The following is a 111,693-nucleotide window of genomic DNA, read 5'->3' on the forward strand; positions in this document are numbered from 1 at the left end:
TAACGCAGGGCCCTGAATCGGGCTCGCGGACAGTGCCTGGTGGGTAGTTTGACTGGGGCGGTCTCCTCCCAAAGAGTAACGGAGGAGCACGAAGGTTGGCTAATCCTGGTCGGACATCAGGAGGTTAGTGCAATGGCATAAGCCAGCTTAACTGCGAGACGGACAGGTCGAGCAGGTACGAAAGTAGGTCATAGTGATCCGGTGGTTCTGAATGGAAGGGCCATCGCTCAACGGATAAAAGGTACTCCGGGGATAACAGGCTGATACCGCCCAAGAGTTCATATCGACGGCGGTGTTTGGCACCTCGATGTCGGCTCATCACATCCTGGGGCTGAAGTCGGTCCCAAGGGTATGGCTGTTCGCCATTTAAAGTGGTACGCGAGCTGGGTTCAGAACGTCGTGAGACAGTTCGGTCCCTATCTGCCGTGGGCGTTGGATGATTGAAGGGAGTTGCTCCTAGTACGAGAGGACCGGAGTGAACGAACCTCTGGTGTTCGGGTTGTCACGCCAGTGGCACTGCCCGGTAGCTAAGTTCGGAATCGATAACCGCTGAAAGCATCTAAGCGGGAAGCGAGCCCTGAGATGAGTCATCCCTGACCCCTTGAGGGTCCTAAAGGGCCGTTGGAGACCACAACGTTGATAGGTGGGGTGTGTAAGCGCAGTGATGTGTTGAGCTAACCCATACTAATTACCCGTGAGGCTTAACCATACAACACCCAAGAAGTGTTTCGAGCCTTGTAACGAATACGAAACTACTTACATCAGCTTTCACAGATTGAAGAATTTGCCTGGCGGCCATAGCGCCGTGGAACCACCTGATCCCATGCCGAACTCAGAAGTGAAACGCGGTAGCGCCGATGGTAGTGTGGCATTCGCCATGCGAGAGTAGGACACTGCCAGGCACCCAATACAAGTAACCCCGCTCATCGAGCGGGGTTTTTTATTGCCTGAAAATTACGTCTCCTTCCCGAAAAACCCCTATTTCCATTAATCCATTCAATCACTTCGTTTTTTAATCCTTCTCTATTCAATTTTGTTGTACCAAAACCGGAGTGATCTTGCTCTCGCCTTTTGACTTGCCCTCCGATGGCTGGGCATAAAAAGTACAGAATGTGATGATTCTACCTTTCTTGTGATTCCGGCTCTGCTTTAATGCCTTCGTCCACATGGATGGACCAAGGAATCACAATAAATTAAGGAATAGAGACATGTTCAAAAGAACAGTAACGATGATACTGGCGGCGGGAACCCTGGTATTAGGTGGTTGTGCATCCCACAGTGGAGCAGAGCAGGCTACTGACAATAGCGATTTTGGTGGCAAGTCCATCTATCTGCGCGGTGAGATGAACGACTGGATGGCGACCGATGCGAGCAAGGTTGTCAAGGTAGCCGACAAACTCTACATGGCGAAAGGTACCCTCAAGAAAGAGTGGGCTCCTTACAAGTTCAAGTTTGCTGATTCAGGTTGGAGCTGCGGTACCAACTTTGGTTACAAGAGCCCGAGCGATGGCGTTGCCGTACTTGGTGGCGAGGCTGTGCCGGTCAATCCCTGTTCAAAATATGAGGATATGAAGTTCTCACCGGATGCTGACGGGGTTTATGAGTTCTATCTGAATATGACGGGTGATACGCCGACCGTTTACGTCAAGAAGCCCTGATCCATGTCTGAGTGTTAAATCTCTCAGTAAATTAATCAGTTAAGTGCCCTGGCGCAGAAACCTGCTGGCCAGGGCATTTTTTTAGGATAGAATCTGCGCCCTCATGGCATTAGGTTTACTATATGTTGTGTCATTAATTTTAGATGGCACCATTAGTTGTGTTTTCTGCTGTTGTCATGATGTTGATGCATTCACATAAGGTTGATTGAAAATGGCTAAATCCAACCCGGTGCTGGAGAGCGAAGCTGGCTCCCGCCTCATTCCTCTCCAGGAAACGTCCCTCGAGATCTGGGATAGCAAATATCGCCTCAAGAGCAAGGATGGGCATCCTATCGATGGCACTATCGACGAGACCTACCAGCGCGTTGCTCGGGCGCTGGCGGAGCAGGAGCTGGAACCGGAGGCCTGGTATGAGCCTTTCTTGTGGGCACTGCGCAATGGCGCCATTCCGGCGGGCCGCATCACCTCCAACGCCGGGGCTTTTGAGCACAAGCCTGCCACTTCGACCATCAACTGTACCGTCTCCGGCACCATCGAGGATTCGATGGACGATATCCTCGGCAAGGTGCATGAGGCGGGGCTGACCCTGAAGGCTGGCTGCGGCATCGGCTATGACTTCTCAACTCTGCGCCCACGCGGTGCTTTTGTCTCCGGTGCCGGTGCTTACACCTCAGGTCCGCTCTCGTTCATGGATATCTACGACAAGATGTGTTTCACCGTCTCGTCAGCCGGTGGCCGTCGTGGCGCCCAGATGGGCACCATGGATATCCGTCATCCTGATGTGATCGAGTTTATTCAGGCTAAGCGCGAAGATGGCCGTCTGCGCCAGTTCAACCTCTCCCTGCTGATCACCGAGGATTTCGTCAAGGCAGTGAAAGAGGATGCGCCCTGGTCGCTGATCTTCCCCTACACCGCCAAAGAGGTGGAGCAGGATGGCATTGCGCTGGACGATCCTGCTCAGGTGCTCTGGGCCGACTGGCCCAACAAGGAAGGGGTCGTGTTCAACGAGTTGGGGCAGGTCGCCTGCAAGGTCTACAAGATCATGCCCGCCCGCAAGCTGTGGAATGTCATCATGACCTCCACCTATGACTATGCAGAGCCCGGTTTCATCCTGATCGACAAGGTCAACCAGATGAACAACAACTGGTTCTGTGAAGAGATCCGCGCGACCAACCCCTGTGGCGAGCAGCCGTTGCCACCATACGGTGCCTGTCTGCTGGGCTCGGTCAATCTGACCAAGTTTGTGCGCGACCCTTTTACTGAAAATGCGGCGTTCGATTGGCAGGCGTTTCGCAAGGTGGTGGCCATCTTCACCCGCATGCTCGACAACGTGGTGGAAATCAACCAACTGCCGCTGGCCAAACAGCGCGAGGAGATCACAGCCAAGCGCCGCCACGGCATGGGTTTTCTGGGGCTTGGTTCTACCCTCACCATGCTGCAGATCAAGTACGGCTCTGCGGCATCCGTAGCCTTTACCGAGCAGGTATCCCAGGAGCTGGCGATGACCGGCTGGCAGGAGTCCCTGCGTCTGGCCAAGGAGAAGGGCCCGGCGCCCATCATGGAGCAGGAGTTTGAAGTGACCGGCAAGATGCTGCGTCTGCGCCCGGAAATGGCGGCTGATGGCATCAAGGTGGGTGACAAGGTGAAGGGCAAGGTGTTGCATGCGCGCTACAGCCGTTACATGCAGCAGGTTGCCGAAGTGGATCCTGCTCTGGTGGCCGAGCTGGCGGAAGTGGGTGGGCGTTTCACCCATCACAGCAGTATCGCGCCGACCGGTACTATCTCGCTGTCTCTGGCCAACAACGCCAGTAACGGCATCGAGCCGAGCTTTGCCCACCACTACAGTCGCAACGTTATCAAGCCGGGCAAGAAGAGCAAGGAGAGTGTTGACGTTTACTCCTTCGAGCTGCTGGCCTATCGCGAGCTGGTGAATCCGGCCGCCATGCCTTATGCCGATGACGAAGCGAGCCGTCTGCCGGACTATTTCATTACTGCCGATGACATCAGCCCGGCCCAGCATGTGGACATTCAGGCGGCGGCCCAGCGCTGGATCGATTCCTCCATCTCCAAGACCGCCAACGTGCCGACCGATTTCCCGTTCGAGCAGTTCAAGGATATCTACATGTATGCCTCGGACTCCGGTCTCAAGGGCTGCACCACCTTCCGCTTCAATCCGGAGGCCTTCCAGGGCGTGCTGGTGAAGGAGAAGGATCTGGAGAACACCCTCTATGAGTTCACTCTGGAGGATGGCTCCGTCATCTCCGTCAAGGGGAACGAAGAGATCGAATACGATGGCGAGCTGCATACGGCCGCCAACCTCTACGACGCCTTGAAAGAAGGCTATTACGGTAAATTCTGAGAACGACATTATGGTCAAGAAGATCGACAAGAAAATCGTCGCCTACAAGGTGCGTACCAAGGATGAGCCGCAAGAAGATCTCTCTACGCAGGATGACGTGGTGCATATGCACGAAACCGTGCTGCGCCCGGAGCGGCTGATGGGCACCACCTACAAGCTGAAGACGCCGGAACATGTCTCCGAGCACTCGCTGTTCATCACCATCAACGACATCATTCTCAACGAGGGCACGGTGCACGAAACTCGCCGTCCGTTCGAGATCTTCATCAACTCCAAGAGTCTGGAGCACTACCAGTGGATCGTGGCGCTGACCCGCATCATCTCTGCCGTATTCCGCAAGGGTGGGGATGTGACCTTCCTGGTGGAGGAGCTGCGCTCGGTGTTTGATCCCAAAGGTGGCTACTGGAACAAGGGCAAGTATGTGCCATCGCTGATCGCCGAAATTGGCAACGTGATCGAGAGCCATCTCACCGAGATTGGCATGCTCAAGGCGCCGGGATTGGATGAGCATCAGCAGGCGTTTCTGGCCGAGAAGCAGGCCGAGTTGAAGGCGGCTCAGGAGGCTGAAGAGCAACAGACTGGCAGTGGTTTCCCGGCCAATGCCGCGCTCTGCTACAAGTGCCACACCAAGGCGCTGGTGCTGAAGGATGGTTGCATGACCTGCCTCAACTGTGGCGACTCCAAGTGCGGCTGACAAACATGCCCAAGTAGTTGAACGATAGAAAACAGACCGGCCATAGCGTCGGTCTTTTTATTGCTGTTTTTATGCGCTATCAAATCAGGCGGCCAAGTGATTTGTTGCGCGATAGTAAAATCGGGCGTAGCGTTGAGGGTAATAAAACTGTCACGGCCGTGTGGTTTCAATGACATCTGAGATTCACACACGTGGCCCTTCAGTGCCAAGGAGGATGCTTATGGACAATACGGACCGAAAGCTGTTTATCCTGGATACCAACGTTCTGCTTCACGAACCCCTCGCTATCTACTCCTTCAAAGAGCACGACGTGCTCATCCCCATGACGGTGCTGGAAGAGCTCGATAACATCAAGGATCGCAACAAGGATGTCAGCCGCGACGCGCGGGTGGCCATTCGTGCGCTGGAAGATGTGTTCCGCGATGCAACTCCGGATCAGATCACCCAGGGCGTGCCGCTGGCTGGCGAAGCGAGCGGCAATATCTGCATCTTCAGCGATCACCATCTGCCGCAGGATGCCGAGGTGTTTACCGACAAGGAGGCCGACAACCGCATCATCAACGCGGCCCTCTATCTGCAAAAGCACGAGTTGAAGCGTCAGGTGGTGCTGGTCACCAAAGACATCAACATGCGCCTCAAAGCCAAAGGGGCCGGGCTTGCTCACGTTGAAGATTACCGTAGTGACCAGCTGATCGACGATATTCGCCTGCTGGCCAAAGGCTTTCAGGTGGTGCCCGGCAGCTTCTGGGAGCGGGTTGGCGAGTGCGAGAGCGAGACCCATGGCCGCGACACCATCCATGTGATCGATGCCAATCTGCTGGAAGGGGTTCACGTAAACCAGTATCTGGTGGATGAAGAGAATTTCTTCGCTGCCCGGGTGCTCAGCCACGATGGCAACAAGATCCGCATCAAGGATCTGGGCCGCGAGCGACTGATGTCCCGCAAGGCGTGGGGTGTCCATCCCAAGAATGTCTATCAGGGGATGGCGCTGGATGCACTGCTCGATCCGCACATCGATCTGGTGATCCTGACCGGCCCGGCCGGTTGCGGCAAAACCTTGCTGGCCATGGCTGCTGCGCTGGAGTTGGTGATTGAGAAGGGCATTTACGAGAAGGTGATCGTCACCCGGAATACTCCGGAAATTGCCGAGAGCATCGGCTTCCTGCCCGGCACCGAAGAGGAGAAGATGATGCCCTGGTTGGCGGCGGTGACCGACACACTGGAGGTGCTGCATAAGCAGGACGAGAACATGAGCGGCTCGCTCAGCTACATCATGGAGAAGGCCAACATCCAGTTCAAATCGGTCAACTTCATGCGCGGGCGCAGCATCCAGAACACCTTCGTGCTGCTGGATGAGTGCCAGAACCTGACCGCTTCCCAGATCAAGACCATCATCACCCGTTGTGGCGAAGGCACCAAGATCGTCTGCTCCGGTAACCTGGCCCAGATCGACTCTAACTACCTGAGCCCGGTGACCTCGGGTCTCACCTACATCGTCGAGCGTTTCAAGGATTTCGACGGCAGTGCCAACATCTTCCTCAACGGCGTGGTGCGCAGCCGACTGGCTTCATTCGCCGAGGAAAACCTCTGATTCAACTGAATATTTCCAGATGCAAAGGGAGGCCAATCGGCCTCCCTTTTTGATCATGGCGCAGTCTTTACTCCCAAGGGCTATTGGCCAAGGTAGCGCAGCAGCCCCGGGTGGCCGCTATTTTGCAGAATATCCGGCTTGCCTTGCAGGGCGATGCGGCCCTCGTCGACAAAGAGAACCTGATCGGCAACCAGCTGGGCATCTTCCGGATTGTGGGAGACCATCAGTACGGTAATGCCCTGTTCGCAGGCTAGCCTCGCCACTTCCGCCAGCATCTCCCGGCGCAGGGCGGGATCGAGGGCAGAGAAGGGCTCATCCAGCAGCAGCAGCGGTTTGCCGCGCACCAGCGCGCGAGCCAGCCCGACCCGCTGCTGCTGGCCACCGGAGAGCTGTTCAGGCAGGCGGCTTAGCATCTCGCCAAGACCAACCCGCGCGGCTGCATCGATCACCTGTGCCCGCTGGGCGGCACTGAGGCGTAGACCCGGGTGTAGGCCGATAGCGATGTTGTCGAACACCGACAGGTGGAGGAAGAGGTTGTGATCCTGAAACAGGGTGGTGACCGGTCGCTCGGCCGGGCCCAGTGGCAGCAGATCTTCGCCATCGAAACTGAGGCGGCCTGATTCCACCGGCACGAAGCCTGCGATCATCCCGAGCAGGGTCGACTTGCCCGCGCCGCTTGGGCCAATCAGCGCGGTGATCTCTCCCTTGGGCAGGGTCGCGCTGAAGCTGACGCGCCAGTCGGGGTAGCTGGTCGCAAGCATATCAATGTTCAGCATGTTTTCCTCCAAGACCCCGCTCCACCAGCCAGAACAGGGAGAAACAGAGTGTCAGCAACAGCAGAGCGGTGGCGGCTGCCTCGGTCAATCGATAGCTGCCAAGCTGCTGGTAGAGCAGCCAGGGCAGGGTGGTGAGCTCCTGGCTGCCAAACATGGCGATGGCGCCGAGATCCCCCAGCGAGAGGATCATCGACAGCGCCATCGCCAGTGCCAGCGGGCGGCGCAGCAGCGGCCACTCCACCAGCCGCAGGCGATGCAGGCCGCGTACCCCCAGGCTATCCGCCAGCCGGTCGTATTGGCGCACCACCAGCTGCATGGGGGCGGAGAGGGTGCGCAGCACGTAGGGTAGCGCCATCAGGGCGTTGACCAGCACCACCAGCCAGGGGCCGAGGGCGAACACATCGGCAAAGGGCATAAACAGGATAAAGAGTCCGGTGGAGAGCACCACCGCCGGGATCATCAGGATCATCGAACCGCTGGCCTCCCACAGAGCGGCAGCGCGCCGCTGGCGGGTGCGCACCTTGAGGTGACGGCTGGTGAGCAACAGGCCGCTGCCAAGCAGGGTTGCAAGGGTGCCCGCCGCCAGCGCAATCAGCAGCGACTGGCCGCTCGCCTGCCACAGCTTGCTGGAAGTGAGCGCGGTGAGCAGGCCGGGGTGAAGGCCCGCCACCACGATGGCCAGCAGCGGTGGCAGAAAGATGGCGAGCCCGATGCTGAGCGAGAGGAGATCCACCACGGCCGTGCCTGGCTGATGGCGATCCGGCCGCAGGCAGGGACGACGGGGTGTCACCCTGCTGGCTGGGGTACTCTGCAGCTTGTGCTGCAGGGCGAGCAGGGCGGCGGTCAGGATCAGCTGCACCAGCGCCAATCCGCCCGCGGTGGCGAGATCGAAGTCAAAGCGCAACGCCTGATAGACAGCCACCTCCAGGGTGGTCGATTTCGGCCCGCCCCCCAGCGCCAGTACGGTAGTGAAGCTGGTGAAGCAGAGCATAAAGATGAGGCTGGCCAGCCCCGGCAATATGCCGCGAATAAGCGGCCACTCCAGCAGCCGGAAGATATGGAATGAGCGCATGCCGAGCTGGCTGGCAAGGCGCCAGCTCGATTCGGGGATGCTCTCTATGCTCTGCAGCATCAGGCGGGCCGCCAGCGGCATGTTGAAGAAGACGTGGGCCAGCAGGATACCGAACAGGCCGTAGAGATAATTGCCGGGATCCAGCCCCAATGAGCGCAACAGTTGCGGCAGCCACCCCTGCTTGCCGTGTACCGCTACTATGCCGAAGATGGCGATGATGACCGGCAGCACCAGCGAGAGACCAAATAGCTTGATCAGCAGGGTTCGGCCAATAAAACGGCGCCGTGCCAGCGCGCGGGCCACCGGAATGGCCAGCCCGAGACTGAGCAGGGTGGAGAGCAGTGCCTGCCCCAGACTGAAGCCCAGTACATGACGTAGATAAGGATCTGCGAGCAGGGTGCGGGGTGCCAGCGAACCGGCTTGCCACAATAGGGCCGCGAGCGGCCCGAGGGATAACAGCAGGATCAACAGGGTGGCTGCACTGCCCGGTAACCACCAGAGGGGACGAGCCTGTGGTTTCAGAGAACGGCTCACTGGGTGACGGCTTGCAGCCACTCGCGGATCCACCCTTTACGATTGGTGGCCACCTCATCGCTGCTGAAGGCGAGCGGCTTGGCTACGGTGATCATCTGCTCGAATCCCTTGGGCTGCGGCGTGTCGATAACCGGATACATCCAGTTGCCGGTCGGGATTTCCTGCTGGAAGGCGGGGCTCACCATAAATTGCAGGAACTGGTCAGCCAGCTTCCCCTGTTTGGCGCTCTTCAGCTTGGCGGCCACTTCTACCTGACGGTAGTGACCCTCCTCGAAGGCGGCCGCCTGATACTGGGGCTTGTTCTCGGCAATCAGGTGATAGGCCGGAGAGGTGGTGTAGGAGAGCACCATGTCCGCCTCGCCATCGAGGAACATGCCATAGGCCTCGGACCACCCCTTGGTGACGGTGACGGTCTTCTTGGCAAGCGTGGCCCAGGCTTCAGGAGCCTTGTCACCGTAGACAGACTTCATCCACAGCATCAGCCCCTGTCCCGGGGTCGAGGTACGGGGGTCCTGATAGATAACCTTGAGATCGGGGCGCTCCACCAGCTCTTTCAGGCTCTTGGGCGGGGTCTTGAGCTTGCTCTTGTCGTAGACGAAGGCGAAGTAGCCGTAGTCGTAGGGGACAAAGGTGTCATCCTGCCAGCCACCCGGCACCTTGATGCCATCCAGCTTGGCGGGATGGGAGGCGAACAGGCCGCTCTGCTTGGCTTCACTGATGAGTGCATCATCCAGCCCCAGCACCAGATCGGCCTTGCTGTGGTTGCCCTCCAGCCGCAGCCGGTTGAGAATGGCGACCCCATCTTCGAGGGGAACCAGATTGAGGGTGCAGTCGCACACTTTCTCGAAGGCCTGTTTGATCTTGGGCCCCGGACCCCACTCGGCAGTGAAGGAGCTATAGGTGTAGACGGTGAGGGTGTCGGCGGCGAACACATTGGCCGACAGCAGGCCGGTGGTGACCAGCAGCAGGGTCTTCATGGGTGGCACTCCCTATTACTTGTTAATAACGAGGTGCCAGCGGGTGAGGGCGCAAAAAATGAGCGCCATGCCTCAAATTCCTCCGCCAGCATTATCTGGATCAGGTGCACGGGTATAATCTCAGCGGTAAACCGCACCCCGTTTGAGAAACGAACCGCATTGTATTAACGTTCTTTTGGGTAGACCAGCACAATTGTGCAATACCCATGAGATGACGCCCACCCAACAGAGGATGTTCGCGTGCTTACCAATACCAAGGAAAGGCGTGCCTTTGCGCGCATGGTCATCAATGCTCCGGTCACCGTCTATCAGCAGCAGCTGGTGCTGGAGGGGATCTGCCGGGATCTCAGTGCCAACGGCATGGGGATTGCGGTCTCTGAACACCAGCTCGACATCAATCAGCCCATCCGGATCAGTCTTGCCACCAACAACAACCTGTTGCCTCCCTTTGAAGCCCATGCCCGTATTATCCGGGTGCTGGAGGAGGAGAGCGGGTTGCTGCTGGCGGTGGAGTTTTTGCCTCAGGGTTAATCCTTGTTCTCCCTATCGGCAGAGGGAGTTAGCCTTTCTCCTGAACCGGCTGCACACTCAACTGCTTGCTATCGACCAGCGTTTTGCTGGTCGATGCTATTTGGCCCGCAGGCAAGGTGGCGGGACCGGTAGGTTCGAGCAGCAGGTAGCTCTGCCCCTGCCAGTTGAGGGTCACATCCCCCGGCTTGGCGGGCAGGTCAACGGCCAGCAGGGCATGGCCGGGGACGAATACCATGGCTTGTTTCAGCTCGGGAAAGAGCTGGGCCAGCATGGCGGCCATCAGGGTTACCTTGCTGTCGCAGTCCCCCCGGTTCTGCTCCAGCACCTGACGGGGCGGGAGAAAGCCCTTGCCCTGTCTTCCATTCAGGCTATCGAGCTGCTGATAGGGGATGCTCTGGATAAAGGTGAGCATATGGGCCACGGTCTTCTGGCGAGCTTCCGTTTCGGTACTGCCCTGCTGCTTGAGTTGATCCGCCAGCGGCGCCAGCCCGCTGCGACTCTCCAGCGCGATGCGCACATGATCCTGCTTCACCGCCAGTTGCCCGTCCGGGGTGTTGAAGTACTGGAAGTAGTGTTTAGTCAGCCAGGCCTGCTCCTCTTTGCTCCGCTTGGACTGCAGAAAGGCCATCGCCTCGCGCGCCTTGTCCTGATTGCGGCTTTTCAGATGCAGCTCCAGCGAGGGACGGGCGAGGGTGAACTGCACCTCGGGGTAGTTCTGGCGCACCTCCCGCAGCAACACCTGCAACACCTCCTCCTGCATTCTGGCCGGGCGATAGGCGATGAGAGGCGGCAACTTGCCCTGTTCGAGCCGGTAGGTGAGCTGTTGGGGTTTACCTTCGCTATCCTGCCAGCCGACGCTGATCTGGCCGAGGCTGTTGTTGAAGCTGGTTTGGCTGGCCCCCGCAGGCAGGGCAAGCAGCAGGGCACAGAGCAGAGGGATTGCCGTCGGTCTCTTCATCATCCTTTCCTGTGGCACGGGCCAGTTCCGGTGGCCCAAAGTGGGAAGCGTAGCGGACAGTAAAACAGGGAGCCGAAGCTCCCTGTTGATTCTACTCGTTTTTTTGCAACTGGCGCGTTAAATCCAGCTCGGCTGCTTCGCCTCAAAGGCGCTGATGGCGGCCTCGTGCTGCAGGGTCAGACCGATGGCATCCAAGCCGTTGAGCAGGCAGTAACGGCGGAACTCGTCGATCTCGAAACCGAAGCTGAGCTCACCTGCGCGTACCTGATTCGCTTCCAGATCTACCTCGATCTCGATGCCCGGTTTGGCGGCCACCAGCTGGAACAGGGCGTCGACCTCTTCCTCCTTCAGGCGCACAGGCACCATGCCATTGTTGATGGCGTTGCCGTAGAAAATGTCGGCAAAGCTCGGGGCTATAATGGTCTTGAAGCCGTAGTCGGCCAGCGCCCAGGGGGCGTGCTCGCGACTAGACCCGCAGCCGAAGTTCTCGCGGGCCAGCAGAATGCTGGCACCGGCGAATTGCGGCTGGTTCAGTACAAACTCGGGGTTTGGCTGCTGGCCGGCATCGTCGAGGAAGCGCCAGTCGTGGAACAGGTGCTTGCCAAAACCGATGCGGTTTACCTTCTGCAAAAACTGTTTGGGAATGATGGCGTCGGTGTCGACGTTGGCGCTGTCGAGGGGGACGACGATCCCTTTATGCTGTTTGAATCCTGTCATCGAAATGTCCTCTTACAGTGCGCGAATGTCGGCGAAGCGGCCGGTGACGGCGGCAGCGGCGGCCATGGCCGGGCTCACCAGATGGGTGCGGCCGGCGCGGCCCTGACGCCCTTCGAAGTTGCGGTTGCTGGTGGAGGCGCAGCGCTCCCCCGGTTGCAGCCGGTCGTTGTTCATGGCCAGACACATGGAGCAGCCCGGCAGGCGCCACTCAAAACCGGCCTCGATGAAGATCTTGTCCAGACCCTCGGCTTCGGCCTGCGCCTTCACCTGCTCGGAGCCCGGCACCACCAGCGCCTGCACGCCAGCGGCTACCTTGCGACCGCGAGCGATGGCGGCAGCGGCGCGCAGATCCTCAATGCGGCTGTTGGTGCACGACCCGATAAATACCTTGTCGATGGCAACGTCGGAGAGCTTCTGGCCTGGCTGCAAGTCCATGTAGGCGAGCGCCTTGCGGGCTGACTGCTGCTCCATCAGATCGTTGAAGGATTCCGGCGCCGGAATCGGCTCATGGACGGCAATCACCTGACCCGGATTGGTCCCCCAGGTGACCTGCGGGGCGATATCAGCGGCGTCCAGCACCACTTCAGCATCAAACTTGGCATCGGCATCGCTCTTGAGGCTCTGCCAGTAGGCGATGGCCTGCTCCAGCGCCTCGCCCTTGGGGGCAAACTCCTTGCCACGGATGTAGTCGATGGTGATCTGGTCGGGGGCGATCATACCGGCCTTGGCGCCCAGCTCGATGGCCATGTTACACACCGTCATCCGCCCTTCCATGGAGAGGCTCGCAATGGCCTCGCCAGCAAACTCCACCACGTAGCCGGTACCACCGGCGTGGCCGACCTTGCCGATAATGGCCAGCACCACGTCCTTGGCACTGATCCCCTCGGCCAGCTTGCCGTTGACCGAAATGCGCATGGTCTTGGCGCGGCCCTGTTTCAGGGTCTGGGTCGCCATCACATGTTCCACTTCGGAAGTGCCGATGCCGAACGCCAGCGAGCCGAAGGCGCCGTGGGTGGCGGTGTGAGAGTCACCGCAGACGATAGTGGTGCCGGGCAGGGTAATGCCGAGCTCGGGGCCCATCACATGGACGATCCCCTGATATTTGTGGTTGAGATCGTAGAGGCGAACCCCGAACTCCTTGCAGTTGTCCGCCAGCGTCTCCATCTGGATGCGGGCCATCTCGCCGGAGGCGGCGATGTCCTTGGTGGTGGTGGAGACGTTGTGATCCATGGTGGCCCAGGTCAGGTCCGGGCGGCGCAGCTGGCGATTCATGGCGCGCAGGCCGTCGAATGCCTGCGGGCTGGTCACTTCATGCACCAGATGGCGGTCGATGTAGATGAGGGGGGTCTCCCCCTCCACTTCCCGTACCACGTGGGCGTCGAATACTTTCTGATAGAGGGTTTTGGCCATTGCTTCTCTCTTCCTTGTTCTCTGTTATGTGGCTCAGATCCGGGCGGCGATCTGGCTACCCATTTCGGACGTGCTCTGCACCGGATGGCGGGCGCTGGCCTGATGCAGGTCGGCGGTGAAGTAACCCTCGGCCAGGGTCTGGGCCACGGCCTGCTCAATGGCCTGGGCGGCTGCCTCCATCCCTAAGCTGTAACGCAGCATCAGGGCGGCGGAGAGGATCTGGGCGATGGGGTTGGCAATCCCTTTGCCGGCGATATCCGGGGCCGAACCACCGGCCGGTTCGAACAGGCCGAAACCCGATTCGTTGAGGCTGGCGGAGGGGAGCAGCCCCATGGAGCCAGTGATCATGGCACACTCGTCGGAGAGAATGTCGCCAAACAGGTTGGAGCAGAGCAGCACGTCGAACTGGGAGGGATCCTTGATGAGCTGCATGGTGGCGTTATCGATGTACATATGGTTGAGGGTTACGTCCGGATAGGACTTGGCGACTTGCGTCACCACCTCGCGCCACAGAATGGAAGAGGCGAGCACATTGGCCTTGTCGATGGAGGTGACCTTGCCACGGCGCACGCGAGCCGACTCAAAGGCAATCTTGGCGATGCGCTCAATCTCGAAGCGATGGTACACCTCGGTGTCGAATGCCTTCTCGTTCGCCCCTTCTCCCTCACGCCCCTTGGGCTGGCCGAAGTAGATGCCACCGGTCAGCTCGCGCACGCAGGCGATGTCAAAACCGCGATCGGAGATATCGGCGCGCAGCGGGGAGAACTGCTCCAGACCGGTGTAGATGCGGGCCGGACGCAGGTTGCAGAACAGCTTGAAGTGGGCACGCAGGGGCAGCAGGGCGCCACGCTCAGGCTGATCGTTGGGGGGCAGATGTTCCCATTTCGGGCCGCCCACCGAGCCAAACAGCACGGCATCGGCCGCTTCACAACCTTTGATCGTGCTTTGCGGCAGCGGGGTACCGTGGTTGTCGATGGCGATGCCGCCCACGTCATGGTGATCATACTCGAAGGCGAGGCCGAACCTGGCCTGCACCTTCTCCAGCACCTTGACGGCTTCGGCCATCACTTCCGGGCCAATGCCGTCACCCGGCAATACTGCGATCCGATAACTGCTCATACACTCTCCATCCTGATATTGTCATTCCATGCCGTCTGTTTGGTTCCGAGCCCTGTTCAGACGGTTTCTGATTTGATGCTGTTATTGCGTTCCATCTGCTCGGCCACCTGATCGGCGCGCCAGATGCTGTTGATCACATGGAGCAGGGCGTGGGCCGAGGATTCGATGATGTCGGTGGCCAGCCCCATGCCGTGGAATTTGCGCCCCTTGTACTCGGCGACGATATCGACCTGACCGAGGGCATCTTCCCCTTCGCCCTTGCTCTTGAGAGCATATTTATCGATGCGGATCTCATAGCCGGTGATGCGGTTGATGCACTGGTAGACCGCATCCACCGGGCCATTGCCGGTGGCCGCTTCACAGATCAGATCCTGACCCACCTTCAGTTTGACCGAGGCGGTGGCCAGCACCGAGCTGCCACTCTGCACTCCGAGATACTCCAGCTTGAAGTGTTCCGGCTCCTCGTGGATCTGGCTGAAGAAGGCCAGTGCTTCGAGGTCGTAGTCGAACACCTGCCCCTTCTTGTCGGCAAGGGTCAGGAACTTGCCGTAGAGGTGGTCGAGGTCGTAGCTGCTCTCGGCGTAGCCCATGGACTCCATCCGGTGCTTGATAACGTGGCGGCCGGAGCGGGAGGTCATGTTGAGGTTGTTCTGGGTCAGGCCGATGCTCTCGGGAGTGATGATTTCGTAGGTATTTTTCGCCTTGAGCACCCCATCCTGATGGATGCCGGAGCTGTGGGAGAAGGCGTTGGCCCCGACGATCGCCTTGTTGGGCTGCACCGGCATATTGCACAGCTGGCTGACGAGGGTGCTGGTGCGATGAATTTCGTTGTGGCGGATATTGGTTTGCACCCCCAGCAGGTCGGCGCGGGTTTTGAGGATCATCGCCACCTCTTCCAGCGAGCAGTTGCCCGCCCGTTCGCCGATGCCGTTGATGGTGCACTCGATCTGGCGGGCCCCCATCTGCACCGCGCCGATGGAGTTGGCCACCGAGAGCCCCAGATCGTCGTGGCAGTGGACCGAGATGATCGCCTTGTCGATGTTGGGGACCCGGTTGAACAGGGTGTGGATGATGCCGGAGAACTCTGTCGGCACCGTGTAGCCCACGGTATCGGGGATATTGATGGTACGGGCCCCCGCCTTGATGGCGGCCTCCACCATGCGGCAGAGATTATCGATCGGCGTGCGGCCCGCATCCTCGCAGGAGAACTCCACGTCATCGGTGTAGCGCAGGGCGTGCTTGATGGCGCCGACCCCCATCTCCAGCACATCCTCGAAGCTCTTTTTCAGCTTGCTCTCCACGTGGATGGAGGAGGTGGAGATAAAGGTGTGGATGCGAAACGCCTCGGCGACCCGCAAGGCTTCGCCGGCGGCATCGATATCTTTTGGCAGGGCGCGAGCGAGGGCGCAGACCCGGCTGTTTTTGATGTGGCGGGCGATGGTCTGCACCGATTGAAAATCGCCGGGAGAAGAGACCGGGAGCCCACCTCCATGACGTCGACACCGAGCCGCTCCAGTGCCTGGGCGATCTGCAGCTTCTCCTTGACTGTCAAACTGGCCGCCAAGGCCTGCTCACCATCACGCAAGGTGGTGTCGAATATGATGACCCGATCTGACATGTGACTTCCCTCTTCCTAAGTTCGGTAACGTGTATCCTGCGGCGGCATAAAAAAACCCGTGCAGGGTGCACGGGTTTTTGTAAATTCCGGCTATGCCTTAGCCCGGCTACAAGGATCCCGCGCGAGTTAACGCGATTAGGGAGATTAGTAGTAGCGGGGTGGCGATACGCATGACGTTGTTATTCCTTCCAGTCGATAACGCTTTTACCAATATCGAGATTTTTATGCTGTGTCAACACGGAAGGTCAGGGGCAATCTGCTGACGTATTTAATCGGATTGTAAAGGATTGCAAATTTCCTTGTCCCATATTCGGCCCATGACCGATTATCTGGTCATTCCTGCTGTGCTCTATTCTCTGCACAACCAGATCGACTTATCAGCATTGGCTGAATTATCTGAGGTGTTAAATGGAAAAACGTAGACCTGGTCGTCCGGTCGGACGTTCTGACATTCGTGACAAGTTGCTTGCTGCCGCCCGTGAGCGTTTTCTCAATACTCCCTATAGCAAGGTGACTACACGCGAAATCGCGGAGCTTGCTGGCTCCAATCTGGCAATGATCCACTACTACTTCGGCAGTAAAGAGGGTCTTTACAAAGCGGTGCTGGGCGATGTCGCCGAGCCCCTCGACCATGCCTGGCAAGATGAACACAGCAATCACAGCCTCAACGAGCTGCTCAACACCTACTATCAGGTGATGGCGCCCAACAGCGAGCTGACCTCTGCCATCTCCAGCGCATTGTCGACCGAGAAGAGCCCGGGCCGGGATTTTGTGCTGAACCGCCTGCTGGAACGTCAGCTGCCGCAGTTCGATGCCCTGCTGGAAACCATGAAGTCTAACGGCGAGCTGGGTGACAACCTGGATCCCGACATGCTGAAGATCTCCTTCCTCAGCATGATGTGGCAGCCATTCGTGATGAAAGATCTCTACGAGCAGGTGTTTGGCCTGAAAGTGGATGAGCACTTCATGGCCCGTCTGGCGGACCACAACTGCCGTCTGATGGAGACCGGTCTGCGCGGCAGCCACTGATGTTGCCGCAATATCGAGATTAAAAAGGGCCATTCGGCCCTTTTTTCATAAATCTGTTATCCCTTGTTCAACGTAACGTCATCCCGCTTTCTTACTCTGCAAGCAGAATTCAGGGAAGGAGGGGATATGAACAAGATCCAGCAATGGGACCTGCAGGTGTGCCGGGTCTGCCTGCTGCACGGCTACAACCGGCAGCAGGCGAGGGTGAGTCGTCTCATTTCCCGCACCGGCGATGGCCCGCTTTACGCCGTGCTGGCCGCCCTGCTCTGGTGGCAGGGGGAGGCAGAGCGGGAGCTGGTGCGACTGGCGCTGCTTGCCTTCGCCATCGAACTGCCCCTCTATCTGCTGCTGAAAAATAGCCTGAAACGGCAACGGCCAGTCGGCTTGCCGGTCTTTATCACCCCCTCCGATCGTTACAGCCTCCCCTCCGGTCACACCGCCGCCGCTTTTCTGATGGCCACCATACTGGCTACCGGCTTTCCGCTCTGGGCGCCCCTGCTGTTTGGCTGGGCGGCGCTGGTAGGGGCATCCCGGTTGCTGCTCGGGGTGCACTACCTGAGTGATCTGGTAGCCGGTGCCCTGCTGGGTGGCGGTTGCGCCGTGCTGGCGCTCGGCTGGAGCCACTCATGAGGATACTGTTTGGGGTGCAAGGCACCGGCAACGGTCATATCAGTCGCAGTCGCACCCTGGCGCGGGCGCTGCGCACGGCAGGGGTCAAGGTGGATTATCTCTTCAGCGGCCGCCCCGCCGACCGCTACTTCGACATGGAGGAGTTTGGCGCCTACCGCGCCTTTCCCGGCCTCACTTTTGTCAGTCACGAGGGGCGGGTCTCGCCGTGGCGCACCCTGCAGGCCGCCTCGCCGCTCACCTTCTGGCGGGATCTGCGGGCTCTCGATTGCAGCGAATACGATCTGGTGGTGAGCGATTTTGAGCCGTTGACCGCCCACGCCGCCCGCCGCTATGGCAAGCCGAGCCTCACCGTCAGCCATCAGGCCAGTTTCAACTGGCCCATCCCGCGCTGGGGGGAGGATGGGGTCAGCCGCCAGCTGATGCGCCACTTTGCTCCTGTGGATCAGCCGCTCGGGCTGCACTGGTTTCACTTCGGCCACCCCTTGCTGCCGCCGGTGATCGACCCTATCGCCGCTGCGCCGGATAACGGCGAGATCCTGGTCTATCTGCCGTTCGAGCAGACCGAGGCGATCGCCGCCCTGTTGTCGCGCTTTGGTCAGCAACGCTTCGTCTGCTTTCACCCCGCCATTCGCACCCCCAGCCAATGGCGCAACCTGCGCTTCGAACCACCATCGCGGCACGGGTTTATCGCCGTACTGGCCGGTTGTCGCGGCGTCATCTCCAACGCGGGTTTCGAGCTGGCTTCCGAGGCGCTCACCCTCGGCAAGAAGCTGCTGGTCAAACCCCTCGGCGGCCAGTTCGAGCAGCTGAGCAATGGCAAGACGCTCGAGATGATGGGGCTGGCGACCCTGATGGATGTGCTCGATGCCAATCTGGTGCGTACCTGGCTCGACAGCGCCTCGCCCGGGGCGGTTTGCTATCCCGATGTAGCGGGGGAGCTGGCCCGCTGGCTGGCGGCGGGCGCTGACGAGAGCGTGGCCTCTCTGTCACGGCGGCTCTGGGCGCGCACTCTGTTTCCGGAGGAGGTGAGTGATCGCCTGAGCGAGCTGGATGGGGGCGACTGTTTATCCAGCTGCTGGTTATCGCAAGTGAGCGTTGTTGACTAGACTGAAAGGCGATCCCACCAAGGAGAGGACGGAGCAAATGCGCTTTACCAATGAAAACGGCGAAGTCATGAACCTGGCTGACAATCTCACCCTGCACGAGTTGCTCGATATGGGTGTCAGTATCTCGGTCAGTGAAGAGACCGATCCGGATCAGCAGATCTGGCTGGCGGAGCCGGATCAGGAGAACTGAGTCATCATCCGGCATCAAGCCCACCGCTGAGCGGTGGGCTTTTTTGTGGCTGTTTTTCCCCTCTGCGGAATGATCCGCTGGTCATTCCCTGACTTCCTTCCCTTTTGTCTCATGGTTGCTGCGGCAAGTCATTGAATGTTAATAGCCGGTTGAAATGTATGACTGTTCTGGTCAGATAAAGCCGTGGACAAGCGTTATGAAGCGGGTTAAGTTGGTTTTTCACCCTATTTTCGGGTGAATGACGGAAAAATCCTTTTTTTCTACTGTCGACGGGGCTGAATTGGGCCGATCTGCATTCAGATAACAACAAGAAACGGATCGGGCCGTGCCGGGAAGCACGGCATCGTCGGCGGGATTCGCTAAACGGAGCAAAGCCTGGAGGGCTTTATCATGGAGATGTTATCAGGCGCCCAGATGGTGGTTAGAGCGCTGGAAGATCAGGGAGTTGAGCACGTCTTCGGCTACCCTGGTGGCTCAGTGCTCGACATCTATGACGCTCTCTTCGAAAACGGCAAGATGGAGCATGTCTTGGTGCGGCACGAGCAAGCCGCGGTTCACATGGCTGACGGTTATGCCCGTTCCACCGGCAAGGTGGGGACTGTGCTGGTAACGTCAGGCCCGGGAGCGACCAACTGCATTACAGGTATTGCCACCGCCTATATGGATTCCATTCCGCTGGTGATCCTCTCCGGTCAGGTGCCGACCAGCATGATCGGTGAGGATGCGTTCCAGGAGACCGACATGATCGGTATCTCCCGCCCGGTGGTGAAGCACAGCTTCCTGTGCAAGAAGGCGAGCGATATTCCCGAGGCCATCAAGAAGGCCTACTACATTGCCGCCAGTGGCCGCCCGGGGCCGGTGGTGGTGGATCTGCCCAAAGATGTGCAGAACCCGAAAGAGAAATTCCCCTACCAGTATCCCGAGACGGTCTCCCTGCGCTCCTACAACCCGACCAAGTCTGGCCATAAAGGGCAGATCAAGCGGGCAGCCAAGCTGCTGGTGGATGCCCAGCGCCCGGTGATGTACGTAGGCGGTGGCGCCATCAACGCCAACGCGGATCATCTGGTGACCAAGCTGGCGGAGCTGCTGAACCTGCCGGTGACCACCACCCTGATGGGACTGGGGGCTTTCTCCGGCGTCCATCCGCAATTTATCGGCATGCTGGGGATGCACGGCACCTTCGAAGCCAACAAGACCATGCACAACTCGGATCTCATCTTCGCCGTGGGAGCCCGCTTCGATGACCGCGTCACCAACAACGTGGCCAAGTTCTGCCCCAATGCGACCGTTGTTCATATCGATATCGACCCCACCTCCATCTCCAAGACGGTGCAGGCCCATGTGCCCATCGTCGGCTCGGTGGAAACCGTGCTGGAGCAGATGCTGGAAGTGATCCGCGAGTGTGGCTTCGATAACGACAAGGAGGCGCTGGCGGACTGGTGGAGCCAGATCAACCAGTGGCGTTCCCGTCACTGTCTGGCCTACGAAAAATCGGCCACCCAGATCAAGCCGCAGCAGGTGATCGAGACCCTCTACAAGGTGACTCAGGGTGAGGCGTTCGTTGCCTCCGACGTGGGCCAGCACCAGATGTTTGCCGCGCTCTACTACCCGTTTGCCAAACCGCGCCAGTGGATCAACTCCGGTGGCCTCGGCACCATGGGCTTTGGTATTCCGGCCGCCATGGGGGCCCAGTTTGCCAACCCTGATGCGGTGGTCTGCTGCGTCACCGGGGATGGCTCGGTGCAGATGAACATTCAGGAGCTCTCTACCTGCATGCAGTACGGGGTGCCCATCAAGATCATCTCCATCAACAACCGTGCACTGGGCATGGTCAAGCAGTGGCAGAAGATGTTCTACGGCGGCCGTCACAGCCACTCCTACATGGAGTCCCTGCCGGACTTCGTCAAACTGGCGGAAGCCTACGGCCACGTCGGTATCGCGGTGAGCGATCCGGCGGAGCTGGAGAGCGCCATGGAGAAGGCCTTCGCCATGAAGGATCGGCTGGTGTTCATGGATATCTCGGTCGACCCGGATGAGCACGTCTATCCGATGCAGATCAAGTTTGGTGCCATGGACGAGATGTGGCTGAGCAAGACGGAGAGAACCTGATGAGACATATAATTTCCGTTCTGCTGGAGAACGAATCCGGCGCCCTGAGCCGCGTGGTGGGCCTCTTTTCCCAGCGCGGCTACAACATCGAGACCCTGACGGTGGCACCGACCGAGGATCCCACCCTGTCGCGCATGACTATCGTCACCATGGGTGACGAGCGGGTACTGGAACAGATCCAGAAGCAGCTGCACAAGCTGGTGGATGTGCTTAAGGTGTGCGACTTGAGCGAAGGGGAGCATATCGAGCGGGAGATCGCGCTGGTCAAGGCGCGTGCCGCCGGTGGGGCCCGTGACGAGCTGAAACGGCTGGCAGATATCTTCCGTGGCCAGATCGTCGACGTCACCCCCGAGCAGTACACGGTACAGCTGGTGGGCACCAGCGAGAAGCTGGATGCCTTTATCAAGACTGCGGCCCAGACCAACGAGATCATCGAAGTGGTGCGCTCCGGCGTCTGTGGTATCTCCCGGGCGGACAAGGCGTTGCGGCCCTGATGGCTGGCGGGACAGCTGATGACTCGTCAGCTGCCGCAGAGTGAAAGGAAAGAGGGCTCTGCGGAGCCCTCTTTGTTTGGTTTTGCTTTACGAGGGGAGGGGTGATGTTCGGTATTCATGATCTTGCACTGTTTATGGTTTCGGGGTTGCTGCTCAATATCATGCCGGGACCCGACTCCCTGCTGGTCATGCTGCGCAGTGGTTCGCAAGGGTGGCGTGCCGGTTCGGTCGCGACGTTGGGCATCGGCACCGGTGTCATGGTGCATGTGTTGGCGGCGGCCCTCGGTCTGTCGGCCCTGCTCAGTGCCTCGGCCGAGCTGTTTGCCCTTATCAAGCTGGCTGGCGCCATCTACCTCATCTATCTGGGGTTCTCTCTGCTGCGCCAGCAGGCTACGGGTGCAATGGAGGGAGGGGCCACCCTGCCTGCCCTCTCCTATGGCCAGATTTACCGGCAGGGAGTGCTGACCAATGTGCTCAACCCCAAGGTGGCGCTCTTTTTCCTCGCCTTCGTGCCCCAGTTCATCGCACCGGATGCCCCCGACAAGGCACTCGCTTTTATCCTGCTTGGCTGCATCTTCAATCTGGGCGGCATCATCTGGTGTCACCTGCTGGTCTTTACCACCGTCTATGCCAGCCACAGGGTACGGCTGTCACAGCGTCTCGGCCGCTGGCTCAACCGGGGCATCGGCACCCTGTTTGTCGGACTCGGGATCAAGCTCGCCAGCGACTAGCTCGCCGCTTTCTGACTTAGGGCAGGTTATCGTGCGCGGCGCTGTGGTATGGTCGGCTGTTAGCTGCGGGTCTCTCCCGCGCTCTCTTATAAACGCCAGCATTGCTGGCCGCAGCAGCGAGATCCCTTGCCCAGATGAACATCGCCCGGCTCAAGAACTTTACCGAGATCGTGAAGAACAACTTCAACATCTCGGCGACGGCGGAGAAGCTCTACACCTCCCAGCCCACCCTCAGCAAGCAGATGAAGATGCTGGAAGATGAGCTCGGGCTCGCCCTCTTTACCCGCAAGGGAAAGAATCTGGTCGGTTTGACCAGCGCAGGCGAGCAGGTGATGGAGTTGGCCAAGGGGGTGGTGGCACAGGTGGAGCAGATCAACCAGCTGTCGCTCGGGGAGCAGCTGGCCACCAGCGGGGTGCTGCGTATCGCCACCACCCACACCCAGGCGCGCTACAAGCTGCCAGCGGTGATCACCGAGTTCAGCCGTCGTTATCCCGATGTGGCTATCCAGCTTCATCAGGGGGCACCTGCCCAACTGGCCCAGATGGTGCAAAGCGGCGATGTGGATATGGCGATCGCCACCGAGTCCATGTATCTGTTCGACGAGCTGGCCGCCGTTCCCTGTTATCGCTGGGGGCGCAGTGTGGTGGTGCCCCACGGTCATCCGTTGATCGACTGCCAGCCGCTGTCGATGGCGGATCTGGCCCGCTATCCCCTCATCACCTATGTGTTCGGCTTTACCGGCCGATCCAAGATGGACAAGGCCTTCAGCCGTCACGGCCTCTCGCCGAAAACCGTGCTGACCGCCACCGACACCGACGTGATCAAGCACTACGTCCGGCTCGGCATGGGGGTCGGGGTGATTGCAAGCGTGGCCTTTGACGAGGGGGACAGGGAGGCTCTGGTGAGCCTCAACATCGACCACCTGATCGCCTCGAGCGCGACCCACATCTGCCTGCGCAAACATGCCCATTTGCGTGACTACATGTACGACTTTATCCACCTCTACGCCCCCCATATCAGCCGGGAGACGGTGCAGCTGCACCTTATCAACCAGCCGCCCGCTGCCAATATGGCGGAGTTGCCGTGGCTCTAGCCGCGGCGTGTCTGCCGCGTACAGAGCAAAAAAACGGAGACAAAAAAAGAGAGGCCTTGGCCTCTCTTCTGGTTTTATCGGTATACGGGATTAAGCGCTGCGGGTCGCCAGATTGATAAAGATCTGGGCTCCGACCAGCAGGCAGTCGTCATCGAGGTAATAGGGGTTGGCATGCAGATAGTTGCAGATCCCCTTGGCCTGACAGCCGCTGCCGAGGAAGAACATGGCCCCCTTGCTGCCACGGCAGGCGTTGACCATGTAGCTGAAATCTTCGCTGCCGGTCATCGGCTGACCCTGAGCGTTGATCCCCTCAGAGGGCAATACATCGGCGGCCGCTTGCAGCAGACGGGCGCAGGCCTCGGCGTGGTTCTCGACCGCTGGATACCCGGCATAGATCATCTTGGTCTTGAAGCCGCGCAGTTCGCTCTGGGCCACGATCTCCTTGAAGCTGTTCTTCAGGATCTGGTCGGTCTCGGCATCCATGGCACGGATGGTGCCTCGCGCCTGCACATGGTCGGCGATGGCGTTGGGGATGGTGCCGCCGTTGATCATGCCGCAGCCGAATACCGCCGGGCTGAACGGACTGGTGCGCTTGGCGACGATGTAGTCCATATCCTCGATGATCCGCACCGCTTCACGGATAGCATCCAGCCCCTTGTGGGGGGTGGATCCGTGGGCGGAGATACCGTGCACATCCAGCGTCCAGGCGGAGCCCCAGGAGGACATCACACCGTGGTTGAACTTGATGGTGCCGGTCTCCATGGCGCCGTCGTTATGGAGGGCATAGACCTCGTCCACCCCCTTCATGCAGCCCAGTTCCACCATCTTCTCGGCGCCCGGCACCCGCATGTCCTCTTCCGCCATCTGAAAGATAAAGCGGACGTTGTACTGCAGGCGATCGCGGTTGGCGGCCAGAAACTTGGCCGCGGTCAGGGCGATCGCCATATGGGAGTCGTGACCGCAGTTGTGGGCCATTCCCTCGTGGGTCGACTTGAACGCAACGTTGCTCATGTCGTGCATCTCGAGGCCATCCATGTCGGCACGGAAGGCGATGGTCGGCAGCACAGGATCAACCACCAGATCGCCGTGAAAACCGGTGAAGCCCGGGTAGTCGGTGAGACGGTAGCCAAAGCCTGTCATCAGCTCGCGGCAGTAGGCCGAGGTCTTGAACTCGACGCCGGAGGCCTCCGGAATGGTGTGCAGATGGTGGCGCACTTCCTGACTGAAGTCGCGCAGGGCCAGCAGGGCCGGTTCAATGTGAATGTTGTTCATCAGATGATCCCTTGAATGGAGAAGCCGAGTTGGGCCACCAGCGAGGCGCCGAAGAAGCAGCAGGTGGAGACGATCATGAAGATCAGGATCACTTTCCAGGACATCTTCTTCAGCTCTTCCAGCTGACCGCCCACCGAGAGACCGGCAAAAGCCAGCAGCGGTACGCAGCAGGAGAGGAAGGAGATCTTGGCGACGGCGTCAATGAAGGCCGCGCACCGGGGTCTCCGGCAGGCAGATCAGAATGCCGATGATGGTGGCATAGGCAAACGCCGGCAGGGAGGAGGGCAGATAGCGCTTGGCAATCAGCGAGGCGAACACCACCAGCGACATGGCGATGAAGCTGTCACCCATCAGCCAGAGCGGGGTGCCGGTGGTCAGGGTCTGGGTAAACATGGCCAGCAGGATCGCCAGAAAGACGAACCGCATATCCATTACGATGCTTTTCATGCTTTCTCTCCTTTGGCAGTCAGGGCATAGATTTTTTCAGCGAGCGGCAGACCCAGATAGGTGAGGGAAAGGGCGCCAAGAGCGGAGGAGAGCAGATTCGATGCGGCTGCGATGCTCAGCACCTGCTGGGCCAGCGCCTCATCGAGACCGTTGATCAGGGCTCCGGAGGCGGCACTCAGCATGGAGCCTGAGCCCACGCCGGAACCGGCGGCCAGCGCCAGCGGATGCAGGCCGGTGAGCGGGGCGATACTGCCCAGCACGCTGAACCAGAGGGTGCCGATGACGGAGCCGCACAGGTAGATGGCCAGCACACCGATGTACTCCTGGGAACCGGTGCCGAACTTGCCCTGAATTACCGCAACGGACGGCTCACGGCTGATGGAGGAGCAGGCCCCGATGGCGCGGCGGCCAAAGCCGAACTTCACCGCCAGCGGAATGGCGATCAGGATCGGCAGCAGGTTGCCAATCTCCTGCAGGAACAGCGGCACGCCGACGCTCAGGATCATCTTCAGGTTGGGGATGATCATCCCCGCGTACTGGGTACCCAGGATCAGCAGGCTGAAGCCCACCATCTTGCCGCAGAAGCCCTCTTCTTTCTCGGTGAAGAGCTGCTTCCAGCCGGGGATGCGATCCTTGACCGGTTTGGCGGAGACAATCATGCCGATGATGACGGCAAAGAGCATCGGCAGGATCGGGATGATGGCGATGCCGATCTTGATCTCCTGTTTACCTATCAGGTACTGGGCCACAAAGATCAGCATGGCGGTTGCCAATATGCTGACCGTGACCGTCTTGAGGGGGCTGGTTTGCTGCATAGTTTTTTCTCTTGTTATTCCCATGTGTGGCCATCGTCAGGATTGTCCAGACCGATGATGGGGGCATGATAGGGAGGGTCGCGGGGGAGGAATGTGACCTTCATCAAGCTGGCCATATGGCATTTTTTCATGGGGTATGCCCTTTAACCCTATGGATACCAAGGGTTAAATGCCGTTAACAGAACGTCAGCATTGGCAGGACAAGATAAGCAAACAGGAGGGAAATGGGGACACCGCCCCGCAGGGCGGTGACGCGGATCAGACGGGCGTTTTGAGCCGTGCACTGCGCAGCAGCAGGGGAAGCTGGTAGAGCACCAGAGCGCCGAGCACCAGTCCGGCACCGGCCAGTTTGGCGCCGCCGAGGGGTTCGCTGTAGAAGAGGGTGCTCAGCAGCAGGGTCCAGACCGGTTCCAGCAGCATCATCAGGGCGGCGTGGGCGGTAGTCATCTTGCTCAATGCATGGGTGAGCAGCCAGTAGCGCAATGTGGTGGCGATCAAGACGCTCGCCACAAACCATCCCCAGATGCCGTGGCTGACTCCAGCCTCGGGCCACTGTTCGGTCAGCAGTGAGAGCAGGGTGCCGAGCAGGCCGGTCATCGCCAGCTGGATGCAGGTGAGCCAGGTGGGGGCAATGGATTGGGCGAAGTGGCGATGGACGGCAAGCTGGATGCCGAGAGTGGTGGCCGCCGCCAGAAACCAGAACAGCGAGAGCGACACGCCCCAGTGGGTGCTGCTGGAGAGCAGCAGCAAACCGGCGATGGCGATGGGCAGGGTGAGCCAGTAGTGGCGGCCGGGCTTGGCCCGAAAGGCTCCCCATGCGGCCAGCGGGGCCATCAGGGTGGCGACGCTCATGATAAAGGCGCCGCTGCCCAGCGCATCGCTCTGGCTGATGGCGGTGACCCACAGCAGCAGGCTGGCACCGAGCAATGTGCCGCAACCGGCAGCGCGCACCAGCTGGGCGCGGGTCGGCGGCGGTTCACGCAGCCAGGCGAGTGGGAGCAACAGCAGCGCCGCCAGCAGGAAGCGGCTGCCGATAAAGGCGGCAGGGGGCAGTTCGCGGATCGCCTCTTTCGAGAAGAGCCAGCCGGCAGCGGCCAGCAGGGTGACCAGTACCATCAGCAGCAGGGGAGTGCGGTTCATCGGGGTCGTCATGGTGAAATGGAGGGGAGAGCATAAAGGAAAGGCGCCAGGTATTGCTACCTGGCGCCTTTCGCATCTGCCTTGAACCGCCGTCGCGGCTCGCGGCCAGCAATCAGTTCATGCCGTAACGCTTGAGCTTCTTGCGCAGGGTGCCACGGTTGATACCCATCATCACGGCAGCGCGAGTCTGGTTACCACGGGTGTACTGCATGATCACGTCCAGCATCGGCGCTTCGACTTCGGAGAGAACCATATCGTACAGATCAATCACTTCCTGACCGTTCAACTGGGCCAGGTAGTTACGCAGGGCCTGTTGCACAGAGTCACGCAGGGGGCGCTGGGTCGGCTCGGCAGCGTGATTGTGAGTAGTTGTTACCAATGCATCAGAAGTCAGGGTTTGTTCGAACATATTCGGTCGGCTCTTTAGTTATCTTGTTAACCTAATCCATCGAAATACGCTTCGAGTGCCTCAAGTTGCGCGTCTGCGCAATCCAGGGCATTGAAGTGCTTACGGAATTCTCGGCCCGTCTCTTCTTCATCCAGATACCAGCCCACATGTTTACGGGCTATGCGCGCTCCCAGATATGCACCATAAAACCGGTGCAGGTTGGTTACATGCTCGTTCATCAGGGTGCGAACCTCTTCCCTCTCGGGAGGCGGCAGCTTGGTGCCCGTCTCAAGAAAATGACGGATTTCCCGGAAAATCCAGGGTCGTCCTTGCGCAGCTCGGCCGATCATCACGGCGTCAACGCCGGTATAGTCGAGGACATACCGGGCTTTCTCCGGGCTGTTGATGTCACCATTGGCGACAACAGGAATCGATACGGCCTGCTTAATCGCCCTGATCGTGTCGTACTCCGCTTCGCCCTTGTAGAGGCAGGCACGGGTACGACCATGCACGGCAAGGGCCGCGATACCGCAATCTTCGGCGATTCGGGCGATCTCCACGCCATTGCGGTTATCCGGATCCCATCCTGTGCGGATCTTCAAGGTGACAGGCACCTCCACTGCATCCACCACGGCCCGGCAAATTGCTTTGACCTGATCGGGGGCACGCAGCAGGGCAGAACCTGCCAACTTCTTATTCACTTTTTTTGCCGGACATCCCATGTTGATGTCGACGATCTGTGCGCCCTGCTCCACGTTGTAGCGGGCAGCAAACGCCATCATCTCGGGGTCGGCCCCGGCAATCTGGACCGATCGCAATCCGCCTTCTGCAGAGTGATCCATCCTCATCCGGGTTTTCTGGGTATCCCAGACATCCGGGTTGGCCAGCAGCATCTCGGAAACGGCCATGCCAGCCCCCAATCGCAAACAAAGTTCACGGAATGGTCGGTCAGTTACACCGGCCATGGGAGCCACAATCAAGGGAGTTTCAAGCGTGTGGGGACCTATCTGCATTCCACGGTTACCATCGGCTTAGGGCGGCGTATATTACGCATTTTTTAGGCAGGAGAAAAGGTTAGTATTTGAGCGTCAGCCATTTTTTTCTGAAAAAAACGTCGCGCCAAGGCTTGCAAATTCTGGAGTTGTTGAAAAACGGCCAGATTGCCGGGAACGGAAGGCTGTACCATTCGGGTCGGATGTCGGCATAATTGTCAGTCCACTTGCAGGCCCGCTTTGCGTTATGATAGCGAGCTTAAACCGAGCAAATGCTCCAAACATTTATGAAGCAAAAGCGGATTGGGGAGCGGGGATCTATGACGTCAAGGTTCATTAAATCACTTTGGCCGTGTCTGATGGGAGCCGTGCTGGGTTCAGCGCAGGCGCAGACCATCAGTTTCGGCGAAGCCTGGACCCGGGTCATCCAGCAGGATGAGGGGCTGGCTGCCGAGCAGGCCGGGGTCGATCGGGCCAAGCAACTGCGCGAGGCGGCCAGGGACATGTATCTGCCCAAGGTGGATTTGGGGGCCAGCTATACCCACCTCGATCAACCGATGGAGCTGGACATGATGGATCTCAACCCCATCGCCAACCATCCCGAGATGATCAAAGCGCTGCAAGGCATTCTGGGCCAATTGCCAGTCCCTCTTCCTCACCTCTCACCTGATGATTTTGTCACTCCTCTCACCAAACAGAATGTGGTGACCAGCTCGGTCAAAATGCTCTGGCCGCTCTTTACTGGCGGCCGTATCGATGCGGCGCAGGATATCCGCCAAGCGCAGGTGAGCGAGGCGCAGCAATTGCTGGTGCTCAAGCAACAGTCCACGTTTGAAAGCCTTTCCCAGACCTATTTCGGTGTAGTACTGGCCGCTCAGGTAGTGCAGACCAAGCAGGAGATCGAAGAGGGGCTGGCCCACCATCTGGATCACGCCAAGAAGCTCGAAGCGCAGGGCCAGATCGCCAGGGTGGAACGTCTTTCTGCCCAGTCAGCCTATGATCGGGCCCGCATCGATACCCAGAAGTCCCGCCGTGGCCTCGAGATCGCCGAGCTGGCCCTCGGTCATATGCTCAAGCTACCCCGCGCCGAACCTGACAGTGGCCTGTTCGTCAACAAGGAGTTGCCGCGCCTCGATGGGCTGGTGAGCCAAACCCTCGATGTGCACCCCGGTCTCAAGCTGCTCAGCGCCAAGAAGGAGCAGGCCAAGGGAATGATCCGGATGGAGAAGGGCAAATATGCCCCCGAAGTGTTCCTGTTCGGCAACTACAACCTCTATGAAGATGATTCGATCGCTTCCAAGACCGCGCCTGATTGGCTGGTGGGAGTGGGTGTCAGCATGCCGCTGGTAAGCCGTGATGGCCGCTCCGAGACGGTACAGGCCGCCAAGAGCGCCGAGCTGCAGGTCAATCTGCTGCAAGCCAAGACCCGCCAGGATCTGGAGTTGCTCGTTGAGAAGACCTGGCGCGAAGCTGCGCAGGGGCTGGAGGAGTATCAGTCTCTCTCGTCTACCCAGGCGCTGGCCGAGGAGAACGTACTGCTGCGTGACAAGGCCTTCGGCCAGGGGCTCTCTACCTCTCTTGATGTGGTGGATGCCCAGAACCAGCTGGCGGGGGTCAAGACCCAGCGCGCGGCGGCGGCCTATCAATATGTGGTGTCGCTGGCCCGCCTGCTGGCGCTCTCCGGCCAGATGAACAGTTTCAATCAATATCAGCATGGTCAGGTGATCGAGGTGAACTCATGATCGCACTCCAGTCCGTTCCTTTTTCTATCTCTGTTTCGACCGCCAAGGGTCGCCCGTTTGTCGAGGTGAAGTGATGAGCCATCCCCCCATCAAAAAGAAGATGAGCCAGGGTAAACCGCTGTTGTTGCCGCTGGTGCTGGTGATCCTGGTGGTCTGGCTCGGCTGGCGCTTCTGGCTGGCCTATCAGCCGGAGCCGGTGCATTTGCAAGGGCAGATTGAGGCTCAGCAGTACTCGGTCTCCTCCAAGGTGCCGGGTCGTATCGACGAGGTGCTGGTGAAAAAAGGCGATCAGCTGACCAGGGATCAGCTGGTCTTTACTCTGGCGAGCCCCGAGATTGAAGCCAAGCTGAGTCAGGCCAAAGCCGGTGAAGCCGCTGCGGGGGCCATGGCGCAAGAGGCCGAGAAAGGGGCCCGAGCCCAGCAGATCGCTGCAGCCAAGGATCAGTGGCAAAAAGCCAAGGCTGCTGCCTTGCTGCGTGGCAAGACCTATGAGCGGGTCGCCAGCCTGCACCGCGATGGTGTGATGCCACTGCAAAAACGCGACGAGGCCTGGACAGCCTGGCAAGCCGCCAAGTACAGCGAAGGGATGGCGTGGCAGCAGTACCAGATGGCGCTGGAAGGGGCGCGGGAAGAGACCAAGATCGCCGCCCGTGAGAAGGCCAAGATGGCGGCCGGTTCCGTTGCCGAGGTAGAAGCCTATCTGGCCGATACCCGCATCACCAGTCCTCACAATGGTGAAGTGAGTCAGGTACTGCTGCGCAGCGGCGAGCTGGCGCCGCAAGGCTTCCCGGTGGTGACCCTGCTCGATATGAGCGATGCCTGGGCCCAGTTCCACGTGCGCGAGGATCTGCTGCCCCGCTTCCCGGTCGGTACCGAGTTTGATGCCCGCATCCCGGGCCTTGGCGATCAGACCGTGCGCTTCAAGGTGACCCATGTGGCCGTGATGGGGGATTTCGCCACCTGGCGTGCCACCGATACCCGTCAGGGCTTCGATATGAAGAGCTTCCAGGTGGAGGCCCGTCCGCTGCAACCGATCGACGGGTTGCGGGTCGGCATGAGCGTGCTGGTTGAACTCTGATGGGACGTGAATTTCGGCTGCTGTGGCAGGACCCGTTCAGCCGTGCCCTGATGAGTTGGGTACCGCTGCTGCTGATGGGGATCCTCTGCTGGATCTTCTCGGCAGGGCTGGCCCGCGACCTCAAGGTGGGGCTGGTGGATCTCGACCACAGCGTGCTGTCGCGCCAGCTCGCCTTCTCGCTGGATGGCTCGGCCGGGCTCAAGGTCGCGCAACAGTTCGACTCCATCGATGCCGGTGCCCACGCCCTGCGCGGCGGCGACATCTATGCGCTGGTGGTGATCCCCAACCATCTGGAGCGAGATGCCCGTCAGGGCATCCAGCCGCAGGTGACTGTGTTCAACAACGGCCAGTTCATCCTGATCGCCAAGCTGGTCAACTCGGCGCTGGCGCAGGTGGTAGGTACTCTCAATGGTCAGGTGGGCGTGCTGGAGGCGATGGCTGACGGCAAGGCGCTGCCCGGTGCACTCGGGCAGTCGGTGCCCATCAGCAGTCAGGTGACGGCGCTCTATAACCTCAACTCCAGCTACGCCCAATTTCTGTTGAGTGCCATTCTGCCCGCGGTGTGGCAGATCCTGGTGGGGCTGTTCGGCCTCAATGCGCTGGCCCGTACCGATCGGCTGGGGCTGGACTGGACTACTCGCGGTGTCTGGTTTGGTCTCTGGCGCACCCTGCTGCCCCACGCGCTGATTGGCTGGGGGTGGGGGATTGTCTGGACGCTGCTGCTGTTCAAGGGATTTGCCTACCCCATGCACGGCAGCTGGCTGGTGCTGGTGGTTGGGTTGGGGCTGGCCTCGGCCGCCTGCGTCACCATGGGAGCGTTTTTTTACGGCATCATTCGGGATCCGGCACGCGCCCTGTCGCTGGCAGGTGCTTACACGGCGCCCGGTTTCGCCTTTATGGGGGTCACTTTTCCGGTGAGCGCCATGGGGGATTTCGCCCGCTTCTGGCGCAGCCTGTTGCCGGTCTCCCACTATGTGGAGCTGCAGATTGGCCAGAGCAACTATGGTCTGTCCCTCGCATCGGCGTTGCCGCAACTGGGTGCGTTGCTGCTTTTCCTGCTCCCACTGTTGCTGGTGGTTCGTCGCTACAAGCAGCAGGCTGAGCTTGCCCGTCAATCAGCGGTTGCAGAGAAGGAGCCTGAGTGATGCTGGGATTTGTCGATCTGTTGCGCCTCGAACTGCGCACCCTGCTGGCGGATCGCGCCATCATGCTCACCCTGTTTGGCGGGGTGATCTTCTACTCGTTTCTCTATCCCCAGCCCTATCTGCATCAGTTGCCGCGGGAAGAGGCGGTGGTGGTGGTCAACGAGGATGGCAGCCAGCTCTCGCGCCAGCTGGAGTTCATGGCTGATGCCACGCCGCAGGTCAAGCTGGTGGAACGGGCCAGTTCGCTGACCGAGGCGCGTCAGTTGATGATGGCCGGGAAGGCGAGCGGGATCCTGCATATCCCCAACCACTTCTATCGGGATCTGATGCAGGGCAAGAGCGTGACCCTGAGCTATGCCGGTGATGCCTCCTACTTTCTGGTCTACGGCACCATTGCCGAGGGGCTGGCGCAGGCGGGGGGCACCCTCGCGGCGCAAGTGAAGGTGGCGCGCTTGCTGAGCCACGGCGAGGCGCTGCCACAAGCGGCCATGGGCTGGAATGCGGTGGCCCTCAACGTGGTGCCGGTGTTCAACCCCACCATGGGCTACGTCAACTACGTGGTACCGGCGGTGTTCGTGCTGATCCTGCATCAGGTGTTGCTGATGGGAGCGGGGATCCTGGGGGCGACCCAGAACCAGCGCAGTTGCCGTGGTGAGCAGGGTTACTGGCAAAGCGCGCCGGTACTGCCGCTGCTGCTGGCCAGAACTCTGGTGGTGTGCGGGCTCTTTGTATTGCCGATCTCCTACTTCCTTGGTTTCTGCTTTGATCACTACAACATTGCCCGTCATGCCACTCCGCTGGAGATGTGGCTATTCACCCTGCCGTTCCTGCTGGCGACCGGCTGGCTCGGGATTGTACTGGGTGCGCTCTTTACCCGGCGGGATCTGCCCACTCAGGTGGTGCTGATCTCCTCCCTACCGCTGGTCTTTCTGGCAGGCTTTATCTGGCCGCTGGAGCTGATCCCGGTTCCCTTAAACTGGCTGGCCCAGTGGGTACCGAGCACCGCCGCTATCGAGGGGTTTCTGCGCCTGAACCAGATGGGGGCGAGTTTTGCACAAGTGTCCGGTTACTGGTGGCAGTTGTGGGGACTGGTGCTGCTCTACGGGGTGCTGGCCTGCCTGCTGCTGCGCTGGCGTCAGCGGTCGCTGCCAGTTGTCCGCCCATCAGTCGTGCAGGGTGAAACCACCACCGGTTAAGCGGGATAGTGCAAGCGCCCGTGAGATGGCGTGTGCGGTATAGCGAAAACGGTCAGCCCTTGGGCTGACCGTTTTGTTATGTGGTGGGGTTAAGCGGTTTTACTGCTGCTTTAGCCGCGCTGGAGCGTGGGATCCCCGATGGCGTAGATCTGTCCCACCGCCGTCTCATCCGCCAGCAGGCGCAGCCCTTGGGCGGCCACATCGGCGCGGCGCACCAGTCCGTGTACCTCCTTGCCCTGACTCAGTTCGGCGCGGCCGGTGGCGTCGCCATCCTGCAGGCCCGCCGGGCGAAGAATGGTCCATGCGAGGGCGCTGGTCTGCAGCCAGCTCTCCGCCAGACTCTTGAGACGTACCTCGTGACCGAAGGCGGCGCGGGCCCGCTCCGGCAGATATTGCCAGCTGTCGCCACAGCCGAGGGAGGTGACCAGCAGCAGCCGTTTCAGGCCTGCCTGCTCCATGGCATCGATCACATGGCGGTTGCCCTGATAGTCCACCGGCGCGGCCTGACGGAAGCTGCCGAGGGTAGAGACGACCTGTGCATCTTGCCCCGCCCGGGCACATGCCTGCTGTACCGCAGCCGGATCCAGCGCATCCCCTTCGATCACTTCGACCCCCAACGCACCTAGTTCTGTGGCCATCTCGGGGCTGCGTACCAGCGCAACGACCCGGTGACTCTGGCTCAGGGCGTGATGAGTAAAGGCGCGGCCCAGCCCGCGGCTGGCTCCAAAAATGAGTGTGGTTGGCATAGCTGAGCTCCCTTGGCAAAAGGGGCTAGCCTAGTGGCTTGTTCGTCTGCTGTAAATGAGAGTTGTTTCTATTTGTGAGCTGGCAGCGAGGAGAGAGTGCGAGCCGCCAGCGACTTGCACTCTTTGAGAGGGATCAGCCGTTGTAGTTGCCGATGCTGGGGCGACGGCTGGGACCGCTCAGGTGGATATCCACCGGATTGAACGCCTTTATCGCCTCATAGCTGAAATCACCGATCGCCTGATGCAGGGTCTGGGGCGTGTGGTTGGTGATGATGATGACGCTCTTTGACAGGTTGCGACGACGGCGCAGCAGGTGGCCGAGGAAGCTGGACTGGCTCTCCGCCATCTTGGCGCGGTTGGCCGATACCTCGTCGATGATCAGCAGATCCACCTCTTCCAGCGCGCGGCGGTACTGGTTGCGCTCATCCTGATCGGGGATCACGTTGAAGAACAGCCGATCGACGATGGAGGCCCACTGCTGGAAGATCACCGATTTCTGGTGACGGGCGATCAGCTCGTGTGCCACCGCCCCCGCCAGGGTCGACTTGCCGGTGCCATAGTCGCCGTAGATCAGCATGCAGCCGCCACCGCTCTTCTCCCAGTGCTCGAAACCGCTGATAAAGTAACGGGCGGTCTCGATGGGGTATTGCAGCGCCGGGTCACCGGCATCCATCTTGTCAAATACCCAGTCAGGGTTGAGGTCGGCCTGGGCGATCAGTTTCTGGATCCGCTCCTGACGGGCCGCCTTCTGCAGCTCGCGCACCTCGGCATTGGCCTTGGCGTCGTACTCCTTGCGCAGGGTCTCGTAGTCATACTGGCCGCCGCCGGTCTCTTGTTGCAGGCGACGAATGCGCTCCAGCAGGCCACCTACATGGCGGCTCAATTCCGGGTCGTGAATGCGGTGATCCTGCTTGGCCTTGGCGATCTTCTGGCGCTTGGCTTCGATCTCTTCCAGCTCCTGGCGCAGGGGATCTTGCGGGTCAGTCATGGAATGCTCCTTCTGCTCGATCAGGGATGGGTAGACAAGGGGTTGATTCTGCCTGCAGGCGGGGGCCGCTATCAATCATTATCCGGCTCCTGCTGCGCAGCAGGTTCTTGCGTCTGCTGTTGGGCCAGTCGCTTGGCCTCTTCAATCATCTGTTGGGCCCGTTTGCTGGGGCCCGACTCTGCCGGGGCCGGGGTCACCTGCTGGTAGCCCTGCACCTCCATCGGTTTGCGACGGGTATAGCGGCGGGTCTTGAGGGCGCGAATAAACTTGAGCATCCATTGATGCTGGGAGTCGAATACCTCGGGGCGCCCCAGCCAGTAGGCGATAAACTCCCCTAGATCCTCTTCGCTATAGCTGGCATCGATCACCCCGCACAGACGGGCGAGGGCGGGCAGCTCTTCGTCCGGTCGCCATTGCAGGTGCATCTGGAAGGGGCGCTCCGGCAGCGGGCTGCGCAATTTCTGGGTCAGCAGCGGCAACTGAAAAGGGCACTGATGGTAGTGCTCACTCTCGGGCTGTGCCTCGACCTGCAGCAGGCCCGCCTCCATCAGTTCATCGAACAGCTCGGTGAGCTGACGGGCATTGACCTGAAACGAGAAGCCGCAGGGATCACCCGGATCGACCACTGCCAGCGCCCGGCCCAGCTCGGGATAGTTGAGCCTGGCCGCCTGATTTTCCAGCACCAGTCGGCGCAGCTGCAGGGTGTAGAGACTGCGGGCCGGATGGGACAATCTTGGGTGGGCAAGGGCGCTGTATTCGGCTGGGGTCATGGTCTTCTTCACGAGCTGGAGTGGGGGGCATTATCCCTTATGGCGCCCACTTGCACAATTCGGATGGCGGTCGTAGTCGCGGGGCCACCCGAGCGAATAGAGCTGGGCGGGCGGATGGGGTTCTCTTGATGCCTTCGTATGATCGAGGTCTACTTTTGACGCAGGGTTTCCGCGCTGACCGTACTTTTGAGCTAGTCTTAATACCTAAATAACCAATTGACTAATAAGAGCTTTATCAAGATGTCAAAAGCCGGGCTACGGATCCTGGTGGTGGAGGACGAGGCCGTTTTTCGCCACTCGTTAGTAAGTTACCTCGCACGGGACGGGGCAACGGTATTTCAGGCCGAAGATGGTATTGAGGGGCTATCGGCCGCTGCTCTCTACCATCCCGATGTGGTGCTCTGCGATCTCAATATGCCCAATATGGATGGCCACGAAGTGATCGCCTGCCTCTCTGCGCGCTATCCCCATATTCCGGTTATCGTCATTTCGGCCCAGAGCACCATGGAGGCGGTCGCCAGCGCCTTGCGTGCCGGTGCGCGGGACTATCTGCTCAAACCCCTTGAGGATTACGCGCTGGTCGAGCGCAGTATCGAACAGTGTCTCAACGGCAGCGCCAACCGGGCGCAGCAGCTGGAGCTGATGGATCACATCGACTATTTCAGTGCCCACGACAAGGCGGCCAGCCGCCTGCTGGCGGGGCTCAAGCCGCCGGGCTTGCAGGAGTGGGGCCCCTGGCAGGTCACGTTCAAGGGGCTGGGGCAGTTGTTTATTCCCGATACCTTCAAGGTGGAAGACAAGCTGCTGGTGCTGGTGATGGAGCTGCCGATCATGGGGACGGATGCGGCATTTTGTGGTGCACTGGTGCGATCCTTGATGAACGTCCCCTACCGCCAGTTTCAGCAGAACGAGAGCCGGTTGCTGAGCCAGCCTCACCGGTTGCTCGAATACCTCAACCATCAGTTGATGGCGTCCGGGCTTCGTCACTCTTTTGCCATGGCGGCGCTGCTGTTTGATCAGCATGATGGGTTGGTGTTTGCCAACGCAGGGCTCACCTCTCCCCACTGGTTGATGCGCTCCGGCGGCTTGCCCCTTGGCCTGATGCGCAGCAGCCACTACGCTCTGCACAAACGCAGCTGGCATGAACCGTTCGCCCTGCAGTTTCGCAGCGACAGCGGCGGCTCGCTTGATGTGCAGGTTCGTCATCACTGATGCCGTCTGACTACATGCCCAAACAAACAGGGCGCCGATGGGCGCCCTGTTTGTTGTTTACAATCCTGACCGTTTAGACGGCGGCGGAGTGCAGTTTTTTCTCTTGAGCTTGCGGCTCTTTGGCCGGGCCTTCGGCACCGTGCATCCAGTAAACCAGGCGGTTGGCCATGGTCAGCAGGATCAGGGCGCTCAGTACCGCCGCCAGGGCGATGCCACCGAAGATGGCGATCGGACCGGCTTCACCCACGAAGGAGCCGATAAAGCCCGCAGCGTAGTTGGCCAAGGCAACGAAGCCAAACCAGGCGCCCATCATCAGGGAAGCCAGACGCAGCGGAGCCAGTTTGGTCACCATGGAGAGGCCGATCGGGGAGAGGCAGAGCTCGCCCAGGGTGTGGAACAGGTAAGCACCTACCAGCCAGAACATGGAAGTCTTGACGGTGTTGTCACCACCCTGCTGCAGCACGGCACCGACCATGAACAGGAAGCCGATAGCCAGGAACAGCAGACCCATGGCGAATTTCACCGGAGAGTTCGGCTCTTTCTTGCCGAGCTTGATCCAGATGGCCGCAACGACCGGTGCCAGGGTGATAATGAAGAAGGGGTTCAGGGACTGGAACCAGGCGGTCGGCACTTCGAAGCTGCCGATCATGCGGTCGGTATACTCCTGGGTGTAGAGGTTCATCAGACCACCGGCCTGCTCGAAACCGGCCCAGAAGATGATGGTGAACAGACCCAGTACCAGAATAACTTTGATGCGATCCACTTCCTGCTTGGTCAGCGGTGCTTTCTGCTCGGTAGTACGCAGGGCGGCTGCGCGCTGGGCGGCAGTGACGCGACCGATGTCACCCAGGAAACGCTGGGCCATGGTGGCCTGGATCACCAGAGAGAGCAGCATACCGATACCGGCGCCGACGAAGGCAGCTTGCCAGCCGTAGGCGGTGGCTGCAGCACCACAGATCACGCCTGCCAGCAGGGAACCCAGGTTGATCCCCATGTAGAAGATGGTGAAAGCACCATCACGGCGGTGATCGCCCTCTTCATAGAGGTCACCCACCATGGTGGAGATGTTCGGTTTGAACAGGCCGTTACCCACGATCAGCAGCGCGAGGCCCGCGTAGAACATGGTGTTGACCATATCCGGGAACATGGCGTGGGGCAGTGCCAGAGTGAACTGACCTGCGGCCATCAGCACGGCACCGATCAGGATGGCGCGACGTTGACCCAGGAAGGTGTCAGCCAGCCAGCCGCCGATCAGCGGAGTGATATAAACCAGACCGGTATAGATACCGTAGAGTTTGAGGGCATCTGCCTGACTCCAGCCCAGACCGCCATTGGCAGTCAGGTCGGTCAGATAGAGCACCAGCACGGCACGCATGCCGTAATAGGAGAATCTCTCCCACAGTTCAGTACTAAAGAGCAAAAAAAGCCCTTTAGGGTGACCTAAAAAGGTCCCTTTTGACGGGTTATTCATTGGAACTTCCACCTGTGTCTTATATTTTTTTGAGTTTTTTATGCAAGGGCGAGAAACACGCCTCAATCCTTATAGAGCATGTGTGAATAAATTACAACATTATGATTTGCTGAGAGTTTATTTACTCTTGATTGATTTTTTGTTGCAAAAATGAAAAAGGAGCATCATTTGATGCCCCTTAAATACGTCTATAAAAAACAGATTTATCAGCGATTACAACTGCTTGACGAACTGCTTCAGCCAGCCGATGAATTCACCATTCAGCTCGTGATGGCGCACACCATATTCCACATTGGCTTTCATGTAACCGAGCTTGCTGCCGCAATCGTGGCTCTTGCCCTTCATGAAGTAGGCGTTGACCTGCTCCTGCTCCATTAACATGGCGATGGCGTCAGTCAGCTGGATCTCGTCACCGGCACCGGCCGGGGTCTTCTCCAGCAGCGGCCAGATATTGGAGGAGAGGACGTAACGACCCACCACCGCCAGATTGGAGGGGGCTTCGTCACGGGGCGGCTTCTCGACAATGGCCTGCATCGGCAGGGACATCCCTTCGGTCAGCGCTTCACCCTTGATGTCGGCAATGCCGTATTTGTCCACTTCGCTCTCGGGAACCGCTTCCACCATGATCTGGCTGATCTGGTTCTCTTCGTACATATGCACCATTTCGGCCAGATTGTCTTGCTTGGGGTTGCTGGCAACGTCGTCGATCAGCACATCCGGCAGCAGCACGGCAAACGGGTTGTCACCGATCAGCGGGCGGGCGCACAGCACCGCGTGGCCCAGACCTTTGGCCTCGCCCTGACGGACGTGCATGATGGTGACGTCTTTCGGGCAGATCTGTTGCACCTCTTCCAGCAGCTGACGCTTGACTCGCTTCTCGAGGGTCGCTTCCAATTCGAAACTCTTGTCGAAGTGGTTTTCGATGGAGTTCTTGCTCGAGTGGGTGACCAGAATGATCTCCTTGATCCCGGCGGCGATGGCTTCGCGCACTACGTACTGGATCAGCGGTTTGTCGACCACTGGCAACATCTCTTTCGGGATGGCCTTGGTGGCTGGCAGCATACGGGTACCCAGACCGGCTACCGGGAGCACGGCCTTACGAACAACAAGAGGAGTCTTTTTCATGGAAAACTATCCAGCGGGATTAAAGTGCGGCAATCATACCCCAAGAAAAATGGGGCAGCTACAGGCTGCCCCATTTGCAACTGATCCATTCGACTTTATTTGACTATTATCATGTCCCTGTTGGCTTCCAGCGTGGCCGGGCCAATGCCATTGACATCCGCCAGCTGATCGACCGAGGTGAACTTTCCCTGTTTTTCCCGATAGTCGACGATGGCTTGTGCCTTCTTGTCGCCAATCCCTTTCAGGCTGGTGAGTTCGGCAAGGGTGGCGGTATTGATATTCAGCTTGCCGGACTCCTTGGCGACCTCGGCTGTGGTTGTTTGCTTGGGTGCTGCCTTATCTGCGGCCAGCACGGGTTGGCTGAACAGGGGCAAGCAGGCTAACAGCATGATTGCAGAGAGCTTCTTCATCAGCATTTCCATTCCTCCATGATGTGGATATTGCCGAGTGGGCACTTTGAGAAATAGCGTATCGAACGGGTCTTTTTTACTGCTATTTCTAACAGGTCAAATCCTCATGCCGATGGCGAAATATTTGCTATAAGCGCTTAGCAATGAATGCCCTCATATATCCAACCTTATGATCTTGAATCTATTTTAGATACATCTTTAAGGTGGCGGGCACGCTTTCCCGCGGGCGCTACGCTCGAGACATTTCTGGCACATCACATGGCATTATTCTGTGCAACACTGCGCTGATGGCATGTTTCACTGGTCTTCAAAAGAGAACTAATTAAAAAGGCTGCTCACCTGGGGTGAGCAGCCTTTGTGATCGGTTTTTTCAGGCTAGAGCTGATTAAGCTTGTTCGTCAGCCTGGGCAGCCTGGATACCGGTCAGGGCGATGGTGTAGACGATGTCGTCAACCAGGGCGCCACGGGAGAGGTCGTTGACCGGCTTGCGCATGCCTTGCAGCATCGGGCCGATGGAGACCAGGTCAGCGGAACGCTGCACCGCTTTGTAAGTGGTGTTACCTGTGTTCAGGTCCGGGAAGACGAACACGGTGGCTTTACCTGCAACCGGTGAGTTCGGTGCCTTGGACTTGGCCACGTTCTCCATGATGGCCGCGTCGTACTGCAGCGGGCCGTCGATGATGAGGTCGGGGCGCTTGGCCTTGGCCAGCTCAGTCGCTTCACGCACTTTCTCTACATCGGCACCGGCGCCAGAGGTACCAGTGGAGTAGGAGATCATGGCGACGCGCGGCTCGATGCCGAATGCGGCGGCAGAGTCGGCGGACTGGATGGCGATCTCGGCCAGCTGCTCGGCAGTCGGATCCGGGTTGATCGCGCAGTCACCGTAGACCAGCACCTGGTCAGGCAGCAGCATGAAGAAGATGGAGGAGATCAGGGAAGAGCCCGGAGCGGTCTTGATGATCTGCATCGGCGGACGGATGGTGTTGGCAGTGGTGTGTACCGCGCCGGATACCAGACCGTCAACTTCATTGCGTTCCAGCATCATGGTACCCAGTACCACGTTGTCTTCCAGCTGCTCGCGGGCAACCACTTCGGTCATGCCCTTGTTCTTGCGCAGCTCGACCAGACGCGGCACATAGCGCTCGCGTACAACGGCCGAATCGATGATCTCGACGCGATCGGTCAGAACAACACCCTGCTGTTCGGCAACGCGACGGATCTCTTCCGGGTTACCCAGCAGTACCGGACGGGCAATGCCACGCTCGGCACAGATGGCGGCAGCCTTGATGGTGCGCGGCTCGTCGCCTTCCGGCAGCACGACACGCTTGTTGGCCTGACGGGCCAGCTCGGTCAGCTGATAACGGAATGCCGGCGGGCTCAGGCGACGGGAACGGGTAGAGCTGACGGTCAGCGACTCGATCCAGTGCTTGTCGATGTGGCCAGCGACGTAGTCCTGTACCAGCTCGATACGCTCGCGGTCATCTTCCGGAATATCGACGTTGAAGTTCTGCAGGCTGACGGCGGTCTGCCAAGTGTTGGTGCCGGTCATCATGATCGGCAGGCCGGTGGCCATGGCCTGTTGGCACAGCGCCATGACCTGCGGCTCCGGATGATAGTTACCGGTCAGCAGCAGGGCGCCCAGCTTGACGCCGTTCATGGCGGAGAGGCAGGCGGAGACGATGACGTCGGAGCGATCGCCGGAGGTAACCAGCAGGCTGCCCGGACGGAAGTGCTCGACCATGTTGTGGATGGAGCGGGCACAGAAGGTCACGGTCTGCAGGCGACGGCTGTCCAGCTCACCCTTGTGCAGGATCTTGGCGGCCAGATGCTTGGCGAGATCCTTGGCGCGCGGGGCGATCAGCTGGGTGTTCCAGGGGATGCAACCCAGGATGCGCAGCGGGCTCTTGCCGAACACTTGCAGCACTTCCAGGTTGTGGGCCGCATCGGAAGCGTGGTGATGGGCTTCGAACATCTCGGTCAGGTCAGGGCGGGTTACGCCATGCTCGTCAACCGGCGCGCCAACCTTGTTGATCACGCAGCCAACGATGCGGGGGTTGTTGACACCACCGAAGTTGGAGCAGGCCAGCTCAATGCGCTCTTTCAGCTTCTGGCTGGAGTCATGGCCCGGGTGGGTCACGAATACCATGTCAGCGTCCAGTGCCTTGGCGACGTCGTAGTTCAGCTTGTTGGCAAAGGGCTGCTTGTCGGTCGGCACCATACCTTCGACAACCAGCACTTCGGCACCACTGGATTTCACGTGCTCTTCGAAGCGGGCAACAATCTCTTCCAGCAGGATGTCGGTGTTGCTGGAGCTGATCATGTTCTCGGCGTAGGAGAGGGTGAAGGGCTCGGGCGGATTGATGTTGGCAGCAGCGCGGATAACGGCGGTTGAGCGCTCGGCACCGGTTTCACCCGGACGCGGCTGGGCAACCGGTTTGAAGAAGCTGACATTGACACCGTGACGCTCCATGGCGCGAACAACGCCCAGACTCACGGAAGTTACGCCGACACCAGTGCCGACCGGGATAAGCATAATAGTGCGTGCCACTTTATACCCCTTGTTCATTTTTTGGGATCAGGAAAAGGCCGCCCTGTGGGCGGCCTCGAGTTACTGCGTCAATTAAGCGCCGACCAGTTCCAGCGCGTCGTGGGCGATAACCCACTCTTCGTTGGTCGGGATAACCAGGGCCTTGGTAGAACCAGCCTTGGTGATCTCGCCACCCTTGCCGAAACGAGCCTTCAGGTTGGCGTCGTGATCAACGTCAAAGCCCAGCAGACCCAGCTTGTTCAGAGTGATTTCACGGATCGGGGCGGAGTTTTCACCGATACCACCGGTGAAAACAACGGCGTCCAGACGACCGTCCATGGCGGCAGCGTAGGCGCCGATGTACTTGGCCAGGCGATAGCAGTAAACGTCCATAGCACGCTTGGCTTCTTCTTTGCTGTCGTAGTTGTCTTCAACGAAACGGCAGTCGGAGGTCACTTCAGTCAGACCCAGCAGGCCGGACTCTTTGGTCAGCATGGTGTTGATATCGGCCACGCTCATGCCCAGCTTGTCGTGCAGGAAGAAGATGATGGCCGGATCCAGATCGCCGGAGCGGGTACCCATCACCAGGCCTTCCAGCGGGGTCAGACCCATGGAGGTATCAACAGATTTGCCGTTCTTGATGGCGCAGACGGAACCGCCGTTGCCCAGGTGGCAGTTGATGATGTTCAGCTCTTCAACCGGCTTGTTCAGCTGCTTGGCAGCTTCCAGGCTGATGTAGTAGTGGCTGGTGCCGTGAGCGCCGTAGCGACGGATGCCGTTCTCTTTGTAAAGCTTGTACGGCAGAGCGTACAGGAAGGCTTCTTCCGGCATGGTCTGGTGGAACGCGGTATCGAATACGGCCACGTTCTTGTCAGCCAGCGCCGGGAATACGCGGCGAGCTTCACGGATACCGATCAGGTGAGCCGGGTTGTGCAGCGGTGCGTACGGAACAGCAGCTTCGATGCCGGCAATCACATCTTCACAGATGACAACGGAAGAGGTGAAGCGCTCGCCACCGTGAACTACACGGTGACCGATGGCGATCAGGTTCTTGGACAGTTCCGGATTGAGCGGCAGGATCTTGTTGACGATGAAGTCCAGCGCTTCCTGGTGAGCGGCACCCGCGCCCAGATCGGCACTGCCTTTCTCGCCATTCAGTTTCCACTTGATGCGGGCGTCGTCGAGGTTGAAGCACTCGGCCAGGCCGGACAGCAGGTCATCACCGGTGGTTGCGTCAATGACGGCAAACTTCAGGGAAGAGCTGCCACAGTTAAGAACAAGAACCAGCTTACTCATGAATAAATCCTATCGCAGATTGGGTTGTGTAGGCGGATGCGTTGGACGCGGTGCGGCCAAAAACTTTCAACTTATCCTTATGAGGGTTGGCAATCTGTTGCTTGCCCCTTGTATAGTGATACAAGACCCGAAATCCAGACGTCCCTGACAGGTCAATAGCAAGAAGCTTTTGACGCAAAAATGGGCGTACAAAGGATAACCCGATTGTTGAAAAATAACAAAGTCATCCTCAACCTTTGTTACTTTGCATCAAATTTTGTCGAGGTTTTGCCGTTAGTACGTTCAAAAAGCGCTCGGAGGTAGTATGAGCATGAACATTTTTGGAACTAAGTTACAGCAAGGCCGCCATTATATGACGCTTTGGCCGCGCCGTCCCGAGCTCAATTCGATGTTTCCAGAAAATCGGGTGATCAAGGCGACCGAGTTCGCTCTCAAGGTGATCCCCGCGCTGGCTGTGCTGAGCGTGATGCTGCAGTTCCAGTTTGGCGAGCTGCACTACTGGCCCTCCGTCATCACCTCGGTGCTGTTTCTGCTCAGTTTGCCGCTGCAAGGTTACTATTGGCTCGGCCAGCGGGCCGACACCCGTTTGCCCCCTTCGCTGGCGAGCTGGTATCGGGAGATCAACGGCAAGATGAACGAGCAGGGGGGCCGTCGTCAGCTGGTGTCACAACCGCGCTATGAAGAGCTGGCCGATACCCTCAAGGCTGCCTTCCAGCAGCTAGATAAATCCTTTCTCTACGAATAACCCGTTTCAGATGCAAAAAAGCGCCACTGGCGCCTTTTTTGTTGCGGTCGGTGTTGCGGTTCAGGCCGCCAGCACCTTGCGGATCTCCTGGATAGAGAGCTTGTACTGACGGGGGCACTGACGCCATACAGTCAGCATCCGCTGGTATTTGTCGCGCATGGCGATGTCGCTGGAGAGCTCGTCGCACGGGCACTTGAGCTCGGGGAAGCGCTTGTCCACCTCCAGCAGGAAGCAGACGTAGTCGGCCAGCTCACGCTCCTGGCTGCGGCTGTAGCCGTTGAACTCCAGCCGACTGGCGTTGATCTCGCCCTGATCGGCGGCATCCAGATTGCCCCATGAGATGGCCAGTGCGTGGTGCAGCTCCAGGGTGTCGATCACCTCCTGGCAGGTCGCCAGATCCAGATGGCCGAAGCTCTTCTCCAGCTCGAGGATCTGCAGGCAGTAGCCGCGCTCGATGATGGTGCTGGCGCGCTGGTAGATGTCCGCTTTCTCCGGATTGAGTTTCGCCAGAATTTCGTACTGGTTGCTCAGGATCAAACGCTCAGTGTTGCTCATGTTCATGGGATATCTCGCTGGAAGATGATTCTGGGGTCACGTTAACCCATATATAAAATGAATTTTTTGATCTGGGCGGGGGAGTTGGTGAGAAAAATCCGTTGGCAAGGGGCGGCTGGCCAGATAAAAAAGGCCTGCATGGCAGGCCTTTCAATGACGCAGGGGAAGGTTATCCCTTGAGTAAATCCAGTACCACCTGATGGTGATCGCTGGTTTTGAACTTGTCGAAGTGGTGGGCAATCTTGCCCTCTTCGTCGATCAGGAAGCTCTGGCGGTGAATGCCGTCATACTCCTTGCCCATAAATTTCTTCGGGCCCCAGACGCCAAAGGCATCGGCGACGGCGTGGTCTTCATCGGCCAGCAGGGTGAAGTTGAGCTGGTCCCGCTCTTCGAACTTTTTCAGCCGTTTGGCCGGATCCGGGCTGATGCCAAGCACCACCACATTGAGGGCTGCCAGCTCGGCGTTCACATCGCGCAGGCTGCAGGCCTGGGTGGTGCAGCCGGGAGTCATCGCCTTGGGGTAGAAGTAGACCAGCACTTTTTTGCCGCGCAGGCCAGCGAGGCTGACCTGATTGCCATTCTGGTCGGGCAGGGAGAAATCGGGGGCGGGGCTGCCAGCTTGTAGTGGTTGCATGGGGTCTCCTCGGGTAAAACGCCTTCAGGCGTGTTTGCGATTGACGATAAACTCGAACGATTCGGCACCCAGTTGACGACAGAATTCGGCGAAGGCGGTTTGCGAACCTTCCACTTCACCCTCTCTGGCCAGATTGAGCTGAAAACTGATCTTCAGTAGGTTGAACGGCTGCTGCTCCAGGGTCATGGATTGCATCGCCTGAATATTCCAGCCATGTTCGCTGAAAAACTGGGTGCACTGGCTTACGATGCCCGGCTCGTCGCGGATCAACAGATCGGCACTGGCGCGGACGTCATACTGCAGGGACTGGTGGCGCTCGGTGCGTTTCATCATGGTGATGAGATCCCACTCCTGACTACGCAGGGGCAGGCTGATTTCGAGTTGCATCAAGCTGTTCCAGTCGCCCGAGAGCAGCATGATAAAGGTAAATTCATTGCCGAAGATGCCAAGGCGGCTGTCCACAATGTTGCAACCACAGCCACTGACGTGGCGGGTCACTTCATTGACGATGCCAGGCCTGTCCGTGCCGATGGCCGTTACGACCAGGTAGTGAGTCATAAATCTTCTCTCGTCCGTTATTTCGTTGCGAAAGCCGCGCTGGCAAGCCAACCCTCCGACCCTGATGACCACTCCCTGAGGGGCGCTGCCGACTTTCGTCCATTACTTTTTGTTCCGGATGGTATCACGGCTTGCCCCCTCTCTCCCTTGTTTTTCAAAGGGGTCAGCTTTACCATTACGCCCCTGAAAATCGGGAGAAAAGTCCATGTTACGCGGTAGTATTGTTGCGCTCGTTACCCCCATGCTGGCTTCAGGTGAAGTCGATTGGGCCAGTCTGGCCAAGCTGGTCGACTATCATGTCAGCGCGGGGACCAGCGCCATTGTTGCGGTGGGCACCACAGGGGAATCTGTGACCCTGAGCGAGCAGGAGCATATCGCCGTCGTTGAAAAGACCGTTGAGTATGCCGCCGGACGCATTCCCGTCATCGCCGGCTGCGGCTCCAACAATACCGCCCATGCCATTGAATTGACCAAGCGACTGGCCAAAACCGGCGTGGTGGCGGGCCTCTCGGTGACTCCTTACTACAACAAGCCCACTCAGGAAGGTCTCTATCGCCACTATTGTGCGATCGTCGAGGCTAGTGGTCTGCCCCAAATTCTTTATAATGTGCCCGGTCGCACCTGTTGCGATCTCAAACCGGAGACAGTGGCCCGTCTGGCCAAGGTTCCCGGCATTATCGGTTTGAAAGAGGCAACCGGCGATTTGAGCCGCACCCCGCAGCTGCGCGAACTGTGCGGGCCGGAGTTTGCTCTCTACAGTGGCGACGATGCCACTGGTTGTGATTTTATGCTGCAAGGTGGCGATGGCGTGATTTCGGTCACCACCAATATTGCAGCGGCCCAGATGGCCGACATGTGTCGTGCTGCGCTGGCCGGTGATGCCGGACAGGCACATGACATCAACAATCTCTTGATGCCGTTGCACAAGACTCTGTTCTGCGAACCGAGCCCTACCCCGGTGAAATGGGCCTGTGCCCAACTGGGGTTGATTGCAACAGCCACCTTGCGCCTGCCGCTGGTTGACCTCACCCCCGAGGGCGAACAGCTGATGGCGCGAGCACTGACCACAGCGGAGTTGATGGCGAGTGTTTAAATCTAATGGAAAGGGAAATAGAGCCCGTCTGGTGCTGAGCGTTGCGACTGTGGCCGTCTTGGCCGGTTGCAGCACACCCCAGGATCGCAAAATGGCCAACCGCGACTTCGGTTATGAAGATGCCCGCCTCGAGGGCCGCGCGTTCTTGATCCCCGCAGGATTGAGTGCCCCCACCTTCAACAGCCAGTACGATATCCCGCCGCTTCCCGAAAGCAGCCGTGAAGGTGCCCTCGGCGCCCAGGTTGATGTGCGCCCACCCGCTCAACTGCTGACCGTGGTACCGGGCAGTCAGGTAGTGCAGAGCGCAACCGAACCGACCGTTGCCTTCTATGCCCTGAGCACCAGCCAGAGCGTGGAGCGCGATACTTGGTCGTTCCTGATGAACTTCTTGGCCAAACACAAGGTCACCACCGAGAAGCTAGATCAGCAGGATGGCGTATTGCAGACCGGCTGGTTTGACAACACGGTCGCCCTCGATGGCTGGGGTGAAGATGACGAAGACTTCAAAATCCGTCAGCGTTACCAGTTCACCGTACGCAACGACGCCCAGCGCCACGCCGTCAACATGTCGGTCCGGGTACTGGATCACGAAGAGACCATCGACGGCGAGACCAGCAATAAGCTGACCCCTGCCGATGCCCAGCGCTATGCCGCGCGAGTGCTGAACCAGTTCTCTCTCTATTACGACAGCCAGCTGAAAGCCCGCGAGCAGTACAAGTCCAACGATGGAATGGGTCTGCAACTGGGTCTGGACAACAACGAACTGAGCGCCTGGATTGCCGAAGGCTCCTTTGACCAGGTGTGGCGTCGCCTCAACCAGGTACTGCCCGCTTACGGTTTCACCATCAAGGATACCCAGCAGTCACTGGGCTGGATCGACGTTGAATACGAAGAGCCGGGCGCCGAGTTCTGGAAGGCGAAAGGGAGCGAGCCGTTCAAACTGGAGGAGGAGAAATACCGCTTCCAGCTTGGCGAAATGGCGGGAGGCAAGACCTCCATCACCCTGTTCGACAAGGACAAGAAGCCGGTATCGTCCGGGGTTATCTCCCAGATGTATATCAGCCTGTCCGAGGCGTTCGCCAAGGGGCTGGCCGATCAGGCAGCAGCAAAAGCAGAATAAATACAGGGGCCTTGTGCCCCTGTTTTGTTATCAGAATGCCCCTGAATACGCGGGGATTCCGAGCGGTTTTCGATGATGCGACCCCCTTTGCCTGCCCGTTGCAAACAGAGCGCGCAGGTGAGGAACTCGCGATGTTTACCCCCCACAAACAGGAAGTGTTATTAGCCATGAGTCTTGCAGATCAAGTATTGGCGGTGAATGACGATTTGCCGATCCGTACCGATAAACCTGTCCATTCCGGCAAAGTGCGCAGCGTCTACTGGTTGACCCCCGAAGACAGTGCCCGGCTCATAAAAGAGAAAGGCTATGATGTGCCGGCCGATGCGCCCCTCGCCCTCATGGTGATCAGCGATCGCATCTCGGCCTTCGATTGCATCTGGCAAGGTGTGGATGGCCTGAACGGCGTGCCGGGCAAAGGGGCTGCGCTCAACGCCATCTCCAGCCACTGGTTCAAGCTGTTCAAGGAGAAAGGACTGGCCGACAGCCACATTCTGGATATTCCGCACCCTTTCGTCTGGATCGTGCAAAAAGCCCGTCCGGTGATGATCGAGGCGATTGCCCGCCAATACATCACCGGCTCCATGTGGCGTGCCTACAAGGATGGCGAGCGCGAGTTCTGCGGCATCACCCTGCCGGAAGGGCTCAAAAAGGATCAGAAACTGCCGGAGATCCTCATCACCCCTTCCACCAAGGGCGTGCTGACTGGGCTGGATGGCGTGCCGGAAGCCGATGACGTCAACGTCTCCCGTGCCGATATCGAGCGCCACTATAAAGGCTTCAACTTCAGCAAACCGGCCGACATCGACCGCTACGAAGTGCTGCTCAAAGAGGGCTTCAACGTCATCAGCGACGCGCTGGCCGGGCTGGATCAGATCTTCGTCGATACCAAGTTCGAGTTTGGTTACGTCCACGATGCCGCTGGCAACGAGAAGCTGATCTACATGGACGAAGTGGGCACCCCCGACAGCTCCCGTATCTGGGATGGCGCGGCCCTGCGCGACGGTCAGATTGTCGAGAAGTCCAAAGAGGGTTTCCGTCAGTGGCTGCTCAACCACTTCCCGGATCCGGACATCCTGCTTAATAAGAACCGCATGCCGGAACGTTTTGCCCTGGCCCGCGACAACAAGCTGCCGACCGAAGTGATGATGGATATCTCCAACACCTATGTCGGGATCGCCGAGAAGATCATCGGCCACAAGCTGGCGCGTTCTGCCAATCCCAAGCAGGAGATCATCGAGGTGCTGCGCGATCAGTACGGTCTGATCGACTAAGGGTTGCTCTCTTTTTTGTTGCCTAGAAACAAACGTTTGCTGGTGGCGGAAGATAGAAGCAAATAAACAGACGGGCCCCATTGCGGGGCCCGTTTTTATTGCTGGTCTGGCGGTTAGCGGGCGGCGATCAGCCGTTCACTCTGAACACCTGACCGGTCTGGATGCCCAACACCGACTTCTTGTAAGCCTGCGCTACCTTGGCGGCTGGCACCGGCACGAAGCCCGGGAAGAAGTCGGCGTATTTGTCCATCGACTCCGCCAGCACGGTGGGGCTCACCACGTTGATGCGAAGGCCTCTGGGTAGCTCGCAGGCGGCCGCTTTCACAAAGTGATCGATGGCGCCGTTGACGGTGCTGGCGCTCACGCCCCAGTTGATCGGCTCCTCGCTCAGAATACCGCTGATCAAAGTGATGGAACCCTTGTCAGTCAGATAGGGAATGGCGGCTCGGGTCAGGTTGATCTGGCCCATCAGCTTGCTCTCCAGTCCCACCTGCCACTGCTCGTCGGTCATCTCGGTCAGGCCGTTGAAGGCCACGCTGCCGCTGGCGACGACCAGCGCATCAAACTGGCCCACCTGGGCAAACAGCGCCTTGATGGAGGCGGGATCGCGCATATCGACCGTGGCATCACCACGGCTGTGGCCGACCCGGATCACCTGATGATCTTTGGCAAGCAGTTCACTGACCGCGGAGCCGACGGTGCCGGAGGCACCCACAATCACAATTTTCATCTGCATCACTCCTGGTTGGGATGTATCGATTCTAGCGCAACAGAAAATGCGAAAAAGCGCGTAAAATAAACCCATTGTTTCCATATTGGAGCTAATGATGGATATCGCCCATCTGGCCAGCTTTTACGAGGTGGTGCTGCGCGGCAGTTTCTCGGCCGCTGCCGATACGCTGGGGGTCAGCAAGGGGATGCTGAGTCGCCACGTCAGCGCGCTGGAGTCCTCCCTCAATGCACAACTGTTGCAGCGCACCACCCGCCGCCTCAGTCTGACCGAGGCGGGCAAGACCCTCTACCAGCAGGCGGGGGAGATCTTCGCGCTGGCACGGCAGGCAGAGCAGGATATTCAGGCGCTGACCGAAGAGGATTGTGGCCGCCTGCGTTTTACCTGCCCGGTCAGCACCGGCGATCGGATGGTGAGCGAGCTGCTGACCAGCTTTGCCGCGCTCTGCCCGGGAGTGGCGGTGGAGCTCAACTTCACCAACCAGATGGTCGACATGAGCCAGGGGGAGAACGACATCGCCCTGCGCGCCATGAACGAGGTGCCGGACAATCTGGTCGCACTTCCTCTTGGCCGACTCAAGGATGTGGTGGTGGCGAGCCCCGCACTGGTGGCGCGAGAGGGGCGTCCCACCACTCCCTATGAGCTGAGCGGGCGCAGCTGCCTGTTGCAGGGGCACAATCCGGCCTGGGAGCAGTGGCACTTTATCCGTGAGGGGGAGGAGGCCCACATTCTGGTGCAGGGCAAGGTGCGGGCCAACCACTACAGCACAGTGCTGCAACTGGCGCGCGCCGGTATGGGCTATGCCAAGTGCCCGCTGATGCTGGTGGAGTCGCTGCTGACGGCAGGGGAGCTGGTGACCGTGCTCGACGAGTGGCAGAGCGGCCTGCATCAGCTTCATGTGTTGCATGCCCAGCAGCGACGGGTGCCGCGCAAGATCCGGCTGTTCAAGCAGGTGCTGGCCCAGTGGTTTGCCGAGCGACCCCACTACCTGCTCTGAGCGGCGTTATTTTTCTGTCATCTTCGGCTGCTACCCTGCGCCCATCATCGGCATCAGGAAGATCAGCGGGAATGAAGAGTAATAGAGGGTTGACCGGTTTTGTGCTGCTCTGTGCAGTGTTGGGGGCTGGCAGTGTGCAGGCCATGGTGGACGTGAAGGTGCCGGAGAATTTCCGCATCCTCGCGGTGAGCAACGGCACCTTGCAGGATGAGCAACATGCCACTCTGGCGGATGGCGAGCAGCAACTGCTGGTGCGCTTCGAGGGGGTGATCCCCAGTCGCAGCAGCAGCGAGAATGATCGGCAGGTACGCTCCGAGCCGCAGGTGGTGCGCTATCAGGGCAGCAATCAGCATTTGCAGCTGACGGCCAGCGTACCGGGAGACGAGCGGGGGATGCAGGCATATGCCAAGGATCCGGTGGTGGCGTTGCAGGAGAATGGCCGCGCGCTTGCCATCCAGCAGGACGCGCTGGTGACCAGTGGCATGCTGCTTGGGGTGGATTGGAACGGCAAACTGGCTGAATACAACCGCAGCGGCGGCAAGGCGGCGCTGACGGCCGTCGCTGTGACTACACAACCAACGGCTACGCTCTCCGGTGGGGCGCAACCCGTTATGGCAACCAACGAGCTGGAAGGGCAGTTGCAGCAGTTGTTCCTCCAGGCCGACCCGGCCCTTCGCAAGCGCTTTATCGGTTGGGCCGTGCCACAGCTTTAAGTTTTCTGCCCGTTGCAGTAACGTGGACACTCCTTTTTCAGGCGCTCTGTTCATCGTACTCAACGAGGTTTTCATGTTTGAATTGCATTCACGCCTGCAGGCAGATACCCGGTGGCTCGGGGATCTGCCCCTCTGCCGTGTCTTGCTGGCAAAAGACAGCCAGTATCCCTGGCTTATCCTGGTACCGCGAGTAGCCAACCTGCGGGAAATTCACCATCTGGCGCCGGAGCAGCAGCAACAGCTGATGCAGGAGTCCTGCGCTGTCGCCGCCCTGATGGAGCAGGCCCTCAGCCCGGACAAGATCAACATAGGTGCGCTGGGCAATCTGGTGCCGCAACTCCATCTTCACCATGTCGCCCGTTTTGCGACGGATCGCGCCTGGCCCGGCCCCATCTGGGGGGCTCATCCGGTCGTGCCTTACGAGCCACAAGTTTTGGCGCAGCAGGCCGATACATGGCGTGCCCGGCTCGCCAAGCTGAGCGGTTTCACCCCTGTGGCTGCTGATAACGGAGTCAACTGAGAGGCGTGTCGCTATTTCAGTCTCCGGGCCGCGCCATCTGTTAGAGTTATGGTATAGATAAGCCCATTTTCGATGTTCAGGAAGGTCCCATGATAGTGACAAGATCCGATGACGATGCCGTATTGACCACAGAGGATGTGCTGCTCAGCTTGTGCAACTCGGTGACGGACGTTTTGAGTGCCGCGACCATGAGTCAGGTGCGGTTTTCCGGCATGGTGCAGCGGATCAGCAAGACCTGCCTCAAGCCGGATATCGGTTGTTTCGTGCTGTTCGATGGCGGTTTTTCCGGTCTGGTGGTGATCAACTTCTCCGCCGCCGCCGCCATGGAGCTGTACGAGAGTTACATGCTCAGCATGGGACTCTCCAAGGAGGATCTCGCCATCTCCCACACCTCTGACGAGGTGAGCAACGTGATGGGCGAGCTGATGAACCAGATCGTCGGCAGCTTCACCGTCAAGGTGGGTCGGGATCTGCAGACCCACATCACCCAGAACCAGCCGAAGATGCTGGCCCTCAACAAGCAGGTGATGCTGAGCGTCGATACCAATCTCGACAGCCCGGAGTCCCGCCGCGTCACCTTCTTCACCGCCCGCAACAACATCTTCTATTTGGAGCTGGCGATGGACAAAACCGAGTTCATCCGCATCCACAATGAGGGGATGGAGCATGAAGAGCTGGATCCCGATGCCCTGATCGCCCAGGCCAAGCAGGATGCCGCCAAGCCGACTCAGGCTGCGGCCCCGGTCGCCAACGATCACGACGATCTGCTCGACTCCCTGGGTATTTGAGGCAAACGCCGGATAGCAACAAGGCCACCTTCGGGTGGCCTTGTTGTATCGGTGCGCACAACTGTCGTTAGAAGTTGTAGAGCAGGCCGGTGTTGAACATCACGGATTCAGAATCGTAGAAGTTGATGTCGGAATCGGACTTGGCATAGCCAGCGGTAAAGGTTGCCGAGAGCGGCGCGATACCGAACAGGCGGTGCCAGAAGAAGGTACCGGTCAGGGCAAACTCGTCGGAGTCGGCGTTTTGGCCAAAGATGGGGTTGGCCTCATCATATTTGGTCTGGCCCAGATAGGCGTTGCTGACGAAAGACCACTGGGAAGCGCGCATGCCGTAGGTCAACTGCAGGCCGTTGCTCTTGTAGCTTTGGGCGCTGCCATCCAGATCGGCTTGGCGGTAGATAAAGGCTGGCTCCAGCATCTGACCGGGTGCCAGCTGCCATTTGTAGGAGAGGTCGAGGGCGTGGATCTTGCCGTTGCGATCCAGTTTGGCTGCAGTATCGGCGCCATACTGGCTGCCGCTGCGCTCCTCATCCACCTCGATGTTGCGGGTGGTCAGGCTGCCATTGAAGTTGCTACCCCAGATGCTGTCCCAGGCGAAGCGCACCCCTTTTGACTTGATATCGGTCGACTGGCGATCATGATTTGTATCGAACGGATCGCTCCACTGCTCGGTCGGCATGGCATTAAAGACCACGGAGCCAGCTACAATGCCCTTGTCGCTCATCTCCTGACGGATACCGAGCTGCTGGGTGAAGTCGAAACGGATGGCATCCTGGATCAGGTTACCGAGGAAGACCTGGGTGCGGGTATCGGCAAAGGTGTAGCGGATATCGGCGTTGAGCAGCGGGGCAACGGCGGAGCTGCTCTCGGCACTGCCCAGTCCACTCAGGCGGCGGTTTTCATCATCACCACTATAAAAATTCGATTCGTAATTGATGACACTGACCCCGCCAAGCAGGAAACCGGACCAGCCAGACTCCTTGGGTATTTCGCCCAAATCAGCATAAGCACTATTTGCGACCAGCAGGCCCAGGCCTAGCAAGGTGATGTTACGCATCAGATAACTCCTAAATTAAACGGGTATGAATTTTTCGGCCGGTGAGTATAAAGAAAAAACCTTAATGGTAACTGACTCAATATTGCCAATTATCCTAACCCACTCATTTGATTCGGCGAATCGTTAATTAATTGTGCGAGATAAGAAGAGTTCAATCTAGTGTGCTGGTATTCTGTACCGCGAATATCGGGGGAAAATAATAAGATGAAACAGATTAAATCCTGGGCGCAATATTATGTCGATCTGATGACGAAGCTGGGACTGGTGCGCTTCAGCATGTTCCTGGCGGCGGGCATTATCGTGCTGGCGGTCGCCATCCAGATGGGGGTGACCCTGTTCCTGCGCGGCAATATCGATGTGATCGACTTCGTTCGCTCGGTCTTCTTTGGCCTTCTGGTGACCCCCTGGGCGGTCTATTTTCTCTCCATCGTGGTGGATCAGCTGGAGGATTCCCGTCAGCGACTGAGCCGGATGGTGCGCAAGCTGCAAGATATGCGCGAGCGGGATCTGGAGCTCAATACCCAGCTGCAGGAGAACATCAGCCGCCTCAACGCCCAGATTGCCGAGACCAACCGGGCCGAGAGCCTGCGTCTGCAGGCCATCGAGGATCTCGAGAACGAGGTGTTCCAGCGGGAGAAAGCCCAGCTTCATCTGGGGGAGCGCACCGCGCTGCTGCGATCCTTTATCGACTGCTCCCCGGATCTGGTCTACTACCGCAACGAGGATGAGCAGTTCTCCGGCTGCAACCGAGCCATGGAAGAGCTGACCGGCAAGGTGGAGGCCGAGCTGATTGGTCTGACCCCGTTCGATGTCTACAAGCAGGAGATCGCCAACAAGGTGGTGGAGACCGACAAGCAGGTCTTTGCCAGCAACGAGCCGCTCACCTACGAGCAGTGGCTGGAGTATCCCGATGGCCGCAAGGCTTACTTCGAGCTGCGCAAGGTGCCCTTTTTCGACCGCTTCGGCAAGCGACTCGGCCTGCTCGGTTTTGGCCGCGACATCACCGAGCGCAAGCAGTATCAGGACAAACTGGAGAAGGCGAGCCGCGACAAGACCACCTTCATCTCCACCATCAGCCACGAGTTGCGCACCCCGCTCAATGGCATCGTGGGCTTAAGCCGGATGCTGATGGATACTCCCCTCGATCCCAAGCAGCATCAGCAGCTCAAGACCATTCACCTGAGTGCGGTGACCCTTGGCAATATCTTCAACGACATCATCGACTTGGACAAGCTCGATCGCCGTCGCCTCGAAATTGCGCCAACCCGTATCGACCTGCCTGCCTTCCTCGACGAGCTGGAGACCCTGTCGCGCATTCAGGCGGAGCAGAAGGGGCTCTATCTCCATTTCGATCGGGATGGCGACATGCCGCAATTCGTGATGGCTGACGGCACTCGCCTGCGTCAGGTGCTGTGGAATCTGGTGGGCAATGCGGTCAAGTTTACCGATGAGGGGGGCGTCACCGTGCGTTGTCTCTCCCATCCCGCCGATGAGCCGGGTAAGCTGGCCCTGCACTTCGAGGTGGAGGATACCGGCATCGGTATCCCGCGCGCCCAGCAGGAGAAGATCTTCGCCATGTACTATCAGGTGCAGGGCAAGAAACACGCCACCGGTACCGGCATTGGGTTGGCGGTCTCCCGTCAGCTGGTGCAGGCGATGGGCGGCCAGCTCTATGTGGACAGCGATCCGGGCGAAGGTTCCTGCTTCACCGCAGAATTGGAAGTGGCTTGCGCCGAGCCTGTGTTGCCAGAGCAGGAGGAGGAGATGCCCTCCCTCGATATCCTGCTGGTGGAGGATGTGGAGCTCAACGTGACGGTGGCCTGCGCCCTGCTGGGCAAGCTGGGTCATCAGGTGCAGGTGGCACGGGACGGCACTCAGGCGTTGGCGATGGCCAACCCGGATGATTTCGACCTCATTTTGCTCGATATCCAGCTGCCGGACATGACCGGCTTCGATGTGGCGAAAACCCTGCTGGAGCGTTATGGCGACAGCCTGCCACCCATGGTGGCGCTCACCGCCAACTCCACCGGCGATCGTCAGTATTATCGGGATCACGGCATGCAGGATGTGATCAACAAGCCGCTTGGCTCCAAAGCCGTGCGGGAGGTGATTGGTCACCTGTTTGCCGATCTGGCCGAGGATGAAGCGGACGAGCAATCGGATGCGGGCAATCAGGATGCCCTGCTGGATATCCCCTTCCTCACCGATTACGCCGATACCGTGGGTAAACCAGTGCTGCTCTCCAGCGTTGATCTGTTCGAGAAGATGATGCCGGACTACATGGCAGTGCTCGACTCCAACATGATTGCCAAGGATCAAGCTGGGGTGGTGGAAGAGGCACACAAGATAAAAGGGGCGGCAGGCTCCATTGGCCTGCGCCGATTGCAGCAGACGGCACAGCTGATCCAGAGCCCGGATCACCCCGCTTGGTGGGAAAACGTGGAAGACTGGATTGAGACTCTGCGCCGGGAATATCCGGGTGATATCGCCCGTCTGCGGCGCTGGTTGCTGTCTTGAGGCTGGAGGTTGTCTTGAGTCTGATGGAAGTTGCTGGCAAGGAGCTGCGAGATGTATAGCCGTTTGATTACCCCTGCGCGCATCCACTCTTGGGGGGATGAGGAGCTGCTGGAGGCGACCGAGCAGGATCGCGCCCGTATCGTGCAGGCCGCGCCAGTGCGCCGGTTGCAACAGAAGACCCAGGTCTTTCCGCTCGATGTGAAGGCTTCGGTGCGCAGCCGCCTCACCCACTCGCTGGAGGTGCAGGAGACCGGTCGCCAGATCAGCCGCCGCATTCTGGCTGCCTTGCCTGCCGGGATGGTCTGTGAAGGGGCTTTTATCAATCTGGTGGAGATGTCCTGCCTGCTTCATGACGTGGGCAACCCGCCGTTTGGCCACTTTGGCGAGCAGGTGATGAGCCAGTGGCTCGGCGAGATGCTCGATCCCCTCTATCAGCAGGCGCTGGCGCAGCCACCTTCGGCCCAGTGGGCTGAATTGCGTCAGGACCTGCAACTGTTTGATGGCAACGCCCAGAGCTTGCGGTTGGTGCACAGCCTGCACGAGCTCAACCTGACGCTTGGACAACTGGCGGCACTCTGCAAATACCCGCAGCAGCCGCAACCCGGGGTGAGCTATGGCCAGCATCATGGCTGGAGCAGCAAACGGGGCATCTTCTTTAGCGAGCAGCCGCTCTACCGTGCCCTCGGCCAGAGTCTGGGATTGGCCCCTGGTTGTCGTCATCCGCTGGTCTACATCATGGAGGCGGCCGATGACATCTCCTACTGCATCGCCGATCTGGAAGATGCGGTAGACCGGCGGATCCTGACTCAGGGTGAACTGCTGGCTGCGCTGCGAGCTGCTGACCAGAGTGACTACATGGGCACCTTGCTGGATGAGGCGCTGGCCTCCGGCCGGGGCTTTTTCCCCCATTTTCGCCTGCAACTGACCCGGGATCTGGTGGCGCTGGCGGCGCAGAGCTATGTCAGCGAACATCAGGCCATTTTGCAGGGATCCTATCCGCAAGCGCTGCTGCACGGTCAGGCGCCGGCGGCGCGGGTGCTCGATATCCTCAAGCAGGTGGCCCGCGAGTTGGTCTTTATGCGCCCCGAGGTGGAAGCGCTCGAGCTGGAAGGGTATGCGGCACTGCGCGGGGTGCTGACAAGTTATTCCTGTCTGTTGGCGCTGCCGGCGCGGCAATTTGCCCGCCTGCTGGCCGGGGAGGGGAGTCAGACGCTTTTCTTTGCGCGCCGCCTCTATCACCGCCTCTCGGCTCGTCACCTCAAGGCTTATCGATTGGCGATCGCCACCCCTGATCCGCGTTTTGCCTGCCAGAACGAGCAAGAGTGGTATTACCGGGTGCGGCTGCTGCTCGATTATGTCAGCGGCATGACGGATACCTATGTACTGGAAGAGTACCGGCTACTCTCGGGGATCTGATGCCCCAAGCTCCCCTTCGGGCAGCATAAAATGCCGTAAAAACGTTTAAAAAGGAGTCGCAAGAGGCTTGTTTTAAATTCGGATATTTTTTAGACTTCTGCAACCTGTTCAACTTTTATCCGGTAAGGAGACGAAAATGCAACATCTGATGCTCAATATTGCATTCTCTCGCGGCACTGCGTGCGGCGTGAAATCTCGTGCTCTTTTACCGCGTGGCGTAAACAGGTAACCCCTGTCTTTTTATCACCCGCGGTTCGTCCCGCAGGGTGATATCCACTTTCTCCGGGAGAACCGCATGTTCAACTGGAGAATGTCATGTCTATCGAACTGGTTTTACTGCGCAGTGTTGAATCCCTGGTCCAGAGAAGGATTGCCCGGGTCGAGCGTCGTCTTGTGCAGGTCAATCTGTCACCCGCCCTGCTCAGGGATATCGGGCTGGAAGGGTATCAGGGTCAGATCGCCCTCGTTCGCGAGCGAGAGTATCAAACCGGCTTCCGACTCGGGAATCGAATAACCTGATCGCGAAGGGGAGAATAAGATCCCCCTCGCTAGTGAAATGGCAGGCTTCATGCCTGCCATTTTTCCATCTTACGGTTGATTCCAGGTTCACATGTTGGTTACTCAGTATTATCCTCTCCGCCCTCTTTGTAACAGCTGTGATTGTTTTCTCGCCTTGCGTCGTCAGGATCTGCAAGATTAGAGGTGGCAGCCGTATCTGTTTTACTCATCAGGACAAGACCTTATGCCACTCTTTCGTCAGCTTTTTCTTCCCATTTTGCTGTTGCTTTCGGGCATGTTGGCTGTTGCGGCTCCCCAACCGCAAGATGAGAGCACAAGCAACGAAATCTCCGCACAAAAGGAGCTGCTGGTCGGGGTTCCCCGTGGCGGCTATCTCCCTTTCATCTATCAACTCCCCAACCAGCGTTATGCCGGTCCGCTCAAGGAGCTGGCCTCGCGCATTGCAGCCGAAATGGGCGTGTCATTGCGTTATATCCCCTACAACTCCTACGTGGATGCCCAGATTGCTCTCCAAGGCGGCCAGATTGATGCATTAATCGGGGTCGAACGTAATGCTCTTGAATTGAAGGGGATAAACCCTATTGGCAGTATCGGTTCTTATGCTCGCTCCATTTTAATGCATACCCCGGATCAGCGATTGACCCTGGATCAGGCGCGCAAGTTACGCTGGGTCTGTATTCGCGGGTTTGGCAGTTGCAATGAGTTGGATCGTTTGGGGATCTCTGATGTAACTGAGCTGGAGAGCCGTAACGAGGCGACCTATATGGTCAAGCTGGGGGCTGTCGATGCATATCTTGATTTGGAACCAATTGTTTCCCTCAAGATGGAGAGAATGCCTGCATCAATGGGGGTTGTCGCTCCTGGGTGGCTTTCTGGCAGTACGCTGACGATGGCGACCAGCTCCCGCCAGCCAGAGCTGAGCGAGAGGCTTTGGCAGGCATATCAACGGATACCTGTTGCAGACTCACGATTACGGTTGCATCAGAAAAATGAACGCGCCAACGCAGGTCTGTTGCTGGAACCAGATGAGACCAATTGGCTGAAACAGAGAAACAAGGTGATCAAGTTCGCCGTTGCCCCCGGATTTGCCGGCATCAGTGAAATCGATGACGAAGGTGAATTGCATGGCTATACGGCAGACCTGATGAAGTTATTGAGTCTGCGCTCCGGGATCCGCTTTGAGCTGGCGTCGACAAATACCTGGCAGGAGTCACTTAAACTGCTGAAACAGCACAAAGTGGACCTTATTCCCTTGATGACACCGCTCAAGGATCGTCAGTCCTTTGCCTCTTTTACCTCCTCCTATCTGAAGTTCGACAGCTATGTCGTAGCCAGACACGGTGCCCGCCCGCTGAAATCGCTGGTCGAGCTGAAAGGGCGTCTGATTGGTGGTGTGACGGGTTCTTACGAAGCCTCTCTCATTCACACGCTGGGCGCCAATATTATCGAAGTGGGCAAGGATGCCGATTTACTGACCTTGCTTGACACTGGGCGAGCTGAATATGTGCTGTTGACCATGACCAATCTGGGACAGCAGGCAATGAAGGGGTTCAATGAGAAGTATCAGGTAGTGCTGAGCTCCCCCGAATTTTCCGTACCTATCAGTATGGCCGTCGATAATGCTCAGCCCGAGTTGCTCCGCATCATGGACAAGTTGCTGCTGACCATCACGGATGAGGAGTGGCAACTGCTGGAACGACGCTGGCTCAATGTGTCGGTCAATATCGAGTCTGATTACACCCTGATTTACAAGTGGTTGGCCATAGGGGGGGGCGCCTTGCTCGTCAGCGGTTTACTGGTGATGCTCTGGGCTCGCAGTTTGCGTCGCCAGATTGCGCAGCGGAAAATCGCAGAGGACAAGCTGAACGAACAGTTGCTGTTTGTGCAGACCTTGCTCAACTCACTGCCAACCATGGTGGCGCTACGTGATAGCGAGCAGCGGATCACCTTGTGCAATCAGGCCTATCGCGATGCTTTCCTCGGTGCTGGCAGTAGCAGTGAGGAGCTGCAAAGCATGCCCGAGGCACTCAGAAACAGTGTGTTGGAAGAAGAGCGCTGGGTGTGGCAGTCCGGCCAGGATCTGGAGGGGGCCGGGAGCAACCTGCGAGCCGATGGCACGACCTGCCATGTTATCTATGCCAAACGCCCCTATAGAGATCCGGATGGCAATATGCAGGGGGTGTTGACGGTACTGACCGATGTCAGCCGGCTCAAGGAGGCGGAGGAGCGCGCCCGTCAGGCTGAAAATCGCCTTACCCAGATTACCGACAGCATGCCTGGGGTGGTCTATCAGTATTTGTGGCAAGGACCCGGCAAGGGGAGGTTTTTGTATGCTTCTCAGGGGGCCAGCGAGATCCTCGGGGCTTCCCGGCAGGATCTGTTCAATGCCGAATCGGGTGGTGAGGTGTTCGGTTTTACCGAAGAGGCGCTCCAGGATTTTGTCAGCAAGGTGGCCAATCATGCCGAGACTCTGGCTCCCCTCGATCTGGAGGTCAAGGTGGAGCGACCTGAGGGAGATCGCTACCTGCAAGTACGTGGCAACTTTGTCAGACAGGAACAGCAGGCGCTGATCCTCAATGGGGTCATTCAGGACATTACGGCTCTCAAGCAACAGGAATATGAGCTGCGCGAAGCTCGCTCCTATGCCGAGCAGGCGATGCAGGCTCGCAGCCGCTTTTTGGCAACCATGAGCCACGAGCTGCGCACTCCCATTTCAGGCATGCATGGCATGCTCGAATTGCTGCAAATGAGCGAGCTCAACGACGACCAGCGTTTTATGGTGCGCAATGTGGTCACCTCGACCAACAACCTGCTCTATCTGGTCAATGACATCCTCGATTTCTCCAAGATAGAAGCAGGTCAGTTGCAGTTGAATTACCAGAGCAGCCGGTTGCAAACGGTGATCTGCGATGCCATTCGTGGCCATGCGGCACTGGCTCATAACAAGGGGCTCAACGTGGTGCTGGAGTGGGAGCATCATGTGCCCGATTGGGCCGACATCGACGGGGTGCGTATCGGTCAGGTCATCTCCAACCTGCTCAACAATGCGGTGAAGTTTACCGAACAAGGGGGGATTACTATCCGGGTCAGCTACCTGAGCGAGCAACTGACCATCAGTGTCAGTGACACCGGTATCGGGATCGCCGAAGAGAAGCAGGCGCTGCTGTTCACGCCTTTTGAGCAGGTGGAGTCAGATATCAACCGTCGTTTTGGTGGCACCGGACTGGGGTTGGCAATCTGTGAACAGCTGGTGTGCAAAATGGGGGGGGCACTGACACTGACCAGCAAGGCAGGAGAGGGCTCCTGCTTCCGTTTTACCGTACCGCTTACCAATCCGCAGTGGGATCCCCCTGCTCTGGCTGACACTGAATGGTGGTTCTTCAGCGATGACACCAACCTCGAAGCGGCCATGGTACGGCAGGGGGCCAAGCTCAGGTACTTGGGGGCCAGTGAGCTCAGTCGCTCACTGGAAGGGTTGCTGTTGGCCGATCAACGGTGGCTTGAGCAATCACTGGGGGGTGAATGGCAAAGCTGGCTGCAGCACTCTGCGCTGAAGGGGCTCATAGCGTCACCCGATGAGGCGTTACGGGGTCGGATTGGTGAACAGAAATGGTGGCGCCTGGGTCTATCTCCTCTCTATCCGGATCTTCTGCTGGAGAGCTGCCACGAATTGCTACAGGAGCGGGTCACACCACACCTCCCAGCGCTTGCAGAGAAGCTGGGTGGCAAAGTGTTGGTAGCCGATGATCATCCAGTCAATCGTGCCTTGCTGGCACGGCAGTTGGCCATTCTTGGTATCGAGGCTCAGGTTGTAGAAGATGGCGAGAAGGCTCTGCGGGCCTGGCAGGGACAGCAATTCTCCCTGCTGTTGACTGATTGCCATATGCCGGTGATGGATGGTTATACCCTGACCAAGGCGCTGCGGGCTGCGGGAGTGACGGCTCCTATCATAGGGGTAACGGCAGATACGTCGGAAGAGGCGAGTGCTCGTATGGTAGAGGCAGGCATGAGTGACATGCTACTGAAGCCCTACCCGCTGGATATCTTGCGCCAGATGCTGGCCCACTGGCTGGCAGAGAGGACGCCAACCAGAAGCGCGGTTGCTCCAGTTGATGGGGCTACAGGCACTCAGGCTGAGCGCTGGTTGGCGCTGTTTGGTGACGAGCTGACCGCGCGAGCCATGGCGGTGGAGTATCTCGATTCCAACCGGCAGGATGGCGAGGCCATGATGGCAGCACTGATTTGTCATGATGCCAGCGCCTTGGTAGATACCGCCCACCGGATCAAGGGGGCTGCCCGAATGGTCGGGTTGGAGGAGCTTGCCAGCCAGGCTGCCATGCTGGAATCGGCTGCGCGATTGAAGCGGCTCGACGAGCTTGACGATCTTGTCAGCACTGTGCAGAGGTTGATGACGGCGATTGCACACGACATTGGATTATGGCTCGATGAAAAAAGCACAACATGAGTTGGTCATCATGGTCGTGGAAGACCATGGATTTCAGCGCAAGGCGCTGCTGCACCAGATCCGCAGCCTGGGTTACCAGAATCTGCTGGAAGCGGTTGATGGTGTCGAGGCGTTGGCGCTTAGCCAGCAACACAATGTCGATATCCTGTTTTGTGATCTGCGAATGCCCGGAATGGATGGCATGGCGCTGTTGCGCCGCCTGTCGCTGGGTGGTTTTCAGGACGGCATTATCCTCTCCAGCGCGCTTGAGGGGGATGTGGTCGAAGCCGTATTGCGCATGAGTACCGCTTATGGCTTGCAGGTGCTTGGTCGCACAGAGAAACCCTCAACGCCGCAGCAGCTCCAGCGGCTTATCCAGGCTTGGTCACCCCGGCAGGAACCCGTCAGGGAGGAAGAGGGACACAGAATAGGACTCGATGAGTTGCGTCGGGCGATCGAGCAAGATCAACTGCTGCCCTGGTATCAGCCAAAGGTGAGTTTTGCATCCGGCGAATGGGTCGGGATGGAGGCGTTGGCCCGCTGGCAACACCCCGAGTTTGGCCTGATCCCTCCCGGGCGTTTTATTTCACTGGCGGAGCACAACGGGCTTATCGATCCGTTGACCGAGGTGATCATCAGCAAATCTCTGAGTGATGGCCATTTATGGGAGGAAACCGGGTTGTCACTCAATCTGTCGATGAACCTGTCCACCACCTCGCTCATTGAAGGGGATCTCTGCAACGTATTGATTGATCAGTGCAAGCGCTGGAGTATCAATCCAGAGCTTATCACCCTGGAGGTGACCGAGAGCGCATTTGTGCAGGATCTGGGCAAGTCGCTGGAGGTGCTGACCCGGCTGAGGATGCATGGTTTTGGCCTCTCAATCGATGATTTTGGTACCGGCTACTCCTCGATGCAGCAGCTGGCACTGTTGCCGTTCACCGAACTCAAGCTGGATCGCTCCTTCGTCGATCGTTGCCATGCCGATCCGTCACGTTTGGCTATTATCGAGTCCAGTATCGAGTTGGCCCGCAAGCTGGGGCTGAAGTCGGTGGCGGAAGGGGTAGAGGATGAGGCGACCTGGCGAGTGCTGGCCCAACTCGGTTGCGACCTCTGTCAGGGATTTTTCTCTGCCCGCCCGATGCCGCGCAGTGAATTGGCTAATTGGCACCGGACTTGGCAAGATAGATTGCCTACACTGATATCTATCTGATTCTGTTGGCTGGATCCCTCCGTTTGAACAAGGATGTTCATGAAAATCTCAAGCAAGTTGCTGCTCAGCTTCGGTTTTATCAACCTGCTGATCCTGCTCTCCTCCACGCTGGTCTATTACCGGCTGACCCAGATAAATCAGGCCCAACACACCCTGCTGGAGCAGGCGCTGCCCGCTCTGCAGCGGGATGAGGCGAGCCAGAAGGCGCTGGTGGCCACCGTTTCTGCCCTGCGTGGCTATCTGATCCTCGGCAAGGATCCGGCTCAGGCTTCCCGTCTCAAGCAGGAGTGGGAGTCGGCCTGGCAGGCCATCGCCCATCAGGCGTTCAGCCCGGCGCTCGCCAAGTCTCTCGAGACCTTCAAAAGCCATCAGGAGAAGGTGTGGACCATAGCCCAGAGCGAAGAGAATCTGCCCGCTCACACCCTGATGCTGCAGGAAGCGGGGCCGCTGGCGGAGGCTGCGCTCGATCAGCTGCAATCCTTTGCCAATGAAGAGGTTGGCACTCCGCAGGATCAACTCTCCGGCGATCGCCGCATGCTGCTCAAGCAGGTGGGAGATGCCTACAACAGCCTCGCCAATTCCCTCTCCGCACTGCGGGATTTTCTTATCTCAGGCAATCCCGAATACCGCAGCAAATATCAGGATTACTACCAGTTTCACCAGCAGCGGGTGGCTGAGGTTAAGCAGCAAGCCGCGCTTTTTACCGACACCCAGCAGAGCCTCTGGCAGCTGTTTGAAGAGATGGCGACCCCTTTCTCCGAGCTGGTGGGACAGGTGATCGAGAAGCGCCAGGCACCGGATTGGGATCAGGCAAACTACCTGATGGCCACCGACATCGAGCCGATGCAGTCCAGCCTCAGTGAGCAGCTGGTCCAGCAGGTGGGGAAAACCCGTGCCGAGGTAGATCAGATTTCGGCGCAGATGACCGGAGCCGGGAGCGCCATCAACCAGACCCTGCTGTTGGCTACCGGCAGCGCCATCGTGCTTGGCATGCTGGTCGCATGGTTCTTTAGTCGCCGTCTGACTCGTGACATTGCCTGTCTGGTGACCCGGGCGGGGCTGGTTGCGGATGGCCGGCTGGCGGCCGAGCCCTTGCCAATCACAGGGCAGGATGAGTTGGGAGAGTTGACCGGTTCCATCAACCGGATGTCTGCCCAGTTACATAATCTGGTCGGGGAGTTGCAGGGCGCGGTGGGGCAGGTCGAGGTGGCCTGTCTCGATGTGGGCAGCACCACCAGAGCCATAGTGGCGGATCTGACGGAGCAGGATCAGCGGGTCGATGCGGTGGCGGCGGCTATCGTTCAGATGTCAGTGAGTGCTCGTGATGTGGCTGGCAACATTGCCGGTGTGGCGGATGGAGCCCATCAGGTGAAGCAGCAGACCCGTCAGGGAGAGGCTGCGCTGGCACGAATGAGCGATACCATGCAGCAGATTGCCGCCATGATTGGACAGGCCAACGAGGCCATGGGGCTGTTGGAGCATCAGAGTGAACAGGTGGGGCAAATCACCGAGGTGATCGCCACTATAGCCGAGCAGACCAACCTGCTGGCCCTCAACGCGGCGATCGAGGCGGCGCGGGCAGGCGAGCAGGGGCGCGGTTTTGCGGTGGTGGCCGATGAGGTACGCCAGCTGGCGACCCGCACCCATCAATCAACCGCCGAGATCAGCCAGACTATTGCGGCCATCTCCCAGCAGACTCGCCAGACGGTGAGTACCGTTAGCAGCGGTACCCGGTTGGTGGAGCAAGGGCGGGATGCTGTTGGATTGGTGACAGATACCCTGAGTGCCATGAACCAGCTGGTTCAGTCGCTGTCGGGCCAGCTGGAGGCCATTTCGGTGGCAACCGAGCAGCAGTCGCGGGTGGCCGCCGAGGTATCCGGGACGGTCGACGACATTGCCGCGCTCAGTCGGCAATCCTGTCAGCGCAGTCAGCAGGGGGAGGAGATCGTAGCCAGACTGGCTGGTGATACCGGCAAGCTGAAGGCGGTCATCGCGCGCTTTGATCTTGATGCGTGAGATGGCGGGATCATCCCGCCATTGCTATTGCCATGCACCGATCCGTCTGGCCCGTGGGTTTAGTCCAGACGTCTGAAGGTGTGGTTGTCGAAGCTGCTGGTGGTCTCCCGGTTGAGCAGGCTGACCAGCAAAATCGCCCGTTTCTCTCCATCCGGCTCCATATAGATGGCCTCGAAACCTGCCAACGGCCCCTCTTCAATCAGCACCTTGTCGCCCGAGCAGGGCAGGCTGGCGTAGCTGGCTCTCGCCTCGTCGCTGTCATCTCGGCTCATCAGCTGATAGATCAGCTTGCTGCTGATGGGGGTCCATTCACTGCCAAAGTGGATGATCCGGCTGATGCCGCGGGTCGACTTCAGGGTGACCGGTGTTACCTCTTCCAAATCAACGAAGATAAACAGATAGTTGGGGAACATGGGTTCCCGTACCGGAACTCGCTTGCCCCGGCGCAGCTTCTCGATTTCCACCATGGGGTAGTAGGATTCGATGCCTTGGGCATCGAGGTGGGCGCGGGCGCGGGCCTCTTCCTTTGGCTTGCAGTAGGCCAGATACCATTTTTTCATGTGATGTTATATTCGTGTTGCCGTGCTCGCCGATATGATAGCGGCGGCAATAAAAAAGGCCACGCATTGCGTGGCCTTTTTTGTCGAGTGAGCAATTACCAACCTTTTACCAGGCCGCCTTTGAACAGCTCCAGCCCTTTCTTGTAGACATCATCGGTCTGGAAAGCCTGTACGAACTGTTTGACCTTCTCGTCATCCTTGTTGTTGTCGCGGGCGACGATCAGGTTGACGTAGGGGGACTCTTTGTCTTCAACAAACAGACCATTTTCGGTCGGGGTCAGACCAATCTGGCCGGCAAAGGTGTTGTTGATGATGGCCAGATCCACATCTTCCAGCGAGCGAGGCAGCTGGGCTGCTTCCAGTTCAACGATCTTGAAGTTGCGCGGGTTGCTGGCGATATCGAGTACGGTCGCCTCCAGACCAGAACCATCTTTCAGGGTGATCAGGCCTTGCTTGGCCAGCAGGATCAGGGAGCGGCCAAGGTTGGTCGGATCGTTCGGTACCGCGATCTGGGCGCCATCTTTCAGCTCGCTCAGCGACTTCAGCTTCTTGGAGTAACCGGCGATCGGGTAGACGAAGGTGTTGCCGACCGGTACCAGTTTGAAGCCGCGATCACGTACCTGTGCATCCAGATAGGGTTTGTGCTGGAAGGCGTTGATGTCGATGCTGCCATCGTTCAGCGCCACGTTCGGGGTGACATAGTCGGAGAAGTTGACGATCTCGACGTTCAGACCATATTTCTCTTTTGCCACCTTGGCGGCTACTTCGACCAGCTCGGTCTCAGGGCCGGCAATGGCGCCTACTTTCAGGGTCTTGTTCTCTTCCTTTTGACCGCAGCCGGCCAGTACCAGACCAGCCAGCAGGGCTGCCGCAACGGATTTGATGCCAAATTTCATAAAACCTCCTGTCAGAAATCGACGATTAACGATGATCACATTTGTTGACCAGGCGCTCACCCGCGCTCTGGATAAGTTGAACCAGCACGACCAGTATCACGACGGTGACCAGCATGACGGTCGGATCGAAGCGCTGATAGCCGTAACGGATGCCCACATCACCGAGACCACCACCACCGATGGCACCAGCCATGGCGGAGTAGTTCACCAGCGTGACGAGGGTAATGGTGACGCTGTTGAGGATGCCGGGCAGGGCCTCGGGCAGCAGCACCTTGGTGATGATTTGCAATGGCTTGGCGCCCATCGCCTTGGCCGCCTCCAGCAGGCCGTCGGGGACTTCCATCAGGGCACCTTCCACCAGACGGGCGATGAAGGGGATGCAACCGACGGTCAGCGGCACGATGGCGGCGATGGTGCCGATACTGGTGCCGACAATCAGCCGGGTCAGCGGAATAATCGCGACCAGCAGGATGATAAAGGGCACCGAGCGACCCACGTTGACCACCATCCCCAGAGTGCGGTTGAGCAGCGGGTTGGCCAAGATCTGGCCGGCTTTGGTCACATGCAGCGCCACGCCGAGCGGCAGGCCGAGCAGGCAGCCAAACAGGGCGGAGGCAAACACCATGATAAGGGTGTCGCCCAGGGCCGTGATGAGCAGATTAATCATGGCTTCGGACATAACCCATTACCTCCAGCTGAATGTGATTGTCGATGAGGAACTGCTGGGTCGCCTCGCACTGGGCTTCATCCCCGAACAGCTCGGCCAGCAGGAAACCGAATTTGACGCCACCGGCGTACTCGATGTCCGCGCTCAGAATGCTGATGTCGATATTGAAACGGCGGCTCGCCTCGGAGATCAGCGGCGTATCGACCGTGCTGCCGGTAAAGCCAAGCTTCACCAGCGGGTAGCTGCCCGGCACCCGCTCGCTGCTCATCCGATCCTGATACTCCTGCGGTACCTCCAGATGGATGGTGGAGTGGATGAAGTCACGAGCCAGCTGGGTCTTGGCGTTGCTGAAGAACCAGGCCACTTCGCCCTGCTCGATCAGGCGACCATCGCTGATGATGGCCACTTCGTCACAAATCCCTTTCACCACGTCCATCTCGTGGGTAATGAGCAGGATGGTGAGCCCCAGCTTGACGTTGATCTCCTTCAGTAGGGTCAGGATCGAGCGGGTGGTCTGCGGGTCGAGGGCCGAGGTGGCCTCGTCGCAGAGCAGTACCTTGGGGGCCGGTGCCAGTGCGCGAGCAATGGCGACGCGCTGTTTCTGACCGCCGGAAAGCTCGGACGGATAGGCCTGGGCACGGGCTTCCAGCCCGACCAGCGCCAGCAGTTCGGCAACCCGTTGCTGGATCTTCTCTTTGCTCCAGCCTGCCAGCTCCAGCGGAAAGGCGATGTTGGCGGAGACGGTGCGGGAGGCCAGCAGGTTGAAGTGCTGGAAAATCATCCCGATTTGGCGGCGAGCCTGGGTCAGATCCCGTTCGCTCAGGGCGACCAGATCCTGGCCATCAACGATGACTTGACCCTCTGTCGGGCGTTCCAGCAGGTTGACACAACGAATGAGGGTACTCTTGCCGGCACCGGAGGCACCGATCACCCCGAAAATTTTGCCTTGGGGTACATGCAGACTAACATCACGCAGGGCGTGCACGGCGTCACTGCCTGTACCGTAGACTTTGTTGAGACCGATCAACTTAATCATGGATTCTTCCGTGCTAACAGCCTTAAAGCACAGGGCGCTACAGGCGGGGAAATTGGGCAGAGGTTCCACTGGGTTACTCTGTCATCATGGAGGATGATGCTAAGATGTCTGGATGGCCATGTCAACGCATGTTTTTACGTCTAGACGTCTAAAAAAGTGATAAGGATTTCTGTCAGGCGGATAACGATCAGGATGGTATTGTTGCTCTTCCAGATCCTGTTTCGTCCCTGCGGCAGATAACCGAATTAAAGATGGTTAATATCGGGTAAATGCTGGTTTTATTAGTGTGTCAGCCCGTTTCTGTTCACATCTGCTGTCGAGCCTGATGCTCCTCCATCGTTACACAAATTGCTGCACAAATCGTTCCCTATTCGTGACCGGATCACCTGATCGCCACTTTGTCGGCGTCAACCTTGATGCAGCGCAAGGGGGGCTCGGATAGGGATTGGGTCGGTGGCGCCGGTTTTTTATACTGATGTTGTCGACAAGCATGGAGGGCAGTGCGATGAGATTCCAACAGATCAAAGAGTTGCTGCACTATCTTGAGCAGGTTCACCACCAGCTCGGACTCTGTTACGGGCGTTTGACCAGTCAGGTGGACAGCGAACGCAGCCGGATGTTGCTGGTCTATCTGCAAGGGCGTGAGGATGCGGCCAGTGCCCATCTGCACGAATATGCTGCTCAACTGGGAGAGGCGGTCAGGGAGACCTGGCTGAACCAGAGTTTCAGCGAGGATATGTTGCCTGCCATTACCCGCTTCGAGCTGCCGGCATCAGTCCAGACTCAGGATATCGTCACTCAGGTATGCCGTTGGGAGGAGCAGCTGGTGGGCGAGCTGAGTAATCTGGCCCGGGAGTGCCCGACACCGGCCACCACCGCCTTGCTCGAGAATCTGGCTGGGCTGGAGCAGACTCGTCTGACCCGACTGGTGCACGGGGTACACCGACTCGATGACATGTAACGGGTGATGGCGGTCGAACACGCAAGATAGCGGCCAAACAAAAGGGCCCGGCAGCAGTGCCGGGCCCTTTCCATTGGATATCTGCTGATTTGCAGTGAGCGTCGGTTAGCCCTGCTGCTCGGCCGCGTAGAGGGCGGCCCCGATAATGCCCGCCTGATTGAGGCTGGCCGCCGGAATCAGCGGTGCCCGGGTCTCGATGCGATCGACGAACTTATCCAGCTTGGCTGCGCTGCCGCCCCCCAGAATGAAGAGGTCGGGGGAGAAGAGAAACTCGAGGCGCGCCAGATACTTGTTGAAACGCTTGCCCCAGCGGTTCCAGGAGAGATCTTCCCGTTTGCGCGCCGCATCGGAGCAGTAGTGCTCGGCGACCATTCCTTCCAGCATCAGATGGCCCAGCTCGGTGTTGGGCAGCAGATGGCCGTTGACGAAGATGGCGGTGCCGATGCCGGTACCGACCGTGATGAGGATGATGACCCCCTTGCGATCCTTGCCGGCACCAAAGCGCATTTCGGCCAAACCGGCGGCGTCAGCATCATTCAGCACATAGCAGGGCTTGCCGGTGACATCGGCAAACAGATGCTCGGCATCGGTTTCGATCCAGCTCTTGTCGATGTTGGCGGCACTCTTGGCAATGCCGTTGTGGATGGTGGCGGGAAAGCCGCAGCCCACCGGTCCTTTCCAGTCGAAGTGTTCGACCAGCGCCTTGAGGGTATGGGCGATGGCGGCCGGGGTGGCCGGTTGCGGTGTGGCAATGCGATGGCGCTCGCCAATCAATTCGCCGGTTTTGGTATCGACCAGACAGCCCTTGATCCCTGAGCCTCCAATATCCACTCCCAACATATGCATCTGTGTTGTCCTTGTTGTATGCCGACCAGTTTGCAGTGACCACGCTGTTATGGGCACTAAAGGTCGGCAGAGCATGAAAAAAGTGCTGCAATCCGGCAAGGGGCAGATCACTTATGCGTGATCCGACAGACCTTTTTCGATGCAGCGGATCAGCAAACGGGTCTTCTTGTTCTCTTCATCCTGACGCCGGGCAAGGGTGGCCAGCGCCCATTCGATATGTTCGGCCACCATGGGCTCGGCGGTGGTCAGCCCCAGTTGCAGGGCTGCGATCACCTCGGGGGTCGCCGGGCCATTGCCAAGGGCGACCGCCAGATTGCGGCGCCAGCGTTTGTAGCCGATGCGGCGGTTGGGCTCCCCTCGGTCTGTTTGAGAAAATCGCTCTCGCTCCAGCACCACAGCACCAGCAGGGGCGGGCGGTGCAGGCTGGTGCGGGGGCTAAAATCGGGTTCCGGGCTGGTATCGGCGTAGCGATTCCAGGGGCAGATAAGCTGGCAGTCGTCGCAGCCGTAGATGCGGTTGCCCATCAGGGGCCTGAACTCCTCGGGGATGGGGCCATCATTCTCGATGGTGAGATAGGAGATGCAGCGGCGGCCATCCACCACATAGGGAGCGACAATGGCGCCGGTCGGGCAGATGTTGATGCAGGCGACACACTTGCCGCACTGCTCCTTCTCCACTGGCTGGTCGAGCGGCAGCGGCAGGTTGAGCAACAGCTCGCCGAGAAAGAAGAAAGAGCCAGCCGATTCGTTGAGCAGCAGTGAGTGTTTGCCAACCCAGCCGAGGCCAGCTTTGGCTGCCAGTGGCCGCTCGAGGATGGGGGCGGAGTCGACGAAGGGGCGCCACTCACCCAAGGTCTCTTCAGTGCCTTGAAACAGCTCGGCGCAGCGCGCTTCGATGCGATCACCCAGCTGTTTGAGCCGGTTGCGCAGCACCTTGTGGTAGTCGCGGCCGAGGGCATAGCGGCTGATATAGCCGAGGGTCGGATCGCGCAGGGTGGCAGCAAAACCTGCCTCGAACGGCAGGTAGTTCATCCGCACCGACAACACCCGCACCGTGCCCGGCAGCAGCTCGTGGGGGCGCGTGCGCATCATGCCGTGGCGCGCCATGTAATCCATGCTGCCGTGATAGCCCGCATCCAGCCAGGCCTGCAATCTCGGCTCTTCGATACGCAGATCGGTGTCGGTGATGCCCGCCTGGTCAAATCCTAGCTCCTGTGCCCAGAGCTTGATATCGTGGGCCAGCTGGTGGAAGTCAGGTGCGCTCATGTGGCTTGGCCTGGCTGGCGTTTGCTGGCGTGGGTCGATTGATAAGAGGCGGGAGCCGTCATGGTAGAGATCATCAGGGGCGCGTTGGGCACAAAAGAGGGGGGCAGTTTACCACAGGGGCTGTGGCAGACTGAACAGATCTGCGCACTGGAGCGCAACTGGGCCGCGCGTGAGGGGCAACCTCTCTATGCCCTGATGGAGCGAGCCGGTGCAGCGCTGCGTACTTATGCCACCCTGCATTGGCCCGACAGTCGCTGCTGGTGGATTTTCGTCGGCCCCGGTAATAACGGCGGTGATGGCTATGTGCTGGCCCGCCTTGCCCGCCAGATTGGCATCGAGGTGGTGGTGATTGCCGCCAGGGCACCCGACCAGCTGAAGGGGGATGCCAGACGGGCCGCCGATGAGTGGCTGGCGGCCGGTGGCCGGGTCTGGCTGGCCGAGCAATTTGATAAGGACCAGCACTCCACCCCGGATCTGGTGGTCGATGCCCTGCTTGGCACCGGCGTCAACACCTCCCTCTCGCCACTACTGACAAAGATCGTCGCAACAATCAATGGCTTGGCTGTGCCCGTGCTGGCGGTGGATCTCCCCTCCGGCCTCAACGGCGATACCGGCCGTGCCATGGGGGCCGTGGTGCAGGCCACTCGCACCCTCACCTTTATCGGTATCAAGCAGGGGATGCTCACCGGCGACGGGGTGGATTGTGTCGGCCAGCTCGACTGTGATCCCCTTGGCGTCACGCCGGATGACACTATGCTGCCCGCCGCCTGGCGTATCGATTATCCGCAGCTGAGCACGCAGCTGACCCCGCGCCCGCGCGCTTCCCACAAGGGCTCTTATGGCAAGGTGCTGCTGGTGGGGGGCAATCGCGGCATGCAGGGGGCCATCGTGCTGGCTGCCCGCGCCTGCCTGCGGGCGGGGGCCGGGCTGGTGCGGGTATGTCAGCATCCGGAACATCCGCCGGTCAGCCTCTATCAACCCGAACTGATGAGTCTCACTACCGCTGATGACGAGGGGTGGGCGTCGGTGCGGGTCATCGGCCCCGGGCTCGGTCAGGATGAGTGGGGAAGCGCGCAAATCGCCCGTTATCTCACCGATCGGCTGCCACTGGTTTTGGACGCCGATGGATTGAATTGGCTGGCGCAATCTCCCCGCCATCAGGATAATTGGGTGCTCACGCCCCATCCCGGCGAAGCAGCGCGCCTGCTGGGATGCTCCATTGCCGAGATTGAAACCGACCGGTTTGCCGCCGTGCAGGCACTGCAGCGGCGCTATGGCGGTGTGGTGCTGCTAAAAGGGGCGGGGACACTTATTTATGACGGCGAGCGGGTCGCTCTATGTTGTGAAGGCAATCCCGGCATGGCAAGTGGCGGCATGGGCGATCTGTTATCTGGTATAATCGCAGCCCTTTTGGCCCAGGGCTGGTCTGCCACCATGGCAAGCTGGCTGGGCGCCGTGATCCACGGCGAGGCTGCAGATCAGGCCGCCGCTGACGGCGAGCGGGGCATGCTGGCGTCAGATCTGCTGCCGCTGATCCGCAAACTGGTTAATCCCGACACCATTACAAGTTAAAAAGAAGAACATGGCAAAACAGTTGATGATGACACTGCCGGACGAGGCAGCAACCGTGGCACTGGGTGGCCGTCTGGCACAGGCCTGCCAGCAGGCGACCACAGTGTTTTTGCATGGCACGCTTGGCGCCGGTAAAACCACCCTGACCCGCGGCTGGGTGCAGGGCCTTGGCCATCAGGGCAAGGTAAAAAGCCCGACTTACACCCTGGTCGAACCCTATGAGCTCGATGGCTGGCAGGTCTACCATTTTGATCTCTATCGCCTGGCTGATCCGGAAGAGCTGGAATTCATGGGCATTCGGGACTATTTTGCCGCCAACACACTCTGTCTGGTGGAGTGGTCCGAGAAGGGCGAGGGCTGGTTACCGGCTCCCGACCTGGAAATTACCCTCACTTATGTAGGCGAGCAGCGCGAGGTTCTGATAGAGGCCCGCACTGCTATTGGCGAAGCCATTCTGGAACGGTTGTCATCTACGTGCGCTTGATCCTTGTTATTGCTCTCTCTTTGATGGCATTACCCTCCTGGGCGAATCAGCTCAAGAGCGTACGAATCTGGCCATCACCGGATAATACCCGGGTGGTGCTCGATATGAGCAGCGCCCCCAACTTCAACTATTTCACCCTCACCGGCCCGGATCGGCTGGTGATCGACCTGAAAGGGGCGAGCAACGCCGCCAATCTGGCGCGGATCGAGAACAACAGCGAACTGGTGCGCAAGATCCGCCAGAGCACTCCGCTGGAGAAGGGCGGTCTGCGGTTGGTGATGGATCTCAGCTCCGCCATCAAGCCGGTGGTCTTTCCGTTGGCGCCAGCCGGGCCTTATGGCCACCGTCTGGTCATCGATCTGCCTTATGAAGAGAAGCGCTCGGCTGCAGCGGTGCAATCCACGCCTGTCGGTGGCAAGGGCAAGGGAGTGGTGATTGCCATCGACCCGGGCCACGGTGGGGAAGATCCGGGCTCCATCGGCCCGCGCCGTACCTATGAAAAACGGGTGACGCTGGCGGTCTCCCAGAAGCTGGCTGCACTGATCGACCGCGAGCCGGGGATGCGCGCCGTGATGACCCGTCGTGGCGACTACTTCGTCGACCTCAACAAGCGCTCCGAGATTGCCCGCAAGGCGAAGGCGGATCTGCTGGTCTCTATCCATGCAGACAGTTTTCATAACTCGACCCCGCGTGGTGCCTCGGTCTGGGTCTTGTCGACCAACCGTGCCAACCGCGAGATGGGCAGCTGGCTGGAGAAGCAGGAGAAGCAGGGCGAGCTGCTGGGCGGTGTCGGCAAGGTGTTGGCGGAATCCGATCCCAACCCCTATCTGGCACAGACCTTCCTCGACCTCTCCATGGACAAGTCCCGTGCCGAAGGATATGACGTCAGCCGCCAGATCCTGCGCTCCATGGGCAAGGTTGCCCGACTGCACAAGAAGGCGCCGGAGCATGCCAGTCTGGCGGTGCTGAAGGCGCCGGATATTCCCTCGGTGCTGGTGGAGACCGGGTTTATCTCCAACCATGCGGAAGAGAAGCTGCTGGCCACCGCCAGCTATCAGGACCAGCTGGCCCGCGCCATCTTCGAGGGGATCCGCAACTACTACCGCGCCCACCCGACCAAGGGGGCCATGCTGAGCGGCAAGGGGCAGGTGAGCCAACCTGCTGCTACTCGCCCTGCAACGGTAGCCCGGCAGCCGGTGAGCCAGCCCAGGCAGGCACAGTCGCAGCCGGTAGTGACCAACAAGATGCCCGCTACTACCCGCGACAGCGGTACGGCGAGCGGCTCTGGTGCCGGGGTGATCAAGCCTTACTCGGCGGCATCGCAAGAGAGCGGTGCACCGGTCAGCAGTGTGGGCGACTATGACAAATCGCGGATGCTCCGCCATGTGGTCAAACGGGGCGAGAGCCTCTCTCGCCTTGCCGAGAAGCATGGAGTGAGTCAGTCCACTCTGGTGGAGATCAACCAGCTGCGCAGCCGGGATATTCAGATTGGTCAGACTATCTATATCCCTCAGCAGGGGCAGAGCCACGCTGCTGCCCCCGTTCGCAGTGACGACAAGTCGCAGATGATCCGCCATGTGGTCAAGCGGGGCGAGAGCCTCTCCCGCCTTGCCGAGAAGCATGGGGTGAGTCAGGCTCGGCTGGTAGAGATCAACAAGCTCAAGTCACGGAATATTCAGGTAGGGCAGGTGCTCTACATTCCGCAAAACTGACGCGCGGGAGCGGGTGATGCCGCTCCCGCTGTTAGCGAATACCATCAGCAAGATTGAAATTCAGGAGTAAGTGATGCCGATCCGTATATTGCCCCCGATTCTGGCTAACCAGATTCCGGTTGGTGGAGAGGTGGTGGAGCGGCCCTCCTGGAGCCTTAAGAGACTGACCATCCGCAAGATAGAAATTCAGGAGTAAATGATGCCGATCCGTATTTTGCCACCCATTCTGGCCAACCAGATTGCAGCCGGAGAGGTGGTGGAGCGGCCCTCTTCTGTGGTGAAAGAGCTGGTGGAAAACAGCCTGGATGCGGGGGCAGATCGGGTCGAGATCGACATCGACAAGGGGGGGGCCAAGCTGATCCGCATCCGTGATAACGGCTGCGGTGTCGCCAAAGACGAGCTGGTGTTGGCGCTGTCGCGTCATGCCACCTCCAAGGTGGCCACGCTGGACGATCTGGAAGGGATCAACAGCCTCGGTTTTCGTGGCGAGGCGCTCGCCTCCATCAGCTCGGTCTCCCGTCTCACCTTCACCTCCCGCACCGCCGAGCAGTCCGAAGCCTGGCAAGCCCAGGCGGAAGGGCGCGAGATGAGCGTCACCATCAAGCCGGCGGCCCATCCGGTGGGCACCACGGTGGAGGTGGTGGATCTCTTCTTCAATACCCCCGCGCGGCGCAAGTTCATGCGCAGCGAAAAGACCGAGTTTGCCCATATCGACGAGCTGGTGCGCCGCATCGCGCTCTCCCGCTTCGATGCCACCCTGATCCTGCGCCACAACGGCAAGGTGGTGCGCCAGTACAAGGCCGCCAATACCGTGCCGGAGCAGGAGCGTCGCCTCGCCGCCGTTTGCGGCACTCCCTTCATGCACCATGCGCTGGCGGTGGAGAGCGAGCATAGCGACGTGCGGCTGTGGGGCTGGCTGGCGACTCCGGAGGGGGCAAGACCGCAAAACGATCTGCAATACACCTACGTCAACGGCCGGATGATGCGCGACAAGCTCATCAACCACGCCATTCGTCAGGCCTATGACGAGTTGTTGCCTCCCGACCGCTTCGCCGCCTATGTGCTCTATATCGAGCTGGATCCCCGTCAGGTGGATGTCAACGTCCATCCGGCCAAGCATGAGGTGCGCTTCCATCAGGCGCGACTGATCCACGACTTTATCTTTCAGGCGCTGTTTACTGCGCTGCGCCGCGAAGGAGTCAGCGTCGCTCATCAGGATGTGCCGCTGGCCGAAACCCTGGTCGAGCTGCCGGTCAGTCCGCAGATCGAATATCCCGGTCAGGCGCCACGCCCGGAGTGGTACGGTGCCGAGCACAGCTACCGGGCACCTGCACAGGTGCGGGAGGGGGGCGGTGGGGCTGGCCGAGCCAGCAATTATCAACCGCCCGAGCCGCCGAGCCGGGAGGCGATGCGCGGCATGGGCGCTCTGCTCACTACGGTGCCTATCGCAACTGAGGCTGCTCCTGCGCAGCCCACTGATCCAGTGCCGTCACCCAAACAGGGGGGATGTCGCGCCCTGACACTGGTGGATCAGGCCTACCTGTTGATCGAGCGGGATAATCAGCTGGAGCTGCTCTCGCTGGTGCGCGCCGAGCGGGTGCTGCTGCGCCACTGGCTGCTGGAGACCTGGGGCCAGGGACTGGCGGCCCAGCCACTGTTGCTGCCGGTCTCCTTCAAGCTGCCGAAGAATTTGATCGCGCTGGTGACCGAGCAGGAACGTTTGCTGAAACGGATGGGGCTGGAGTTGAAAAGCGGGGGGCGCGACACCATGATCCTGACTCGGGTGCCGGCTCTGCTGCGCCAGACCGATCTGGTGCGTCTGTTACCCGAATTGCTGCAAATTATCGAGGGCGGATCTGACAGTGATGCTGGTCAGCAGGCTGAAGTATTATGCCAATGGCTGGTGGAGCAGGGGATAAGCCGCGAGAAGATATACGATTTTTCAACTGCCAGTCGTCTGCTGACGGAACTTGTGGCCGCTCACGCTGACCAACTGACAGATATTCGCATGGTACGCCCGCTTTCGTTGGCGACCGTGCTGGAGGAGTTTGAACATGACGAGTGACTTGCCGACCGCAATTTTTCTGATGGGGCCGACGGCCTCCGGCAAGACGGATCTCGCCATTGAACTGTGCCAGGCGCTGCCCTGCGACATCATCAGCGTCGATTCGGCGCTGATCTATCGCGGCATGGATATCGGTACGGCCAAGCCGACTGCCGATGAGCTGGCGCGGGCCCCGCACCGACTGATCGACATTCTTGATCCCGCAGTGAGCTATTCTGCGGCCGATTTTTGCAAGGATGCCCTGCGGGAGATGAAAGAGATCGCCGATCGCGGCCGCATTCCGCTGCTGGTGGGCGGCACCATGCTCTATTTCAAGGCGCTGCTGGAGGGATTGTCCCCATTGCCCTCTGCCGATCCCGCCATTCGTGCCGGGATTGAGGAAGAGGCTGCCCGCCTCGGTTGGCAAGCGCTGCACGACGAGCTGGTGCGCATTGACCCGGTGGCCGGGGCGCGAATTCACCCCAATGACCCGCAGCGGCTCAGCCGGGCGCTGGAGGTCTACCGTATCAGCGGCAAGACCCTTACCGAGCTGACGCAAGTGCAGGGGGAGGGCTTGCCCTATCGGGTGCAGCAGTTTGCCATCGCCCCGAGCGATCGCGCCGTGCTGCATCAGCGTATCGAACAGCGCTTTGACAAGATGCTGCAAGGTGGCTTTGAACAGGAGGTTCGTGCGCTGATGGCGCGCGGCGATCTGCACCCGGATCTCCCCTCCATTCGCTGTGTGGGTTATCGCCAAATGTGGGACTACCTGTGCGGTGAAGTGGGGTATGATGAGATGCGTTATCGTGGCATTGTTGCCACACGCCAATTGGCAAAACGACAGATGACCTGGTTGCGCGGCTGGCCTGATGTGACCTGGTTGGAATCTGGTGAGTCTGGCAATCTCGACCGCGTGCTTGCTCGCGCTGGTGCGGCTTGACACTCCCTGTATAATCAGGTTGTTATATTGATATTCGGTGTTTAAAAACAACAAACTATAAGGAAAAGAAAAATGGCTAAGGGGCAATCTCTCCAAGACCCGTTTTTGAATGCGCTGCGCCGTGAGCGGATTCCTGTTTCTATCTATTTGGTGAACGGCATCAAACTGCAAGGTCAGATCGAGTCTTTTGACCAGTTTGTTATCCTGCTGAAAAACACCGTGAGCCAGATGGTTTACAAGCACGCCATCTCGACTGTCGTACCGGCCCGTGCCGTCAATCATCACCAGCCCACTCCGGGTGGCGCGGCTGATGAACAGGGTGATGCCGAGGCGTGATATCCCTGGGCGAGTCGACTCGCCAACTCAGATTCATCATGATTCCTGTTAAGGAGCAAGCGCTTGTTTGACCGTTATGAAGCTGGCGAACAGGCCGTTCTGGTGCATGTCAACTTCAGTGATGAGGGTGAGCGGGAGGATCTGGAAGAGCTCAAGATGTTGGTGAGCTCGGCCGGAGTCAATGCGCTGGGGGTAATTACCACCAGTCGCAGTGCGCCCAGTGCCAAATTTTTTGTCGGCAGTGGCAAGGCTGAAGAGATCGCGTCCCAAGTCCAGATGCTGGATGCTGACGTCGTCATCTTCAACCATGCCCTGACTCCCGCCCAGGAGCGCAACCTGGAGCGTCTGTTCCAGTGCCGGGTGGTGGACCGAACCGGCCTGATCCTCGATATCTTTGCCCAGCGCGCCCGAACCCACGAAGGTAAACTGCAGGTCGAACTGGCCCAGTTGCGCCATCTTTCCACTCGTCTGGTGCGAGGCTGGACCCACCTTGAGCGTCAAAAGGGCGGGATCGGTCTGCGTGGCCCGGGTGAAACCCAGCTTGAAACTGACCGACGTCTGCTGCGGGAACGCATCAAGGCGATTTTGCGTCGGCTCGACAAGGTGGCCAAGCAGCGGGAGCAGGGACGCCGTGCCCGCAACCGCAACGAAGTGCCGACGGTGTCACTGGTTGGTTATACCAACGCCGGAAAGTCCACTTTGTTCAACCAACTTACAGCTGCCAGCGTGTATGCTGCCGACCAATTGTTCGCAACTCTGGATCCCACCCTGCGTAAACTGGTGATCCGGGATGTGGGTGATGTGATTTTGGCGGATACAGTTGGATTTATTCGACACTTGCCCCATGATCTGGTCGCGGCCTTCAAGGCGACCCTGCAGGAGACCCGTGAAGCGGATCTGCTGCTGCATGTGGTGGACTGTGCCGATGAGCAGATGCAGGAGAATATCGACTCCGTGCAGCAGGTGTTGGCCGAGATTGAAGCCGATGACAGGCCCCAGCTGATGATCTGCAACAAGATCGACAAGCTGGCGGATCGTCCGGCAGGTCTGGAGCGAGATGACGAGGGGCGCCCGTTGCGCGTCTGGTTGTCGGCCCAGACTGGTGAAGGTTGTGAGCATCTGTTTACGGCGCTGACCGAATTGCTGGCTGGCTCCATGGTGCATCACACCCTGCAGTTGCCTCCTTCTGCCGCGAGATTGCGCAGTGCGCTCTATCAGCTGAAAGGGATTGAGCAGGAAGGTTTTAGCGAGGAGGGTGATTTCGTGCTGGAAGTCCGCTTGCAAGTGGCCGACTGGAACCGCCTCGTGAAACAGGAAGGTGAGAGTTTACAACGCTTTATCAGGCATTGATTCGTTGATGAAGATGACCCCTTAGGGGCTTCGCGACGTATGACGGCCCGATAGAGATGATATCCATCCGCATGTATTAATGGAGACGCTGATGGCTTGGAATGAGCCTGGTAACAACGGCAAAGACCGTGACCCTTGGGGGAATAACGGCAAGAATCAGGGACCCCCTGATCTGGATGAAATGCTGCGCAAAGTGAGTCGCCGTTTCGGTGGCTTGTTTGGTGGCGGCAAATCTGGCGGCGATGTAGGTCGCTTTGGTATCTCCATCGCGCTGGTTGTGGCTGTGGTGGTGTGGGTCGTCAGCGGCTTCTACACCATTCGCGAAGCGGAGCGTGGTGCCGTGCTGCGGTTTGGCAAGTTTTCCCATATTGTCGAGCCGGGCCTGCGCTGGAAGCCGACCTTTATCGATCAGGTGATCCCGGTGGACGTCGAGTCCGTGCGCTCCCTGCCTGCCTCCGGTTTCATGCTGACTCAGGATGAGAACGTGGTACGGGTCGAGATGGACGTGCAGTACCGTGTGGTCAATCCCGAGCAGTATCTGTTCAGCGTGACCAATGCCGACGAGAGTCTGGGTCAGGCTACCGATAGCGCCCTGCGCTACGTGGTGGGTCATACCCGGATGGATGACGTGCTGACTACCGGTCGTGAGAAGGTGCGTCAGGAGACCTGGCAGGTGATCGATGGCATCATCGAGCCCTACCAGATGGGTCTGCAGATCGTCGACGTTAACTTCCTGCCGGCGCGTCCGCCGGAAGAGGTGAAAGACGCCTTTGATGACGCCATCTCCGCTCAGGAAGATGAACAGCGCTTCATTCGTGAAGCAGAAGCCTATGCCCGTGAAGTGGAGCCCAAGGCCCGTGGCCAGGTGAAGCGTCTGGAGCAGGAAGCGGAAGCTTACAAATCCCAGATCGTGTTGAAAGCCCAGGGTGAAGTTGCTCGCTTCAACGAGCTGCTGCCCCAGTATCTGGCTGCCCCCGAGCTGACCCGTGAGCGTATCTATCTGGAAACCATGGAAGATCTCTATCAGCAGGCCAACAAGGTGGTGGTCGACATGCCGGCTGGCAACAACAGCATGATCTACCTGCCGCTCGACAAGCTGTCTGGCAAGCCGAAGGCTGCCCAGTCTGATCGTGCCACTGTCGCCCCGGTCACAGAGCAGGTCCCCGTTTCCAACGAGGGTGCCAACTCTACGCCGACAATGCCGCTGCGTAGCGGTGACCGCTTCAGCTCAGGGAGAAACTGATAGATGAAAAAGCTAGCTATTGGTGCAATCGCTGTCGCGGCCATGGTCTGCTTCTCCTCTGTCTTTATCGTTGATGAAGGTCAGAAGGGGATTGTGGTGCAGTTTGGCAAGGTGAAGCGGGTTGACTCCGGTGAACCCCGCCTCTATGAGCCGGGCCTGCATTTCAAGGTGCCGCTCATCGACCAGGTTCGCAAGATGGATGCCCGCATCCAGACCATTGACAGCCAGGCCGACCGTTTTGTTACCTCCGAGAAGAAAGACCTGATCATCGACTCCTACGTGAAGTGGAAGATTGAGGACTTCTCCAAGTACTACCTGGCAACCGGTGGTGGCAACAAGCTGCAGGCTGAAGATCTGCTCAAGCGCAAGATCAACAACGGTCTGCGTTCCGAGATCGGTAACCGCACCATTAAGGACATCGTCTCCGGTGAGCGCAGTACCGTGATGGAAGATGCCCTGAAGAAGATGGCGCGCTCCTCCGAGCTCGGTATCAAGGTGGTGGATGTGCGGATCAAGCAGATCAACCTGCCGGTGGAAGTCTCCAACTCCATCTACCAGCGGATGCGCGCCGAGCGTACCGCAGTCGCCCGTGAGCACCGCTCTCAGGGTCGCGAGAAGGCTGAAATCCTGCGTGCCGATATCGACCGCAAGGTAACCGTCATGATCGCTGACGCCGAGAGTAACGCTCGCCAGCTGCGTGGTGAAGGGGATGCGGAAGCCGCCAAGATCTATGCCGACAGCTACAAGAAAGACCCCGAGTTTTTCAGCTTCGTGCGTAGCATGGAGGCCTATCGCAAGAGCTTTGCCGGTGGCAACGACCTGATGGTGTTGAAGCCGGATAGCGAGTTCTTCCGTTACCTCAAGTCTCCTCACGGCACCAAGCAGTAATCGCCACGAGGTCACATTCAAAGGGTCTGCATCGTCAGACCCTTTTGTTTTTGGTGCCAATGCCAGCCGTCGACCCAGGGTGCTGGTTGCATTGAAGGAGGTCGGATGCTGACATCCATGCTGATGGGGTTGGGATTGCTGCTGTTGTTCGAGGGGCTTGGCCCGTTGTTGATGCCCAAGGCATGGCAGCAGATGTTACGGCTGCTGAGCGATCAGCCACCGGAGCAGTTGCGCCGTATCGGCGGCTCGCTAGTGGTTGCGGGTAGCGTGATCCTCTGGATGCTGAGTCGCTGAGTCTGGCGCAATGCACTGTCCAGCAGATAGCAGACAATAAAAAAGAGGCCAACGGCCTCTTTTTTCATGCATGTTGTTTACTCAGGCACTGCGCTGCACGGCCATGTGGGCCAGTGTCTCCAGCGCCTGTTTGTGCGGGGAGTCTGGCAGGATGGCGAGGGCTGCAATGGCCTTGTCGGCCTCTTCCCTGGCACGCATGCGGGAGTACTCCAGCGCGCCAGTGCGGTCGAGAATGCCAAGGATCTGCTCAAGATGCTCCATGCCGTTGCGGTGCTCGATGGCATCGCGCACCAGCTGGCGTTCTTCCTGTGTGCCCACTTCCATGGCGCGCAGCAGCGGCAGGGTCGGTTTGCCTTCGGCCAGATCGTCGCCGACGTTCTTGCCCATCTCTTCGCTCTGGGAGCAGTAGTCCATCACGTCATCGATGATCTGGAACGCGGTGCCCAGATACTTGCCGTAATCGGTCATGGCCTGCTCGACGGGCTCGGGCTGATGAGTCAGCACGGCTGCAAGGCGAGTGGCGGCCTCGAACAGCTTGGCGGTCTTGCAGTAGATGACCGTCATGTAGCTCTCTTCGGTGGTATCCGGGTCGTTGCAGTTCATCAGCTGCAACACTTCCCCTTCGGCGATGGTGTTGGTGGCATCCGAGAGGATCTCCATCACCCGCAGGTTGGAGAGTTCGGCCATCATCTGAAAGGAGCGGCTATAGAGGTAGTCACCGACCAGCACGCTGGCGGCATTGCCAAACATGGCGTTGGCGGTCTCCCTGCCACGGCGCAGGTCGGATTCGTCGACCACGTCGTCGTGCAGCAGGGTAGAGGTGTGAATGAATTCGATGATGGCGGCCAGTTTCAGGTGATCCTCACCTTCATAGCGCAGCGCACGCGCAGCCATCACGGTCAGCATGGGGCGCATCCGTTTCCCGCCGGCGCTGACAATGTAGAAACCCAGCTGATTAATCAGACTAACGTCGGACTGGAGTCGGGCCAGGATCAGTTCATTGACCGCCGTCATGTCGGCGGCACAGAGCGCACGGATAGTCTGTTGGTCCATAAGTCTCGTAACGTGACAGCAGCAATAACTGCGATTTTAGTAATGGCAGGGATTCTACACGATTTCACAATGGGTTACAGTTAGGCGTTTATCCACGGCGGCAGATATGCGCACAAAATAAACTTTTTGCTAAATTGGCCTTGCCTGAGCAGATCGATTTGCGTAGAATGCCCGCCCATTGTTATAGGTTTTTGCGCATGTCTAGCCTTGAGCAAAAGACATGCCTTTACGGAGTTAATCAAATGTACGCGGTATTCCAAAGCGGCGGAAAACAACACCGTGTGGCCGAAGGTCAAATCGTTCGTCTGGAAAAGCTGAACGTTGAGACTGGCGCTACCATCGACTTCAACGAAGTTCTGATGGTTGCTGCAGGCGACACTTTTAAAGTAGGTGCTCCTTTCGTTGAAGGTGGCAAGGTTGTAGCTGAAGTTGTGGCTCACGGCCGTGGCGAGAAAGTGACTATCGTCAAGTTCCGTCGTCGTAAGCACCATCGTAAGCAAGCGGGCCACCGTCAGTGGTTCACTGAAGTCAAAATCACTGGCATCAGCGCTTAATTAGAGGAGTCCGATAAATGGCACACAAAAAAGCTGGCGGTTCATCCCGCAACGGTCGCGATTCTGAAGCTAAACGCCTGGGCGTGAAGCGTTTTGGCGGCGAAACAGTTCTGGCTGGCAGCATCATCGTTCGTCAACGTGGTACCAAGTTCCACGCTGGCACCAACGTTGGTCTGGGCAAGGATCACACCCTGTTCGCAACCGCGACTGGTAAAATCCTGTTCGAAGTTAAAGGTCCGCTGAATCGTAAATACGTTAGCATCGTTGCTGAGTAATTACGGACCGCAAGGATCCGAAGCCCCGCCAACAGGCGGGGCTTTTGTTTTTCTGACGTCTTTCTGATGTCGTTGACGAAAAAACGGAACGCAGCTGACTTTGGCTCTGACGGGCATGATTGGCAAGATGCGTATCGCCCGCAGGGGTCTGTACCACTATAATTGCGTATCGGTTTTTCGAATTAAGGTGACGGTTACCTATGAAGTTTGTTGATGAAGTCCAGATTCGAGTCGATGCCGGTGACGGTGGTAACGGTTGTGTAAGCTTTCGCCGTGAAAAATATATTCCCAACGGTGGTCCGGACGGCGGTGACGGCGGTGACGGTGGCGACGTATATCTGATCGCCGACGAGAACCTCAATACCCTGATCGACTACCGTTTCGAGCGTTTCCATGCCGCCGAGCGCGGTGAGAATGGCCAGAGCGCCAACTGTACCGGTCGCCGCGGCAAGGACAAGATCCTGCGTGTGCCGGTCGGTACCCGTGCGACCGATGAAGATACCGGTGAACTGCTGGGGGACCTGACCCACCACGAGCAGAAGCTGCTGGTTGCCAAAGGTGGTTTCCACGGTCTGGGCAACACCCGCTTCAAGAGCTCCGTCAACCGTGCGCCCCGCCAGAAGAGTAATGGTACTCCTGGTGAAGTGCGTACCCTGAAGCTGGAGCTGCTGCTGCTGGCCGATGTCGGCATGCTGGGTCTGCCCAACGCAGGCAAGTCTACCTTTATTCGCGCCGTTTCTGCGGCTCGCCCGAAAGTGGCAGATTACCCCTTCACTACCCTGGTACCGAACCTGGGTGTGGTGCGTGGTGAGAACTCCCGCTCCTTCGTGATTGCCGATATCCCGGGTCTGATCGAAGGCGCAGCCGAAGGCGCAGGCCTGGGTATCCGCTTCCTGAAACACCTCGAGCGCTGCCGCGTGCTGATCCACCTGGTGGATATCTGCCCGGTTGATGGCTCCGATCCTGCTGAAAATGCCGTGACCATTGTCAAGGAGCTGGAGAAGTACAGCCCGGAACTGGCTGGCAAGCCGCGCTGGTTGGTGTTCAACAAGATGGACCTGATCCTGGAGGAAGAAGCCCAGGAGGTGATGGATCGCGTCAAGGCGGCCCTGAACCACGAAGGGCCGGTCTATGCCATCACTGCCATCAGCAAGGAAGGCACCAAGAAGGTCTGCTACGACATTCTGGATCTGCTGGATACCATGCCCCGTCAGCTGGCGGAAGATGCCAAAGACGCCATCGAGAAGGTGGAGTTCAAGTGGGACGACTACCACAAGAACCAGTTGGCCAAGGCTGAAGCGGAAGCACTGGCTGCCTCTCTTGCCTTCGATGAAGGGCTTGATGATGACGATTGGGATGACGACGAAGATGATGGCGTTGAAGTCATCTACGTCCGTGACTGATCCCCGTCACTCTCATTGAAAACCGGAGCCTGAACAGGCTCCGGTTTTTTATGTCTATCGAGCAGCAACTCATTAGATATATTTGTGATGCCACTTATTGCCTGCCACTGATAACCGATTATACTGCCCACCAAAATTAACAATAACGAAACAATCGTCTGGCGATGTCGATTGAATCGATATGCGCCGCTGTATCTTATTGTTTTAATGGAAGGTTTGCCTGTGGAAATATTTATGCGCAAATTTCTGCCTTAAGGGCTTGTTTGTGCATTTTTTTAGAGTATTCTTGCGCTCGTTTTGCCGGTTAATGCATGAATACGCAGGTTGGCCGGGCTAGGGAAAAGTAACATTAGGGCAGTCATATCATGTTGGAAAAGAGTCTCGAAGCACCTGCGGTCAATACTCGCCGTAATTTGTTGATGTTTCTGGTTCCGTCACTCATCGGGATCCTGCTGTTCATGACGCCGGTCGTCTATGACGGTAACGTCACCATCCCGGTGGCTGTGCTGGCCAAGCTGGTGCAGCGTGTTTTTGCCGATTATCTGGTCGCCATGGTCAGTGCGGTAATCACCACCACCATGCTGATGACGGTGATTGCCTGGTTGTTCAAGCCAGCGATTCTGGTGCGTCGTCCTTTCCTCAACAGTTTGTTCAATGTCTCCCCTTTCTGGGCCTGCGTGCGGGTATTGGGCGGTATCTTCGTGCTGCTGACCTTCTTCCAGGTGGGGCCAGAGGTGCTTTACTCCGGCGCAACCGGTGGACTGGTGCTCAACGATCTGCTGCCGGTGCTGTTCTCGGTCTTCATTTTTGCCGGCCTGCTGCTGCCGTTGCTGCTCGATTTCGGGCTGCTGGAATTTGTCGGCACCATGATGACCCGCATCATGCGTCCGGTGTTCCGGTTGCCGGGTCGTTCGGCTGTGGACTGCTTTGCCTCCTGGCTTGGCGATGGCAGCGTCGGCATCCTGCTGACCAGCAAGCAGTACGAAGGGAAGTTCTACACCCAGCGTGAAGCTGCGGTGATTGGCACCACCTTCTCTGCAGTCTCCATCACCTTCTGTCTGGTGGTGATCTCCCAGGTGAAGCTGGAGCACATGTTCGTTCCCTTCTACCTGACCGTCTGTCTGGCGGGCGTGGTTGCCGCTATCGTGGTGCCGCGTCTGCCACCGCTCTGCTGGAAGAAGGACATCTATGCCGATGGCACTCCCCTGTGCCGCAAGCAGGAAGCTGTGCCGCACCAGCACAGCGTGATGAGCTATGGTTTCGAGCGTGCCCTGACCAAGGCTGACAGCATGACTGATCTCGGCGCCGTCGCGCGGGAAGGGGTGAAGAATGCACTGGATATGGTGTTTGGCGTGCTGCCGGTGGTGATGGCGATCGGTACCTGCGCCCTGATGCTGGCCGAACATACCCCTATCTTCAACTGGCTTGGCGCTCCGTTTGTCCCCTTGCTGGAGCTGCTGCAACTGCCGGAGGCGGAAGCGGCTTCCAAGACCATCATGGTCGGTTTTGCCGATATGTTCATTCCGGCGGTGCTGGCCTCGACCATCGAGAGTGACATGACCCGCTTCGTGATTGCCGCCATGTCGGTAACCCAGCTGATCTATATGTCGGAAGTGGGGGCCCTGCTGCTGGGCAGCAAGATCCCGGTCAAGCTGTGGGAGCTGTTCGTTATTTTCCTGCTGCGCACTCTGGTCACCTTGCCGGTTATCGCCGGGGTGGCACATCTGCTGTTTTAAGGGCGCAGCGCAGTGAAAAACGGTCAACCTGGGTTGGCCGTTTTTTTTATGGCTTTTCCTCTTTTCTCCGGGCTTGATGGATGACGCGGGCCCTTGCTCATCAGTGTCCCTGCGGATGGGGTTGTGCTGGCTTGCGGGGACACTGCACCAGCAGGGTATGGATGGTGAAGGTGCTGATCTGGGGGAAGCTCGGGCTAATCCCCTCATCGGGTCGGTGCCCCCCCATGCTCATCTGACCGTTGGCGAAGGTGTGCTGGCTGCGATCGGTTTCCTGATAGCCCTGCGGACAGCTCAAGCTTGCCTGTTGCTGGCAATCATCCGGCGCACTGCACTCGATCTGGAATCGTTGCTGCGAGGAATCTGCGGAAGTGAGCTCAGTGACAGTAGCGGGGGCGCAACCGGACAGCAATATACTGCCCAGCAGGACAATTCTCTGTGACATAAAAGGCGCGTGCTCAGTGGAACAAGAAAAGGGTGGTAGCGTGCCGGCTGGGGCCTTGGTATCCCGCGCCGGCCCCCGTATGGGTTAGCGTGACGTTATGCTCAGATCGGACACTGGATGGTCAGCGAGTGGACTGTGTTGGCGATGCGATAGGGCTTGGCTGCCTTGTAGACCTTCTTCTCGTCGTCATAGCTTCCCCCCAGATACTGGGTGCTGTAGAGCGTCTGCTGGCGGCGGTCGGTCTCCTTGTAACCTTGCGGGCAGGTCTGGTTTGCCTGCTGGAAGCAGGATTTCATGCTGCTGCACTCGATGTAGAATCCGCGCTGGCTGGTATCGGCAAGGTGCACCGGGGTGACGGTAGGGGCGGGGGGAGACAACAGGGCGCAACCGGAGAGAGTCAGCGCGCCCAGCAGAACGAGATGTTTTGACATAGATAACCTGAACAGTGTGGTGTGACAAAGAGTGAGGGGGAGTCTGTTGCTCCCCCTTCGCTATAGGGGCACCGTTATAACCAGCCGGGGGCGCTCAGGCCAGCCCGCAAATGTAAGAAAATATGATCCCCCCGGGCTTGCGCGGCCAGCAGGATGAGCGTTCAAACAATACTTGCCTGAGATTTGTTCCGTTCGATTGCTGCCGCTTGGCAGGCAGAGTGTGGCAGGAGATAGTGATTCATTCAGGTATCCCGTGCTACATTGCCCCACTTGTTACTGGTCTGTAAATCAATGGAGTGACCCATGTCTGCCATCCGCTATTCCGTGCTCGATCTGGTGCCTGTTGCCGAAGGTTCCGTGCCTGCCGAGTCGTTTCGCCGCTCGCGGGATCTTGCCCGCCATGCCGAGGGTTGGGGTTACCAGCGCTACTGGCTGGCCGAACATCACAACATGCCGGGCATTGCCAGTGCCGCCACCTCGGTGCTGATCGGTCATCTGGCCGAGGCCACCACCACTTTGCGGATCGGCGCGGGTGGCATCATGCTGCCGAACCATTCGCCGCTGGTGATTGCCGAACAGTTTGGCACCTTGGCTTCGCTCTATCCCGACCGCATCGATTTGGGCCTTGGTCGCGCCCCCGGGACTGATCAGCGCACCATGCGGGCGCTGCGACGTATGCGCAGTGGCGAGGTGGATGATTTCCCAGCCGATGTGCGTGAGCTGATGAGCTACTTTGGCGACGAGATCGGCACGGTGCAGGCGGTGCCCGGCCAGGGGCTGCATCTGCCCATCTGGCTGCTTGGCTCCAGCCTCTACAGCGCGCAACTTGCAGCGGCGATGGGCTTGCCATTCGGTTTTGCTTCCCATTTCGCGCCCGCCATGTTGCTGCAGGCGCTGGAGATCTACCGCAGCCAGTATCGCCCCTCTGCTCGCTGGCCCAAGCCCCATGCGGTGGTCTGCATCAACATGATCGCCGCCGACAGTGAGCGGGAGGCCCGTTTCCAATTCACTACCGTGCAGCAGCAGTTCTTGCGCCTCCATCGCGGTGATGCGGGCAAGCTGCCCGCGCCGGTTGTCCAGCTTGGCGATGAGTGGGCACCTCGTGAGTTGATGGCGATGGAGCAGACCCTGGCTCGCTCTCTGGTGGGCGACCCTGAGCAGGTTCGTCACGGCCTCAAGGCGCTGCTGGCGGAAACCCGTGCCGATGAGCTGATGTTCAATGGGCCCATCGTCGATCATCAGGCCCGATTGCGCTCCTTTGAAATTGCCGCCGAGCTGATGCAGAGCCTGTGATTACACATCCTGGCACATCTGCCTGTGTGCCAGAACTTGACCTTATATCTCTTTATGTTTATTCAACTAATTGATTTTAAAGAGTTGTCAGGTTGATGTCGGCCATCTGTCGTGTCACCTTTCGTGGCGTAAGCCCTATGCTGGCCCTGTCAATTACCACAAGGAGTTCGAGATGATCGTCAGGAAGTTGAGATTGCAACGGGGTTGGTCTCAGGATCAGTTGGCAACGTTGACTGGTTTGAGTGTCCGCACTATCCAGCGGATCGAGCAGGGGCAGCAACCCGGACTGGAATCTCTCAAGGCCCTGGCCGCCGTCTTTGAACTCGATGTGGCTCAACTGGATGGATCAGAGCAACAGGAGCGCGAGATGAGAGGAAGTGACACTATGGGGCAGGATGCGGTGCAGGTATCGGCAGAGGAGCGGGCGGCAATGCGCTATGTGGAGGAGCTCAAGGGCTTCTATCACCATGTCGCCAGCTACGTGGTAGTGATCTGCGGGCTGTTTGTCATCAACTACCTGAGCAATCCGGAGTACATCTGGGCCTGGTGGCCAACCCTGGGTTGGGGGCTGGGACTTGCCTCCCATGCTGTTCGGGTGTTTCAGCCCTTCAAGCTGTTTGGCCCCGAGTGGGAGCGGCGCCAGATCGAGAAGCGGCTGGGGCGCAAGTTGTAACTTCATTCGCCGGAAAACAGGGAGCCTAAAACAGCAAGCCCGGCAGATTGCCGGGCATTGTTATTACTGCGGGTTGTGGCAATCCATACGGCAGCGACCGCCAGATTGCTGCGCACTCCCTAGCTGGCGTGAACCGGGCAGGGGGTGGTGATCAGGGAATCATCTTCATAGCGCCACAGGGTGAGGCTGTTGCCCCAGACGCAGCCGGTATCGAGCGCCTTGATATCGCTCTTGCCGGTGTTGCCCATCAGCGCTGCCCAGTGGCCGAACACCAGAATGGGGTCATCTACGTGGTGTTCGCGCTGTTCGAACCAGGGACGCAGCCCCGGGGTCGACTCCTTGGGCCCCTTCTTGCATTTGAAGTCGAGCCGGCCATCGAAGTAGCAGAAGCGCATCCGGGTGAAGGTGTTGATGATGTAGCGGTAACGGTCGATCCCGACCAGATCATCTTTCCAGCCATCGGGCTGGTCGCCGTACATGTTGTGCAGCAGCCAGCTGTACTGGTCACCGCGCAGCAGGCTCTCTACCTCGCGGGCGCAGTTGCGCGCGGTGCGGACATCCCATGCGGGGGAGATCCCGGCATGCACCATCATGATGGGCAGATCCGGATGTTCGGCCAGTAGCGGGCGGTGGCGCAGCCACTCCAGCAGTTCATCCCGCTCAGGGGCATCCATCAGGCTTTGCAGCTTGTCTTTCTTCTTGAGCGGTGCAACGCCATCGGCGACTGCCAGCAGGTGCAGGTCGTGGTTGCCGAGCACGGTAACGGCACGGTTGCCCAGATCCTTGACGAATCGCAATGTGTTGAGCGAGTCCGGGCCGCGGGCGACCAGATCGCCGCAGAGCCAGAGCACGTCTTGGTCGGGATCGAACGCGGCAAGATCCAGCAGACGGCGCAAGTCGTCGTAACAGCCCTGGATGTCACCGACAAAACAGTTCGCCATGAAACCTCAGTTGATAATATTGGGGATGGCCAGCGTGAAGGGGGCGATGGGCGCCTCAAACTGCTGACCAGAGCCATCTTGCAGGGTATAGCTCCCTTCCATCACCCCAAGCGGGGTCGCCAGCGGCACGCCGCTCTGGTAGCGGTAGGTCTCACCTTCGGCAATGACGGGTTGTTCCCCGACCACGCCCGGGCCTGCCACTTCCAGCATCTTGCCATTGGCATCGGTGATGAGCCAGCGCCGATGCAGCAGTTGCACCGGGCCGGGCCCCAGATTCTCAATCTCGATCAGATAGTGAAACTGGTAAGGGTCTCTGGAGCCCGCCACATACAGGGGGTATGGGCGGATCTCGATGTGCGGGAGTGCCACAGGATCAGGCCTGTTGCTGATCCGCCAGCCAGTTGGCGATCATGACAAACTGCTCGAGGGAGAGATTCTCCGGGCGCAGGTTGCCATCGATACCAAGCTCGGTCAGCTGGGCGTCGGTGATGAAGTTGGAGAAGCTGTTGCGGATGGTCTTGCGACGCTGGCCAAAGCCTTCGGTACAGACGCGATTCAGACAACGAATGTCTTTCGCGACTATGGTCGGATTCTTGTGCGGGATCAGGCGAACTACGGCAGAGTCCACTTTCGGCGCCGGTTTGAAGGCGCCCGGGCCCACTTCCAGCACCGGCACCACCTGGCAGTAGTACTGGGTCATCACGCTCAGCCGGCCATAAGCCTTGCTGCCCGGGCCAGCGGCCAGACGCAACACCACTTCCTTTTGCAGCATGAAGTGCATGTCTTCAACCCGGTCGGCGAACTCGCACAGGTGGAAGATGAGCGGGGTGGAGATGTTGTAGGGCAGGTTGCCGAAGATACGCAGCGGCCCCTTGCCTTCACCCATCAGGGTGCTGAAGTCGAAGCGCATGGCATCGGCTTCGATGACGGTGAGCTTCTCCTTCAGGGTCGGGTGCTCGCGCAGGCGCGCCGCCAAGTCCCGGTCAAGTTCGACCACGGTCATTTTGTCCATCTGGGCGGCAACCGGCTCGGTCAGCGCGGCCAGACCCGGACCGATCTCTACCAGATTCTGACCCGGCTGCGGGTTGATGGCGGCGACGATCTGATCGATCACATACCGGTCGTGCAAGAAGTTTTGACCGAAACGCTTACGGGCCGTGTGGCCCATGTGCACCTTACTGCTCATATCTTTTTTTCTCTACCATCTTGATGGCGTGGTTAATCGCGGTGACAAGGCTGCCCGAATCCGCCAGGCCCTTGCCTGCCAGATCCAGCGCGGTGCCGTGATCCACCGAAGTGCGGATGAAGGGAAGCCCCAGGGTGATATTGACCGAACTGCCGAAGCCCTTGTACTTGAGCACGGGCAGCCCCTGGTCGTGGTACATGGCGAGTACCGCATCCGCATCCTTGAGGTATTTCTCCTGGAACAGAGTGTCGGCCGGCAATGGGCCGACCAGATCGATCCCTTCCTGGCGCAGGGTGGCCAGAGCGGGTTCGATCACGTCAATCTCTTCACGTCCGAGATGGCCACCTTCCCCCGCATGGGGGTTGAGGCCGCAGACGTAAATACGGGGTTTGGCGATGCCAAACTTGGTGGCGAGATCCTCATTGAGGATCCGGATCACCTTGCCGAGGCGATCCTCGGTGATGGCCATTGCCACATAGGCCAGCGGAATATGGGTGGTCGCCAGTGCGACCCGCAGCCCCTCGGTTGCCAGCATCATCACCACATCGGCGGTGTTGGATTGCTGGGCAAAGAACTCGGTGTGGCCGCTGAACGAGACCCCGGCCTGGTTGATGATTCCCTTGTGCACCGGCCCGGTCACCACGGCGGCAAATTCGCCGCTCATGTTGCCATCACAGGCGCGCTGCAGGGTCGCCAGCACATAGGCGCCATTGCCTTCGTTCAGCTCGCCCGGCACCACAGAGGCGCCGAGGGTGACCGGACAGACGGTCAGGGTGCCCGCCCGCTGCGGATGAGCAGGGGCGGTTGCGTCATAGGGCTCAAGCTCGATGCTGAGCCCCAGCAGGGCTGCCCGCTCGCGCAGCAGCGCCGGATCGGCGATCACCACCAACTGGTGAGGCCAATCCTGCTGGGCAATCTGCAGCACCAGATCCGGGCCGATCCCGGCCGGTTCGCCCGGGGTAACGGCAAGGCGACGGCAGCTCATCAGCTACCAGCTCCTTCGATCTGGATGTAGGCCTCGTCACGCAGTTCATCCAGCCAGGCCTGGGACTCTTCCACGAAGCGGCGATTGTAGATCAGCTGGTAGGCGCGCTGCTCCTGAGCCTTGTCGGTCGCATCCTGGCTGCGGCGATCTTCCACCTGCACGATGTGCCAGCCATGGCTGGTACGGAACGGGGCACTGATCTGGCCCGGTTGCAGACGGTTGACCATGTCGCGGAACTCGGGGACATAGACGTTGGGATCAGACCAGCCCAGTTCGCCCCCCTGCACCGCAGAGCCTGGATCTTCGGAGTACTTCTCCGCCATGCTGGCGAAGCTGGCCTTGCCGCTCTTGATGTCGTGCAGAATACCATCCAGCATCCCCTTGGCTTTCTCTTCGCTCAAGATGATGGAGGGCTTGATCAGGATGTGACGTGCCTTCACCTCGGTCTGCATCACTTGTTGCTGACCCTTGGTGTCGAACACCTTGACGATGTGCAGGCCGGCGCCGGAGCGCAGCGGGCCGACGATGTCGCCCTTCTGGGCACCCTGTACCGCTTCGGCCATCAGGGTCGGCATCTCTTGCGGGCTCATCCAGCCCCAGTCACCCCCTTCCAGCGCCTTGGGACCGTTACTCTCGGCAATGGCCAGTTTGCGGAAGTCGGCACCCTGCTTGAGGGCGGCCAGAATGCGCTCGATCTTGCTCTTGGCGGCATCCAGCTGGGCGGCAGTGGGGTTGTCCGGCAGGGCAATCTGGATATGGCCGACGTGGTATTCGTTCTGCTGTTGACCCTGTTTCTTCAGGATCTCCACCACCTGCTTCACCTCCTGCTCGGAAATGTTGATACGGCGGCGCACCTGGTTGCGGCGCACCTCGTTCATCAGGATCTCGCGGCGCACCTCTTCCCGATACTGGGCATAGGTCATCCCTTCACGGGCGAGCTGGGCGCGCAGCTGATCCAGGGTCATCTTGTTGTCGGCTGCGATGCCCTGAATAGCCTGTTCCAGCTGGGTATCGCTGATCTTCAGCCCCTGGCGCTCCGCCAGTTGCAACTGCAGACTCTCCTGGATCAGACGGTCAAGCGCCTGTTTGCGCAGGGTGGCATCATCGGGCAGGGACTGGCCGCTCTCCTGAGCGGAGAGTTTTACCTTGTTGACCAGTGCGTCCTGTTGGCTGGACAGCACCACGTCCTTGTTGACCACGGCCAGAACCTTGTCCATCAGCTCGGGCGCAGCCAGTGCGGCCTGGCTCATGGCGCCGAACATTCCCGCGGTCAGCAGGGCAATCAGGGTCTTTTTCATATCCATCTCTCAAGGCTGGGCCAGCATCATTGCTGGCCTTTCAGATTAAACGGGCGAACATAGGGCAGCAGCTCGGTATCCAGGGTGACGCTGCGGCCACCGGTACCCACGCTGCCAAGGCCCTTCATTTCAAACTGCAGACCAATGACTTGTTCCGAAGTGGGCCTCAGGGTGACGTTGTCAGGCTGATTGTGCCACTCCAGGCTCATGTTGATGCTCCAGCAGCAGGAGTCGTATTTGACACCGATCTTGCGGTCAATGTTCACATCCTGCTTGATATCACGGTAGTAACCGCCATACATCTGCCACTGATCGGCGATCGGCGCCATCATCACCAGACCTACCTGGCTCAGATCTTCTGCCAGCGCCGGGTTGGTTGGATAGCGATAGTCCAGGTTGCCATCCTGGATATAGCGGTAGTTGAGCTGGGTGGTCAGCTTTCCGGTCCGGTATTCGACCGCACCGTTGCCAGCAGTAAAATTCCACTCAGAGGTGTCGTACTGGGTACCCGCATGAGCAAACCACTCATCAGTGATCCGGGCATCCCCTTCAAACGAGAGCAGGGAGCGGGCGTTGGTACTTTCCGGATTTGACGGGTAGAGGCGCACCTTGGGGGGGTCACTTCGAAGGCCTGGGCCACCGCCAGACGCAACCGTTCATCACCCACATTGTCATAGACCCGGCTGGTCAGGCCAACGGTGATCCGGTTGGCATCGCTGATGCGGTCGAGACCGGCAAAGCGGCGATCACTGAACAGGCTGTAATAGTCCTGACGGGTGGTGGTGGTGTCGTAGATCCCGATCTCGTCCTGATTTTTGTAAGGGATATAGAGGTACTGGAACTCGGGCTCCAGGGTCTGGGTGCCCTTGCCATCATACCAGTCGAGCGGCCGATCGAAGTTGACGCCTCCCTTGAGGCGGAAGGACGGCAGAGTACGGGTAATGGTGCCGTCTTTCAGGGTCAGCTGTTTGCTGTCTGCATCGGTGAAGCGGCTGCGATCCTGGCTAACCAGATCCTTGGGCACCTCCTGGTTGTAGGAGGTAAACATCAGCTTGTACTGGCTGGTCAGGTAGTAACCCGGTGCATCCACCAGAGGTACGGTCAGGGTGGGGGCCAGGTGCAGACGGGTGGCGGTATAGCGCTCACCGGCCTGCTGGGTGGTGGCACTGCCACTGTCATAGCCAAACTTGGTCAGTTCGCTGTTCCAGGCCAGATCGAACCACTTGCCCTGCTGATAGTAGTTGTAGTCGATACGCGGCAACATCTCGTGGGGCAGCAGCGCATACGGACTCAGGATCTGGTAGCGGCGCACCTCGGAGGTGAGGTTCCAGTTGTGCTGGTAGTAACCGGCGGTAAAGGATTGCTGCAACTGGCTGTCGACCTGAGTGCCCACTTGCGGGCTGAAGTCGTTGAAGTAGTTGTAGTCCTTGTCGCGCACCTGGGTGTAGTCGATGCCAAAACGCAGGCTGCCATCCATCAGGGCGGAACCGTGACGTATGTTCATCAGGTAGCGATGGCCATCGGACAGGCCAGCCAGACTCGGATTGCTCGGGCTGTACTGCTTGTCATCTGCCAGATTTTCAAAGTAGAGAATGCCTGCATGGGCGGGGTCCGGCATGTAGCGGAACTCCACCTGTTCCATCAGGCCGCGTTTGTCCATAAAACGGGAGGTGATGGTGGCATCGTAGTTGGGGGCAATGTTCCAGTAGAAGGGCTGGGTAATATCCATGCCGTTGCTGGAGCTTTGCTTGTAACCCGGATAAAGCAGACCTGTCTTCCGCTCATCCTTGATGGGGAAGTTGATATAGGGGAAGTAGAACACCGGGTAGTCATAGAGCCAGAGGCTCGCGTTCCAGGCTTCACCAAACACCTCTTTCTGGTCGATGTCGATGCTGCCGGCCTTGAGGGTCCACACTTCCTGACCGGGGGGGCAGGTAGTGTACTGGGCCCCCTCCATGGTGATGTTCTGGTTGTTGTTGGTCATCACTACGCGCTTGGCAAAGCCGCGCACCGGTGAGCCATGCACCTGATACTTGCCCTCTTCCAGCTCGGAGTTCTTGGTATCCAGGTTGGATTTGAGGGTCTTGTCGCTGGTGACGGTCACCTGACCATCGTTGTAATAGATGTTGCCGATGGCGATGACATCCCGGCTCTTCTGGTCGAGCTGGGCATAGTCGGAGTCAAACTTGCGAACACCCTGACGAACCTTGACGTCACCTTCATAGACGGCGGTGCCGCCCTGTTTGGCCTCGAGACGGTCAGCATCAACCTCGACCGGCTGTGCGTTGGCATCCTGATCCGATGCAGGCTTCTCTATCTTGGGAACATAGTCATAGCAGAGACTATCGAGAATGCCGGTGGCTGGCGGCGCTTCGAACGGGGCCGCCTGCACCATCATTGGGGTGAGTGCGGGGGCCAGGCTGATAGTCAGGGCGATGGGATAGCGGTACCCCAGTGTCCATTTGGTCATGTGAAAGACTCGTGCAATCCGTGATAGATACGGTTGATCCAAGGCATGCATTTTACGACAGGTTTCATCGAGTTGACATTGCATGTCATTGCTTTATGTTAGCCGGCAATGATAAAGCATTATTGCGGCCAGGGCTAACAGCCAAGTGCTGCTTTCCACCTTGGTCCTCTACTTATGCACGATCGCGATTCCCTGCTATTGCAGTGGGCACGCCGTATTTCCGGTGATGCCAATCTTCAGTTGACCCTCATTTCCGGTGATGCCAGCTTCCGTCGCTACTCTCGTGGTGGTGGTCTGGTTTGGGTGGATGCCAATCCGAAAACCGAAAAAAATCATGAGTTTGTTCGTAACGCGGCCGCCTTGCAGGCGCGTCAGCTGTTGGCGCCAGAGGTCAAGGCGGTGGACTACGAACAGGGTCTGCTGGCGGTCAGCGACCTGGGTGATACCCAGCTGATCAGCTGCCTGAACGAGCACAATGTGCTGGCCTGGTATGGCAAGGCGATTGATTTGCTGCCCCGCCTGGGGGCGGTTGAACTGGCGCTTGAACCCTTCGATGCGGCTTTTATGGCGCGGGAGAACAGCATTTTCCCCGAGTGGCTGCTGGGTCATCATCTGCAGCTGACCCTGAGCCATGAAGAGCAGCAACTGCTGGACGAGACCTTTGCTTGCCTCACCGCCTGCAATCTGGCTCAGCCGCAAGGGGTCATGCACCGTGACTTCCACAGTCGCAACCTGATGGTGTGCGGCGGTGACAATCCTGATAGCAGCGAACTCGCCATCATCGATTTTCAGGATATGGTCATCGGGCCGCTTACCTATGACTTGGTTTCCCTGCTGAAAGATTGCTACGTGCGCTGGTCGGACGAGGTGATCGATGAAGGGATGCGCCACGGCTTTGCCACCCTGCAACAGGCGGGTCTGCTTGGCGAGCTCGATTATGCCAGTTTCCGTCGTGATGCCGACCTGACCGGCATGCAGCGCCACCTCAAAGCGGCGGGGATCTTCACCCGGCTCTATCATCGCGACGGCAAGTCCGGCTATCTCAAGGATATTCCCCGTACCCTCGGCTACGTGGTGGATGTCTGTCGCACTCATGGTAGTGCCTATCCGGTATTGGCCCGTTTTGGTCAGTGGTTGGAGCAGGTGGTGTTGCCGGGGATCGCCAATGCAGGGGTAAAACCATGAAGGCGATGATCCTGGCCGCTGGCCGTGGCGAGCGGATGCGCCCGCTGACTGACCTGCTGCCCAAGCCGCTGCTGGCGGTGGGGGGCAAGCCGCTCATCGTTCATCACATCGAAAAACTCAAAGCCGCTGGCGTGACCGAGTTAGTGATCAACTACGCCTGGCTCGGCCACAAGCTGGTCGAGAGCTTGGGTGATGGCCGTGCGCTTGGCGTGACCATCCACTGGTCAGCCGAGGAGAGCGCGCTGGAGACCGCGGGCGGCATCGTGCAGGCGCTGCCACTACTGGGGGCAGACCCTTTTCTGGTGATCAACGGCGATACCTGGCTCGATCTCGATTATCACACTCTGGTCAGCCAGCCCCTTGGCGATGATTTGGCCCACCTTTGGCTGGTGCCCAATCCGCCCCAGCACCCGAGCGGGGACTTTGCCCTGCAAGAAGGGCGAGTCGTGGATACGCCAGCGTTTACCTTCAGCGGGGTCGGACTATATGATCCGGCGGCCTTTGCCGGTCTCGCGGGCGGCGCCCGCAAACTGGCGCCCCTGCTCCGTGACTGGATGGCGCAAGGGCGGGTGGGCGGCAGCCTGCTCGCTGGCGAGTGGCGCGATATCGGCACGGTCGACCGTCTGCGCGAGCTGGATGACCAGCTCCAGGCCCGCACTCATTAACTTCAAGAGGTCTTGAACCATGCGTATTTGGGGTAAGGTGCTGGGCGCCTTCTTCGGTTTTCTGCTCGGCAATATCATCGGCGCCCTGATTGGCCTCTGGATTGGCCACCGTTTCGACCGTGGCATGGGGCTGCAGGGGGCGTTTCGTCGCGGTCCGAGTCAGGAGCAGCAAGCCGTCTTCTTCCACGCCACCTTCTCGGTGATGGGTCATATCGCCAAATCGAGCGGTCAGGTGACCGAGCAGGAGATCCGGGTTGCCTCCAACCTGATGGATCGGATGCGATTGGTGGGGGAGCAGCGTGCCCGGGCACAGGAGTCGTTTCGTCTCGGTAAGGAGGCCGACTTCCCGCTGCGCGAGACCCTGGCCGAGTTCCGCCGTGCCAGTCTGGGGCAGCGCGATATTCTGCGCTTCTTCCTCGAGGTACAACTGCAGGCGGCCTTTGCAGATGGTCGGGTAGAGGAGGGCGAGCGCGCCATTTTGCACACCATTGCCGACGAACTGGGCTTCAGCCGCATCGAGCTGGCTCGCATTCTGGCAATGGCCGAGGCGCAGATGAACTTCTTCAATCAGGCCCATGGCCAGTATCAGGGGGGCCATTCTGGTGGCCAGCAGTATCGGCAGGAGGCACCCTCTGCGGATCGCCTCAAGAATGCCTACCAGCTGCTGGGGGTGAGCGAGAGCGACAGCGATCAGGATATCAAGCGCGCCTACCGCAAGGAGATGAGCAAGCATCACCCGGACAAGTTGGCCGCCAAAGGGCTGCCGCCGGAGATGATGGAGATGGCCAAGGAGAAGACCCAGGAGATCCAGCAAGCCTGGGAGTGGATCCGCGAGGCCCGCGGCATCCGGTAAGCGCCAAAATCTGGCTGTAACAGACAATAAAAAGCCCCGCAGCAGTGCGGGGCTTTGTTTTGTTGTTTTATCCGGGTTGGCTTACTTGGCCGGAATCGCTTCCAGCACGTGCACCAGCAGTTGCCAGAAACGCTCGACCGCCGGGATATGTACCTTCTCGTCAGGGGAGTGGGCCCCGCGGATGGTCGGGCCGAAGGAGACCATGTCCCACTCCGGATAGGCGCTCTTGAACAGACCGCACTCGAGGCCAGCGTGGATCACCATGACGTTGGGCATGGTGCCAAACAGTGTCTGGTAGCTGTTGCGTACCAGCGCCATGACGGGGGAGTCCACGTTCGGCGCCCAACCCGGATAGGCACCGGTGAATTCGCAGCTGGCGCCTGCGAGGGTGAACAGGGAGCGGGTCATCTGCTCGATGCTCTCGCGGCCGGAGTCAATGAGGGAGCGGATCAGGCACTGGACGTACACTTCGCCATCCTGAGTCTTGATGACCCCCAGGTTGGTCGAGGTTTCGGTCACGCCGGGCATGGCATCGCTCATGCGCATCACGCCGTTCGGGCAGGCCATCAGGGCATCCAGCAGGCGCTGCTGCAGGGAGACGCTCATCAGCTTGGCCGGTTTGGCGGCGCTGTTGACCAGCACGGTCAGGTTTGGCTCGGTGGCGGCCAGTTCGGTCTGGTAGATCCCGGTGTAGCGGTCAACCAGCGCCTTGAACTCGTTTACGCTGGCAGCAGGCACCAGCAGGGTGGCACGGGCTTCGCGCGGGATGGCGTTGCGCAGGGTGCCGCCGTGGATCTCGGCCAGACGAACGCCCAGCGGCTCGGCTGCTTTGAGCAGACGCACCAGCAGCTTGTTGGCGTTGCCACGTCCGCGATGGATATCGCAACCTGAGTGGCCGCCACGCAGCCCTTTGACCGCCAGCTCGAACGCTTCACCTTCAGCAGCATCAACCAGCTCGAGCGGGAAGCGGATATTGGCATCCACACCGCCAGCGCAGCCCATATAGACTTCGCCATCCTCTTCGGAGTCGGTGTTGAGCAGAATTTCGCCCTCCAGCCAGCCTGCTTCCAGACCGAAAGCGCCGGTCATGCCGGTCTCTTCGTCTGTGGTCAGCAGCACTTCCAGCGGACCGTGCTTGATGGTTTTGTCAGCCAGCACAGCCAGGCAACCGGCCATGCCGATGCCGTTGTCGGCACCCAGGGTGGTGCCACGGGCCGTAACCCACTCGCCATCGACATAGGCATCGATGGGATCGGTCGCGAAGTCGTGTTTGGTGTCGGCGTTGGCCTGCGGCACCATGTCGATGTGGGCCTGCAGTACCACGGCTTTGCGGTTTTCCATCCCCGGGGTGGCCGGTTTCTTGATGATGATGTTGCCGACCTTGTCCTGCTTGACTGCCAGACCTTCCCCTTGAGCCCATTGGATGATCCAGGCGCTCAGTTTGGCTTCATGTTTGGAAGGGTGGGGAATGGAGCAGATCTGTTCGAAGAAATGCCAAATCAGTTTGGGAGAGAGAGAGCTAAGCTGTGCCACGTCGGGACTCCTTACCAGCACGGAATTAACAGGGCCCCATCAGCGGGCCGGGGAAGAGGATAACGATAATACAGTCAATCACACAAAAATGTGAGCAATCAGCGCAAATCGCAGGCAGCTTGTGCTGGCTGATGGCAACCAGGCAGTACGATCGTCAGGTTCGGACGACGCTGACCGATAGAAAAGAAAATATGTGACCGAACTCACAAAAATATTGAATTTAACGCACCGACTGGTAAATTAGCTCCCGTGGTTCGCCACCCGTCAGGATGACGATGAAAGCCTCCAGGGAACCGAAGCAAAGCAAGTGCGCCTCCATGGAACCGAGTGTTCGTTCAAGGATTTGAGCCCGCATTAAAGGTACGTAACTTGTTAAGCAATCAGGAGTTTCAATATGCCAGGCAGCAACTCAACCTATTGGTTTGCCCCCTCTTTGTATACCCAGGGTTTCAGCTACCCTAACCCCTTCGTCACTCGTCGCTAAGACGAGCTGCCCAACCAGGCAGAGGCGAGAAAGCAGCAGGTGCGTGAGGTAAATCCTCCCCCTGCTATTTTTTTATCTGCGATTTGCCGCACAGCCCATTTGGGCTCGGCAGCAGGAACGGCAGGTTAGTCGTTTGGCGCTCGAGATGGGCCGAATGGAGAGGGTGATGCCGATTTTTCCTGTTTTTGGCATACGTTTGCCAGGCATTTTCTCTGCAAACGGTGCTATCATATCGGCCCAACAGCCTGTCCGCGGTTTGGACACTTCATCTAACCGATCGCCGGATAAGCCCATCTTGCTTCCATTGTTATCAGATTTGCTGCCGAGGCTTAGCCCTGAGGCAGCCGAAGTGCAATCTGAATTCAGTCGGGCAAGGGCCGCCATTTACTGGCATCCGTAGGAATAATTGCGGATGTTGTTATTTTAAGTGATTGTTTTTAAATAACTATTCGAGATCGATAACATGCCGAAAAAGTTCTATGTGTCGTGGGACAACCTGCAACGTGAAGCTCGCCGTCTGGCCCGTCGTCAGCTGCCTGTCAGCCAGTGGAAAGGTATCATTGCGGTCAGCCGTGGTGGTCTGGTGCCCGCAGCCCTGATGGCCCGTGAACTTGGCATTCGTAATGTGGAAACCCTCTGCATCTCCAGCTATGACCATGACAGCCAGCGCGAGCTGGTGGTCGTGAAGGCAGCCACCACCGCCGGTGACGGCGAAGGTTGGTTGGTGGTGGAAGATCTGGTGGATACCGGCACTACCGCCAAGGCGATCCGCGAGCTCTACCCGAAAGCCAAGTTCATCGCGATTTTCGCCAAGCCGATGGGCGAAGCGCTGCTGGACGATTTCGAAGTGGCGATCCCGCAGGATACCTGGATCGAACAGCCGTGGGATATGGCACTGGAGTTCGCCACACCGATCTGCGACGAAAAGTAACGGGATCGGGATGTGACGCTCGCTGCGTCCATTGGTCGCAACCGGCAATAATGGTTTCACAGGGCTCCAATTTGGAGCCCTGTTTTTTTGTGTATCAATCTGTTGCAGGGTGGCTGATGGGCAGTAAAAGTGGTTAAGATGAGCTATTGCCTGATATGAATGGGACACTACCTTGGACTTGAACGAAGACCTAAACCTGACCGAACAGCTCTTTACCCGCGTCAAGAAGGTATTGGAAACATCCGAGATCTCCAACTCCAGTGCGGCTGATCTGGCGCAAGCCGAGTCAGACGAGATGTTTATCGACGGATCCATGTCAAAGAGCTGGTATCGCCTGCTGCGCCGTCCCTCCTGGACCTGGCAGGGGGCAGATCCCATCGAAGTGGAGCAGACCCTGGCCCGCATCGCCATGGCGACCGGCGAGCGCACCCACGATTGCTATCTCGATACCATCAAGGGCTATGTGCCCGGCAACTGGATCTACGAATGGAGTCAGGTGGCTGGCAACTATTTCAAGCAGGGCCGTGAATTGCGCGAGAAGGGGGATACTTCTGGCGCCCTGAAGCAGCTGCTCAAGGCGGTGCGCTACTACTCCATCGCCAGCTATCCCCATCTCAAGGATGACGAGCTGGCGGATCAGGCCCAACTGCTTGGCAACATGGCCTATCGCGAGGCAGGTCGCCTGTTCAAGGTGCCGCTCAAAGAGATCCAGGTGCCTTTTCGCGGCAAGCATATTCAGGGTTATCTCCACCTGCCGACGACCGAAAAACCGGTGCCGCTGGTGATCATCAGCGGCGGGATCGACTCCCTGCAGCTCGATTTCCTCAACTTCTATCTCAAACGGCTCGAGCCCAACGGCATCGGCATGCTCTCCCTCGATATGCCCGGGGTCGGCTATGCCGAGCATTGGCCGCTGGTGCAGGATACCAGCCGCCTTCATCAGGCGGTGCTCCATTACCTCTCCGAAGTGGCTTGGGTCGATCATCAGCGTATTGCCATGGTGGGGATGCGTCTGGCGGGCAATATCGCGGCCAGACTGGCCTTTATCGAGCCGTTCAAGCTGCGCACCGTGGTCTGTGTCGGCGCCGGGGTCAATCAGGTGTTTACCAATCAGGAGCTGTTTGCCAAGTGCCCGCGCATGATGCGGGACAGTCTGGCCAACCGGTTGGGGGCGGATGCGGCTCAGTGGGACGGCATGCGTACCAAGTGCCAGGTATTTTCACTTAAAACACAAGGATTACTGGGGACTCGCACCTCGGTGCCGATATTGAGTATTGGACACAAGCGAGATTTTATTTGTCCCGAGCAGGATGTACGGGCATTGGCGGCGGCCAGTCGTAACGGCAAGGCCATCGTTTTCGACAAACAGCCTTTGCTGGAGGTGTATGACAAGGCGCTGGACGAAATCGTCGAGTGGCTGAAACAGCATTTGTGTACCTGACATTGCGCTAAAGAACTGACGCCATCCCGAGGTGGCGCGGCTTGTTTAACAGGGAGGTTAACATGTCTGAAAGAGTGACCTACAAGCGACTGCTGAGGCAGTTTGCTGCCATTGGCCCCTATTTGCGCGAAGATCTCTGCGAAGAGGGGCGTTATCGTTTCGACTGCCTGTCGGTCTGTGTCAGCGCCAAGCCGGCGCCGGACAAACGGGAGTTCTGGGGCTGGTGGCTGGTGCTGGAGCAGGACGATCACCATTTCCGTTACCACTATCAGCTCGGTTTCTACAATGCTGATGGTGAGTGGCTGGACAAGCCGATCCCCAAGAAGCACCAGGTAGAAGTGGAGCGGACCCTCAACCGTTTCTACAAGCTCATCAGCGACAAACTGACGGCACTGGAGTGCCAGTTAGCGCCAGCGGATCAGGTCACCAATGAGTTGACCGTGACCGCTGCTTGATCCCTGATGCCCGGCGAGCAGCATCCCGCTGTTTGCCGGGCCATCAGTCAGCCATCTCCCCTTCCGCCCGCAATCATCCGGGCCTTTGCTTCATCTCCTCACCCCGGTGTTAATTGCCTTGCAGGGCTCCATGGCCGTGGGTATAAAGATATTCCTTACTTTTTAGCCTTTATGCTCCCATGGAAAACAGAACCATAGTCGTCAAGTTGGGCACCAGCGTGCTCACAGGGGGGTCTTCCCAGCTCAATCGTGCCCATATGGTCGAGCTGGTCAGACAGTGTGCGGCCTTGCACCGTCACGGCCATCGGGTCGTGGTCGTCACATCAGGGGCTATCGCCGCCGGGCGTGAACATCTGGGTCACCCGCCACTGGCGCCAACCCTGCCCAACAAGCAGATGCTGGCGGCGGTTGGTCAGACCCAGCTGATTCGGGTATGGCAGGATCTGTTCAACCTCTACGGTCTGCATATCGGCCAGATGCTGCTGACCCGCGCCGATCTGGAAGATCGGGAACGCTACCTCAACGCCCGCGACACCATGCGCACCCTGCTCGATCACCGCATTATTCCGGTGATCAACGAAAACGATGCGGTGGCGACCGCCGAGATCAAGGTCGGCGACAACGACAATCTCTCCGCACGGGCCGCCATTCTGGCGGATGCTGATCTGCTGATCCTGCTGACTGACCAGAAGGGGCTCTTTACCGCCGATCCGCGCACCAATCCCGATGCCCAGCTTATTGAAGAGGTGCAGACTATCGACGATACCCTGCGCTCGCTGGCGGGTGACAGTGTCAGCGGCCTCGGCACCGGCGGCATGGCTACCAAGCTGCAGGCCGCCGATGTGGCGCGCCGCGCTGGTGTCAATGTGGTGATCGCGACCGGCCAGATGCCGGAGGTGATTGGTCGTCTTGCCAAGGGCGAGCGGATTGGCACCCTGTTCCCGGCGCTGGCGTCCCCGCTGGAAGGGCGCAAGAGCTGGATCCTGGCAGGCCCGCCCCCTCACGGCGAAGTGCATGTGGATCAGGGTGCTGTCGCCGCCATGAAGGATAAAGGCTCCAGCCTGCTGCCCAAGGGAATCGTCGCGGTCAAGGGCGACTTTATTCGGGGCGATGTGGTGCGCATTCTTGATCCCAAAGGCGCCGAGCTGGCTCGCGGCATCTGCCGTTACGACCATCTGGAGCTGGATAAGCTGCGCGGCGTCCACTCGGATCAGATTGAACAGGTGTTGGGCTATGGCTATGGCTCTGTGGCCATCCATCGAGACGACATGGTGCTGCTCTAATCAGGGCAGCACGGCATGAACAAAGGGAACCGAGATGAGTCTGGAGAAAATGGGGCTGGCGGCCCGAGAAGCCGCCTATCAGCTGGCTACCGTCAGCACGGCGCAGAAGAACCGGGCGCTGGCCGCCATCGCCGACGAGCTGGAGGCGCGCAGTGAGCAGATCCTCGCTGCCAATGCGAAAGATATCGCCGCCGGCCGTGAGGCGGGCTTGTCAGAAGCCATGCTGGATCGCCTGCTGCTCAATCCGGTCCGGCTGGCCGGTATCGTGGCGGATGTGCGCAAGGTGATCACGCTGGATGATCCGGTCGGCGCCGAAATGGATAGCCGGGTGCTGGAAAATGGCCTGCGGCTCTCTCGTCGTCGGGTGCCCATCGGGGTTATCGGCGTCATCTACGAGGCGCGCCCCAATGTCACCATCGATATCGCCAGCCTCTGCCTCAAGACCGGCAACGCCAGCATATTGCGTGGTGGGCGCGAGACCTTCCACTCCAATCTGGAGCTGGTGCGGGTGATCCAGCATGCCTTGGCTGCCTCCGGTCTGCCCGAGGCGGCGGTGCAGTACATCGACAACCCGGATCGTGCGCTGGTCGGCGAGTTGCTGCGCCTCGACCGCTATGTGGACATGATCATCCCCCGTGGCGGTGCCGGCCTGCACAAGATGTGCAAGGAAAACAGCTCCATCCCGGTCATCATCGGCGGGTTCGGTATCAGCCATATCTTCGTCGACGAGAGCGCCGATCTGGTGCGCTCTCTGGCGGTCATCGACAACGCCAAGGTGCAACGCCCCTCCGCTTGTAATGCCCTCGATACCCTGCTGGTGCACGAGAAGGTGGCAGCCACCTTCCTGCCGCAACTGGTGACGCTGATGAACGAGCGCAAGGTGACGCTGGTGGCCGCGCCCAACGCCATGGCACTGCTGGCGGGTGCCGACAACCTGTGCGAGGCGGGGCCGGAGGATTTCGATACCGAGTGGCTCGGGCTGACCCTGGGGGTCAAGTTGGTGGCGGATGTGAACGAGGCACTGGCCCATATGCGCGAGCACAACGCCGGTCACTCCGATGCCATCCTGACCAACGATCTGGCCAACGCCGAGCGTTTCGTCAATGGGGCCGGTTCGGCGGCGGTCTATGTCAATGCATCCACCCGTTTCACCGATGGTGGCCAGTTTGGTTTGGGGGCGGAGGTTGCGGTCTCTACCCAGATGCTGCATGCCCGTGGCCCCATGGGGCTCACCGAGCTTACCAGCTACAAGTGGGTAGGGCAGGCCGATTACCTCAGCCGTGCCTGATAACAGGCTGTTGCAAAAACAAAAATGCCGACCACAGGGTCGGCATTTTTGTTCGCGTGCATCGCACCGATACCACGCAGTGCGCTATCCCTCGGGGTTATTCCCCGTGATAGAGCACCTGGTCACCGGATTTGAGCACATAACCCTTCCAGATAAAGAGGGTGTAGCCGCGACCCTGCCACGACCAGTTGCCCTCCGCACCTTGACGGGTCAGCGCAAGCAGCTCGCCGCTTGGTAGATGCAGTTCGGCCTGCGTCTGGTCGGCATTGAACATCACGAAGGCGCTGCTGGTCTGGCTGGTGTCGGTTGGATTGAGCCGTACACCCTCTTCAAACAGGCGCACACATTTGCCGGTCAGCGCTGACCACTGATAGCCCGCACTGCCGATACAGCCGTGGCTGTCGCGATCGCTGCCAACCAGATGTTGTTCCGGTGTACTGCATGCCGCCAGCAACAGAGAGGCGGCCATCAGAGTCAAGGTGCGCATGGTTACTCCTGCAGATCCCGTTCGATGACGATGTTGGAGAATCCCAGCTCTTTGAAGTAGTTCTCCTGGTAATCCTTCACGCTTTTCTTGTCGCGGCGACAAACCTGAGCCAGCTGGGCCTCCATGGCGTGAAAACTGGTGAGATCCAGCCCTTCGGCAGCGGCGATGGCGTCGTAGATGCTGCGGAACTTGTCGTTCGCGTAGCCGATCTCTTTGGCCTGTTTTTTATAGGTGTAGGTAATCTTAAAGGCCATCTTGCCCTTCCTTCTTCGATTTGGCTTGTTTGCGCTGGACGTAGAGGTAGAGGCTTTCGACCTTCTCCCGAGCCCAGGGGGTCTTGCGCAAGAACTTCAGGCTGGACTTGATGCTCGGATTATCGGTGAAGCAGCGGATATTGATCTGCTGCCCCAGCTCTTCCCAGCCATAGTGCTCGACCAGTGCGGTGACGATGGCTTCCAGCGTCAGCCCGTGCAGCGGGTTGTTCTTCTGCGAGGCGTTCGGTTGCTCGCTCATGCCTGCTCCGCCAGCTTGGCAAAGGGCTGACCCATGCGGGTGGTGACGCCATTGGCCAGATGGGGTTCGAAACCGGCCAGCATGCCCGGACCAAACAGGCAGACCACGGTGCTGCCTAGCTTGAACAGGCCCATCTCGGCGCCTTTCTGCAGGGTAATGGCCTCATCGCCGCTGTAGTCCCAGCGCACCACCTTCTTCTCTTTGGTCGGCGCAATGTTGCCAGCCCAGATGGTCTCGATGCTGGCCACGATAGTGGCACCGACCAGCACCAGTGCCATGGGGCCGTGCGGAGTGCGGAAGGTGGCGACCACCCGCTCGTTGCGGGCAAACAGGTTAGGCACGTTCTCGGCGGTGAGCGGGTTGACGGAGAAGAGATCCCCCGGCACGAACACCATGCTCTCCAGCACGCCGTCCAGCGGCATGTGGATGCGGTGATAATCCTTGGGCGCCAGATAGATGGTGGCGAAGTCGCCATCCTTGAACGGCGCCACCAGATCCTCATAGCCGCCCAGTAATTCGCGGGCGCTGTAGTCGTGCCCCTTGGCCTGGATGATGCGACCCTGCTGGATCGGGCCGAGCTGGCTGACGGTGCCATCCACCGGCAGCGCCAGAGTCATGGCATCTTCTACCACGGGGCGGATACCGGGTTTCAGCTCACGGGTGAAGAACTCGTTGAAGCTCTTGTAGTGGGCCGGACTCTCGTGCAGCGCCTCACTCATGTCGACCTTGTACTGCTTGATAAAAGCCTCGATCACTTTGGTGGTGATGTTGCCCGCTTCGGCGGCGGCAAACTTGCCGATCAGACGGGAGAGGGCGTGCTTGGGCAGACAGTATTGACCGGCAATTTTCAGGTTGTCAGTAATGCTCATGTTCATCATCAACGTAGGTTTATTAGGGTCACAGGCGCGCCTGTTGGCGACCGTGACGGGCTTCCTGCATGGTTTCCAGGATGCGGTGATAGTTGTGGAAGCGATCGGCGCTGATGGCGCCCGCGTCGACCGCGGCGCGCAGGGCACAGCCGGGATCGTCCTTGTGGGTACAGTCGCGGAACTTGCAGCCACCCAGGTAGTCGCGAAACTCGACGAAGCACCAGGTGATGCGGTCGGCCTCCAGATGCCAGAGGGCGAACTCGCGGATCCCGGGGGAGTCGATGAGATCGCCGCCGCTCGGGAAGTGGTAGAGCCGCGCCGTGGTGGTGGTGTGCTGGCCGAGCCCCGAGTTTTCGGAGATCTCGCCGGTGAGCACATCCAGCCCCGGCATCAGGGCGTTGGTGAGCGAGGATTTGCCCACCCCGGACTGGCCGACGAAGATGCTGATCTTGTCGGTGAGCTTGGCTTTCAGCTCATCCAGCCCTTCACCGCTCTCGCAGCTCACCAGCAATACCTCGTAATTGAGTTTGCGGTAGGTTTCGAGCTGGCTCTCGATGCGCGCTCTGGCGGCATCATCGAGCATGTCGACCTTGTTCAGCACGATGAGGGGGCGGATCTCCACATCCTCGGCGGCCACCAGATAGCGGTCGACGATGTTGGTGGAGAACTCGGGCATAACCGCCGAGACGATGATGATCTGGTCGATATTGGCGGCGATGGGTTTGACCCCGTCGTAAAAGTCCGGCCGGGTCAGTACCGAGTGGCGCGGATGCACCGCCTCGATGACGCCCGCTGTCGCGGCATTTAGGCCG

Annotated in this window: 102 protein-coding genes, 2 rRNA genes, 3 pseudogenes and 1 riboswitch (2 of these 108 only partly in view); of the genes and pseudogenes, 59 read left to right on the forward strand and 48 right to left on the reverse strand. The window is 59.1% G+C overall.

Features of this window, described 5'->3' with window-relative positions:
* The 6 genes from ACTG1P_RS17000 to ACTG1P_RS17025 form a co-directional block, all read left to right on the forward strand.
* Positions 1-709 (forward strand): 23S ribosomal RNA (locus ACTG1P_RS17000); it begins 2,181 nt to the left of the window's first position.
* 78 nt (positions 710-787) lie between these two features.
* Positions 788-902 (forward strand): 5S ribosomal RNA (gene rrf / locus ACTG1P_RS17005).
* A 306-nt stretch (positions 903-1,208) separates the two neighbouring features.
* The gene (locus ACTG1P_RS17010; protein WP_440001779.1) at positions 1,209-1,658 is read left to right on the forward strand and encodes a pullulanase; all 450 of its coding nucleotides are present in this window, start codon (positions 1,209-1,211) and stop codon (positions 1,656-1,658) included.
* Positions 1,659-1,869: 211 nt separating this feature from the next.
* Positions 1,870-4,017 (forward strand): adenosylcobalamin-dependent ribonucleoside-diphosphate reductase, encoded by a 2,148-nt coding sequence (locus ACTG1P_RS17015; RefSeq protein ID WP_440001780.1) that lies wholly within the window; start codon positions 1,870-1,872, stop codon positions 4,015-4,017.
* A gap of 10 nt (positions 4,018-4,027) precedes the next feature.
* Positions 4,028-4,711: a TSCPD domain-containing protein gene (locus ACTG1P_RS17020; protein WP_110303463.1), complete on the forward strand. Its 684-nt coding sequence runs from the start codon at positions 4,028-4,030 to the stop codon at positions 4,709-4,711.
* Between the two features lie 220 nt (positions 4,712-4,931).
* Positions 4,932-6,302, forward strand: coding sequence for a PhoH family protein (locus ACTG1P_RS17025; RefSeq protein WP_005358170.1), 1,371 nt, complete (start codon positions 4,932-4,934; stop codon positions 6,300-6,302).
* An 80-nt stretch (positions 6,303-6,382) separates the two neighbouring features.
* Here the strand turns inward: ACTG1P_RS17025 and thiQ are convergent, their stop codons facing one another.
* From thiQ to thiB, 3 genes are read right to left on the reverse strand one after another with little or no spacing between them, the layout of a single operon-like run.
* Positions 6,383-7,078, reverse strand: a complete 696-nt coding sequence (gene thiQ / locus ACTG1P_RS17030; protein WP_440001781.1) for a thiamine ABC transporter ATP-binding protein — start codon at positions 7,076-7,078, stop codon at positions 6,383-6,385.
* The gene (gene thiP / locus ACTG1P_RS17035) at positions 7,065-8,684 is read right to left on the reverse strand and encodes a thiamine/thiamine pyrophosphate ABC transporter permease (protein ID WP_440001782.1); all 1,620 of its coding nucleotides are present in this window, start codon (positions 8,682-8,684) and stop codon (positions 7,065-7,067) included. Before thiP ends, thiQ begins: the two co-directional genes overlap by 14 nt.
* A complete protein-coding gene (thiB, locus tag ACTG1P_RS17040; RefSeq protein WP_440001783.1) occupies positions 8,681-9,661 on the reverse strand; it encodes a thiamine ABC transporter substrate binding subunit in 981 nt (326 codons plus the stop codon). The genes thiP and thiB overlap by 4 nt, the downstream gene beginning before the upstream one ends.
* A 60-nt stretch (positions 9,662-9,721) precedes the next feature.
* A riboswitch (TPP riboswitch) is annotated at positions 9,722-9,812 on the reverse strand.
* A gap of 89 nt (positions 9,813-9,901) precedes the next feature.
* Between thiB and ACTG1P_RS17045 the strand changes: the two genes are divergently transcribed.
* Positions 9,902-10,192, forward strand: coding sequence for a PilZ domain-containing protein (locus ACTG1P_RS17045; protein WP_005339160.1), 291 nt, complete (start codon positions 9,902-9,904; stop codon positions 10,190-10,192).
* Between the two features lie 28 nt (positions 10,193-10,220).
* Here the strand turns inward: ACTG1P_RS17045 and ACTG1P_RS17050 are convergent, their stop codons facing one another.
* From ACTG1P_RS17050 to leuA, 5 genes and pseudogenes are all read right to left on the reverse strand, one after another.
* Complete coding sequence (locus ACTG1P_RS17050; RefSeq protein ID WP_184234613.1) at positions 10,221-11,150, reverse strand: transglutaminase domain-containing protein; 930 nt, start codon at positions 11,148-11,150, stop codon at positions 10,221-10,223.
* Between the two features lie 117 nt (positions 11,151-11,267).
* The gene (leuD, locus tag ACTG1P_RS17055) at positions 11,268-11,867 is read right to left on the reverse strand and encodes a 3-isopropylmalate dehydratase small subunit (RefSeq protein ID WP_042031829.1); all 600 of its coding nucleotides are present in this window, start codon (positions 11,865-11,867) and stop codon (positions 11,268-11,270) included.
* A gap of 12 nt (positions 11,868-11,879) precedes the next feature.
* Positions 11,880-13,277: a 3-isopropylmalate dehydratase large subunit gene (leuC, locus tag ACTG1P_RS17060; protein ID WP_440001784.1), complete on the reverse strand. Its 1,398-nt coding sequence runs from the start codon at positions 13,275-13,277 to the stop codon at positions 11,880-11,882.
* Positions 13,278-13,310: 33 nt separating this feature from the next.
* Entirely contained in the window at positions 13,311-14,396 is a 1,086-nt protein-coding gene (gene leuB, locus ACTG1P_RS17065) for a 3-isopropylmalate dehydrogenase (RefSeq protein ID WP_199427662.1), read from the reverse strand.
* A 56-nt stretch (positions 14,397-14,452) separates the two neighbouring features.
* Positions 14,453-16,014 (reverse strand): annotated as a pseudogene (gene leuA, locus ACTG1P_RS17070) (2-isopropylmalate synthase).
* A gap of 408 nt (positions 16,015-16,422) precedes the next feature.
* Between leuA and ACTG1P_RS17075 the strand changes: the two are divergent.
* The 8 genes from ACTG1P_RS17075 (at position 16,423) to ACTG1P_RS17110 (ending at position 23,397) form a co-directional block, all read left to right on the forward strand.
* On the forward strand, positions 16,423-17,043 hold the full coding sequence (locus ACTG1P_RS17075) for a TetR/AcrR family transcriptional regulator (protein ID WP_005349170.1): 621 nt from the start codon (positions 16,423-16,425) through the stop codon (positions 17,041-17,043).
* A gap of 126 nt (positions 17,044-17,169) precedes the next feature.
* Positions 17,170-17,673, forward strand: a complete 504-nt coding sequence (locus tag ACTG1P_RS17080; RefSeq protein WP_005339149.1) for a phosphatase PAP2 family protein — start codon at positions 17,170-17,172, stop codon at positions 17,671-17,673.
* Entirely contained in the window at positions 17,670-18,779 is a 1,110-nt protein-coding gene (locus ACTG1P_RS17085) for an MJ1255/VC2487 family glycosyltransferase (protein WP_440001785.1), read from the forward strand. The genes ACTG1P_RS17080 and ACTG1P_RS17085 overlap by 4 nt, the downstream gene beginning before the upstream one ends.
* 37 nt (positions 18,780-18,816) lie before the next feature.
* Positions 18,817-18,969 carry a hypothetical protein gene (locus tag ACTG1P_RS17090; RefSeq protein WP_005339147.1) on the forward strand — a complete coding sequence of 51 codons (153 nt, stop codon included), beginning with the start codon at positions 18,817-18,819 and terminating at the stop codon, positions 18,967-18,969.
* 390 nt (positions 18,970-19,359) lie between these two features.
* Positions 19,360-21,078: an acetolactate synthase 3 large subunit gene (locus ACTG1P_RS17095; protein ID WP_440001786.1), complete on the forward strand. Its 1,719-nt coding sequence runs from the start codon at positions 19,360-19,362 to the stop codon at positions 21,076-21,078.
* On the forward strand, positions 21,078-21,572 hold the full coding sequence (gene ilvN / locus ACTG1P_RS17100) for an acetolactate synthase small subunit (RefSeq protein WP_005311605.1): 495 nt from the start codon (positions 21,078-21,080) through the stop codon (positions 21,570-21,572). Before ACTG1P_RS17095 ends, ilvN begins: the two co-directional genes overlap by 1 nt.
* A gap of 104 nt (positions 21,573-21,676) precedes the next feature.
* The gene (locus tag ACTG1P_RS17105; protein ID WP_100646735.1) at positions 21,677-22,303 is read left to right on the forward strand and encodes a LysE family translocator; all 627 of its coding nucleotides are present in this window, start codon (positions 21,677-21,679) and stop codon (positions 22,301-22,303) included.
* A 134-nt stretch (positions 22,304-22,437) separates the two neighbouring features.
* Positions 22,438-23,397, forward strand: coding sequence for a LysR substrate-binding domain-containing protein (locus ACTG1P_RS17110; RefSeq protein ID WP_005349178.1), 960 nt, complete (start codon positions 22,438-22,440; stop codon positions 23,395-23,397).
* Between the two features lie 90 nt (positions 23,398-23,487).
* Here the strand turns inward: ACTG1P_RS17110 and ACTG1P_RS17115 are convergent, their stop codons facing one another.
* The 6 genes from ACTG1P_RS17115 to dusB form a co-directional block, all read right to left on the reverse strand.
* A complete protein-coding gene (locus ACTG1P_RS17115; protein WP_440001787.1) occupies positions 23,488-24,669 on the reverse strand; it encodes a M20 metallopeptidase family protein in 1,182 nt (393 codons plus the stop codon).
* 198 nt (positions 24,670-24,867) lie between these two features.
* Positions 24,868-25,116 (reverse strand): hypothetical protein, encoded by a 249-nt coding sequence (locus ACTG1P_RS17120; protein WP_440001788.1) that lies wholly within the window; start codon positions 25,114-25,116, stop codon positions 24,868-24,870.
* Positions 25,113-25,931, reverse strand: a complete 819-nt coding sequence (locus ACTG1P_RS17125) for a DUF3100 domain-containing protein (protein ID WP_005339140.1) — start codon at positions 25,929-25,931, stop codon at positions 25,113-25,115. The genes ACTG1P_RS17120 and ACTG1P_RS17125 overlap by 4 nt, the downstream gene beginning before the upstream one ends.
* A 258-nt stretch (positions 25,932-26,189) precedes the next feature.
* Complete coding sequence (locus ACTG1P_RS17130) at positions 26,190-27,071, reverse strand: DMT family transporter (protein ID WP_440001789.1); 882 nt, start codon at positions 27,069-27,071, stop codon at positions 26,190-26,192.
* Positions 27,072-27,183: 112 nt separating this feature from the next.
* Positions 27,184-27,480, reverse strand: a complete 297-nt coding sequence (gene fis, locus ACTG1P_RS17135; RefSeq protein WP_005309538.1) for a DNA-binding transcriptional regulator Fis — start codon at positions 27,478-27,480, stop codon at positions 27,184-27,186.
* Positions 27,481-27,506: 26 nt separating this feature from the next.
* Positions 27,507-28,472 carry a tRNA dihydrouridine synthase DusB gene (dusB, locus tag ACTG1P_RS17140; protein WP_019445016.1) on the reverse strand — a complete coding sequence of 322 codons (966 nt, stop codon included), beginning with the start codon at positions 28,470-28,472 and terminating at the stop codon, positions 27,507-27,509.
* 299 nt (positions 28,473-28,771) lie between these two features.
* On the opposite strand from dusB, the gene ACTG1P_RS17145 reads away from it, so the two are divergent.
* The 4 genes from ACTG1P_RS17145 to ACTG1P_RS17160 all read left to right on the forward strand — a co-directional run bounded on the left by ACTG1P_RS17145 (position 28,772) and on the right by ACTG1P_RS17160 (position 33,612).
* Positions 28,772-30,193: a TolC family protein gene (locus ACTG1P_RS17145; protein ID WP_181223451.1), complete on the forward strand. Its 1,422-nt coding sequence runs from the start codon at positions 28,772-28,774 to the stop codon at positions 30,191-30,193.
* 73 nt (positions 30,194-30,266) lie between these two features.
* The gene (locus ACTG1P_RS17150; RefSeq protein WP_440001790.1) at positions 30,267-31,271 is read left to right on the forward strand and encodes an HlyD family secretion protein; all 1,005 of its coding nucleotides are present in this window, start codon (positions 30,267-30,269) and stop codon (positions 31,269-31,271) included.
* Positions 31,271-32,416 carry an ABC transporter permease gene (locus tag ACTG1P_RS17155; protein ID WP_440001791.1) on the forward strand — a complete coding sequence of 382 codons (1,146 nt, stop codon included), beginning with the start codon at positions 31,271-31,273 and terminating at the stop codon, positions 32,414-32,416. The genes ACTG1P_RS17150 and ACTG1P_RS17155 overlap by 1 nt, the downstream gene beginning before the upstream one ends.
* Positions 32,416-33,612, forward strand: coding sequence for an ABC transporter permease (locus tag ACTG1P_RS17160; protein WP_440001792.1), 1,197 nt, complete (start codon positions 32,416-32,418; stop codon positions 33,610-33,612). Before ACTG1P_RS17155 ends, ACTG1P_RS17160 begins: the two co-directional genes overlap by 1 nt.
* A gap of 110 nt (positions 33,613-33,722) precedes the next feature.
* Here ACTG1P_RS17160 and ACTG1P_RS17165 read toward each other — a convergent pair whose 3' ends face one another.
* From ACTG1P_RS17165 to ACTG1P_RS17175, 3 genes are all read right to left on the reverse strand, one after another.
* Positions 33,723-34,358 carry an SDR family oxidoreductase gene (locus ACTG1P_RS17165; RefSeq protein ID WP_440001793.1) on the reverse strand — a complete coding sequence of 212 codons (636 nt, stop codon included), beginning with the start codon at positions 34,356-34,358 and terminating at the stop codon, positions 33,723-33,725.
* A 133-nt stretch (positions 34,359-34,491) separates the two neighbouring features.
* A complete protein-coding gene (locus tag ACTG1P_RS17170; RefSeq protein WP_005341142.1) occupies positions 34,492-35,346 on the reverse strand; it encodes a DnaA ATPase domain-containing protein in 855 nt (284 codons plus the stop codon).
* Between the two features lie 71 nt (positions 35,347-35,417).
* A complete protein-coding gene (locus ACTG1P_RS17175) occupies positions 35,418-36,116 on the reverse strand; it encodes a DnaT-like ssDNA-binding domain-containing protein (protein WP_005349201.1) in 699 nt (232 codons plus the stop codon).
* Between the two features lie 240 nt (positions 36,117-36,356).
* On the opposite strand from ACTG1P_RS17175, the gene ACTG1P_RS17180 reads away from it, so the two are divergent.
* A complete protein-coding gene (locus tag ACTG1P_RS17180; RefSeq protein ID WP_278168724.1) occupies positions 36,357-37,328 on the forward strand; it encodes a response regulator in 972 nt (323 codons plus the stop codon).
* Between the two features lie 73 nt (positions 37,329-37,401).
* On the opposite strand, the gene ACTG1P_RS17185 is transcribed toward ACTG1P_RS17180, so the two are convergent.
* From ACTG1P_RS17185 to ACTG1P_RS17205, 5 genes are all read right to left on the reverse strand, one after another.
* The gene (locus ACTG1P_RS17185; protein WP_278168722.1) at positions 37,402-38,799 is read right to left on the reverse strand and encodes a peptide MFS transporter; all 1,398 of its coding nucleotides are present in this window, start codon (positions 38,797-38,799) and stop codon (positions 37,402-37,404) included.
* A 213-nt stretch (positions 38,800-39,012) separates the two neighbouring features.
* The gene (galU, locus tag ACTG1P_RS17190) at positions 39,013-39,924 is read right to left on the reverse strand and encodes a UTP--glucose-1-phosphate uridylyltransferase GalU (protein WP_069555871.1); all 912 of its coding nucleotides are present in this window, start codon (positions 39,922-39,924) and stop codon (positions 39,013-39,015) included.
* Between the two features lie 95 nt (positions 39,925-40,019).
* Positions 40,020-40,340 carry a ComEA family DNA-binding protein gene (locus ACTG1P_RS17195; RefSeq protein WP_076495364.1) on the reverse strand — a complete coding sequence of 107 codons (321 nt, stop codon included), beginning with the start codon at positions 40,338-40,340 and terminating at the stop codon, positions 40,020-40,022.
* A gap of 379 nt (positions 40,341-40,719) precedes the next feature.
* Positions 40,720-42,900, reverse strand: a complete 2,181-nt coding sequence (pta, locus tag ACTG1P_RS17200; RefSeq protein WP_440001794.1) for a phosphate acetyltransferase — start codon at positions 42,898-42,900, stop codon at positions 40,720-40,722.
* A 54-nt stretch (positions 42,901-42,954) separates the two neighbouring features.
* A complete protein-coding gene (locus tag ACTG1P_RS17205; protein WP_216959287.1) occupies positions 42,955-44,157 on the reverse strand; it encodes an acetate kinase in 1,203 nt (400 codons plus the stop codon).
* A 304-nt stretch (positions 44,158-44,461) separates the two neighbouring features.
* Between ACTG1P_RS17205 and yfbV the strand changes: the two genes are divergently transcribed.
* The gene (yfbV, locus tag ACTG1P_RS17210) at positions 44,462-44,902 is read left to right on the forward strand and encodes a terminus macrodomain insulation protein YfbV (RefSeq protein WP_005339116.1); all 441 of its coding nucleotides are present in this window, start codon (positions 44,462-44,464) and stop codon (positions 44,900-44,902) included.
* Positions 44,903-44,962: 60 nt separating this feature from the next.
* Here yfbV and ACTG1P_RS17215 read toward each other — a convergent pair whose 3' ends face one another.
* From ACTG1P_RS17215 to ACTG1P_RS17225, 3 genes are all read right to left on the reverse strand, one after another.
* Complete coding sequence (locus ACTG1P_RS17215) at positions 44,963-45,463, reverse strand: YfbU family protein (RefSeq protein ID WP_058057224.1); 501 nt, start codon at positions 45,461-45,463, stop codon at positions 44,963-44,965.
* Between the two features lie 163 nt (positions 45,464-45,626).
* A complete protein-coding gene (gene bcp / locus ACTG1P_RS17220) occupies positions 45,627-46,091 on the reverse strand; it encodes a thioredoxin-dependent thiol peroxidase (RefSeq protein WP_322862710.1) in 465 nt (154 codons plus the stop codon).
* A 24-nt stretch (positions 46,092-46,115) separates the two neighbouring features.
* Positions 46,116-46,649 carry a glycine cleavage system protein R gene (locus ACTG1P_RS17225; protein ID WP_005341119.1) on the reverse strand — a complete coding sequence of 178 codons (534 nt, stop codon included), beginning with the start codon at positions 46,647-46,649 and terminating at the stop codon, positions 46,116-46,118.
* A 205-nt stretch (positions 46,650-46,854) separates the two neighbouring features.
* Here ACTG1P_RS17225 and dapA point away from each other — a divergent pair, with 205 nt between their 5' ends.
* From dapA to ACTG1P_RS17240, 3 genes are all read left to right on the forward strand, one after another.
* Complete coding sequence (gene dapA / locus ACTG1P_RS17230; protein WP_440001795.1) at positions 46,855-47,742, forward strand: 4-hydroxy-tetrahydrodipicolinate synthase; 888 nt, start codon at positions 46,855-46,857, stop codon at positions 47,740-47,742.
* On the forward strand, positions 47,735-48,862 hold the full coding sequence (bamC, locus tag ACTG1P_RS17235) for an outer membrane protein assembly factor BamC (protein ID WP_440001796.1): 1,128 nt from the start codon (positions 47,735-47,737) through the stop codon (positions 48,860-48,862). The genes dapA and bamC overlap by 8 nt, the downstream gene beginning before the upstream one ends.
* A 167-nt stretch (positions 48,863-49,029) precedes the next feature.
* The gene (locus ACTG1P_RS17240) at positions 49,030-50,133 is read left to right on the forward strand and encodes a phosphoribosylaminoimidazolesuccinocarboxamide synthase (protein ID WP_181269940.1); all 1,104 of its coding nucleotides are present in this window, start codon (positions 49,030-49,032) and stop codon (positions 50,131-50,133) included.
* A 127-nt stretch (positions 50,134-50,260) separates the two neighbouring features.
* Here ACTG1P_RS17240 and ACTG1P_RS17245 read toward each other — a convergent pair whose 3' ends face one another.
* Complete coding sequence (locus ACTG1P_RS17245) at positions 50,261-50,863, reverse strand: short chain dehydrogenase (protein ID WP_021231956.1); 603 nt, start codon at positions 50,861-50,863, stop codon at positions 50,261-50,263.
* 97 nt (positions 50,864-50,960) lie between these two features.
* On the opposite strand from ACTG1P_RS17245, the gene ACTG1P_RS17250 reads away from it, so the two are divergent.
* The 4 genes from ACTG1P_RS17250 (at position 50,961) to ACTG1P_RS17265 (ending at position 53,881) form a co-directional block, all read left to right on the forward strand.
* Positions 50,961-51,860, forward strand: a complete 900-nt coding sequence (locus ACTG1P_RS17250) for a LysR family transcriptional regulator (protein ID WP_440001797.1) — start codon at positions 50,961-50,963, stop codon at positions 51,858-51,860.
* 71 nt (positions 51,861-51,931) lie between these two features.
* Positions 51,932-52,573 (forward strand): DUF2057 domain-containing protein, encoded by a 642-nt coding sequence (locus ACTG1P_RS17255; RefSeq protein ID WP_440001798.1) that lies wholly within the window; start codon positions 51,932-51,934, stop codon positions 52,571-52,573.
* A gap of 73 nt (positions 52,574-52,646) precedes the next feature.
* A complete protein-coding gene (locus ACTG1P_RS17260) occupies positions 52,647-53,093 on the forward strand; it encodes an HIT domain-containing protein (RefSeq protein ID WP_167573815.1) in 447 nt (148 codons plus the stop codon).
* Positions 53,094-53,182: 89 nt separating this feature from the next.
* A complete protein-coding gene (locus tag ACTG1P_RS17265; protein ID WP_421321089.1) occupies positions 53,183-53,881 on the forward strand; it encodes a DUF3334 family protein in 699 nt (232 codons plus the stop codon).
* Between the two features lie 67 nt (positions 53,882-53,948).
* Here ACTG1P_RS17265 and ACTG1P_RS17270 read toward each other — a convergent pair whose 3' ends face one another.
* Positions 53,949-54,935 carry a DUF2860 family protein gene (locus tag ACTG1P_RS17270; RefSeq protein WP_440001799.1) on the reverse strand — a complete coding sequence of 329 codons (987 nt, stop codon included), beginning with the start codon at positions 54,933-54,935 and terminating at the stop codon, positions 53,949-53,951.
* 204 nt (positions 54,936-55,139) lie between these two features.
* Between ACTG1P_RS17270 and arcB the strand changes: the two genes are divergently transcribed.
* The 6 genes from arcB to ACTG1P_RS17300 all read left to right on the forward strand — a co-directional run bounded on the left by arcB (position 55,140) and on the right by ACTG1P_RS17300 (position 67,060).
* On the forward strand, positions 55,140-57,452 hold the full coding sequence (arcB, locus tag ACTG1P_RS17275; RefSeq protein ID WP_440001800.1) for an aerobic respiration two-component sensor histidine kinase ArcB: 2,313 nt from the start codon (positions 55,140-55,142) through the stop codon (positions 57,450-57,452).
* Between the two features lie 51 nt (positions 57,453-57,503).
* Entirely contained in the window at positions 57,504-58,868 is a 1,365-nt protein-coding gene (gene dgt, locus ACTG1P_RS17280; protein WP_440001801.1) for a dGTPase, read from the forward strand.
* Between the two features lie 315 nt (positions 58,869-59,183).
* Positions 59,184-59,387, forward strand: coding sequence for a hypothetical protein (locus tag ACTG1P_RS17285; protein WP_005349248.1), 204 nt, complete (start codon positions 59,184-59,186; stop codon positions 59,385-59,387).
* A gap of 223 nt (positions 59,388-59,610) precedes the next feature.
* Positions 59,611-63,852, forward strand: coding sequence for an ATP-binding protein (locus ACTG1P_RS17290; RefSeq protein ID WP_440001802.1), 4,242 nt, complete (start codon positions 59,611-59,613; stop codon positions 63,850-63,852).
* On the forward strand, positions 63,833-65,044 hold the full coding sequence (locus ACTG1P_RS17295) for an EAL domain-containing response regulator (RefSeq protein WP_440001803.1): 1,212 nt from the start codon (positions 63,833-63,835) through the stop codon (positions 65,042-65,044). The genes ACTG1P_RS17290 and ACTG1P_RS17295 overlap by 20 nt, the downstream gene beginning before the upstream one ends.
* Positions 65,045-65,083: 39 nt before the next feature.
* A complete protein-coding gene (locus ACTG1P_RS17300) occupies positions 65,084-67,060 on the forward strand; it encodes a HAMP domain-containing methyl-accepting chemotaxis protein (protein ID WP_440001804.1) in 1,977 nt (658 codons plus the stop codon).
* A 59-nt stretch (positions 67,061-67,119) separates the two neighbouring features.
* On the opposite strand, the gene rfaH is transcribed toward ACTG1P_RS17300, so the two are convergent.
* From rfaH to metN, 4 genes are all read right to left on the reverse strand, one after another.
* Positions 67,120-67,620 (reverse strand): transcription/translation regulatory transformer protein RfaH, encoded by a 501-nt coding sequence (gene rfaH, locus ACTG1P_RS17305; protein ID WP_236361067.1) that lies wholly within the window; start codon positions 67,618-67,620, stop codon positions 67,120-67,122.
* Positions 67,621-67,715: 95 nt separating this feature from the next.
* Positions 67,716-68,516 carry a methionine ABC transporter substrate-binding lipoprotein MetQ gene (gene metQ / locus ACTG1P_RS17310; RefSeq protein ID WP_440001805.1) on the reverse strand — a complete coding sequence of 267 codons (801 nt, stop codon included), beginning with the start codon at positions 68,514-68,516 and terminating at the stop codon, positions 67,716-67,718.
* Between the two features lie 25 nt (positions 68,517-68,541).
* Positions 68,542-69,195: a methionine ABC transporter permease gene (locus ACTG1P_RS17315; RefSeq protein WP_005339070.1), complete on the reverse strand. Its 654-nt coding sequence runs from the start codon at positions 69,193-69,195 to the stop codon at positions 68,542-68,544.
* Complete coding sequence (gene metN, locus ACTG1P_RS17320) at positions 69,176-70,219, reverse strand: methionine ABC transporter ATP-binding protein MetN (protein ID WP_204419570.1); 1,044 nt, start codon at positions 70,217-70,219, stop codon at positions 69,176-69,178. The genes ACTG1P_RS17315 and metN overlap by 20 nt, the downstream gene beginning before the upstream one ends.
* Positions 70,220-70,724: 505 nt before the next feature.
* Between metN and ACTG1P_RS17325 the strand changes: the two genes are divergently transcribed.
* A complete protein-coding gene (locus ACTG1P_RS17325; protein ID WP_088870087.1) occupies positions 70,725-71,180 on the forward strand; it encodes a hypothetical protein in 456 nt (151 codons plus the stop codon).
* Positions 71,181-71,285: 105 nt separating this feature from the next.
* On the opposite strand, the gene ppgK is transcribed toward ACTG1P_RS17325, so the two are convergent.
* Both ppgK and queG read right to left on the reverse strand, forming a co-directional pair.
* Positions 71,286-72,026, reverse strand: coding sequence for a polyphosphate--glucose phosphotransferase (gene ppgK, locus ACTG1P_RS17330; protein WP_005349265.1), 741 nt, complete (start codon positions 72,024-72,026; stop codon positions 71,286-71,288).
* Between the two features lie 111 nt (positions 72,027-72,137).
* A pseudogene (gene queG / locus ACTG1P_RS17335) lies at positions 72,138-73,291 on the reverse strand (tRNA epoxyqueuosine(34) reductase QueG).
* 60 nt (positions 73,292-73,351) lie between these two features.
* Between queG and ACTG1P_RS17340 the strand changes: the two are divergent.
* The 10 genes from ACTG1P_RS17340 to ACTG1P_RS17385 all read left to right on the forward strand — a co-directional run bounded on the left by ACTG1P_RS17340 (position 73,352) and on the right by ACTG1P_RS17385 (position 84,154).
* A complete protein-coding gene (locus ACTG1P_RS17340; RefSeq protein ID WP_440001806.1) occupies positions 73,352-74,863 on the forward strand; it encodes an NAD(P)H-hydrate dehydratase in 1,512 nt (503 codons plus the stop codon).
* 10 nt (positions 74,864-74,873) lie between these two features.
* Positions 74,874-75,347, forward strand: coding sequence for a tRNA (adenosine(37)-N6)-threonylcarbamoyltransferase complex ATPase subunit type 1 TsaE (tsaE, locus tag ACTG1P_RS17345; protein WP_005339056.1), 474 nt, complete (start codon positions 74,874-74,876; stop codon positions 75,345-75,347).
* Positions 75,348-75,370: 23 nt separating this feature from the next.
* The gene (locus tag ACTG1P_RS17350; RefSeq protein WP_440001807.1) at positions 75,371-77,059 is read left to right on the forward strand and encodes an N-acetylmuramoyl-L-alanine amidase; all 1,689 of its coding nucleotides are present in this window, start codon (positions 75,371-75,373) and stop codon (positions 77,057-77,059) included.
* Between the two features lie 199 nt (positions 77,060-77,258).
* Positions 77,259-79,124: a DNA mismatch repair endonuclease MutL gene (mutL, locus tag ACTG1P_RS17355; RefSeq protein ID WP_440001808.1), complete on the forward strand. Its 1,866-nt coding sequence runs from the start codon at positions 77,259-77,261 to the stop codon at positions 79,122-79,124.
* Positions 79,114-80,043 carry a tRNA (adenosine(37)-N6)-dimethylallyltransferase MiaA gene (gene miaA, locus ACTG1P_RS17360; RefSeq protein ID WP_440001809.1) on the forward strand — a complete coding sequence of 310 codons (930 nt, stop codon included), beginning with the start codon at positions 79,114-79,116 and terminating at the stop codon, positions 80,041-80,043. Before mutL ends, miaA begins: the two co-directional genes overlap by 11 nt.
* A gap of 72 nt (positions 80,044-80,115) precedes the next feature.
* Positions 80,116-80,379: an RNA chaperone Hfq gene (gene hfq / locus ACTG1P_RS17365; protein WP_005339045.1), complete on the forward strand. Its 264-nt coding sequence runs from the start codon at positions 80,116-80,118 to the stop codon at positions 80,377-80,379.
* Between the two features lie 63 nt (positions 80,380-80,442).
* Complete coding sequence (gene hflX, locus ACTG1P_RS17370; RefSeq protein ID WP_005339043.1) at positions 80,443-81,729, forward strand: ribosome rescue GTPase HflX; 1,287 nt, start codon at positions 80,443-80,445, stop codon at positions 81,727-81,729.
* A 91-nt stretch (positions 81,730-81,820) separates the two neighbouring features.
* Positions 81,821-82,972 carry an FtsH protease activity modulator HflK gene (gene hflK / locus ACTG1P_RS17375; RefSeq protein ID WP_201980578.1) on the forward strand — a complete coding sequence of 384 codons (1,152 nt, stop codon included), beginning with the start codon at positions 81,821-81,823 and terminating at the stop codon, positions 82,970-82,972.
* 3 nt (positions 82,973-82,975) lie between these two features.
* Positions 82,976-83,860, forward strand: a complete 885-nt coding sequence (gene hflC / locus ACTG1P_RS17380) for a protease modulator HflC (protein WP_005339038.1) — start codon at positions 82,976-82,978, stop codon at positions 83,858-83,860.
* Positions 83,861-83,965: 105 nt separating this feature from the next.
* The gene (locus tag ACTG1P_RS17385) at positions 83,966-84,154 is read left to right on the forward strand and encodes a DUF2065 domain-containing protein (protein ID WP_058059476.1); all 189 of its coding nucleotides are present in this window, start codon (positions 83,966-83,968) and stop codon (positions 84,152-84,154) included.
* An 81-nt stretch (positions 84,155-84,235) separates the two neighbouring features.
* Here the strand turns inward: ACTG1P_RS17385 and ispB are convergent, their stop codons facing one another.
* Entirely contained in the window at positions 84,236-85,207 is a 972-nt protein-coding gene (gene ispB, locus ACTG1P_RS17390) for an octaprenyl diphosphate synthase (protein ID WP_440001810.1), read from the reverse strand.
* Between the two features lie 242 nt (positions 85,208-85,449).
* Between ispB and rplU the strand changes: the two genes are divergently transcribed.
* The 4 genes from rplU to ACTG1P_RS17410 all read left to right on the forward strand — a co-directional run bounded on the left by rplU (position 85,450) and on the right by ACTG1P_RS17410 (position 89,175).
* Positions 85,450-85,761 carry a 50S ribosomal protein L21 gene (rplU, locus tag ACTG1P_RS17395; RefSeq protein ID WP_005304210.1) on the forward strand — a complete coding sequence of 104 codons (312 nt, stop codon included), beginning with the start codon at positions 85,450-85,452 and terminating at the stop codon, positions 85,759-85,761.
* Between the two features lie 17 nt (positions 85,762-85,778).
* Positions 85,779-86,036: a 50S ribosomal protein L27 gene (rpmA, locus tag ACTG1P_RS17400; protein ID WP_005339028.1), complete on the forward strand. Its 258-nt coding sequence runs from the start codon at positions 85,779-85,781 to the stop codon at positions 86,034-86,036.
* A 200-nt stretch (positions 86,037-86,236) separates the two neighbouring features.
* Entirely contained in the window at positions 86,237-87,439 is a 1,203-nt protein-coding gene (gene cgtA / locus ACTG1P_RS17405; protein WP_005339026.1) for an Obg family GTPase CgtA, read from the forward strand.
* Between the two features lie 365 nt (positions 87,440-87,804).
* Positions 87,805-89,175 carry a YjiH family protein gene (locus tag ACTG1P_RS17410; RefSeq protein ID WP_005339025.1) on the forward strand — a complete coding sequence of 457 codons (1,371 nt, stop codon included), beginning with the start codon at positions 87,805-87,807 and terminating at the stop codon, positions 89,173-89,175.
* Between the two features lie 100 nt (positions 89,176-89,275).
* Here the strand turns inward: ACTG1P_RS17410 and ACTG1P_RS17415 are convergent, their stop codons facing one another.
* Complete coding sequence (locus tag ACTG1P_RS17415; RefSeq protein WP_440001811.1) at positions 89,276-89,617, reverse strand: hypothetical protein; 342 nt, start codon at positions 89,615-89,617, stop codon at positions 89,276-89,278.
* A 101-nt stretch (positions 89,618-89,718) separates the two neighbouring features.
* A complete protein-coding gene (locus tag ACTG1P_RS17420; protein WP_440001812.1) occupies positions 89,719-90,048 on the reverse strand; it encodes a hypothetical protein in 330 nt (109 codons plus the stop codon).
* Between the two features lie 303 nt (positions 90,049-90,351).
* On the opposite strand from ACTG1P_RS17420, the gene ACTG1P_RS17425 reads away from it, so the two are divergent.
* Positions 90,352-91,341, forward strand: coding sequence for a luciferase-like monooxygenase (locus ACTG1P_RS17425; protein WP_440001813.1), 990 nt, complete (start codon positions 90,352-90,354; stop codon positions 91,339-91,341).
* A gap of 172 nt (positions 91,342-91,513) precedes the next feature.
* Positions 91,514-92,014 carry a 2TM domain-containing protein gene (locus ACTG1P_RS17430; RefSeq protein ID WP_021231934.1) on the forward strand — a complete coding sequence of 167 codons (501 nt, stop codon included), beginning with the start codon at positions 91,514-91,516 and terminating at the stop codon, positions 92,012-92,014.
* Positions 92,015-92,133: 119 nt separating this feature from the next.
* Here the strand turns inward: ACTG1P_RS17430 and ACTG1P_RS17435 are convergent, their stop codons facing one another.
* From ACTG1P_RS17435 to lptD, 6 genes and pseudogenes are all read right to left on the reverse strand, one after another.
* Positions 92,134-92,955 carry a symmetrical bis(5'-nucleosyl)-tetraphosphatase gene (locus ACTG1P_RS17435; RefSeq protein WP_440001814.1) on the reverse strand — a complete coding sequence of 274 codons (822 nt, stop codon included), beginning with the start codon at positions 92,953-92,955 and terminating at the stop codon, positions 92,134-92,136.
* A gap of 6 nt (positions 92,956-92,961) precedes the next feature.
* Positions 92,962-93,324 carry a Co2+/Mg2+ efflux protein ApaG gene (apaG, locus tag ACTG1P_RS17440; protein WP_204419561.1) on the reverse strand — a complete coding sequence of 121 codons (363 nt, stop codon included), beginning with the start codon at positions 93,322-93,324 and terminating at the stop codon, positions 92,962-92,964.
* Positions 93,325-93,328: 4 nt separating this feature from the next.
* Positions 93,329-94,141 carry a 16S rRNA (adenine(1518)-N(6)/adenine(1519)-N(6))-dimethyltransferase RsmA gene (gene rsmA / locus ACTG1P_RS17445; protein ID WP_439997217.1) on the reverse strand — a complete coding sequence of 271 codons (813 nt, stop codon included), beginning with the start codon at positions 94,139-94,141 and terminating at the stop codon, positions 93,329-93,331.
* Positions 94,131-95,126, reverse strand: coding sequence for a 4-hydroxythreonine-4-phosphate dehydrogenase PdxA (gene pdxA / locus ACTG1P_RS17450; protein WP_440001815.1), 996 nt, complete (start codon positions 95,124-95,126; stop codon positions 94,131-94,133). The genes rsmA and pdxA overlap by 11 nt, the downstream gene beginning before the upstream one ends.
* Positions 95,126-96,424: a peptidylprolyl isomerase SurA gene (gene surA, locus ACTG1P_RS17455; RefSeq protein ID WP_042054946.1), complete on the reverse strand. Its 1,299-nt coding sequence runs from the start codon at positions 96,422-96,424 to the stop codon at positions 95,126-95,128. The genes pdxA and surA overlap by 1 nt, the downstream gene beginning before the upstream one ends.
* 26 nt (positions 96,425-96,450) lie before the next feature.
* Positions 96,451-98,894, reverse strand: a pseudogene (gene lptD / locus ACTG1P_RS17460) (LPS assembly protein LptD).
* A gap of 174 nt (positions 98,895-99,068) precedes the next feature.
* On the opposite strand from lptD, the gene ACTG1P_RS17465 reads away from it, so the two are divergent.
* Genes ACTG1P_RS17465 through djlA form a run of 3 tightly spaced genes read left to right on the forward strand, consistent with a single transcriptional unit; the run spans position 99,069 to position 101,597 of the window.
* Positions 99,069-100,079 carry an aminoglycoside phosphotransferase family protein gene (locus tag ACTG1P_RS17465; protein WP_440001816.1) on the forward strand — a complete coding sequence of 337 codons (1,011 nt, stop codon included), beginning with the start codon at positions 99,069-99,071 and terminating at the stop codon, positions 100,077-100,079.
* On the forward strand, positions 100,076-100,744 hold the full coding sequence (murU, locus tag ACTG1P_RS17470) for an N-acetylmuramate alpha-1-phosphate uridylyltransferase MurU (RefSeq protein ID WP_440001817.1): 669 nt from the start codon (positions 100,076-100,078) through the stop codon (positions 100,742-100,744). The genes ACTG1P_RS17465 and murU overlap by 4 nt, the downstream gene beginning before the upstream one ends.
* A 19-nt stretch (positions 100,745-100,763) precedes the next feature.
* Complete coding sequence (gene djlA / locus ACTG1P_RS17475) at positions 100,764-101,597, forward strand: co-chaperone DjlA (protein WP_278168600.1); 834 nt, start codon at positions 100,764-100,766, stop codon at positions 101,595-101,597.
* An 81-nt stretch (positions 101,598-101,678) separates the two neighbouring features.
* Here the strand turns inward: djlA and ACTG1P_RS17480 are convergent, their stop codons facing one another.
* Positions 101,679-103,130 carry an aminoacyl-histidine dipeptidase gene (locus tag ACTG1P_RS17480; RefSeq protein ID WP_124930147.1) on the reverse strand — a complete coding sequence of 484 codons (1,452 nt, stop codon included), beginning with the start codon at positions 103,128-103,130 and terminating at the stop codon, positions 101,679-101,681.
* A 947-nt stretch (positions 103,131-104,077) separates the two neighbouring features.
* Here ACTG1P_RS17480 and gpt point away from each other — a divergent pair.
* The 5 genes from gpt to ACTG1P_RS17505 all read left to right on the forward strand — a co-directional run bounded on the left by gpt (position 104,078) and on the right by ACTG1P_RS17505 (position 109,012).
* Positions 104,078-104,545: a xanthine phosphoribosyltransferase gene (gpt, locus tag ACTG1P_RS17485; RefSeq protein WP_005339007.1), complete on the forward strand. Its 468-nt coding sequence runs from the start codon at positions 104,078-104,080 to the stop codon at positions 104,543-104,545.
* A gap of 172 nt (positions 104,546-104,717) precedes the next feature.
* A complete protein-coding gene (frsA, locus tag ACTG1P_RS17490) occupies positions 104,718-105,986 on the forward strand; it encodes an esterase FrsA (RefSeq protein WP_064338704.1) in 1,269 nt (422 codons plus the stop codon).
* Positions 105,987-106,048: 62 nt separating this feature from the next.
* Positions 106,049-106,441 carry a sigma factor-binding protein Crl gene (crl, locus tag ACTG1P_RS17495; RefSeq protein WP_005339003.1) on the forward strand — a complete coding sequence of 131 codons (393 nt, stop codon included), beginning with the start codon at positions 106,049-106,051 and terminating at the stop codon, positions 106,439-106,441.
* Positions 106,442-106,620: 179 nt separating this feature from the next.
* Complete coding sequence (gene proB / locus ACTG1P_RS17500) at positions 106,621-107,724, forward strand: glutamate 5-kinase (protein ID WP_005338991.1); 1,104 nt, start codon at positions 106,621-106,623, stop codon at positions 107,722-107,724.
* 34 nt (positions 107,725-107,758) lie between these two features.
* A complete protein-coding gene (locus tag ACTG1P_RS17505) occupies positions 107,759-109,012 on the forward strand; it encodes a glutamate-5-semialdehyde dehydrogenase (RefSeq protein WP_440001818.1) in 1,254 nt (417 codons plus the stop codon).
* Between the two features lie 97 nt (positions 109,013-109,109).
* Here the strand turns inward: ACTG1P_RS17505 and ACTG1P_RS17510 are convergent, their stop codons facing one another.
* The 5 genes in view from ACTG1P_RS17510 to rsgA are tightly spaced (at most 28 nt apart) and all read right to left on the reverse strand, a layout consistent with a single transcriptional unit that may run on beyond the window.
* Positions 109,110-109,499: a hypothetical protein gene (locus ACTG1P_RS17510; protein ID WP_278168592.1), complete on the reverse strand. Its 390-nt coding sequence runs from the start codon at positions 109,497-109,499 to the stop codon at positions 109,110-109,112.
* Between the two features lie 2 nt (positions 109,500-109,501).
* Positions 109,502-109,753, reverse strand: a complete 252-nt coding sequence (locus ACTG1P_RS17515) for a DUF2960 domain-containing protein (protein WP_005338984.1) — start codon at positions 109,751-109,753, stop codon at positions 109,502-109,504.
* On the reverse strand, positions 109,743-110,012 hold the full coding sequence (locus ACTG1P_RS17520; RefSeq protein WP_005349372.1) for a VF530 family DNA-binding protein: 270 nt from the start codon (positions 110,010-110,012) through the stop codon (positions 109,743-109,745). The genes ACTG1P_RS17515 and ACTG1P_RS17520 overlap by 11 nt, the downstream gene beginning before the upstream one ends.
* The gene (gene asd / locus ACTG1P_RS17525) at positions 110,009-110,881 is read right to left on the reverse strand and encodes an archaetidylserine decarboxylase (RefSeq protein WP_021231920.1); all 873 of its coding nucleotides are present in this window, start codon (positions 110,879-110,881) and stop codon (positions 110,009-110,011) included. Before asd ends, ACTG1P_RS17520 begins: the two co-directional genes overlap by 4 nt.
* Positions 110,882-110,909: 28 nt before the next feature.
* Positions 110,910-111,693: the 3' portion of a small ribosomal subunit biogenesis GTPase RsgA gene (rsgA, locus tag ACTG1P_RS17530; protein WP_013724084.1), read on the reverse strand. Its footprint extends 251 nt past the window's final position; the window shows 784 of its 1,035 coding nt (coding positions 252-1,035); its start codon lies off the right edge, out of view; it ends in the stop codon at positions 110,910-110,912.

It is taken from the genome of Aeromonas sp. 11P, assembly GCF_051920165.1.
GTDB classification, from domain to species: Bacteria; Pseudomonadota; Gammaproteobacteria; order Enterobacterales; family Aeromonadaceae; genus Aeromonas; species Aeromonas veronii.

What these genes read in the sequence shown, in the direction of transcription:
- ACTG1P_RS17010 (WP_440001779.1), top strand. Translation starts at nt 1,209, where the DNA reads ATGTTCAAAAGAACAGTAACGATGATACTGGCGGCGGGAACCCTGGTA.
- ACTG1P_RS17015 (WP_440001780.1), top strand. Translation starts at nt 1,870, where the DNA reads ATGGCTAAATCCAACCCGGTGCTGGAGAGCGAAGCTGGCTCCCGCCTC.
- ACTG1P_RS17020 (WP_110303463.1), top strand. Translation starts at nt 4,028, where the DNA reads ATGGTCAAGAAGATCGACAAGAAAATCGTCGCCTACAAGGTGCGTACC.
- ACTG1P_RS17025 (WP_005358170.1), top strand. Translation starts at nt 4,932, where the DNA reads ATGGACAATACGGACCGAAAGCTGTTTATCCTGGATACCAACGTTCTG.
- thiQ (WP_440001781.1), bottom strand. Translation starts at nt 7,078, where the DNA reads ATGCTGAACATTGATATGCTTGCGACCAGCTACCCCGACTGGCGCGTC.
- thiB (WP_440001783.1), bottom strand. Translation starts at nt 9,661, where the DNA reads ATGAAGACCCTGCTGCTGGTCACCACCGGCCTGCTGTCGGCCAATGTG.
- ACTG1P_RS17050 (WP_184234613.1), bottom strand. Translation starts at nt 11,150, where the DNA reads ATGAAGAGACCGACGGCAATCCCTCTGCTCTGTGCCCTGCTGCTTGCC.
- leuD (WP_042031829.1), bottom strand. Translation starts at nt 11,867, where the DNA reads ATGACAGGATTCAAACAGCATAAAGGGATCGTCGTCCCCCTCGACAGC.
- leuC (WP_440001784.1), bottom strand. Translation starts at nt 13,277, where the DNA reads ATGGCCAAAACCCTCTATCAGAAAGTATTCGACGCCCACGTGGTACGG.
- leuB (WP_199427662.1), bottom strand. Translation starts at nt 14,396, where the DNA reads ATGAGCAGTTATCGGATCGCAGTATTGCCGGGTGACGGCATTGGCCCG.
- ACTG1P_RS17075 (WP_005349170.1), top strand. Translation starts at nt 16,423, where the DNA reads ATGGAAAAACGTAGACCTGGTCGTCCGGTCGGACGTTCTGACATTCGT.
- ACTG1P_RS17080 (WP_005339149.1), top strand. Translation starts at nt 17,170, where the DNA reads ATGAACAAGATCCAGCAATGGGACCTGCAGGTGTGCCGGGTCTGCCTG.
- ACTG1P_RS17085 (WP_440001785.1), top strand. Translation starts at nt 17,670, where the DNA reads ATGAGGATACTGTTTGGGGTGCAAGGCACCGGCAACGGTCATATCAGT.
- ACTG1P_RS17090 (WP_005339147.1), top strand. Translation starts at nt 18,817, where the DNA reads ATGCGCTTTACCAATGAAAACGGCGAAGTCATGAACCTGGCTGACAAT.
- ACTG1P_RS17095 (WP_440001786.1), top strand. Translation starts at nt 19,360, where the DNA reads ATGGAGATGTTATCAGGCGCCCAGATGGTGGTTAGAGCGCTGGAAGAT.
- ilvN (WP_005311605.1), top strand. Translation starts at nt 21,078, where the DNA reads ATGAGACATATAATTTCCGTTCTGCTGGAGAACGAATCCGGCGCCCTG.
- ACTG1P_RS17105 (WP_100646735.1), top strand. Translation starts at nt 21,677, where the DNA reads ATGTTCGGTATTCATGATCTTGCACTGTTTATGGTTTCGGGGTTGCTG.
- ACTG1P_RS17110 (WP_005349178.1), top strand. Translation starts at nt 22,438, where the DNA reads ATGAACATCGCCCGGCTCAAGAACTTTACCGAGATCGTGAAGAACAAC.
- ACTG1P_RS17115 (WP_440001787.1), bottom strand. Translation starts at nt 24,669, where the DNA reads ATGAACAACATTCACATTGAACCGGCCCTGCTGGCCCTGCGCGACTTC.
- ACTG1P_RS17120 (WP_440001788.1), bottom strand. Translation starts at nt 25,116, where the DNA reads ATGAAAAGCATCGTAATGGATATGCGGTTCGTCTTTCTGGCGATCCTG.
- ACTG1P_RS17125 (WP_005339140.1), bottom strand. Translation starts at nt 25,931, where the DNA reads ATGCAGCAAACCAGCCCCCTCAAGACGGTCACGGTCAGCATATTGGCA.
- ACTG1P_RS17130 (WP_440001789.1), bottom strand. Translation starts at nt 27,071, where the DNA reads ATGAACCGCACTCCCCTGCTGCTGATGGTACTGGTCACCCTGCTGGCC.
- fis (WP_005309538.1), bottom strand. Translation starts at nt 27,480, where the DNA reads ATGTTCGAACAAACCCTGACTTCTGATGCATTGGTAACAACTACTCAC.
- dusB (WP_019445016.1), bottom strand. Translation starts at nt 28,472, where the DNA reads ATGCAGATAGGTCCCCACACGCTTGAAACTCCCTTGATTGTGGCTCCC.
- ACTG1P_RS17145 (WP_181223451.1), top strand. Translation starts at nt 28,772, where the DNA reads ATGACGTCAAGGTTCATTAAATCACTTTGGCCGTGTCTGATGGGAGCC.
- ACTG1P_RS17150 (WP_440001790.1), top strand. Translation starts at nt 30,267, where the DNA reads ATGAGCCATCCCCCCATCAAAAAGAAGATGAGCCAGGGTAAACCGCTG.
- ACTG1P_RS17155 (WP_440001791.1), top strand. Translation starts at nt 31,271, where the DNA reads ATGGGACGTGAATTTCGGCTGCTGTGGCAGGACCCGTTCAGCCGTGCC.
- ACTG1P_RS17160 (WP_440001792.1), top strand. Translation starts at nt 32,416, where the DNA reads ATGCTGGGATTTGTCGATCTGTTGCGCCTCGAACTGCGCACCCTGCTG.
- ACTG1P_RS17165 (WP_440001793.1), bottom strand. Translation starts at nt 34,358, where the DNA reads ATGCCAACCACACTCATTTTTGGAGCCAGCCGCGGGCTGGGCCGCGCC.
- ACTG1P_RS17170 (WP_005341142.1), bottom strand. Translation starts at nt 35,346, where the DNA reads ATGACTGACCCGCAAGATCCCCTGCGCCAGGAGCTGGAAGAGATCGAA.
- ACTG1P_RS17175 (WP_005349201.1), bottom strand. Translation starts at nt 36,116, where the DNA reads ATGACCCCAGCCGAATACAGCGCCCTTGCCCACCCAAGATTGTCCCAT.
- ACTG1P_RS17180 (WP_278168724.1), top strand. Translation starts at nt 36,357, where the DNA reads ATGTCAAAAGCCGGGCTACGGATCCTGGTGGTGGAGGACGAGGCCGTT.
- ACTG1P_RS17185 (WP_278168722.1), bottom strand. Translation starts at nt 38,799, where the DNA reads ATGAATAACCCGTCAAAAGGGACCTTTTTAGGTCACCCTAAAGGGCTT.
- galU (WP_069555871.1), bottom strand. Translation starts at nt 39,924, where the DNA reads ATGAAAAAGACTCCTCTTGTTGTTCGTAAGGCCGTGCTCCCGGTAGCC.
- ACTG1P_RS17195 (WP_076495364.1), bottom strand. Translation starts at nt 40,340, where the DNA reads ATGCTGATGAAGAAGCTCTCTGCAATCATGCTGTTAGCCTGCTTGCCC.
- pta (WP_440001794.1), bottom strand. Translation starts at nt 42,900, where the DNA reads ATGAACAAGGGGTATAAAGTGGCACGCACTATTATGCTTATCCCGGTC.
- ACTG1P_RS17205 (WP_216959287.1), bottom strand. Translation starts at nt 44,157, where the DNA reads ATGAGTAAGCTGGTTCTTGTTCTTAACTGTGGCAGCTCTTCCCTGAAG.
- yfbV (WP_005339116.1), top strand. Translation starts at nt 44,462, where the DNA reads ATGAGCATGAACATTTTTGGAACTAAGTTACAGCAAGGCCGCCATTAT.
- ACTG1P_RS17215 (WP_058057224.1), bottom strand. Translation starts at nt 45,463, where the DNA reads ATGAACATGAGCAACACTGAGCGTTTGATCCTGAGCAACCAGTACGAA.
- bcp (WP_322862710.1), bottom strand. Translation starts at nt 46,091, where the DNA reads ATGCAACCACTACAAGCTGGCAGCCCCGCCCCCGATTTCTCCCTGCCC.
- ACTG1P_RS17225 (WP_005341119.1), bottom strand. Translation starts at nt 46,649, where the DNA reads ATGACTCACTACCTGGTCGTAACGGCCATCGGCACGGACAGGCCTGGC.
- dapA (WP_440001795.1), top strand. Translation starts at nt 46,855, where the DNA reads ATGTTACGCGGTAGTATTGTTGCGCTCGTTACCCCCATGCTGGCTTCA.
- ACTG1P_RS17240 (WP_181269940.1), top strand. Translation starts at nt 49,030, where the DNA reads ATGAGTCTTGCAGATCAAGTATTGGCGGTGAATGACGATTTGCCGATC.
- ACTG1P_RS17245 (WP_021231956.1), bottom strand. Translation starts at nt 50,863, where the DNA reads ATGAAAATTGTGATTGTGGGTGCCTCCGGCACCGTCGGCTCCGCGGTC.
- ACTG1P_RS17250 (WP_440001797.1), top strand. Translation starts at nt 50,961, where the DNA reads ATGGATATCGCCCATCTGGCCAGCTTTTACGAGGTGGTGCTGCGCGGC.
- ACTG1P_RS17255 (WP_440001798.1), top strand. Translation starts at nt 51,932, where the DNA reads ATGAAGAGTAATAGAGGGTTGACCGGTTTTGTGCTGCTCTGTGCAGTG.
- ACTG1P_RS17260 (WP_167573815.1), top strand. Translation starts at nt 52,647, where the DNA reads ATGTTTGAATTGCATTCACGCCTGCAGGCAGATACCCGGTGGCTCGGG.
- ACTG1P_RS17265 (WP_421321089.1), top strand. Translation starts at nt 53,183, where the DNA reads ATGATAGTGACAAGATCCGATGACGATGCCGTATTGACCACAGAGGAT.
- ACTG1P_RS17270 (WP_440001799.1), bottom strand. Translation starts at nt 54,935, where the DNA reads ATGCGTAACATCACCTTGCTAGGCCTGGGCCTGCTGGTCGCAAATAGT.
- arcB (WP_440001800.1), top strand. Translation starts at nt 55,140, where the DNA reads ATGAAACAGATTAAATCCTGGGCGCAATATTATGTCGATCTGATGACG.
- dgt (WP_440001801.1), top strand. Translation starts at nt 57,504, where the DNA reads ATGTATAGCCGTTTGATTACCCCTGCGCGCATCCACTCTTGGGGGGAT.
- ACTG1P_RS17285 (WP_005349248.1), top strand. Translation starts at nt 59,184, where the DNA reads ATGTCTATCGAACTGGTTTTACTGCGCAGTGTTGAATCCCTGGTCCAG.
- ACTG1P_RS17290 (WP_440001802.1), top strand. Translation starts at nt 59,611, where the DNA reads ATGCCACTCTTTCGTCAGCTTTTTCTTCCCATTTTGCTGTTGCTTTCG.
- ACTG1P_RS17295 (WP_440001803.1), top strand. Translation starts at nt 63,833, where the DNA reads ATGAAAAAAGCACAACATGAGTTGGTCATCATGGTCGTGGAAGACCAT.
- ACTG1P_RS17300 (WP_440001804.1), top strand. Translation starts at nt 65,084, where the DNA reads ATGAAAATCTCAAGCAAGTTGCTGCTCAGCTTCGGTTTTATCAACCTG.
- rfaH (WP_236361067.1), bottom strand. Translation starts at nt 67,620, where the DNA reads ATGAAAAAATGGTATCTGGCCTACTGCAAGCCAAAGGAAGAGGCCCGC.
- metQ (WP_440001805.1), bottom strand. Translation starts at nt 68,516, where the DNA reads ATGAAATTTGGCATCAAATCCGTTGCGGCAGCCCTGCTGGCTGGTCTG.
- ACTG1P_RS17315 (WP_005339070.1), bottom strand. Translation starts at nt 69,195, where the DNA reads ATGTCCGAAGCCATGATTAATCTGCTCATCACGGCCCTGGGCGACACC.
- metN (WP_204419570.1), bottom strand. Translation starts at nt 70,219, where the DNA reads ATGATTAAGTTGATCGGTCTCAACAAAGTCTACGGTACAGGCAGTGAC.
- ACTG1P_RS17325 (WP_088870087.1), top strand. Translation starts at nt 70,725, where the DNA reads ATGAGATTCCAACAGATCAAAGAGTTGCTGCACTATCTTGAGCAGGTT.
- ppgK (WP_005349265.1), bottom strand. Translation starts at nt 72,026, where the DNA reads ATGCATATGTTGGGAGTGGATATTGGAGGCTCAGGGATCAAGGGCTGT.
- ACTG1P_RS17340 (WP_440001806.1), top strand. Translation starts at nt 73,352, where the DNA reads ATGGTAGAGATCATCAGGGGCGCGTTGGGCACAAAAGAGGGGGGCAGT.
- tsaE (WP_005339056.1), top strand. Translation starts at nt 74,874, where the DNA reads ATGGCAAAACAGTTGATGATGACACTGCCGGACGAGGCAGCAACCGTG.
- ACTG1P_RS17350 (WP_440001807.1), top strand. Translation starts at nt 75,371, where the DNA reads ATGGCATTACCCTCCTGGGCGAATCAGCTCAAGAGCGTACGAATCTGG.
- mutL (WP_440001808.1), top strand. Translation starts at nt 77,259, where the DNA reads ATGCCGATCCGTATTTTGCCACCCATTCTGGCCAACCAGATTGCAGCC.
- miaA (WP_440001809.1), top strand. Translation starts at nt 79,114, where the DNA reads ATGACGAGTGACTTGCCGACCGCAATTTTTCTGATGGGGCCGACGGCC.
- hfq (WP_005339045.1), top strand. Translation starts at nt 80,116, where the DNA reads ATGGCTAAGGGGCAATCTCTCCAAGACCCGTTTTTGAATGCGCTGCGC.
- hflK (WP_201980578.1), top strand. Translation starts at nt 81,821, where the DNA reads ATGGCTTGGAATGAGCCTGGTAACAACGGCAAAGACCGTGACCCTTGG.
- hflC (WP_005339038.1), top strand. Translation starts at nt 82,976, where the DNA reads ATGAAAAAGCTAGCTATTGGTGCAATCGCTGTCGCGGCCATGGTCTGC.
- ACTG1P_RS17385 (WP_058059476.1), top strand. Translation starts at nt 83,966, where the DNA reads ATGCTGACATCCATGCTGATGGGGTTGGGATTGCTGCTGTTGTTCGAG.
- ispB (WP_440001810.1), bottom strand. Translation starts at nt 85,207, where the DNA reads ATGGACCAACAGACTATCCGTGCGCTCTGTGCCGCCGACATGACGGCG.
- rplU (WP_005304210.1), top strand. Translation starts at nt 85,450, where the DNA reads ATGTACGCGGTATTCCAAAGCGGCGGAAAACAACACCGTGTGGCCGAA.
- rpmA (WP_005339028.1), top strand. Translation starts at nt 85,779, where the DNA reads ATGGCACACAAAAAAGCTGGCGGTTCATCCCGCAACGGTCGCGATTCT.
- cgtA (WP_005339026.1), top strand. Translation starts at nt 86,237, where the DNA reads ATGAAGTTTGTTGATGAAGTCCAGATTCGAGTCGATGCCGGTGACGGT.
- ACTG1P_RS17410 (WP_005339025.1), top strand. Translation starts at nt 87,805, where the DNA reads ATGTTGGAAAAGAGTCTCGAAGCACCTGCGGTCAATACTCGCCGTAAT.
- ACTG1P_RS17415 (WP_440001811.1), bottom strand. Translation starts at nt 89,617, where the DNA reads ATGTCACAGAGAATTGTCCTGCTGGGCAGTATATTGCTGTCCGGTTGC.
- ACTG1P_RS17420 (WP_440001812.1), bottom strand. Translation starts at nt 90,048, where the DNA reads ATGTCAAAACATCTCGTTCTGCTGGGCGCGCTGACTCTCTCCGGTTGC.
- ACTG1P_RS17425 (WP_440001813.1), top strand. Translation starts at nt 90,352, where the DNA reads ATGTCTGCCATCCGCTATTCCGTGCTCGATCTGGTGCCTGTTGCCGAA.
- ACTG1P_RS17430 (WP_021231934.1), top strand. Translation starts at nt 91,514, where the DNA reads ATGATCGTCAGGAAGTTGAGATTGCAACGGGGTTGGTCTCAGGATCAG.
- ACTG1P_RS17435 (WP_440001814.1), bottom strand. Translation starts at nt 92,955, where the DNA reads ATGGCGAACTGTTTTGTCGGTGACATCCAGGGCTGTTACGACGACTTG.
- rsmA (WP_439997217.1), bottom strand. Translation starts at nt 94,141, where the DNA reads ATGAGCAGTAAGGTGCACATGGGCCACACGGCCCGTAAGCGTTTCGGT.
- pdxA (WP_440001815.1), bottom strand. Translation starts at nt 95,126, where the DNA reads ATGAGCTGCCGTCGCCTTGCCGTTACCCCGGGCGAACCGGCCGGGATC.
- surA (WP_042054946.1), bottom strand. Translation starts at nt 96,424, where the DNA reads ATGAAAAAGACCCTGATTGCCCTGCTGACCGCGGGAATGTTCGGCGCC.
- ACTG1P_RS17465 (WP_440001816.1), top strand. Translation starts at nt 99,069, where the DNA reads ATGCACGATCGCGATTCCCTGCTATTGCAGTGGGCACGCCGTATTTCC.
- murU (WP_440001817.1), top strand. Translation starts at nt 100,076, where the DNA reads ATGAAGGCGATGATCCTGGCCGCTGGCCGTGGCGAGCGGATGCGCCCG.
- djlA (WP_278168600.1), top strand. Translation starts at nt 100,764, where the DNA reads ATGCGTATTTGGGGTAAGGTGCTGGGCGCCTTCTTCGGTTTTCTGCTC.
- gpt (WP_005339007.1), top strand. Translation starts at nt 104,078, where the DNA reads ATGCCGAAAAAGTTCTATGTGTCGTGGGACAACCTGCAACGTGAAGCT.
- crl (WP_005339003.1), top strand. Translation starts at nt 106,049, where the DNA reads ATGTCTGAAAGAGTGACCTACAAGCGACTGCTGAGGCAGTTTGCTGCC.
- proB (WP_005338991.1), top strand. Translation starts at nt 106,621, where the DNA reads ATGGAAAACAGAACCATAGTCGTCAAGTTGGGCACCAGCGTGCTCACA.
- ACTG1P_RS17505 (WP_440001818.1), top strand. Translation starts at nt 107,759, where the DNA reads ATGAGTCTGGAGAAAATGGGGCTGGCGGCCCGAGAAGCCGCCTATCAG.
- ACTG1P_RS17510 (WP_278168592.1), bottom strand. Translation starts at nt 109,499, where the DNA reads ATGCGCACCTTGACTCTGATGGCCGCCTCTCTGTTGCTGGCGGCATGC.
- ACTG1P_RS17515 (WP_005338984.1), bottom strand. Translation starts at nt 109,753, where the DNA reads ATGGCCTTTAAGATTACCTACACCTATAAAAAACAGGCCAAAGAGATC.
- ACTG1P_RS17520 (WP_005349372.1), bottom strand. Translation starts at nt 110,012, where the DNA reads ATGAGCGAGCAACCGAACGCCTCGCAGAAGAACAACCCGCTGCACGGG.
- asd (WP_021231920.1), bottom strand. Translation starts at nt 110,881, where the DNA reads ATGAGCATTACTGACAACCTGAAAATTGCCGGTCAATACTGTCTGCCC.